Origin of the sequence: Staphylococcus sp. HMSC067F07, assembly GCF_001837405.1 — a bacterium.
Taxonomy (GTDB): Bacteria; Bacillota; Bacilli; order Staphylococcales; family Staphylococcaceae; genus Staphylococcus; species Staphylococcus capitis.
In genome coordinates this window covers 687,626-802,968 of the sequence record NZ_KV832237.1, presented here as the reverse complement: position 1 = coordinate 802,968, position 115,343 = coordinate 687,626, and the positions used below count along the sequence as shown (strand labels likewise).

The window sequence follows — 115,343 nt, the reverse complement described above, 5'->3', positions numbered from 1 at the left end:
GTTATCAACGTCATGAAGGTATGTTTCTATAAATGTGTAACCAGTATAATGAGGTGTAATATCAGTTAAAACTTTACGTACTTTAGACCATGCGCCGTCTGCACCTACTAATTTGCTAGTAGTTAAAGATGTATCATCTCTAAAGAACACTTGGTATTGTCCTTTTTCCAATTCTTCTACACGATCCACTTTTTTATTCCACTCTATTGTTTCGTTAGGTAATGAATCAATTAAAATTTGTCTTAAATCTCCACGTAAAACTTCAGGTCTACCATTATTTTCGTCAGCAGGCGCATCGTGAAGTAATTCCCCATTAGAATTAAATATACGTGCTGCGTCTGCGCCTTCATGAATAATAGAGTGAAATTCATCCATCAGATGAGCTTTTTTAAGTGCAACTTGCCCATTATGTTCATGTATATCAAGTTGACCACCTTGCGTACGTGCATTTGGAGATGTATCAATTTCATAAACCTTAGATGGTATACCATTGACATACAATACTCTGGCAAGTGTCAAACCTCCGATGCCTCCGCCAATGATTGTGATAGGTTCAGTCATCCCCACGTTTTGATCTTCAATATTCATGTTATAAGTTCCTCCTTTTTAAAAGGTTTCATTTACCATTGTTTACTACAGTAAAGGTTGTTTTAAACATATTCGTTTTAATATTTTTAGAGTGAAGATTCTAAAACGTGTGATAAAGGTGGAATATACACATAAAAATTTCCAATATAGAAAAATAAAAAGCTTTCAATCACCTTATTAATCAATAAAAAGTGATTAAAAGCTTTAAATTAAAAGAAGCTAAACATCATTTCATTTCTCAAATGCTTCTAACATTTTTGAATTAGATGACTGAATTTGAACTGTGTTTATATCAAGCTTTTGTCTATTTTAGCCATCTTAGAAAGCTATATAGAATGAATTCTTATTTTAGAAATCAATGCAGTATTTCTTTAAACTTCTGTTACTTCGACTTCGATGTGTTCGATGCGATGATATGCACCATGATCAACAGGTCCTACAAATTCATTCATTTTCCAACCGTTTTTGATTGCAGATGCTACGAAAGCTTTAGCAGCGATGACTGCTTCTCTTGGAGATTTACCGTTAGCTAGGTAAGCAGTTGTCGCAGCTGCGAACGTACAACCTGCACCGTGGTTATAACTTTGTTGGAACATATCTGTTGTTAACTGATAGAATTTATCGCCATCGTAGTATAAATCATAAGATTTATCTTGATCTAGCGCTTTACCACCTTTGATAATCACGTGAGGTGTACCTGCATCATAAATGATTTTAGCAGCTTTTTTCATATCTTCGATTGAAGTTAATTTTCCTAAACCTGAAAGTTGGCCAGCTTCAAATAAGTTTGGCGTTACTACTGTTGCTTTAGGTAGTAAATATTTAATCATTGCGTCAGTATTTCCTGGGTTAAGTACTTCGTCTTCACCTTTACAAACCATGACTGGGTCTACGACGAAGTAATCTGCACCTGATTCTTCATAAACTTCGCCTGCACGTTTAATGATTTCTTGAGTACCTAACATACCCGTCTTGATTGCGTCAGGGCCAATAGAAATTGCAGTTTCAAGTTGCTTTTCAAAGACATTCATATCTAGAGGTGTTACATCATGAGACCACGTTTCTTTATCCATCGTAACGATAGATGTCAAAGCCACCATTCCATACGTATCTAATTCTTGGAATGTTTTAAGGTCTGCTTGCATACCAGCTCCCGCACTCGTATCAGACCCTGCAATTGTTAATACTTTCTTTAAAGCCATAATTTTATTCACTCCCGTTAAGTTCTAATATATCCTTAATCATACCACGTTTATCGGGTAAGCTAAATGTTTATAGCTTTTCGAAAATGAAGGACCGTATGAATATATTACGCATTTAATTGAGAAATATGTAATTCATTGTTAATAGGAAGAAATGTCATATCGTCCTTTGATAGTAATTCTTCATTTAATTGAACTTTGAAAAGTTGATTACTAAAGTATGGCTTAATGTAATAAGCTTTATCTTTACTCTCCATAACTAATTGATATTGTGTGTAATGTGTTTCTCCAGCATCTAGCACAGCTCCTTGCGGTATACTGACAGAGTCTAGGATTTTAAAACAATTCATAAGGTTGATATCTTCATTATGAGAAGATGATAAATGATGTCTTAAATAAGTGGCACGCACGAATCGTTCTGTAGATGTATAGCCACCTGGTAGACCATTAGTGCCAGCTTCACATCCCATGGAACGCACTAATACTTTGCCAACAAGCTGATTTGTTGATTTCTCAGGTTGAAGGAAAGCATAATTTCTTAAATTTTGAATATGCCACTCAAGTTTAGGTGCGTTGGTTAATACCTTAACGTGGTTGTCTTTAACGATAAGTAGTCCGTTATGGGGTTCCACTGCAACTGTATGTCCTGACGTATCAGTGATTATAAAATGCAGGGGTGGAACTATATTTAATGTAGTATTTTTTTCATTCATAATGTTGATGTTTTTCACTTTTTGTTTGAGTTCTTCTATACTTTTAACGAAGCCAAGCACCCACACTATAAATTCTTCAGGTGCTAAATTGAAATAGCCATACCGTCTATGGTTGCTATATGAAGCTTCACCAGTGAAATAATGGTTTGAAATTGCCACTCCATGTTCATTGATGCCATCACCAAAGCGATATCTTCCGACTTTTAAATTAGTGCCTACGAAACCGTATTGAAGTCGTAATTCTGATTCTAAGTCAAATTGATACCGATAGTGGCGAGGTACCACAGTAGGTATGCCGTTAAATTCGAATGCGAAATCCATTGTTCTAGCTAAATAATGATGTTTTGATTTTGTGAAAAATGAAAAACCAGTACACATATGTCTACGCTCCAAACTTCTGATATAAATTGATTTAGTAGTACTATAGCCAAAAATATTTATATTGTAAACTTTGAAATATTATAGGTTTACATTTATAGAGCGGCAATTTAATCTTCATAACTTCTTATCATTGAATATGTTAAAATATGTCGAGAGGTGAATGCGATGAAATGGTCAGAAGTTTTTCATGATATAACGTCAAAACATGACTTTCAGGAGATGCACGATTTTCTAGAAAAAGAATATACAACTAAAATTGTGTACCCAGATAGAAAGAATATTTACCAAGCATTTGATTTAACACCGTTTGACAATATAAAGGTAGTTATACTGGGGCAAGATCCATACCATGGACCTAACCAAGCACATGGTTTAGCATTTTCAGTGCAACCTAATGCTAAATTTCCACCTTCATTGCGAAATATGTACCAAGAACTAGAAGATGATATTGGTTGTCATAGGGTATCACCACATTTACAAGATTGGGCTAGAGAAGGTGTGCTTTTATTAAATACTGTGCTGACAGTGAGACAAGGAGAAGCACATTCACATAGAGATATCGGATGGGAAACATTTACTGATGAAGTGATTGAAGCGGTTTCTAAACATCGTGAAAATGTTGTTTTTATATTATGGGGCAAACCTGCTCAACAAAAAGAGAAACTCATTGATACATCTAAACATTTAGTTATAAAATCTCCTCATCCTAGTCCATTATCTGCTTTTAGAGGTTTCTTTGGTTCTAAGCCTTATTCAAGAACGAATGAATATCTAAAAGCTAAAGGAAAAGACCCTATTAATTGGTGCGAAGGTTAAGGTGATATATGATGCGCAATAATAAAATGATTCATTTGATTGAACAAGAATTAGTGCAAGCGGATGAAGCTCATACTGAGGCTGAATTTGAAAAGCATATGTATGCTATACATACATTAACTTCTCTATACACTTCTAGTGATAATCAAACTTCGGTTCAAGATAGGCATGACGTATCCAATGCTCAAGCTTTATCTTCGCAACGCAAAGAATCGAATCAATCAAATCATAATAAAAATCAAGTGTCAGCTGCTGAAATTGAAGCAATGGGAGGTAAAGTACCTCAATCAATGAAAAATGAACATACGTCTCATTCAAATTTAATGACTACAGATGACAATATAGGAAATGGCGAGTCTATTTTCGACTTTTAAACATAAAGGAGCACAATTGAAATGATGAAATTATTTATAATTCTAGGTGCACTCAATACGATGATGGCTGTCGGTACAGGTGCTTTTGGTGCACATGGTTTAGAAAACAAATTATCTGAAAAATACATGTCTGTTTGGGAAAAAGCGACAATGTATCAAATGTATCATGGTCTCGGACTATTAATTATTGGAGTAATTAGCGGTACTACTGCTATTAATGTTAATTGGGCAGGTTGGTTACTTTTCTTCGGGATCGTCTTCTTCAGCGGTTCTTTATATATCTTAGCACTTACACAAATTCGAATTTTAGGTGCTATTACACCAATTGGCGGCGTGTTATTTATAGCAGGTTGGTTAATGTTAATTATCGCTACATTTAAATATGCAGGCTAAATACTCATAACTAACAAACATTTTTAAGCTTAAAATTCTAAAGAAAATAGTATACTTGATATTTAAAAACTCACCGAATCGGGTATAGAATACCTTCGAGGTGAGTTTTATTTATGGAAAATAAAAATAATAAAGTAGATAGAGGTGACCTTAAGCAAAACCTTTCTGAAAAGTTCGTATGGGCAATTGCTTACGGCTCATGTATCGGTTGGGGTGCTTTTATTTTACCAGGGGATTGGATTAAACAATCAGGACCTATTGCATCCTCTATAGGCATCGTCATTGGTGCGTTATTAATGATTTTAATCGCCGTTAGTTATGGGGCGTTAGTTGAGAAATTCCCGGTTTCAGGGGGAGCATTTGCTTTTAGTTTCTTAAGTTTCGGTAGATATGTAAGTTTCTTTTCATCTTGGTTTTTAACATTTGGCTATGTCTGCGTCGTAGCACTAAATGCTACAGCGTTTAGTTTATTAGTTAAGTTTCTATTACCCAATGTTTTAAATAATGGAAAGTTATATACAGTTGCAGGTTGGGATGTCTACATAACGGAGATTATCATTGCAACAGTACTATTATTAGTCTTTATGATTATCTCAATTAGAGGTGCGAGTGTATCTGGATCACTTCAATATTATTTCTGTATTGCAATGGTTGTCGTTGTCTTACTTATGTTCTTTGGTTCATTCTTTGGTAGTAACTTTGACTTAAGTAATTTACAACCTTTAGCTAATTCAGATAAAGGTTGGTTTAGATCTATTATCATGATTGTGGCTATCGCACCATGGGCTTATGTAGGTTTCGATAACATTCCGCAAACCGCAGAAGAATTTAATTTCGCACCAAATAAAACATTTAAATTAATTGTTTATAGCTTACTAGCAGCAGCACTAACATATGTTGTCATGTTACTTTATACTGGATGGTTAGGCACACATTCTAAAAGTCTCAACGGTAACTTATGGTTAACAGGTGCAGTTACGCAAGGAGCATTTGGTTACATTGGTCTTGGTGTATTAGCTATTGCTATCGCAATGGGTATCTTTACAGGACTCAACGGTTTCTTGATGAGTTCAAGTCGTCTTTTATTCTCTATGGGACGTTCTGGTATTATGCCTACAGTATTTAGTAAATTGCATAGTAAATATAAAACACCATATGTTGCTATTATCTTCTTAGTGGGTGTAGCATTAGTAGCGCCTTGGTTAGGACGTAATGCATTAAATTGGATTGTTAACATGTCGTCAACAGGTGTCTCTATTGCATACTTCATTACTTGTTTATCAGCAGCAAAACTATTTAGTTATGATAAACAAAGCAACACATACGCGCCTATTTATAAGACGTTTGCGATTATTGGTTCAATCGTATCATTTATCTTCTTAGGATTACTCTTAATTCCAGGATCGCCTGCATCATTGCCAGGACCTTCTTACATTGCTTTAGCAATTTGGCTAGTGATAGGTCTTATCTTCTTCTTTATCCGCTATCCTAAGCTTAAGAAGATGGATAATGACGAATTAAGTCGTTTAATTCTTAACCGTTCTGAAAATGAAGTCGAAGACATGGTTGATGAACCTAAGAAATAATTTAATTAATACAAAAAATGTTTCTTTAATATAGTTTTGAAATAAAGAAAGCTCAAAGATGATTTACATTAATAAAATCATCTTTGAGCTTATTCTATATATATGGAATTATAATTTTTTTCGTGTACGATCAAAGCCTGAGATAACTATTTTAGAGATTTGGTCAGCAAACAATAAGCCTAAAGCAATTGCTCCTGCAATCAATGTTACTTCAAGCATCGTATTAATTGCTCTGCTGAAATGAAGTAATACTAAATTTTTAGTAGCATCGTAAGCAAGTCCACCTGGAACTAAAGGAATAATACCTGTAACCATAAAGATAATGACTGGTTCTTTCATATGGCGTGCCATGTAGTGGCTTAATAAACCTAATGCTAAACTTCCAAAGAAACTTGAATAGATAGTGTGAACCTGTAGACCATCAAAGAATAGAATATAGACCATCCAACCACATGCTCCAACAAATCCACATGATAGATACAATTTCCTAGGCGCATCAAATATGACACAGAAGAAGAGTGAGGCGAGAAAACTAAATACAAAATTCAATATCCAAAACATTTTCTACATGCCTCCTAAACTAAAATTAAAATTGAGCTAACGCCTGCACCAATACCGAATGAAGTCACTAACGCCTCTAAAGATTTAGTAGTAAACATCAACATATGCCCACCAAATAAATCTTGAATCGCATTAGTAATTAATACTCCTGGTACAATCGGCATGACTGCTGCGATGATGATTGTTGCTAAATCGACACTTGGTACAAGCGAATGTCCAATGACTGCAATAATACCAATCACTAATGAACCTAAAAATTCTGGTATAAATTGTGCATGTAATTTGCGATCAAGTATTTCAACTACTAGATAACCAAAACTCCCAGCTAAAATCGCTGTAATCACATCAATGAGACGTCCTCCTTGTAAATAAAGAAAACTCATTGCGATAATTGCTGCAGCTATACCTTTGAAGGGAAGACTACTGTCCCTCTTAGCTATATAAATATGTTCTAATTTTTTCTTAGCTTCTTCTAGGTCAATTGTGCCATTAGTAATTTGTCTTGAGATTTCATTAGCTTGAGAAATTTTTATAAGATTTGTATCACGTGATTTAATTCTATATAAACGCTGATATGATTCATTATGTAACGTAAATTGAATAACAGTATTCGTTACAAAGCTATTACTTTCTGAATAACCTAACTTTCTAGCGATGCGAGTCATTGTGTCTTCGACTCTAGTACCCTCAGCGCCAGATTCTAATAATATTCGGGCAGCTAACATGACTACATCTTTAATTAGACTTTCATGAGCTGTTTCATTTGATTCAATAGTCATTACATCACCAATTTTTAAAATATTTTGAATTTAATATTATTATAGTAGATGTGATTAAAAAAGACCACATACATAAACTTTAACCCTATTCGCAAATGTGAAAAGTTAAACTAAAATATAATTAAATTATTTAAATAAGTTCAATTTTAAACCTATCATGAAATTATTCGGTAAAAGTGTATATTTTTAATTTTATCGTGTTTCAAATGTTTCAAAATGGTTAAAATAATATTAGTTAACGATTACAAAGAATATATTGGGTAGCGACTGTATATTCTCTGAAGTTAACTTAATACGTAGTAGTGATTAAAGTTCTCCCAAGGATACTACTAGGAAGGCACACTTCGAGTTCTCCGAAGTGTGCTTTTTCTATTTTTAAGTATATAAAAAAGCTATGAAGAAATATCTTCATAGCTTTCTGCAGTCAAAAATTAAATATTAAAGAATTCATTGAAATCGTCTGTATTTAAGATATGACCTACATAGAAACTACCAAAATCGCCATAACGCGCTGTAGTTTCGTCAAAACGCATTTCGTATACAATTTTCTTAAATTGTAATACATCGTCTGAGAATAATGTCACACCCCATTCAAAATCGTCAAAACCAACAGAACCAGTGATAAATTGTTTGATTTTACCGACATATTTACGTCCAATCATGCCGTGGTTATACATTAAATTCTTACGTTCTTCTATAGGTAACATATACCAGTTATAAGTTTCATTACGACGTTTATCCATAGGATAGAAGCAGATGTATTCAGAATGAGGAAGTTCAGGATACAATCTAGCTTTTACATGTGGATTTTCATACGGGTCTTCGTCAGATTTGCCGGCTAAGTAATTACTTAATTCAATCACTGAAACGTAAGAATAAGTAGGAATTAAGTAGTCCGCAATACGTAATTTATTAAAATCATTTTCAATTTTATTTAAGTCTTTCATTTCAGGACGTAAGAACCATAATAGTAGGTCTGCTTTTTGGCCTGTAATATTATAAATTGCTTGATCACCTGTGTGTGACTCTCTTGCTTTAGATTTATCTTCAACAAATGATTTTAATTCAGAAATCATTGCCTCACGCTCGTCTTCTGGAACTAAACGAAATGTAGTCCAATCCATTGCATAAAACAAATGTAAACTATACCAACCATCTAAAGTTTCGGCTGCTTCACTCATAGTTATCGCTCCTTATCTTCAAATTCTTAATCAATTCACGTTAAATTTTATCATAAACAAACTAGGAACTCCTAAGTAAATGTTTACAATTGAGTGAAATGGAATTCTACTACAAAATGACGTATAATTTGAAATGTAAACGTTATTATGAATGTGAATTGAGGAGGACATTATGGCTGATTTATTAAATGTATTACAAGAAAAATTATCTGGAAAAAATGTAAAAATTGTATTACCTGAAGGGGAAGACGAAAGAGTTTTAACGGCAGCAACGCAATTACAAGAGAGTGATTATGTTTCACCCATCGTGTTAGGTAATGAAGAAAAAATTAAATCTTTAGCAGAAGAAAAATCTCTCAATTTAACTAATATTGAAATTATTGATCCTTCATCAAGTGATTTAAAACCTGAATTAGTAGATGAATTTGTAGAGCGTAGAAAAGGTAAAGCGACTAAAGAACAAGCTGAAGAAATGTTAGATAATGTTAATTATTTCGGTACAATGCTTGTTTACACTGGTAAAGCCGCAGGTTTAGTAAGCGGTGCTGCACATTCAACTGGCGATACAGTACGTCCAGCATTACAAATTATTAAAACTAAACCAGGTGTATCTAAGACTTCTGGTATATTCTTTATGATTAAAGATGACGAGCAATATATCTTCGGCGACTGTGCCATCAACCCTGAATTAGATGCTCAAGGATTAGCTGAAATTGCTGTAGAAAGTGCTAAGTCTGCACTAAGCTTTGGTATGGAACCAAAAGTAGCAATGTTAAGCTTCTCTACAAAGGGCTCTGCTAAATCAGACGACGTGACTAAAGTTCAAGAAGCATTAAAATTAGCTCAAGAAAAAGTTCAATCTTATAATATTGAAAATGTTGTGATTGATGGGGAATTCCAATTTGATGCTGCGATTGTCCCTAGTGTAGCTGAGAAAAAAGCGCCTGGCGCTAAAATTCAAGGAGACGCTAATGTGTTTATCTTCCCAAGTCTTGAAGCAGGTAACATTGGCTATAAAATTGCACAACGTTTAGGTGGTTATGATGCAGTTGGTCCTGTTCTTCAAGGTCTAAATTCGCCTGTTAATGACTTATCACGTGGATGCTCAACTGAAGATGTTTATAACTTATCTATTATTACTGCAGCTCAATCACTACAATAATGGATTTATCAAGTAAATATTTTAACCAAATACCGTGGCGTTATGTGGATCATTCAACGGGTCTGGAACCCATGCAATCCTTTGCATTTGACGATACATTCTCTGAAAGTGTTGGGAAAGACTTATCATGTAATGTAGTAAGAACTTGGATTCACCAACATACAGTTATCCTTGGTATACACGATTCAAGACTTCCATTTTTAAGTGATGGCATACGTTATTTAACAAATGAAGTAGGCTATAATGCCATTGTGAGAAATTCAGGTGGACTTGGCGTAGTATTGGACCAAGGTGTGCTTAATATTTCTTTAATATTTAAAGGACAAACTGAAACAACTATAGATGAAGCTTTTACAGTAATGTATCTATTGATATGTAAGATGTTTGAAGACGAAGATGTAGATATTCACACACATGAAATTGAACAATCTTATTGTCCTGGTAAATTCGATTTAAGTATTGATGGCAAGAAATTTGCTGGTATTTCTCAAAGACGTGTACGTGGAGGTATAGCGGTTCAAATCTATCTTTGTGTAGAAGGATCGGGTTCTAAGCGTGCTGCTATGATGAGAGACTTTTATCAACACGCACTCAAAGGAGAAACAACCAAGTTTCGTTTCCCTAATATTGATCCCGAATCTATGGCTTCATTAGAGACGTTACTCAATAAAGACATTAAAGTTCAAGATGTAATGTTTTTACTTTTATATGCACTGAAAGATTTAGGTGCTCAATTAAATATGGATCCAGTTACTGAAGATGAATGGCAACGATATGAAGGTTATTTTGAAAAAATGATCGAACGAAATGCAAAAATGCATCAAAAATTAGATTTGTAAAGCGTGCGTAAGAATATTTTAAATAGATGAGTAAGTGAATAGGAGAAGGTCTACAAAAAACTCGATTTGTAGACCTTCTCTACTTGTATTATCAAATAAAGAATAAATTCTTATATCATTAGTTATAGATATATATTCCCAGGTCTTTTTGTAGTATCATATGTAAGGTGGAAAATTTTAGAAAACTTTAGTTAAAATTTATTAAATGTTTACATAATCGAAGTTAAAGGTAAATATAATTCATAATTTTGATAACTCTATTTAAGAGTTTTATACTATTAAAGTATTGTTAGTTATCAAGAAAAGATTTATTATACTCTTTTGTAGTTAAAAAATACTGATATTAAAATATTGCATCGTTAAACAGTGGCAACACAATTGTAAAATTCGCTAAAATAGTAATTTCAATGATGTCTAAATATAGACGTATTTATACGTAATAAAAATTATTTTTCAAATTAATTATCAGATAGTGTCAATGAATTAAAGTATATATAAGGTATATAAAAAGGTGAGAAAACATGACGAGACAAGGATACGGGGAGTCTACCGGAAAGATTATTCTAATAGGTGAACACGCAGTAACATTTGGTCAGCCAGCAATCGCCATCCCATTTAATGCTAGTAAAATAAAAATATTAATTGAAAGTATGGAGGAAGGTAACTATTCTTCTATTACAAGTGATGTATATGATGGCATGTTATATGATGCGCCTGAACATCTAAAGTCTATCATTAATCGTTTTATAGAAAGAAGTGGTGTAAAAGAACCACTTTCTGTAAAAATCCAAACGAACTTACCTCCTTCAAGAGGACTAGGTTCAAGTGCAGCCGTAGCTGTTGCATTTGTTAGAGCTAGTTATGACTTCATGGGAGAACCTTTAGATGATGACACATTAATCAAGGAAGCAAATTGGGCAGAACGTATTGCACATGGTAAACCAAGTGGGATTGATACACAAACTATAGTTTCTAATAAACCTGTATGGTTCAAACAAGGGCACGTTGAAAACCTTAAATCACTTCAACTTGATGGTTATATGATAGTTATAGACACTGGAGTCAAAGGATCGACTAAACAGGCAGTAGAAGATGTTCATAGATTGTGTGAAGACCCTGGATACTTGAGCCATATTGAACATATTGGATCTCTTGTTCATGAAGCAAGTGAATCTATTGAAAAACATGACTTTAATCATCTTGCAGATATATTTAATCAATGCCAAAAAGACTTAAGACACTTAACCGTTAGCCATGATAAAATAGAAAGACTATTAAAAATAGGTGAAGAACATGGTGCTATCGCTGGTAAGCTTACTGGAGGAGGACGTGGCGGTAGCATGCTTCTTCTTGCGCAAGATTTACAAACTGCCAAAAAGATCGTAGCAGCTGTTGAAAAAGCAGGCGCAGCACATACGTGGATTGAACATTTAGGAGGGTAAACCATTGATGAAAAGTGGCAAAGCACGTGCGCACACAAATATTGCGTTAATCAAATACTGGGGTAAAGCTGATGAATCATATATTATTCCGATGAATAATAGTTTATCTGTCACGCTAGAACGTTTTTATACTGAAACACAAGTAACGTTTGACGCGTCACTAACTGAAGACCAACTTATTCTAAACGGGGAAGAAGTTGATGCTAAAGAAACAACTAAAATCCAAAAATATATGGATATCGTGAGAGATGTTGCTGCCACAGATTTACATGCTAAAATTGAAAGCAATAATTTTGTTCCTACAGCGGCTGGATTAGCTTCATCGGCTAGTGCATACGCTGCATTAGCAGCTGCTTGTAATGAAGCACTTCAATTAGGTTTATCAAGCAAGGATTTATCTAGATTAGCACGTCGAGGTTCTGGTTCAGCTTCAAGAAGTATCTACGGAGGCTTTGCTGAATGGGAAAAAGGTCAGGATGATGCGACTTCTTATGCTCATGCTATTGATGCTAATGATTGGGAAAAAGATCTTTCTATGATTTTTGTAGTAATCAATAACCAATCGAAAAAAGTCTCAAGTCGTTCAGGGATGTCTTTAACAAGAGAAACATCTCGTTTCTATCAATATTGGCTTGACCATGTTGATCAAGATTTAGCTGAGACAAAAGAAGCAATAAAAAATAAAGATTTCAAACATTTAGGTGAAGTTATAGAAGCAAATGGTTTAAGAATGCATGCTACAAATTTAGGTGCACAACCGCCATTTACATATTTGGTTCAAGAAAGTTACGATGCGATGGCTGTCGTCCATCAGTGTCGTGAAGCTGGCTTGCCTAGTTATTTCACCATGGACGCAGGACCAAATGTTAAAGTGTTAGTTGAAAAGAAAAATAAACAAGCTGTCGTTGAACAATTTTTAAAAGAATTTGATGAATCGCAAATTATTGTAAGTGATATTATTAGTACTGGCGTTGAAATTATTAAGTAAGGAAGAGATAGAATGATACAGGTCAAAGCACCCGGAAAACTTTATGTCGCAGGTGAATATGCTGTAACAGAACCAGGCTATAAATCTGTCCTTATTGCAGTAGACAGATTTGTTACAGCAACAATAGAAGCCTCTAATGAAGTTGAGGGAAGTATTCATTCCAAAACATTACATTACGAACCTGTAAAATTTGATCGTAATGAAGATAAAATTGAAATATCTGATGTGCAAGCTGCTAAGCAATTGAAGTATGTAGTTACTGCTATCGAGGTATTTGAACAATATGCACGCAGTTGCAATATCAAACTTAAACATTTCCACTTAACGATTGATAGTAATTTAGCTGATGATTCTGGCCAGAAGTATGGCTTAGGATCAAGTGCTGCTGTTTTAGTTTCAGTTGTTAAAGTATTGAATGAGTTTTATGACATGCAACTTTCGAATTTGTATATCTATAAATTAGCAGTTATAGCTAATATGAAATTACAAAGTTTGAGTTCTTGTGGAGATATAGCAGTGAGTGTATACAGCGGTTGGCTTGCTTATAGTACATTCGATCATGATTGGGTTAAGCAACAGATGGAAGAAACATCTGTAAATGACGTATTAGAAAAAAACTGGCCAGGACTTCATATTGAACCATTACAGGCACCAGAAAATATGGAAGTTTTAATTGGATGGACAGGTTCTCCTGCATCATCACCGCATTTGGTTAGTGAAGTAAAACGTCTAAAATCTGACCCAAGTTTCTACGGTGAATTTTTAGATCGATCACATGATTGTGTAGAAAGTTTAATTCAAGCGTTTAAGACTAATAATATTAAAGGCGTTCAAAAGATGATACGACAAAATCGTCGTGTTATTCAATCAATGGATGTTGAAGCAACAGTTGATATAGAAACAGATAAACTTAAGAAATTATGTGACATTGGTGAGAAACACGGTGGCGCATCTAAAACATCTGGCGCTGGTGGCGGTGATTGTGGTATAACAATTATTAACACTATTATTGATAAACAGTTAATTTATGATGAATGGATAGCGCAAGGGATTAAACCATTAAAATTTAGGATTTATCATGGACAGTAATAAAAACAGCCTTTATTAAAGGTTGTTTTTTTATATGGTGTATATTATCGATTAAATCAACTTGAAATTTATAGCAAAAAGAGTAAAATAATTAGAGTTATATAGAGAAATGATTTTGATATGAGCTGATTTAATAATAGAAAGGTGGGTAGCAAGATGCAGAATAAATTTCTGATTTGCGATGAATGTCAGGCAGTTAATATTAAAACGTTGAAAAAGAAATTAGAAAAATTAGATCCTGAAGCGGAAATTGAGATTGGCTGTCAGTCATACTGTGGTCCGGGAAGACGTAAGACCTTTGCATTCGTTAATAATCGCCCACTTGCTGCTTTAACTGAAGAAGAGTTAATGGAGAAGGTCATTAAACAATTGAAGAAACCACGTGATCCTGAGGAAGAAGAGCGTTTAAGAAAACGTAATGAAGAACGCAAACGCCGTAAAGAAGAGCAAGACCGCAAACTTAAAGAGAAACTAGAAAAACGTAAAGCGGCTAAATAGATAAATACTAAAAAAAGGAACTGACGTAGCGCAGTTCCTTTTTTTGATAAAATCCAAAGTGAGAGTTTTAATACAGTAGATAGGGATTTACTGCATAAGAACCACTAATGATTAAAAATCAAAGTGTTAATAGGAACACAGTAGATAGGGATCTACTGTATAAGAACCACTAATGATTAAAAATCAAAGTGGTTCTAAAAACAAATCGTTGAATGATTCGGCCATAGTTGGGTGTGTATAGATATTTTCACTTAGTACTGTGTATGGGATGTGCTGATCTATCACTAATTTGATGAGATTAATCAATTCTTCTGATTCTTTTCCATATAAACTTGCACCTAATATTTCGCCATTATCTTTATTTAGTACAACTTTGAAAATACCTCTTGAATCGTTATTAATTTTATGTCGAGGTATTGTATTTACGTAGATTTTATTTTCCAGGAAATTAAAACCTTGTGCTTCTGCTTCAGCAGCAGTGAGACCAACTCTTGATAGAGGTGGATCGATAAATACTGTATAAGGAATGTTGCCTCTATTCTCAGTTGTTCGCGATCCATCTCCAAAGAGTTGGGAACGAAGAATTCTAAAGTCATCAAGAGAAATGTAAGTGAATTGTAAGCCACCTTTAACATCCCCAGCTGCATAGATATGTTTAACTGAAGTTTGAAGTTGGGAATTCACCTGTATTTCACCACGTTGACCGATTTTTACGTCAGTATTCTCTAGACCTAGTCCATCGATGTTAGGTTTACGTCCAGTTGCTAGTAACACTGCATCAGCTTTGAATTTACCATGATTGGTATGAACGATTGTTGAGTCGCCTTCATTAGAAAATGCAGTTGTTTCAACGTTTGTATGAACTGAAATCCCTTTGTCTTGCAAATCTTGAAGTGCTAGGTCAGCCACCTCTCGGTCCTCACGAGGCATTATCACATCACCATGTTCTAATATGGTCACATGTGTTCCTAAATTACTAAACATTGAAGCAAATTCGAGTGCAATATATCCACCACCCACAATGACTAAGTCTTTAGGTTGGAAATTAATATTTAATAATCCAGTTGAATCATATATATTTTTAGTAGTTTTTATACCCTCAATTTTTGGTATATTTGCTTGAGCTCCAGTATTAATGACGATTTTGTTCCCTGTGATTTTATCTTTTACATTACCTGCATGATCCAATAACGCAATTTCATTATTAGAAACAAAAGACGCTTTATAATCTAATATATCTATATTGTCTTTTGATGCTAAATTGTTATAATTCTTTTTATTTAATGCATTCACTACTTCATTTTTTCTTGAAAATGCTTCATCGAAAGATGCTCCTTCGATACCGTCATGCACTAATGTTTTAGAAGGAATACATCCAATATTTATACATGTACCGCCATACATTTTAGATGATTGTTCTATAAGTGCGACGTGCTGTCCTTGTCCGGCTGCGAAAGATGCTAAAGTTTTACCTGCTTTACCAAATCCAATGATGATAAGGTCATAAGATGTCATATTTGGTTTACCTCCTGCAAAATGTCGTTTAAGACATCTTGAATTGTTTTGTTACGATAGAAATTTAAAATGAGTTGAATTTCTTCATCACGATATCGAGCCATTATCTGTGCAATATGTTTAGAAATGTCACAGTGACTGTTGCGGTCTCCAGTGTAAACGCGTTGATTATTATCTTTAGTGAGAACGAATTGTTGATATAACTCAGCTAAATTCACTGTAGAGGTATATTGATTAGCTTTGTATCCGCCATCTTTACCACGTACTGTAGTGATAAGTTGCTGGTCGCTTAAGTTAGCCACGACACGTCTTAACTGAACGGGATTAAGACAAGTTAATTCCGCCAATTCCTTACTATTAAATTTTTCGTTTTTGTGCTTAGTAAGAAAGCTTAACACATGTACCGCAATGTTGAATTCTAAATTCATATCTACCCACCTTAAATGTAACTTCTTTAGTTACATTTAACTGCAATAAGTATCAATAGTCAATCTTTATGACTTCGTCAAAAATTTTTCGTGATTTTATATACTATAAGAAGGGTAAATGTAATTTGTAAGTTCATTTTTTGAAAATGAAATAAAAAAACAGTAATAGTAATGAAGGAGATGACTTCAATGGCTAATAAAGTACAATTAGGTAAATCAGATGTTAAAGTCTTCCCAATTGCACTTGGAACTAATGCAGTAGGTGGACATAATTTATATCCGAATTTAGATGAAGAACAAGGTAAAGACGTTGTACGTAAAGCAATTGATAATGGTATCACTTTATTAGATACAGCTTATATTTATGGACCTGAACGTTCTGAAGAACTCGTTGGACAAGTTGTACAAGAATATCCACGTGAACAAGTACAAATCGCAACTAAAGGGTCACATGTTATTAAAGATAATGATGAAGTGGTACAAAATAATGACCCAGAATATCTAAAGCAACAAGTTGAGAATAGTTTAAAACGTCTCCAAGTAGATTATATTGATTTATATTATATTCATTTTCCTGATGAAGAGACGCCAAAAGATAAAGCTGTTGCAGCGTTAAAAGAATTAAAAGATGAAGGTAAAATAAAAGCAATAGGTGTGTCTAACTTCTCATTAGAACAATTGAAAGAAGCAAATAAAGATGGATATGTCGATGTCGTACAATTAGAATATAATTTATTACATCGTGAAAATGAAGAAGTAATGGCATATGCAGCGGAAAATAATATTACATTTGTACCATACTTCCCATTAGCTTCTGGAATTTTAGCAGGTAAATATGATGAAGACCAAACATTTGACGATCATCGTGCAACACGTCGTGATTTCCAACCTGAAGTGTTCAATGATAATGTACGCCGTGTTAAGGAATTAACGGATATAGCGGAAGCGCACAACACATCAATTGCTAATGTCGTACTAGCATTCTACTTAACACGTCCATCATTAGACGTTGTAATTCCAGGTGCTAAACGCGCTGAACAAGTTGTAGAAAATATTGATGCTGCAAATATTGAATTAACTCAAGATGAAATTAATAAAATTGATCAATTATTCCCGATTGAAAATTAATAATTGGGAAGTTTAAGAGCGATACCAACATATGACGTTGAGTATCGCTTTTTTAATGTAATTATAAATTTTAAAGTTTAGACAAAATAATTTGAGAAATTTTGGGTATGTTAAATAATATCTATACATAAAAATGCACAGTATAAAGTTGGAGGAAATGAATAATGATTACGGTGTTGTTTGGTGGGAGCCGTCCTGAAGGGAATACGGCAGAATTAACCCGATATACTTTAGATGGTTTAGATTACACTTGGGTGGATGTCACTCAATATCAATTTAATCCTGTTCGTGATGTGAGACATGAAGATTACTATATTGAATCGTATGAAGACGATTATAAACAACTTATTGATTTAGTATTAGAGAGTGATACAGTGATATTTGCGTCGCCAGTATATTGGTATAGTATTTCGGCTTCTTTGAAGGCATTTATAGATCATTGGTCTGAGACTATGGAAGACAAAGATTATCATGATTTCAAATCTAAGATGGCTATAAAGGATTTTCGATTAATTTTAGTAGGTGGCGATTGTCCTAAAGTCAAAGCTAAACCATGTATTACTCAGATGAAATATAGTGTAGAGTTTTTGGGCGGAGAGTTGAAAGGTTATATTATTGGAACTGCTGAAAAGCCTGGAGATATTAAAAAAGATATATATGCTTTAGATCGTGCACGAGAATGGAATGAAGAACTAGGTAAATAAGATTATGACAATTCAACGGAAGAAACATTTTAAATTTTAATGTTATCTTTCGTTGTTTTTTATTTTTTGTGAGTTAGTAGTTTCGTTTAATTCTATTTATCGAAATTTTATTAATTTTCCAGTTTGGATTTTAATAGTTTCAAAATAATTTTTATATAGGGTTTTTAAATGTTTAAATTGAATTAAGTTAACATAAATGTGATATAATGCCTTTATTAATAGCTTGTAATAGTTAGGGGAGAAAGTAACATGTATAGAGTGAGACAAGCAACTGAGAATGATGTAGTAGCTATTAGAGATGTTGCTACTAAAGCTTGGTATAATACATATTTAAATATTTATGCAGCTTCTACAGTCAATGAATTGTTGGCTGCTTCATATAATGAAACTCATTTGAAGAAGAGATTAAAAGAACAACTCTTTTTAGTGGCGGAAGAAGATGATGAGATTATAGGTTTTGCAAATTTCATTTATGGCGAGGAATTATATCTCGCTGCACATTATGTGAGACCACAATCTCAACATAAAGGTTATGGTACAAGTTTACTTAAAGAAGGTTTAAATCAATTTAAAGATAGATATGATACCGTTTATTTAGAAGTAGATAATAAGAATAACCATGGTATTGATTATTATAAGGAAAATGGCTTTGAAATCGTTCGTTCTTATCAACCTGAAATGTATGGAGAGACGATGGACTTAGCTCTAATGAAAAAGACCTTTTAATATCATAAACGATATGCATCAAAACTAGTTTATTAATGGAGTTAAATTATTTCCGGGGTAATACTCAAACAAAAAAGCACTATGAACGTCATTCTAGTGTTCCTAAGGAGGGGAAGTATGGCACTATCATCATATGCAACAAGTAAACTAACTGAAGAAAAGGTATTTAAAGATCCTATTCATCGATACATACATGTTAAAGATCAGTTGATTTGGGATTTAATTAAAACTAAAGAATTTCAACGTTTAAGACGTATCAAACAACTTGGTACCTTATATTTATCGTTTCATACTGCAGAACATAGTCGCTTTGGGCATTCATTAGGTGTATATGAAATCGTTCGTCGAATGATTGACGAGTCTTTTATAGGTAGAGAGGCCTGGGATAATACAGACCGTCCACTTGCACTGTGCGCAGCGTTGCTACATGATTTAGGCCATGGCCCTTTCTCTCATAGTTTTGAAAAGATATTTAATACTGATCATGAAGCATTTACTCAAGCTATAATCACTGAAGACACGGAAGTCAATGAAGTGCTTAGTCGCGTTTCTGAAACATTCCCACAAGAAGTTGCAGATGTTATTAATAAAACACATGATAATAAACTAATTATATCAATGATATCTTCTCAAATTGATGCTGATCGTATGGACTACTTACAACGTGATGCGTATTTCACAGGTGTGACTTATGGTTCGTTTGATATGGAACGTATTTTAAGATTAATGCGTCCTTCAAAAGATGAAGTATTGATTAAAGAGAGTGGTATGCACGCGGTTGAGAATTTTATTATGAGTCGTTACCAAATGTATTGGCAAATCTATTTTCACCCTGTAAGTCGTGGGGGAGAAGTTTTACTAAATAATTGTTTACAACGCGCGAAGCAACTTTATAGTGAAGGCTATGAATTTAGAATGTATCCCCATGACTTTGTACCATTCTTCGAAGGGACAATGACAATTGAACAGTATGTTGAGTTAGATGAAGCGGTTGTACTATATTACTTGAAAAAATGGATTAATGAAGATGATCCTATACTCAGTGACTTGTCACGTCGTTTTATAAATAGAGATTTATTCAAATATATCCCGTTTGATGGTTCAATAATTACTATTTCAGAATTACAAGAATTATTTGAAGCAGGTGGTATCAACCCTGACTATTACTTTGTAAGTGAAGCTTTCTCAGATTTACCTTATGATTACGATCGCCCTGGATCTAATCGTAAACCGATCCATTTATTAAGAAGTAATGGTTCTATTACAGAAATAAGTCATCAATCTATGGTAATTAATAGTATTACTGGTATTAATCGTGAAGACCATAAATTATATTATCCTAAGGAACTGATTCTAAATATAGATAATCTTGAAATTAAAGGTGCTATTATTAATTTATTGAATGAACTTAATTAGAGCTTTACACTCATTGTACCTATTAGATAAGATTGAAAATATCATCATTGAATCAATGATTTTCAGAATGGGAGGTATCTAACTTGGCTGAGAAAAAAGGTTTTAATTTTAATATTATAAAAAATGACCCACTAGATGGACATAAAGGAACGAATATCGGGTCAATTAGTTTAGATAATATTGCACCTGTTTTTATAGATGTTGAAAATAAAGAAGCTTTTATTGATATTGGCGGGATGCATGCACGTGCAAAAGTTGAAAAAGGTGTTAAATGGATTAATGATAAAGAGCAAGTTGAAGGCGACGAAGCTAAAGAATATTGGTTGTGTTGGGTGACTACAGAACGTAGTGAACAAGGACCGTACTATGCAGGTGTCACAGCTTGTTACTTATTAGTGAATAGAAGTATCCGTCGTGGCTATAAGAGTATGCCTGAACATGTAAATATGATGGATAAATCTATGAAACATCAATTTATTATCGATCAAATTGGTGATGAAAATAAGAAAATCTTAAAAAAATTCTTAAAAGATCATAACGAAGACATGTGGAATAATTCTAGCGACGAATTATATCAAGCATTTGAATAACTATTAAAAATATATTCATTTTGTAATAAATATATCCGAATAAAATCTAAGCCTTTAAATGAATGTTTGCTAAATTCATTTAAAGGCTCTTATAGTATTATTTCACACTGCCAATTCCGTTAAGTTCTTCATTATAAGGCAATGTTAATTCTTTGCATGTGATGACTTTACCATCTTCATTAAAGACAAATTCTGCATAAACTTCTACTTTACCTTTATCTCCATTTTTCTTTTCTACATGAACATCATAGCGTAAAAAAATCGTGTTTTGAGACTCATCTATGAGCATGGTTTTAAATTCTTCAATAGAAAGACGAGCCACAACTTCTTTCAGTTTCTTAAGATGATCTGTGAACTCATTAATATCAGACGTTTGATGATCTGTGGTTTGAACATAAGAAGGGGCAAAGTACGTATCAATTTTATTAACATCAAGATTGATTAAAATATCAGTATAAAGCTTTTCTATTGTAGATTTTAAATCATCTCTATTCATCACTTATCTCCTCTATAAAGTAATTATTTTAATTCTTCACCAATTTGATATGTGTGATACAAAGCTTCTATAATTTCATTATGAATGACATGAAATGGTCTTTCAAATCTTTTAGCAACTTGTTTTACATCTTCATATTCGGGTTTCATTTTTAAAATTTCACCCTCTTGCAAAGCGAATTTCACAGAAATATTCCCGTAGTCGGTATCAATGTCTCTAAATTCTCGATCTAGTATATTTCTACGAACTGCGTAACTACGAACTCCGAGAGAAGATGTTTCTTGTAAGATTAAAGTTTCAAATTTAGCTGCGTTCTCAGTTTTACAGATTAAGGTTAATTGCGTACTTGGACGTCCTTTTTTCATAAATATTGGAGTGTAGTAAATATCTAGTGCACCATGTTCGAGTGCTATATCCATGAAGTGTCCTAATGATTCAGGTGACATATCATCAATTTGGCATTCGATAACTTGGACGTCATCTTGCTTTTTTGATTGAGTTTCAAATTGAATAACTCTTAACACATTAGGGAAGTCAAAGTCTTTACTCCCTGCGCCATACCCAATTTCTTTCATCGTAGCAGATGGGAATGGGCCAAATGATGATACTAAACTTTTCGCAAAGGCCGCACCAGTTGGCGTCGTTAACTCACTTTGAACATCAAATTTAGCTAATGGAACGTCTTTAAGTATCTCAGCAGTGGCAGGTGCTGGTACGGGGTAGATACCATGGGCGATATTGATTTTGCCATTACCTGTAGGAATAGGCGAGCAATATAATTCGTCAATATTTAATAATTCTAAAGCAATACATCCACCAATAATATCGATAATAGAGTCCATTGCCCCCACTTCATGAAAGTGGACGTTTTTAAATGACATACCATGAATTTTAGCTTCTGCGTGACCAATCACTTCAAATATACTTTTACTTCGAGCTTTAACACGTGGTGAAAGTGCGCTGTCATCAATCATTTTAAAGATATCTGACGCGTGACGGTGATGGTGTGGTTCATCGAAATCAATGTTTAAGGTCATTGCATGTATGCCTTGTTTTACCTTCTTCTGAAAATGAAGTTCAAAATTATCTAATGGTAACGTTTTAAGTTCGCTTTCAATTTTATGTGGGTCAGCCCCTAAATCGACTAAAGCTGACAATAGCATGTCACCGGCTATGCCTGCATGACAATCTAAGTAAATTGCATTTGCCATATTGATGCTCCATTCTAGTTATTTTCTATCATCTTCACTATCATTCCAGCGTTATATCCTCCACCAAAGCCATTATCAATATTGAGTACACTGGTACCAGGTGCACATGCGTTAATCATGGAAAGTAGTGTAGTGACGCCGTCTAAATTTGCACCATAGCCAACGCTGGTAGGGACGGCATAGATGGGATGATCGACAAGTCCTCCTACAACACTTGCCAAGGCTCCTTCCATTCCAGCAATGACCACGGATACCTTACCTTGGCGTATCACATGGATGTGATTAAATAGTCGATGAATGCCAGACACACCAACGTCATAGAAGCGTTTAACTTGAATTCCCATTACTTCCGCAGTTAAAGCAGCTTCTTCGGCTACTGCTAAGTCCGAGGTTCCAGCACAAAGGATAGAAATATAATTTTGTGATTTTTTAATTTCTTCTATCGGAGTACTCACAATATTAGCTACTGAGTGATATTGAAGATAGGGGTGATGTTCGAGTACAAACTTTGCCTTTGTTTCATCAATACGCGTCACTAAAATCACATTGTCGTGATGAGTAAGGCTTTCAATAATTTGATTAATTTGTTCTTTAGTTTTACCTTCACCGAAGATGACTTCGGGAAAGCCTTGTCGCTTTGCTCGATGTAAATCAATTTTAGCAAAGCCCAATTCGTCATAGTGAGTGAGTTGGGCTTTAGCTTCATCTATAGAAATTTGATTTGATTTTACACCTTCAAGTAAGTCAACTATAAAGTTTGGATCTTTACTCATGTGTTAACTTCCTTGTACTAAATTAGTTGCTTTTGTATCAATGACTTCGTTCATACTGCCTGTTCTGTATCCTTCTAAATCTACAGTGACATAGTCGAAACCAAGTTCTTTTAAGCGTAAAGTGATATTGTCTCTATTTTTTATTACAGTAGCTAAATCATCTTCAACCACTTCGATACGAGCGATATTATGGTGGTAGCGTACACGGACATGATTGATTCCTAATTGTAGAATGTATTTCTCTGCTTCGTTGACTTTGTTTACTTTAGCAAAGCTTAACGTTTCACCATAAGGGATTCGTGAAGCTAAACTACATAGAGCCGGTTTATTCCATACAGGTAAATCATGTTGTTTACTTAATTCTCTAATTTCTGATTTATAGAGATGTGCTTCTTGAAGTACACTACGTACTCCAAATTCATCTCTAGCTTTTAAGCCTGGACGGAAATCCTTGAGATCGTCCATAATCATGCCATCTAAGATATAATTAAAGTTGAATTCCTCTTTGATTTCATTAAGTTTTCCATAAAGAAGTCGTTTACTGAAATACCAGCTTTCGGGTGTATTCTTAACGATATTATCGTCCTCAAGTTCAGCCATTTCAGTCTCTAATACTTCTACACCTAGGCTTCGACCTAATTCAATCGCTTGGTTAAATTCTTCGTTTCTGAAAAGTTCTGATTTTACAACCACAGGTTTAACATTTTTAACACCTAAAACATCAATCGCTTTTTTAAGTACTAAACTGCTATCTACACCACCTGAATATGCAATGACAACACTTTGCATTTCTTTAAGTAAGTGATTTAATTTCATTTCTTTATTTAATAATTCAGTCATTCTCATCATCCTCCCAAATTATTCTTCATTTTCAACATATGGAATGGTTAGTGGTCCTTGTGGCATGACACCAATTGATAATTTACGTCCATATTGTTCTTCTAACTCATGAAGCGTTTGTTCAATATTTGAAGTTGGATTCAACATTGAATCTTTCAATTGTTGATCTGTTAATTTTGAGTAGACATAAACATTGGCAAAGGTCTGAATGCTCGCTTGTTTTTGAACTTGCCATTGATCCATCTCTTTAAAATTAGGATCATGGATAAGCTCTAGAATTCCCTGAGGGGTGTCAGCCATTTTAAAGATTTCAGCAAATTTACCATGATCTGGAAAGCCATCTGCACATTCGGAGACCATAATAATATTTCCGTCTTCTTTGACGATTTTACTAGCAGCACTCATACCTTTAACAGTCTGATACAAGTTTTGATCTAAAGGATAACCTGAATTAGAAGCGATGACGACATCAAAACGTTGATGGCATTTAAACATCGCGTGTTCTTTAACATAAGCACATCCTTCTTTATGTGCTTCAAAAACTTCTCCAGCGAATGCAGCCGTAATTTCCTTACTTTTGTTTAAAGCCACATTTAACATGAAGTCTGGCTTACACATACGGTTCACTTCTCTAGCCATATCCTGAACAGGGTTATCTTCTAAATTTCCCCATGTAGAACGAGGGTCGCCAATCATCTTTGCATTATGGAAAGTTTGAATAGTTTCTAATCCAGCGATACCTGGCATAATACCTTTTGGACCGCCTGAAAATCCTGCAAAGAAATGAGGTTCAATGAAACCAGTGACGATTTTGAAATCTGACTCAACATAGTCTTTATTGAGATATGCATCACAACCATATTTACTCTCCCCAACTTTGATAAGACTATCTGCTTCAGTACAGTGGTTATGGACAATTTTAACTGTATCCACAATATCTTCACCTAACATTTGAATAAGCTCATCGCGCGTTTGGTCACGATGTGTTCCTGTACCATTAATAATTACGAAATTTTCAAGTGGCACATGGTTCAATTCCTCAATTAGTAAAGGTACAAGAATATGGTTTGGTGTCGGGCGAGTGATATCACTAATTACTATAGATACGATGTCATCACTTTTAACCATTTCTTTAAGAGGTTTTGAGTTGGTTGGATGTCTTAAAACGTCTTTAATGGCTGTTTTATAATCTTCAATAGCGTCAATATTTTGAGGTTCTATAATAGTGCTATCATCAGGTACATTGACACTAATTTCAGACTTGCCGTAGAGCACATCTGTCTTCACTAACATTCCCTCCGTTTATTTAAATATTATAAATTACTATTAAATGTAAACTCTTAATAAAGTGTTGCAATGCAATTATTATATGTAAATTGTAGCACAATTTTTAGAATATTTTAATTTATGAAAATAAATAGCTTTATTCAAAATTAGTGATGTGAAATATTTAAATCTAAAATTTAGGGTAAACATCTTTAAAATAATGAAAGGGAGAAGTTCAATGAATCATATTAAGGGAATTAATCATATTGGTTTAACAGTATTAGATATTGAGGAGGCAACAACGTTCTTAAAAGAGGCGTTTGACGCTAAAATAGCGTATGATGCTCTTTCATATAATGACCAACCTCGTGAAGGAGAAGAAGTTGAACGCATGTTAGTTCTTTCAAAAGGAGCAAAAATCGTTCGTCAAAGAATGATAGTGATTGGTGAGGGAGCTAATATAGAAATGTTTGAAATAGAAAGTAATAATCAAAAAGAACCACTCAAACTAGAAGATTTAGGCTTTAATCATATTTCATTAATGGTCGATCATATTGAGGACGTATTAGAAAATGTTAAACGTGCTGGTGCAGAACCATTATCTGAAACACATGGTAATTCAACTTACGAGGATTCTGAAGGAAGTAAGAGTGTTTATGTTAAGGCACCGTTTAACGCTTTAATTGAGTTACAATCCATTCCGAATGGTTATTATTATCCAAATGATAGTGAAGCAAATGTATTTATTCCTGGTGAGTAAAATATGAGAAACTATATATTTATTCAATAGTTGTGACCAATTTTAAAAGAAGATGATATAATAAAGGATGATGTACATCAAAAATTATGAAATATGAGGTAGTTAGATGAAAAAATATGTATTCATCATTGCAACAATTGTATTCGGCATCGTATATTTCAAAAAGTATTGTTCTATTCGAGATAAATATATCATGGATATCGTTGATGTTGAATTCAACAAGTAATTCTAATGATAACCTATGTAAAATCGTGTTCATATCGATAAGATATGGAGACGATTTTTTAATTTTTAGACAAAATAAGTCGATACGTAGAAAGTAGGAGCGTACTACAAGCGATAGTGTTTTTATGCTATAATTACATGTATTATTGTAAAGATTAAGGTGAGTAGTAAATTGGATAAAAACATAAATATTCAAACTAAACAGGTTTTGAAACAGAATGATGAAAAACAAAAATTTGAGTTTACTACAAAAGGTGCTTGGCAGAAACGACGAGCAGAATTTATCCGGTATACAGAAGAAATTGAAGAAGCAAAAGTCAATGTTACAATAAAAATTGAAGATAGCGGAGTTAAGTTGATTCGTAAAGGCGATATCAATATGAATCTACATTTCGTTGAAGGGGAAGAAACGACAACTTTATATGATATACCCGCAGGACGGATACCTTTAACAGTGAAAACACTGAGTATTTTACACTTTGTAACGCCAAATGGTGGGAAATTGAAAATTCACTATGAACTATATCAAAATGAAGAAAAGATGGGTTCTTATCAATACGAACTAAATTATAAGGAGATAAGCGAATGAATATTATCGATCAAGTGAAACAGACATTAATTGAAGAAATTGAAGCTAGTATCAAAAAAGCGGGATTAGCTGAAGATATTCCCGAAATAAAAATTGAAATACCTAAAGATACTAAAAATGGTGATTACTCATCTAATATTGCGATGGTATTAACTAAAATTGCTAAACGTAATCCACGTGAAATAGCACAAGCGATTGTAGATAATCTTGATACAAGTAAAGCACACGTTAAAGAAATTGATATTGCAGGCCCAGGTTTTATTAACTTTTATTTAGATAATCAATATCTTACTCAAATTATTCCAGAAGCGATTAATAAAGGCGATCAATTTGGCTATGCAGATCAATCTAAAAATACAAACATTTTATTAGAATATGTGTCTGCAAATCCAACTGGTGATTTACACATTGGTCATGCTAGAAATGCTGCTGTAGGTGATTCATTAGCCAATATTCTAATCGCCGCAGGGTACAATGTCACTCGTGAATACTATATTAACGATGCAGGGAATCAAATTACTAATTTAGCTCGTTCAATAGAGACACGTTATTTTGAAGCTCTAGGTGATACAAGCCATGAAATGCCAGAAGATGGATATAATGGTAAAGACATTATTGAAATTGGTAAAGATTTGGCTAATAAGCATCCAGAAATCAAGGATTATTCAGATGAAGAACGCCTAAAAACATTTAGACAATTAGGTGTAGATTATGAAATGGATAAGTTAAAGAGAGACTTAGCTGATTTTAATGTACATTTTGATAACTGGTTCAGTGAAACGTCTTTATATGAAAATGGTGCAATCGATAACACATTAGCTAAAATGAAAGAATTAGGTTACACATATGAAGCTGATGGTGCAACATGGTTACGTACAAGTGATTTTAAAGATGATAAAGACCGTGTATTAATTAAAAAGGATGGTAACTACACTTACTTTACACCTGATACAGCATACCATTACAACAAAATTACTCGTGGAAATGATATCTTAATTGATTTAATGGGTGCTGACCATCACGGTTATATAAATCGTCTTAAAGCAAGTCTTGAAACATTTGGTGTAGATAGTGATCGTCTTGAAATTCAAATTATGCAAATGGTGCGTTTAATGCAAAATGGTGAAGAAGTGAAAATGAGTAAACGTACAGGCAATGCGATTACTTTACGTGAAATTATGGATGAAGTAGGCATTGATGCAGCGCGTTACTTCTTAACAATGCGTAGTCCTGACTCTCATTTTGATTTTGATCTTGAACTTGCCAAGGAGCAATCACAAGATAACCCAATTTATTATGCTCAGTATGCTCATGCACGTATTTGTTCAATACTAAGACAAGCGAAAGAGCAAGGTGTTGATATCACAACAAATGCTAATTTCGATACAATTACTAATGAAAAAGCAATAGACTTATTAAAGAAAGTTGCTGAATTCGAAACAACAATTGAGAGCGCAGCAGAACATCGTGCGCCTCATCGTTTAACAAATTATATTCAAGATTTAGCTGCAGCTTTCCATAAATTCTATAACGCCGAGAAAGTTTTAACTGATGATATTGAAAAGACTAAAGCATTAGTAGCTATGATTGAAGCAGTAAGAATTACATTACACAATGCTTTAACACTTGTTGGCGTTACAGCACCTGAGTCTATGTAATTCAAAACATATTTAATTAAATAAACAGTCTTATGCCCTCATAAATCTATATTTGTGAGGGTATTAATTTTATAAAGAATTGGAGTGTAAACATGCTATCTACAATGGAACTGTATCGAATTCTATATAAAAATATGGGTGCACAACATTGGTGGCCAGCTCAAAGTCCTATTGAGATGATGCTAGGGGCTATACTTGTTCAAAATACTAATTGGAAAAATGCAGATATGGCATTAACACGTCTCAAAGAAGAGACGCAATTCAATGGTAAAAAGATATTAAATATGTCACTCGAAGATTTGCAACAAACGATTCGTTCGAGCGGTTTCTATAAAAATAAAGGTAAAGCGATTCACGCTTTAATGAATTGGTTAAATCAACATGACTTTAATTACAAAGATATCGCACAATACTATGGTGATAATTTAAGAAAGGAATTATTAAATATTCGTGGTATTGGAAGTGAAACGGCAGATGTTTTAATTGTATATATTTTTAAAGGGATAGAATTTATTCCAGACAGTTATACTCGCCGTATATATGCTAAGTTAGGCTATACTCAGACTGAAACCTACGATAAGTTTAAGAAGACCATTCAATTACCTTCTAATTTCACTAACCAAGATGCGAATGAATTCCATGCTTTGCTCGATAATTTTGGTAAAAATTATTTTAACGGTAAAGGAGAACATCGTTATACATTTTTAGATTCATTTTTTGAAAATTAAACATTGACCTTTACGTAACGTCATACCTCATACTTCAGCTTAGGAGGTGAAGATATGAAAGCGTATTTTAGTCCTAAAGATCTTTGTGACATTACAGGAGTGAGTTTACGTACACTTCATTATTATCACGATATAGAATTATTAATCCCTCATCATATTGAAGACAATGGTTATCGTCTTTATAGTGTAGAAGATATTTCTAAACTGCAATATATCTTATTTTTAAGGGAGCTTGATTTAACATTAAAAGAAATTAATGATTATTTTAAAAGTGATATAAATACTAAAAACGAAGTGTTGCGTAAGAATTACGATGATGTAATTAAGAAAAGAGATAAGTTGAATGTAATCATTGAACATCTTGACTACCATTTTAAACAAGAGAGCAATGAAGAAATTGAGGTGACGAATATGAAAGAATTTGATTTATATCAACAATATGAAAATGAAGCGGTTTTGAAGTATGGTGATACTAAGTACTATCAATCTTATGAGGAACAACAACAAGATATGAATGATTCTGAGAAAAAAGAGAACTATAAAAAGATTAATGTTGAATTAAATACATTTTTCGATGAGATGAGTGATTTATTTTCTAAAGATGTCTCGATTAAGGAGGCAAGCACTAGAATAAAAAAACTAGAAGACATATTGAAGCTACAAGTTCCTAACTGCGATAAACAATTTATGTCCTATATTGCAACAACATATGTTGATGATGAACGATTTGCTAAAAATATTAATAAAAACCGTTATAAAGGACTAAATCGATATATTGCAAATGCCATAAATGAATATATAACGTACTAATTGTTTCTTTCAAAAATATTAATCTTTATTATTACTGAGTAACGATTAACGCCCACTTAGAAAGTAGGGCGTTTTTTATAGTTAAAAACTATAGAATAGGAGATATTATAATTTATATTGATTTTTAATTTTGATTAATTAATTATATAATGATTTTTGTAGTAACTAAAGTTATAAATATTTTAGAGGTGATACGATGATCGAGGCCTATAAGTTATTCTGGCTGAATTTCTTTAAACTAAAAGGTCGCAGTAGAAGACGCGATTTTTGCTGGCCGATGTTAATTAACATAATACTTTCGAGTATTCTAGGACTTATGATTTTTGGGGTTACACGCATAATTCCATATAGTGATGTTGTTTATAATATAGTCGCAACTATCATCAATGTAGTTATCCTTATTGGTACGTTCACAGTTTCAATTAGACGCTTCCATGACATAGGTAAAACAATGATCATACCATGTGTTTTCTTTGTTATTAGTTTATATGGATACTATGTTGAATTAATGTATGACAATGGTACTGCAAACTCATCTTTTGAAATACATAATCAAGTTTTAAATATTATATTAGGTATTATCGCGATACTGTTTACTTTATTAGTAATAGTAATTAGTATTATGAGCCTGGTGTATTGCGTCAAAGATAGCCAAAAAGGTACAAACAAATACGGCCCGAATCCAAAAGAACAATAATTAGTTAAAAGTCTTAATTAATGGAGGTTAATTATGATTAAAGCGTATAAGCTATTTTGGCAAAATTATTTTAAACTAGAAGGTCGCTCTCGAAGACGTGATTTTTGGTGGCCCTTTTTCATCAATGCTATTATTGAAGTTATAGTCTTAAATGGCACAAAATTTTTAGAAAATTCTATGGTTCACGGTCATATTATTTCATCAATTATTTATCAAGTCATTTCACTCATTCTATGTATTGGAACATTTTCATTATCTGTAAGAAGATTTCATGATATCGGAATGACTAAGAAATTCCCAGTGTTTTATTTAATTTTGACCTTACTACCTTATTTAAAAAATGTGATAGAACCTGTTATAAACCATACACATCTAGATCATAATCACGTATTTGTGATGATTTTAAGTGGTTTATTCATCACTTACTATATCATCTCCATCATCGCTGCACTTGTAGCTTTAGCATATTGTGTAGCTGATAATGAAGATGGTTCCAATAAATATGGACCGAATCCTAAACCTATTTATGAATAATATGAAATTGAGTATCTTCGTTAAAAAGGCGAAGATACTATTTTTTTGAAAATGTTTAATTAAAACATTATTCAAATAAAAATAATCATTTAAAATTTCAAAATTCTAATGAATTTTTTGTCGATTTTGATATGATTATAACGAAGCGAAGAATGTATATTACTGAATAAGAAGGGAATGCTCAATAAATGAGAAATAAACTATGGATGGTTATTCTCGTGCTTGCTTTATCATTAGCAGCATGTAGTCAAGGCTCAAATCAATCATCAGATAGCAATTCAACATCGAAAAAAGGGAATAATAAAGTAAAATACCATAGAATTGTTTCTCTAATGCCAAGTAATACTGAAATCTTATATCGACTTGGTTTAGGGAATAACATTGTTGGTGTATCAACGGTTGATGATTACCCTAAAGATGTTAAAAAAGGTAAAAAACAATTTGATGCGATGAATTTGAATAAAGAAAAATTACTCAAAGCTAAACCAGATCTGATTTTAGCACATGAGTCCCAAAAAAGTTCTTCAGGAAAAGTATTAAACTCACTTAAAAAAGATGGGGTTAAAGTTGTTTATGTTAAAGACGCCCAATCAATTAATGAAACATATGACACCTTTAAAACTATCGGTAAAATTACAGGACGTGAGCATCAAGCTCAAGATTTAGTAGATGAAACGAAAAAGAACGTTGATAAAGTAGTTAATTCTGTTCCTAAACATCATAAAAAGCAAAGTATATTTATGGAAGTTTCATCTAAACCAGATATTTATACAGCAGGTAAAGGCACATTCTTCGATGATATGTTAAATCAACTAGACGCGAAGAATAGCTTCTCAGATATAAATGGTTGGAAATCAGTCAGTAAAGAGAGCATCATTAAGCATAATCCAGATATATTAATTTCTACTGAAGGTAAATCAAAATCTGATTATATTAAAATGATTAAAAAACGTGGTGGCTTCGATAAGATTAATGCTGTTAAAAATACACGAATTGAATCAGTTAATGGAGACGAGATTTCTCGACCAGGTCCTCGAATTGATGAAGGCCTAAAAGAATTAAGGGATGTCATTTATAAAAAATAATAGCTCAAAAAGTCAGTGGTCTTTCAGACACTGACTTTTTTAATATGATTTTGTTACTATATGTATAAAGAAAAATGAGAAAAGAGATTATGATGAAAAGAATTCGAAGTATAGTCATATGGTTAATCATTCTATTAATTAGTGTTTTAGTCAGTTTATGTTGGGACTTAGGAAGCCTTAATGATGCATTTAATCAAACTATTTTATTAAAGGTAAGACTTCCTAGAGTTCTTGAAGCTATGCTTACTGGTGCGACACTCACTATAGCTGGGCATATGTTTCAAACCATTTTGAATAATCCATTAGCTGATAGTTTTACACTAGGCTTAGCAAGTGGTGCTTCTTTAGGCTCCGGACTGGCACTATTTCTCGGGTTAAGTTTTCTATGGGTGCCTTTTTTCTCTATAGCATTCAGTTTGATTACACTTGTACTCGTACTTGGCCTAACAGTGATATTGTCACGTGGTTATCCTATACGTGTGCTCATCATATTAGGTTTAATGATTGGTGCCTTATTCAATGCACTTCTGTATATGTTAGTTTTAATTAATCCACGGAAAATGAATTCAATAGCTAATTACTTGTTCGGTGGTTTTGCTTCGGCAGAGTACCACGATGTCATTATCATTGCTTTAACAATGATAGTTGCTATGGTCATTTTATTTTCAATGAAAAATGGCATTAAACTACTGCAAGTCGGTGAGTTAAAAAGCCAATCTTTAGGTCTTAATGTTCAAAATGTTATGTTCATTGTGTTGGCAGTGTCATCTATGATAACTGCAGTAGTAGTTGCATATGTAGGGATTATAGGCTTTATAGGTATGATCGTACCTCAATTACTAAGACGTTTTTATTGGCAATATGAGCTAGGAACGCAGATGGTACTTAATCTTATTGTCGGTAGCACAGTGATGGTCGTGGCAGATTTTATAGGCGGAACGATGATACAACCAGTTCAAATACCTGCAAGTATTATTATGGCATTATTAGGCGTTCCAGTTTTATTTTATATTCTTTTTACACAAACTAAGGTATTACGATAAGTGAATTCATTTGCTAAAATAGAAACTATTAAAAAGTTAAGAGGTAACTTAAAATGGATTTGAGTCATATTAAAGCAATAGTCTTTGATTTAGAAGGAACTTTGTTAGATAGAGTTAAATCACGTGAGAAATTTATTGAAGAGCAATTTGAACGTTTTCATGATTATTTCGTTCATGTTCAATTAGCCGATTTTAAGAATAAATTTATCGAGCTTGATGATGATGAAGATAATGATAAACCTGAATTGTATAAACAAATTATTAAACAATTTCATATTGATCGATTAACTTGGAAAGATTTGTTTCATGACTTTGAGATGCATTTTTACCGTTATGTCTTTCCTTATTATGATACGTTATATACCTTGGAAAAGTTATCGAGCCATGATTATAAGATTGGCGTTATCGCTAACGGGAAATCCAAAATTAAGCAATTTAGATTACATTCTCTAGGTATTATGCATGTTATTAATTACCTAACGACCTCAGAAACTGTTGGATATCGCAAACCTCATCCAAAAATATTTGAGGATATGATAGAACAACTCGATGTAGAACCCAGTGAAATTATGTATGTTGGAGACGACGCACTTAACGATGTTGCGCCCGCTCGAGCAATGGGTATGGTAAGTGTATGGTATAAACAAGAGGATGCGGAATTAGAACCACTTGAAGAAGAAGTAGATTTTACAATTACTACGATAGAAGAATTGTTAACTATTCTACCTGAAAATTTTGAACCAGAAGGAGAAGAACGCAATGGCAATGGATTTATTTACTAGTAAAGATGGAACGACAATTCATTATAATACAATGGGTGAAGGCTTTCCTGTTGTACTGATTCATACAGCTTATGATAATTATTCAGTATTTAATGATGTGGCTAAGGCGTTAGCGAAATCTTTTCAAGTTGTGCTTATTGATTTAAGAGGTCATGGTTATTCTGATAAGCCAAGAAATATTGAGTTTCATGAATTTTCTGATGATGTGATAGCACTCTTAGATTATATTTATATTGATCATGCAGCGTTTGTTGGTCACGAAATGGGAGCAATAGTAGCTTCAGATATCTCTGTAAGATATGAAGACTATGTATCTTCAATAATATTAGTTAATCCGACATCTATTGAAGGAGAGCTACCCGAAGAACGATTATTCAGAAAGTATGCACACACGATTAGAAACTGGGATGATGAAAAGCAAGACAAGTTTTTAAATAAACGTAAATATTATAAACCGCGTAAAATGAATAAATTCTTAAAGCATGTTGAAGATACTAATTCAGTATCTACGAAAGAAGAAACGCAAGCTGTTGAAGATGTATTTAAAACTGTAGAAATCTCAGAGGTATTTAAACAAGTCCATGCTCCTACGTTAATTATTGCAGGAGAATATGGCGAAAGAACAACAACTTTAGAAGCGAAAGAAGTCGCTGACTTAATTGAACACAGTCAGTTCAATGTGTACGCTCAATCAAGTTTATATCCATTTGTTGAAGAACAAGAACAATTCATCACTGAAATTACTCCATTTATTAAAGATCATTTTTCCCATAAAAAAGAATAAAAATCACATAAAGACGATTAAATTGAACTAAAAGTTGGTAAATATAACTAACATTAGTTCAATTTTTTCATTTTATAGAAATAAAGTAAGCGTAAAATATTTATTTGTAATGTTTTTGTAATATTATTGTTATTTTAGTAATATATGTAGTATAATCAAGTTAAGCACAAAATAGAGATATTGAAATAAAGGAGAGAGTGCTTATGAAAAAGCTAATGACATCATTACTTGTTTCTGGATTAGTTTTAACAGGAGTAAGCGCTGGTCATCACGCTGAAGCAGCATCTGGAAACTCAATGCAAACAGTTCAACAAATTACTCAAGGTGATCAATCATTAGAAAATGTTAAAATCGGCGATTCAATTAAAAGCGTATTAAATAAATATAGTCATCCAATTTATTCATATAATCAACAAGGAACAGAACATTATTATGAGTTTAGAACACATAAAGGTGTCTTACTTGTAACTGCAGATGGTAAAAAAGATAGAGGTCATGTAACTCGTGTGTCTATGACTTACAATCAAGCTAACGGTCCATCTTATAAATCTGTAAAAAATGAATTTGGTAACAAAGCGGTAAGTCGCGTACATTATAATAGAGTAACTGGTAACTTTGGTTACATCCAAAATGGTAAAGCTAGTTATCAATTTAGTTCAAATTCACCTAAAGATAAAAATGTAAAACTTTATCGCATTGATTTATCTAAATAAGAGAATAATGGCGATATAAAATTTTTGAAATTAATTTCTAAAGTATGAATAACTTTATATTAGATATGAATAGGGAGCAAAAAGATGAAATGAAATTTTTAAAATTGACGTTTCACTTTTGCTCCTTTTACTATGTCCATTGATTTAAAGATAGTTAAAGTTTAATATGGGGTTTGAGAAATATTGCGTAGAGTATGGTAAAATTTTAAACTGAAAATTAATAGTTTAATTTATTGCTTAATTCGTATTAGCATCAAGATTGTATGTAGAAGGAGTTAATCATGCATGCGTACTAATGATAAAGTATTGCTTGAAAACATTAATGATTATTTTAGCCATAAAGGCATGTCACCAAATCTAATAGATGATATTAAAGAAAAATTCAGATCAGATATCAAAAAATCAGAAGAAAAAGATCAAGATTATATTGAATATAGAGGTAAATCCCCAGCACAAATTATATTAACGATTCAACGTAATCTATTTGCTTTACAACTCAATCCCGTCATCTTTTTTATCATTAATTTTATACTTATTTCTTATTTATATGATAAACAGTATGTACAGTTCCAAGCGATTACTGGAATAAGTTTATTTTATTGTATTGTGATTTTCCCTATCACGATTATTCTCTATACTAGGATAGCTAGGAAAAATTATCTATATAGTAATAAATATGAGATGTGGGTAGGCATTGTGATTGCTATCATCGCTTTAATTCTTATCATTATGCAAGGTTTTCATTTTAATTGGGCGATTATACCAATCAATATTTATGGACATCAATTTGTATTCTTTGTTGGAATCATTTTGGGTCTAATTGGTATATTCTTTAAGCGCTTAGAATTTTCAGGAATTGGTTTATTATTTTGTCAGAAGACGATAGATGCTATGATTACAAATCCTGAAATTGCACAATTTTTCTCGTTAGCAATTTGGATATTATTAGTGGTACTCATTATTTTTTATACAATTAAACTATCAGCGAGAACGAGATCGTAGATTTTCCTTAATCTTAAATTCGATGAAGTCTTATATATAGTTGTTTAAGTTAACTATATGTAAGGCTTTTTTTATGTTTTAAAATTCGTCAGAATAAGTTGAATGCACGTTAAAAAACTGAAGAATAAGAGTGATTCTGTTTTAAATAATTAATTTAATTGAATCATAATTTAATTCTTCGTTCATTGAATTAAAGGCGTAACGATGATTCGAATTGGGTATAACAATTATTAAAGGGAGGTGCCAGTATGAATAAAATTCAAACTTGCAATCAAATTGAACTTGCTTATAGTGATGAAGGAGAAGGCATCCCCATTATTTTAATTCATGGATTAGACGGTAACTCAGCAGGCTTTCAGGATTTGAAAAATGAACTCAAGCAAACACATAGAGTGATAACTTATGATGTGAGAGGACATGGTAAATCCTCACGATCAGAATCTTATGATTTAAAAGATCATGTTGAGGACTTAAGTCATTTAATGGATGCATTAAATGTGAGTTCAGCACATATTCTAGGACATGACATGGGGGGCATAATTGGAAGAGAGTTCACTGAAACATATCAGTACAGAACAATTTCACTAACAATAATCTCTGCTAAGAGGGAAGATATCACTCACGGATTCACAAAACTCATGGTTGATAATCAAGAAGAAATTGCTGGTTTTAATAAAGCAGAGGCAATGATTATTTTATTTCCTAAATTATTTAAACAACAAGACAATACTATGAAGTGGTATCAACGTCAGAAGTTATATAGTAGACCGACACCTGAAGATAGTGCAATTGCTGTTAGGGCATTATTAAATCATGTTGATATGATTAAGGACGTTCATCATAAAGTAACTGTGCCAACACTTTTAGTTAATGGTAAACATGATCCATTAATCATGGATAAAACACATTTTCGTATTGATAGTTACTTTGAAAATATTAAAAAGTACATCTTTGATGAATCAGGACATGCACCACATATAGAAGAACCAGATAAGTTTTTAGATATTTACTTAGATTTTATTAAGTTAGAGGAAAATGCATAACTTTCACTATATTTAAAATTATTTAAAATAAGTATTTAGTATTACATTTCATAAATATATATCAAAAAAGGCGATCAAAATAATATTTGGTCGCCTTTTATTATTTGTGTCAGACACATTGTATTTTCAAATATATATCCCCACAAAAAGAGAGTAAGATTATGAAACCCTAAGAATCAGATTTCTATCTTACTCTCGTCAAATTTCATATTAAACTTCGTTATCGTCGTTCGCTTCAGTGATTCGTTTGTTAACTCGTTTTAATAGCTCGTCAATTTTTTTACGTTGTTTAGAGTTAACTAAGATTAAAACTGTTCTTTCATCGTGTTCGTTACGTTTTTTATTGAAGTAATCCTCTTGAGATAAGTTTTTAACAGCTTTTACCACTTGAGGCTGTTTATAATTTAAGTGGTTAATAATATCTTTAAGATAATATTCTTCCTCTTTATTTTGACTAATATAAGTTAAAACAGCGAATTCTTCAAAACTGATTGAGAATTCTTTCTTAATAATACTTTTTAATCTGTCAGCATAAGTGACCATAGCTAATAATTCAAAGCAGTCATTAATTTTTGAAATAGCCATTATTGAAACCTCCCTATTTATAGCGTAAACATTAAAGACCCATATAACATGACTCAGCAAGTTTTGTATGTTATTAAATTAAGATCTATATGAATACTCTACCCGAATTTATTAATTTGTATCTATTTTTTTGAAAAAATACGAAGTGTCTGCCATAATTTAGTATTAAATAAAATTTTAAGAAATATATTTAATGCTATATTATTTAGTTAATTATAACTAAATAAAAATAAGAAGTAAACAAATAAGTGTTTATAAAACTAATTATTGTTTGTACATTATGATTGAATTAGTAAAATAGCATTTGCCTTATTCAAAAATATTACAAATATTTATAATTTTTCTAAATTTAATAAAAATAATGCTGAAAAGTAAACATTTTGAAATGTTATTTTCAACTTTTAATGACTAAAAGCGCTTACCATTTTATTAGTAGGATGCTTAATTACATTCTCATTAAGAGCTAAACCACTTGTTATAGTGATATACCCACTTTTAGAAGATTTTTTATATTTTATTTCTCTTTTTACAATTTTTTTATTATTCATTACTAAAATAAATTTGTTATCTATAATACTTGTTTGTGGTAGCTCGATATCATTAGACATTAAAGTTACTTTAAAATGTGTGCCGATAGGATACTTAGCTTTGGTAGTTAATACTACTTGGTAATAAGAAGTATTATTTTTCACCTTAGTTGGTACTGTTGCAATTTCTTTCACTTTACTAATGAATTGAATTTTATCACGAGTAGTTACAGAAATATTTTGATTTATTTTTAATAAATTTATATCAGATTCTGATATATTAGCATGAATAACCTTTTCCTCGCTATCAATTTGCATTATCTTATCAGTTGCTTTTGAAGGGTAACGATTGGTGATAGAGACCCTTCCATTAATAGGAGAGAAGTGGGTTGTATGAATATAATTTTGAGTTTGAAGAAGCTGAGAATACAGTAACGGTGAGGTTAAGAAAGGATTGTTTTTTAAATATGAAGGTATATGATTGGGGAGTTGAATTTGATTAAGAACACCTTTAAGTGTTTTAAATTCTTGGTCCTTTTCGTAATTATAATATTCAAAAATCGGTCTTTTGGCGGATATTTTATCTTGATGTTTAACTAAGAAGCGGCTGATTTGTCCTTGTGAAGGATTGAAGTAGATAGAGTAGCTTTGGAAAGGAGTTTGAATGCCATCCGCGGTAAGTAACCGTTTAGGCTGAGCTTTAATGATTTGAGTAGACTTTAAATTATTATCATCTGATCGTATTTTCGAATAAGTATGATAACCAAAACCTAAACTTGTAAGAACTAAAACTAGAATTAATAGTATAAGAATAATGCGCTTATTATTCATAGATGTTCACCTCATGATGTTATGATAAAAATATTATACAATATTAATTTATTTCTAAATAGTTTTTTACCTATAATCAAAAGATAACTCTTTCATTCTTTCTAATTTTTACAATAATTGAAAAAAGGTTATTTATTCACTTCAAAAATAAAGAAATTCTAAGCTCTACCTGTAGAGCTTAGAATTTTAATAAGATAAAGATTAATTTAAAAGAATGATATAAGGTAGACTTTAAAATAAACGTAATAGAATAATTCCGATTGCAATACATATTAACCCACACACTTTACGTGCTGTAATTTTATTTTTAGGAGAGCCCATTAAACCAAAATGGTCTATTATAATTCCCATAATCATTTGGCCTAGCATTGCGACAATCGTTGTGAGCGCAGCACCTAAAAAAGGCATAAGGATAATATTAGCAGTAACAAAAGCCATGCCTAACATACCACCGATAAAGTAGACAGGCTTAATGCGTCCAAGCACATCATGTGTAATTCTAATTTTTAAAGTGCGATTAAAAAGTAAAGTTAAAATGAATAAAGCTGTCGTACCTATCGTAAATGATACTAAAGACGCAAAGATTGAAGAATGTGTCTGTTGAGCAAGTGCGCTATTAATTGTAGTTTGGATCGGTGGTGCCGAGCCAAATACGAGTCCAATCGCTAACCATAAGATGAAGTTTGAATTGGTTTTATGATGGATTTTACGATTCGGGACGTAATTCATTAAAAGAATACCGAAGATTAAAAAAATAATCCCAATTGCTTTAAAAAATGTAAATTGTTGTTGTGAAGCACCAAATAATCCAAATGTATCTATGACTACACCCATAAGTATTTGTCCTGTTACAGTGATGACTACTGTAAGCGCAGCACCTAATCTAGGTAATAATAATAGGTTTCCTGTTAAAAATATAACGCCCAGTAATCCTCCAACAAACCATGTATAGTTAAATGTCTGTCCTGAGAAGAATGAGGTTGTAAATACATGTGGATTAATAATAAGGTTAAGGATTAATAAACATAACGTTCCTACCGCAAAAGAGATGGTTGAGGCGTAAAATGATGAACGTGTAAATTGACTTAACCTTGAGTTAACTGAGGTTTGAATAGGAAGCAACATTCCCACAAATATACCTAAGAGGTATAAGAATATCATTTGTGATACCCACTTTCTCGAATTAATAATAATATGATACCACTTATATACTTGAATCTAAATAGAATGTTTGATTATGTATTATGGTACATTTTAATTTTCTAGTTTAAGAATATATATGTATAATGCATATAATAGTAATAAAAAACATCACTAATGATTCTTTTTTTCTCTCATTAATGATGTACTTGTTAGTAAGAAACAATTCTCCCTATGACTTTTTATTTTTTATCTTCGAAAAGGATAGTCGTATTCTTATCAATGATTTGAGCTGAATAAGCTTTGACAGGTTTACCTACATTTGATTTTAAAATGCCTAATTCTAAAATTTGATTCATACTTTCTTTAACTAATTGTTCTGTCAAAACAGCGTCAAATTTTGTTAACTGTAATTTTACTGGCTTGTCTAAACTCGTTTTAAAGATGAGTTCTAACGTTTTTGACATATTCCTACTCCTCCTTAGATTAATGCTTCTGTCTTTGTGACTTCAACTTTGTCGTACTTTTCTCCAGTTAAACGCTCAATAATGTTACTGAAAGTTCTTATTTGATCATTAGACGTAGATGGATTTAAGTTAGAGAAACGACGTTTATGTTCGACTACTTTCCCTTCAGAGTCATGTTTAACTTGTGTAAAGAGTGCAGTCACTTGATTAATTTCATTCATCTTTAGCACCTCCTTTCACTTTATATATCGTTTGAAAATGAAAAAAAGGTCACTTTATTTCTAAATTTCAGGCAGAAATTTTTGATGTAACTTAAATATCATATATCATTAAATGAGAAACCTTAATAAGGAGGACGTATGAATCAAGTAGACCCAATTAAATATAAAGAAGAGATTCATCAAATGTATCAAGTATTACAAGCACGGTCACAGAGGGATTATTTGTTTTTTAAGTTCGCAATTCATACAGGAATTAAACTGACAGATTTGTTAAATATGAAAGTAAAGTACCTTAAAACTTCTGAAATAGGGAATATAAAAACATCTTGGATAATAGATGATGAGCCAACTATTAAAATTAAGTTGCCATCTGAATTGCGAAACGAATTAAAACTTTACATAGAGGATTGTAAATTGGAAGATGAAGAACTTATTTTTCAATCTACGAGGACGCATCAATGTCTTTCAAGACAACAAGCTTATAGAATAATAAATCGTGCTGCTGAACAATTAGGTATGAAACATATTGGACTGACTACATTAAGAAAGACGTTTGCCTATCATGCCTATCAAGCAGGCATTTCAATCTCAATTATTCAGAAATATTTGGGACATCAAACAACTCAAGAAACTATAAAATTTATTGGGATTCAAGATAAATCGATTCATCAAACTGTGATTGCACTCAACTTATAAAAAAATATATTTAAAGGAGGCTTTAAATGAGTCTGATGTACCTTTTGGGCGTGCTAATAGTTGTGATGATTCTAGTTTTACTCACTTTGAGTCATCAAATACTTAAAAAATATGCTGGTTACTTGTCGTTACTAGCGCCCATCATTTCATCTTTTTATTTCATTACACAAATACCAAATGTCTATCACCATCATTTCACTTCTATTCATATTCCATGGATGTCTTCAATAGATATCAATTTAGATATGAAATTAGATGGATTAAGTTTAATGTTTGGTTTGATTATCTCTCTTATAGGTGTAGGTGTATTTTTCTATGCTACACAATACTTATCACCTCAAACTGATAATCTGCCTAGATTTTTTGTCTATTTATTATTATTTATGTTTAGTATGATTGGCATCGTTATTGCGAATAACACCATATTAATGTATGTTTTCTGGGAATTAACGAGTGTGTCTTCTTTCTTGCTTATCTCTTATTGGTATAACAATGGTAATAGTCAACTCGGGGCTATTCAATCATTTATGATTACCGTATTTGGTGGATTAGCGTTATTAACTGGTTTTATTATGTTATACATCATTACCGGTACAAATAATATCTCAGAAATACTAGCTCAACGTCATGCGATTGAGAAGCATCCATTGTATATCCCAATGATGCTCATGCTATTATTGGGAGCATTTACAAAATCAGCTCAATTTCCATTTCATATATGGTTACCGAAAGCGATGGCTGCACCTACGCCAGTGAGTGCATATCTTCATTCAGCGACTATGGTTAAAGCTGGTATATTCTTACTGTTTAGGTTTACGCCATTATTAGGACTAAGTGATATATATGTATATATTGTTACGTTTGTAGGACTTATAACCATGCTTTTTGGTTCGCTTACCGCATTACGACAATATGATATTAAAGGCATTTTAGCTTATTCTACTATCAGTCAACTCGGTATGATTATGTCTATGGTAGGTATAGGTGGGGGCTATGCACAACATACCTCAGATCATTTGTCAGAGTTTTACGCATTAGTCCTTTTTGCTGGCTTATTTCATTTGATGAACCATGCTGTTTTTAAATGTGCATTGTTCATGGGTGTTGGTATTATTGACCACGAGTCAGGTACGAGAGACATTCGTTCACTCAATGGGATGCGTCATGTCTTTCCTAAGATGCACATTGTTATGTTGCTAGCTGCTCTTTCTATGGCAGGGGTCCCATTTTTAAATGGTTTCCTTAGTAAAGAAATGTTCTTTGATTCACTTGTAAAAGCTATTGAACTAGATCAGTTTGGAATTAGCCTTACTATCATAGTTGTTGCATTAGGTGTGATAGCAAGTATTTTTACTTTTACTTATGCACTTTACATGGTTAAAGAAACATTTTGGGGACAATTTAATACTGAAAAGTTTACTAAGAAAAGTATTCACGAACCATGGTTGTTTAGTTTACCTGCTATGATTCTTATGGTACTTATACCAATTGTATTCTTTATACCTAACGTTTTCGGACATAATATACTTATACCTGCATTAAGATCGGTATCTGGTGTTGGAACTCAAGTAGACAGCGTAGCACCTCACATTTCACAATGGCACGGTATCAACCTTCCATTAATATTAAGTGTCATCGTTATTGTGTCAGGAATTATTTTAGCACTTGCTATAAATTGGAAATCATTGACACATCGAATGATTAAACAAGCTTCAATCACAGATACTTATCGACGTGTTTATAGAGAGTTTGAATCTTATTCAGGTTATGGAATAAGAAGCTTAATGAGTGCTAAACTCAATTATTATATTATGATTACGTTACTCATATTTGTAGCAATTATTGCATATGGCTATCTTTCGGTTGGTTTCCCTAAAGTTCATGATTTACATGTTTCATCTTTTGGACCGCTCGAGATTATCTTATCAATCGTTACAGTAATCATCGGTATTTCTCTTATATTTATACGTCAACGCTTAACGATGGTTATTTTAAACGGTATTATCGGGTTTGCAGTGACGCTTTACTTCATTGCAATGAAGGCACCTGATTTAGCTCTCACACAATTAGTGGTTGAAACCATTACGACGATATTGTTTATCGTGAGCTTTTCAAGATTACCAAATATTCCAAGAGCAAAAGCAAACTTGAAGAAGGAGACGCTTAAAATTGTAGTTTCACTTATAATGGCTGTTTCTGTTGTTTCTCTAATTTTTATCGCTCAGCAAGCGGATGGTATGCCATCGATTTCAAAATTCTATGAAGATGCCTATAAATTAACAGGTGGCAAAAATATTGTTAATGCTATATTAGGTGATTTCAGAGCGTTAGATACTTTATTTGAAGGATTAGTATTAATCATTGCAGGTTTAGGTATCTACACACTACTTAATTACAAAGATAGGAGGGGACAAGATGAAAGAGAATGATGTGGTATTAAAAACGGTCACTAAGATTGTTGTTTTCATTCTATTAACATTTGGATTTTATGTTTTCTTTGCAGGACATAATAATCCAGGTGGTGGATTTATTGGCGGCCTTATCTTTAGTTCAGCTTTTATCCTTATGTTCCTTGCCTTTGATGTTAAAGAAGTATTGATTAGTTTACCTATAGATTTTAAGAAATTAATGATTATTGGATCATTAGTATCTGTGTGTACGGCAGTAGTTCCTATGTTCTTTGGTAAACCAATCTTATACCAAACTGAAGCTAATGTGGCCTTTCCATTATTAGGACATGTGCACGTTACGACTGTAACGTTATTTGAATTAGGCGTATTACTTACAGTGGTAGGTGTTATTGTGACAGTTATGTTGTCAATAAGTGGTGGTAAGTCATGAACTTGATACTTTTACTAGTGATAGGATTTTTAGTATTTATAGGAACGTACATGATTCTATCCATTAATTTAATACGTATTGTTATTGGTATTTCTATTTATACTCATGCAGGTAATTTAATTATTATGAGTATGGGCAAATATGGTCCACATATGTCTGAACCATTAATTCAAAATAATCATTCGAATTTTGTAGATCCATTATTACAAGCCATTGTACTTACTGCGATTGTAATTGGATTTGGTATGACTGCATTCTTACTCGTATTAATTTACCGAACATATCGCGTGACGAAAGAGTATGAAATTAGTGCATTGAGGGGTGAAGAAGATGATGAGTAACTTATTGATTATGCCAATGCTTCTTCCTTTTTTATGTGCTTTGATTCTAGTTTTTATAAAAAATAAAAATCAAACATCGAAAATACTCTCAATTACGACTATGATTGTTTCGACTTTAATTTCTTTAGCATTGCTTATCTATGTTGTGAACCATAAGCCAATCACATTAGATTTTGGTGGTTGGAAAGCACCATTTGGTATTCAATTCCTTGGCGATTCACTAAGCTTACTCATGGTTACAGTATCGTCATTTGTTGTGACGCTAATTATGGCTTATGGATTTGGTCGAGGTGAAAAGCGTGTAAATCTTTTCCATTTACCAACTTTTATCTTATTACTTACTGTTGGTGTAATAGGTTCATTTTTAACCTCAGATTTATTTAACTTATACGTTATGTTTGAGATTATGTTACTCGCGTCATTTGTGCTTGTAACATTAGGCCAATCAGTTGAACAGTTACGTGCTGCCATTATTTATGTAGTACTTAACATTATTGGCTCATGGTTGTTTTTATTAGGTATCGGTATGTTATATAAGACTGTTGGTACCTTAAATTTCTCTCATATTGCATCACGCTTGAACCATATGGAAAGTAATCAAACTATCACGATTATCTCACTCGTCTTTTTAGTCGCTTTTAGTTCTAAAGCTGCTTTAGTGATATTTATGTGGTTGCCTAAAGCTTATGCTGTGCTCAATACAGAACTTGCAGCTTTATTTGCAGCGTTGATGACAAAGGTCGGCGCATACGCGTTAATCCGCTTCTTCACCTTATTATTTGATCATCATCCTGGTATCACACATCCATTACTCGTTTTTATGTCATGTATTACGATGCTAATCGGTGCATTTGGTGTAATCGCTTATAAAGATATTAAGAAAATTGCTGCTTATCAAGTTATATTATCGATTGGTTTTATTATCCTAGGATTAGGATCTCATACACATGCTGGAGTGAATGGTGCAATTTTCTATTTATCAAATGATATTATCGTTAAAACGTTACTTTTCTTTATTATAGGTAGTCTTGTTTATATTTCTGGCTTTAGAAATTATCAGTATTTAAGTGGTTTAGCCAAAAGGGAACCCTTCTTTGGTGTTGCATTTATTGTGATGGTATTTGCAATAGGTGGTGTACCTCCGTTTAGTGGTTTCCCAGGTAAGGTGCTTATATTCCAAGGTGCGATTCAAAACGGTAATTATATTGGTCTTGCTTTAATGATTCTGACTAGTCTTCTAGCGATGTATAGTCTGTTTAGAGTCATGTTTGTAATGTACTTTGGCGATACTGATGGTGAAGAGGTCAAATTCAAAGAGATTCCTCCTCATCGTAAAGGTATTCTAGGTATTCTAGTTGCCGTTGTACTTGCTATGGGTATTGCTGCACCAGTTGTCTTAAAAGTGACTGATAATGCTACAAACCTCAATATGAAAGAACATGTTTTCCAAGAGAATGTTAATTCGCATTTGAAGGAGGTTGAAAAATAGATGAAACAAGTCGTACTTAATATTGTCATCGCGTTCCTTTGGGTTTTATTCCAAGACGAGGATGAATTTAAATTTACAACCTTCTTCTCAGGATTTTTAATTGGTTTAATTGTCATCTATATCCTTCATAGGTTCTTTGGTGAAGAATTTTATCTCAAAAAGATATGGGTAGCGATTAAATTTTTAGCAATATATCTCTATCAACTATTAACATCAAGTATTAGTACGATTAATTATATTCTGTTTAAAACTAAAGAAATGAATCCTGGTTTACTTTCTTATGAGACTTCTCTAAAGAATGATTGGGCAATTACATTTTTAACTATTTTAATCATTATCACTCCGGGTTCAACAGTGATTCGCATTTCTAAAGATACGAATAAGTTCTTTATCCATAGTATTGATGTTTCTGAAAAAGACAAGCAAAATCTTTTAAGAAGTATTAAACAGTATGAAGATTTAATTTTGGAGGTGACACGATGATAACGTTAATCACACAATGTTTAATTATAAGTGCATTAATTATATTTGGTGTTGCTTTACTCGTGTGCCTTTTCAGATTAATTAAAGGACCAACAACAGCTGATAGAGTGGTCTCATTTGATGCGACAAGTGCAGTTGTAATGTCTATAGTTGGTGTGTTGAGTGTCGTATATAATTCGGTTTCGTTCCTAGACTCAATTATGCTCATTGCCATTATTTCATTTGTTAGTTCGGTATCTATTTCTAGATTTATCGGAGGAGGTCGAGTCTTTAATGGAAATAACAAAAGAAATCGTTAGTCTCATCTCAGCGATATTTATATTTTTAGGAAGTATCATTGCATTGATTAGTGCGATTGGTATTGTAAAGTTCCAAGACGTTTTTTTACGTAGTCACGCCTCTACAAAGAGTTCAACTTTATCAGTATTATTAACTATTATTGGTGTCTTAATATATTTTACGGTCAATCAAGGATTCTTTAGCGTTCGTTTACTTTTATCATTGGTTTTCATCAACCTTACTTCTCCTGTTGGAATGCATTTGGTAGCGCGTGCTGCCTATCGTAACGGTGCGTATATGTACCGAAAAGATGACGTCCCTAGGCAATCTTCAATATTGTTAAGTCAAAATGAGTTTAATTCACCTGAAGAATTAAAATCTCGTGCGAAACTAAGAGAACAACGTAGGGAAAAACTTTATTATAAAGAACGTGAAAAAGAGAGAAAATTTGACAATGAGAATTAATCATAACCGTTAACGTATAAGAGTTAATCTATATATGTTAACGGTTTTCTTTTTTTATATAAGACTGAAGTATGAATATGGAAGAGAAGAGAGCTATTTATTTAAGCATTGATACAATTAATGATAAAATTATAAATAAGAATAATTGTAAAATTAAGTAGTAAAATGTTGGTTCAATGAGATTACACATAAACATTTTCTCGTTTGATGAAACGAATTTGTGATTATCTTTAATGAAAATGTTCATGTTTGATTTCACTGATAACTGGAATATGCATCATTGAAATAGATAAAATATTCTAAATAATCAATTTATACTTAATATATTTAAGCAATAAGAATAAGCAATCTCTTTTTTTCTTCTTGTTATCTTCCTCTAATGTAGATCATTCAAATGATGCATCTCTCTTATATGCAATGTGTAAATAGGCATATATGTGCTATTGGTTACTTAATTTTCAATTAAAAAATAATAAAGAGGTGAAAGTTTGGAGATATTTGAAACTTTACTTATTTTTACTACAGTAGTTATCGTAAGCTCCTTTGTCCATACTTTCATACCAAAGATACCTCTTGCGTTTATTCAAATCGTTCTTGGAATGATTTTATACCTCACTCCAATTCCAGTTGAATTTAACTTTGACTCAGAACTATTTATGGTCACATTAATTGCCCCATTATTATTTGTAGAAGGGGTTAACGTTTCAAGAGTACATTTAAGAAAGTATATTAAACCTGTAATGATGATGGCTTTAGGTCTCGTTATTACAACAGTGATTGGTGTAGGATTGTTCGTACATTGGATTTGGCCCGAACTACCGATTGGTGCAGCCTTTGCAATTGCAGCAATTCTCTGTCCTACAGATGCTGTAGCAGTTCAAGCAATCACTAACGGTAAGGTGTTGCCTAAAGGTGCGATGACGATTCTTGAAGGTGAATCATTACTTAATGATGCAGCCGGTATCATTTCATTTAAAATTGCTGTAGGCGTATTAGTCACAGGTACGTTTTCACTTTTCGATGCGGTACAACAATTTTTAATTGCATCTATAGGTGGGGCAATTGTAGGTTTACTTATAGGTATGGCACTTGTTCGTTTTCGTTTAACTCTAATGAGACGAGGCATTGAGAATATTAATATGTTCACATTTATACAGTTATTAACGCCATTTGTGACATATCTCATTGCAGAACTGTTTCATGCGTCAGGTATTATCGCAGCTGTAGTAGCCGGACTCGTCCATGGATTTGAACGAGATCGTATCGCTCAAACACGTACACAATTACAAATGAGTTATAACCACACATGGAATATTCTAGGTTATGTTTTAAATGGTTTTGTCTTTTCAATATTAGGTTTCTTAGTACCTGAGGTTATTGTGAAGATTATTAAGACAGAACCACATAATTTACTATTCTTAGTAGTTATCACTGTACTAGTCGCTTTAGCGGTATACCTCTTCAGATTTGTATGGGTATATGTGCTTTATCCTTATTTCTATTTATCAGTCAGTCCTTTCCAGAAAATGATATCAAAAGACGATGACGATAAAGCCCCAGAGAAAAAACCTAAGAGAAGCTTATATGCACTTATTATGACGCTTTGCGGTGTACACGGGACAATTTCACTAGCAATCGCATTAACATTACCTTATTACTTGGCAAATCATCATTCATTCCATTATAGAAATGATTTATTATTTATTGCGTCAGGAATGGTCATCATTAGCTTGGTCATTGCTCAAGTATTACTTCCTTTAGTTACGCCTAATAAACCAAAAGTGAAATTAGGTAATATGACATTCAAAGAAGCAAGAGTATATATTTTGGAACATGTGATTGATTATTTAAATCAGAAATCTACATTTGAAACAAGTTATCGTTATGGAAATGTGATTAAAGAATATCATGATAAACTCACTTTCCTTAAAACAGTTGAAAAGGAAGATGAAAACTCTAAAGAGTTAGAACGTCTTCAAAAAATTGCGTTTAATGTAGAAACAAAAACATTAGAACAACTTGTTGATGATGGTGAGATTACAGATAGTGTACTTGAAAACTATATGCGCTATGCTGAACGTACACAAGTCTACAAACAAGCGTCACTATTTAGAAGGATTACAGTTGTTTTAAGAGGAATGTTATTGAAACGCCGTGTTAAAACTAAAATAAATTCTGCATCTTCTTTAAGTGTTACAGATAACTTACTTGAATTAGGTAAAATAAATAAATTAGTTCATTACAATGTAGTAAGTAGATTGTCTAAAGAGGCAACAACAGATAACAAACTAGAGATTGGTATGATATGCGATGGTTATCTTATGCGTATAGATAACTTAACTCCGAATAATTTCTTCAATTCTCAAAGTGAAGATACGATTACTAGAATTAAGTTGAATGCTTTAAGAGAACAACGTCGAATTCTTCGTGAATTAATAGAAGATGAAGAAATTACAGAAGGTACAGCATTGAAGCTTAGAGAATCTATTAACTATGATGAAATGGTTATCGTTGATAGTATGACATGATAAAAAATATACGTTTGTTTATAAACTTTCTAAAAAAGAGCCCTCACTCATAAAGTGGTGAGGGCTCTTTTACATATATCATCATAAAAAAAGTTGCACTAATCTCAACATAATTAGTGCAACTAATGTCTCCATGGGGGAGGATTGAATATCCATGGAGGTAGCTTAGTGATAGATGAAGCTATCACATCAAGTGATTATTTGTGGCTTCAGTAACTACTCAGAGTTGAATAGAACTGTTATGTACTACTCGAGGATTGATTGAGATGTTAAGATTAGTAGCACATTGTTAGTTTCCTTCCATTGTTTATCGCTCGAAAACAACAAAAAGAATGAGTGATTTCCGCTAAAATATTTACTCTGTAATTCGTGAGAGAGTGGGGCTCAAATAAGTTTGCGAAATATCCCCTTAACTAACACCACCATATCGTGTGTAAAAAAGATGTAGTTTATATTATAGGAGGGTAATATAAATGAAAAAACACACGATATGGGACTGCTAGTTACAAAATAAAAATAATATATAAAAGTTCTAGAATTATCACGGATGAACATGACTTATGATTAATCTTCTACACTTTCTTACGTGTTCATCCGTGTATTTCTAGTTATTTCATACTGCCATGAATTGTCTCGATGTTGGATTTCATCATTTTGTAGTATGAATCACCTTTAGTGCCTTCTTTACCTATAGAATCTGTAAATACTTCTCCATAGATATCCTTATTTGTCTCTTCTGATAAACTTTGCATGGCTTTTTTATCCACACTTGTTTCAACTAATAGATGTTTGAGATGGTTGTCTTTAACGAAACGAATAGCTTGTTTCATTTGTCCTGGTGTACCTTGCTTTTCAGTATTGATTTCCCAAATATAGCCTGGCTTCACTTTAAATTGTTTAGCAAAGTATTTAAATGCACCTTCACTAGTCATCATAGCTCGATGCACTTTAGGAATATCATTGAATTTGTTTTTACTCTCTTTATTTAACTTTTTGAGTTTAGCTAAGTAAGTTTTTCCGTGGTTTTTATACGTAGATTGATTTTGTTTATCATGTTGAATTAGCGTTTGTTGAATTGTTTTAACGTATTTAATACCGTTATCTAAACTTAACCAAGCATGTGGATCTTGTTTGTTCTTGTTACCATTTTCACCGTTTAAGTAAATAGGTGTAACATCTTTAGATGTAGCAACAACGCTCTTGTCTTTAGTAGATTTGCCTGCTTGTTTGAGCGCTTTTTCAAACCAACCATTTCCTGTTTCAAGATTTAACCCATTATAGAAAATAACATCTGCGTCAGTTAAAGCTTTAATGTCTTTGGGTTTTACTTCGTATTCATGAGGGTCTTGACCGACTGGTACAATACTATGGACTTCGACCTTATCACCGCCGACATGTTTGACCATGTCATATAAAATTGAGTTGGTTGTTACAACTTTTAACTTACCTTCGGTAGAGCTATGATCCTTGTTATGTTGATTCCCACACGCGGCAAGAATCATGATAAATATTAATGCTAAAGCAAAAATCTTCTTCACGTTAAAGCGCCTCTTTTCTGTCTGTTATTCATTCTCGTAATTGCTAACGTTATAACGTAAATAGTAAATGTACAAATCACGATTGTAGCACCACTTGGGACGTTATATATATAACTAAAATATAGTCCGGTAATTGAACTGATAATACTAATAAGACTGGCAATAATCATCATGCTGTACAATTGTTTACTAATCAAAAATGCAGTTGATGCAGGAGTGATAAGTAAAGCCACTACAAGTATGATTCCGACCGTTTGAATACTTGCAACTGTGACAAGTGCTAGTAAAAGCATGACGAAATAATGGATGAGTGTTGTGTTTAAACCGCTCATACGGCTAAATGTTGCGTCAAAAGTAGATATCATTAAAGGTCGATAAAATACAACTATAAGTGTTAGCACACTCATTCCGATAATGATAGTTGTCCAAAATGATTGATTGGTTATAGCCAGTAAATTACCAAATAAAATATGGTATAAATCTGTCGTACTATTGATTAAACTTATAATAATGACTCCTGTTGCTAGAAATGCAGTAAAACTAATACCTATCGCTGCATCTGGTTTTGTCTTGCTTTTAGAAGTAATAAAACCAATAAAAAGACTGGCAATCATACCTGTTACTAATGCACCGATGAACATTGGAATATTGAATAGGAAAGATAGCGCAACGCCTGGTAACACCGCATGGCTCATTGCATCTCCCATTAGAGACAGGCCTCTAAGTACAATAATACTTCCTACAGTACCGCACACAATCCCTACTAATATAGAAGTGATTAATGCACGATTTAAAAATTGATAACTGAGTAAATGATTAAAGAAGTCTAACATTTAACACGCACTCCCTTGTAACTGTGACGATTGAAGTGGTGATAAATCATTATCAAAATTCATGAAAGTTGCATTCAATCGTTCAGAAGTTAAAGCTTCTTTTGGTGGTCCTATATATCTTAAGGATTGATTGAGTAATAAAATACGGTCAAAGTACTCCTCAGCTTTTGATAAATCGTGATGTACAATTAATATCAACTTACCTAAATGTCTAAGATGCTTAATTTTTTTCATTATTAATTCTTCGCTGTAGATATCAATACCTACAAAAGGCTCGTCAAAACAATAGATATCACTCTCGCTCATTAATGCTCTCGCAACAAGTACACGTTGTAATTGACCACCACTTAATTCTGAAATTTGTCTATGACGCAAATCATCTAATTCTAAATCTTTAAGTAATTGGTTGAGTTTCGCTCGCTCAGTAATTTCTGGACGTTTAAACCACCCAATGTCTTGATAACATCCTGAAAGCACCACTTGTTCTACTTTGATAGGGAAGTCTAAATCTAATTGAGCTTTTTGAGGAATGTAAGTAATATATCTGAGTTGAGTATGTATAGGGCGATCGTATAACAATCTAGTTCCCGTCGCTTTAAATTCCCCGATAAAAGCTTTGAGCATTGATGATTTACCTGCTCCATTGGGACCTACGATGCCGACGATTTCACCACATATAGGTAATGAGAATGACACGTCTTTAAGGACATGCTTTTTCCCTAAAAATAAATTTAATTGATCAATTTTTAGCAAAAATTATAACCTCCTAATAAAAAGTTTAGGCTAACCTAATTTATTTTATAATAAACGTTGAAGTTTTAACATGTCAAGTGAATTCGTGATACAATAAGGTGAATGCGTGTGAGGTGAAATGATGTTAACTGAAGAAAAAGAGGATTACTTAAAAGCAATTTTAACGAATGACGGCGATGTATCCTTTGTATCTAATAAACAACTATCTCAATTTCTAAATATTAAACCCCCATCTGTCAGTGAAATGATAGGACGCTTGGAAAAGGAAGGTTATGTAGAAACTAAACATTATAAAGGTGCACGTTTAACTAAAGAAGGTTTAGACCGAACACTTGATATTATTAAACGTCATCGTTTACTAGAATTATTTTTAATAGAAATATTGCAATACAATTGGGAAGAGGTGCATCAAGAGGCAGAAATTCTTGAACACCGAATTTCTGATTTGTTTGTGGAACGCTTAGATAAAACGTTAAATTTTCCTAAAACATGTCCTCATGGTGGCGTGATTCCACGTGACCATCATTATAAAGAACTCTATACAACGTCTATCTTAGAATTCGAACCTGGTGACAATGTTATAGTCAGAAGAGTGCGCGATAAGACAGACTTACTTGTATACCTTTCAAGTAAAGATATCTATATAGGCAATACGGTAGAAATCGTTTCGAAAGATGATACTAATAAAGTAATTATTATTAAACGAAATGAAAATGTAACTATTTTAAGTTATGAAAATGCAATGAATATTTTTGCCGAAAAACAATAAAAGCTTAAGTTCTTAATGAGCGTTCTTTGAATCATTAAGAGCTTAAGTTTTTTTATAAAATCGTGTATTTAATGAGTAAATAGATCGTATAGAGGTTGAAGGCAATCCATATCGTACTATAAATGATTGTAGGTACTTTAGTGATATCAGTTAAAGCACTGCCGTCCCAACTTGGCTTAGGTCGTTGGAAGGTAAGATTAAATATTGTCCATGAAGATTGAATAATTTCACCTAGTAAAACGCCTAAAATAAGATGATAACTTAAAGAGACGATGTCATACACCATCATTGTATGGTTATGCTGGACTAAAAAGTATAAGAGTATACTGATTAACAGAATGACAAAAATAGGTGATAGTTTTCGAGAGGTTAATATTAAAAAATAAATAAAAATCAAGAGATATGTGACTAGAAAAATACTTGGATGTTCAAAATGCGCAGCCACTAATCCAATTAAAAACATGATGGGTGGCATTAAGTAACCCCCAATTGTGGTTATGAATTGACCCAAATAACCTTTAGATTGAGTGATAGCATAGCCTTGTTGTAATGTTGTTTGTCTTTCAGTGGGACTTGTAACGATAACTAGATCTTTAGCTCGTCCACCTGCAAGACGATTAAATAATACATGACCAAACTCATGAGTTAAAACTGGTATATAGTTCAAATAGACATCTAGAAATCGAATGATACCGTTATGTCTGTTTTGATGAATAAAGATGTATATTATTCCAATGGCAATGATGAGATAAATATTTAAATGAATAACTGTTGTGAAAAAGTTCTCTAGATAGGACATGATTAACCTCGAATAAATAAATTTAAATATGTTCATTTATTTAATATTATAAATGACAAAGCAGGAATTAGCCTTTAGACTTTAGATGTAATTTAAGGATTAAAGATTTCTTGTTTAATTTTGGATGTGGTAAAATAGACGGTACATTTTTAAGCATAGTACTATTAATACTTCTATATTTAATTTTAATTAATAAATGACTACACGAAGTGAAGTGGGGCAAATTTGATGAATAACGAGCAATTTAATAACAGTAAAGTCAACGTGCTGGGCGTAAAATTCAATAATACTACGATGTTGGAAATGATTGAGAATATCAAATCATTTTTCGAAAATAAAACTGAAAGTAATTTATTTATAGTAACGGCTAATCCTGAAATTGTTGTTTATGCAACTGAACATTCTTCGTATATGGATTTAATTAATAGTTCGGATTATGTTGTAGCTGATGGAACTGGAGTGGTTAAAGCATCAAAGCGATTAAATCAACCTCTGAGACGTCGAGTACCAGGGATTGAGTTGCTTGAAGAATGTTTGAAAATAGCTCATGCAAATCATCAGCGTGTGTATTTACTTGGTTCAAAAAATGAAATTATCGAAGCGGCTGAACGTAAATTACACTTAAAATATTCTAATGTGACGTTCGCTTACCATCATGGATATATTAATCTAGAGGATGAAACGGTGGTCAAAAGAATAACTAGTTTTAATCCTGACTACATTTTTGTTGGAATGGGATTCCCGAAACAAGAGGAATGGATTCATAAACATAATTCCAAATTTAATCAAACTGTTATGATGGGCGTAGGTGGCTCATTTGAAGTTTTAAGTGGGGCGAAAAAGCGTGCCCCAAAATTGTTTCAAAAGCTGAATATTGAATGGGTATATCGTTTGCTTATAGATTGGAAGCGTATAGGCAGAATGATGAGTATACCAAAATTTATGATAAAAGTATCTAAGCAAAAAAGAAAAAACAAAACTGATAAATAAGATAAAGCGAGAGATGGTTCAGGGAGGCCACCTCTCGCTTTCTATTTGAACAGGGATAACAATAATTTTAGGGATTTAACAACTCAATTATTTCTCAGGGGAAGGGGTAGAAAATAATTGAGATTATTTAATTTAATTCTGTAATATCAAGGGTAAGAAAAAGCTCTTTCAATGTCTTTTGTAAGCGAACAGGGATCTTACATGGCTGATAACATTTTTGATTTTGGGAAAGGTATAACGTTGATTAACTCGCCATAAGACATCTACTGAAGCTATCAAAGAGTACATGTACGCTATTAAGTCGAGAATGGCGCTTTTCATAGCGAAGTCTCTTTAAGTTATATCATCGTTCATTAAACTATACTTAGGGTTGTCATGATTTAAATAGTTGAGTGATTTGAATAAAGGTTTTTTTAAAATCTAATTAAACGTATTAAAGTGCTATTATTTAGCAGTATAGCTTGAGCTTGAAATTTTTCCGCTTGAAACGATAACATCTTTATCTTGGAAAGGTTCATTATTAAAGAAACGATTTAGAATATCTTTGACACCATCTTCAATACGTTTTTGAGATTCTAAAGTCATACCTGAATAATGAATAGTCATACCATTTCTAGGCATTGTTCTCCAAGGATGGTCAGCTGGTGCTGGTTGTGGGTACCATACGTCGCCGGCATAACCTTGAATTTGACCACTATTAACAGCGTTGACTAATGCTTGAGTGTTGACGATTTTACCACGAGCTGTATTAACTAAATAACTACCTTTTTTCATTTTATTTAATACATCTTCATTAAATAAATTATCAGTAGAAGGTGTTAATGGTGCATGAATCGTAATTGCATCACTTGTTTTCACAAGTTCTTCGAATTCAACGAATCTTGAGTTTTCGTTATCTTTTTGATTGATTGGATCATAGTGTTGGATAGTTACGTTAAATGGTTTTAAGCGTTCAGCAACTAATTGACCAATACGACCGAAACCAAAGATACCGATTGTTTTGTTTTGAAGTTCGCGAGCTTGGTTACCGACTTTAGATAAGTCCCATTCTCCTTCGACTGATTGACGGTGTCCTTCCATAAAGTTACGTAATACAATAAGTAAGTCCATTACGGCATGTTCAGCTACACTTACAGTATTACTACCTGTTACTTCTACTACACCGACATCATTTTTACTTGCTGCATCTAAATCAACATGATCAGAACCAACACCTGCAGTGATTGCTAATTTTAAGTTTGGTGCTTTCTCGATTCTTTCTTTAGTCATATAAGCAGGATAGAATGGTGCACTAATCACAATATCCATATCGCTTAAGTGTTTATCTAAGTCTTCTTCACCATTTTTCAAGATAACTAATTCATGGTCTGAATCTTTTAAGAAATCTCTAAGACCGATGGCTTTATCTGTATTTAATAATTGATTGTCTAAACCTTCTTCAGTTTCTGGGAATAATGCTACAATTTTCATACTCTATACACTCCTAAATTTAGAATTTTATCTAGTAAAAGTTCTAGCTATTCTATGATGAGAGCACTTATAACGTTTATAAAAAAATACTCAGCCTATTTGTCTAAACCACCTCCTTAAATGTATGAATTCTCATAAGCATTTAAAATGTAAGTGGGTTAGCAAACAGCACTGAGTACCTTACACCAATCCCATAGTATTATTACTATATTATTTGTTATTCAATTGATTTATCAAAAACGAAGATTGAAACAACTTCGTCGTCTTCTAAATTAACATCTGTAAAAAGTTTTACGAAATTTGCTCCAACAAGTTCCTCCATTTCAACTGGAGGTTTTTGTTTATATAATTCTTTAATTTCTTCAGTACGTCCATATTTAAGCATACTCTGAAAATCTTTATTTCTCAAATAAAAGTTTTCAACTTTACTTAAACTACCTGTCATATGACAAATTGCCCAGTTATCTTTAAAAAAGACTTTAACTTGTTCGGGGCCTTTACCAATATATGATTTACGGTAAGAACGTACTAAATTCGCAAATTGTTGGGTTTTCTTATTAGCTACTATCTCTTTCACCCTCTTTAATTTACGTTTCAGTTGTGACAACTTTGTGTATCTCTTAATTCCATCATAATACTACTTCTACTTTTTGAAAAGGGTTAAGCTCAAATTAATTGAAAATAATTATCATATGAGAGTTGCAATGTTTTAAATCTTTAATTTAAAAGCACATAAAAACTGTCAACAACGTTTATTGTGACAGTTTAGTATGATATTTGCTTATTTAATAACAAAACGTGATTCATCTAATTCGCTTCTAAAGGCTTTTTGTTGTGCTTTAGATTTCTTCTTGAAGTCCTTTAAGAATTCTTCGTATTTTGGTAATACATCATCAAGTTCACCAAATTCTTTTAATTTGCCACCTTCAATCCAAGCAATTTTTGTACAGAATTCTCTGACTTGGCGGAGATTATGGCTAACAAAGAAAATAGTTTTTTTCGCTTCTTTAAATTCATAAATTTTATCTAAACATTTTTGAGTAAATGTTTGATCTCCTACAGAAAGCGCTTCGTCAATAACCAAAATGTCTGGATTAACAGTTACATTAATTGAAAATCCTAATTTAGCACGCATACCACTGGAATATTTTTTCACTGGTTGATAGATGAATTCACCTAATTCACTAAAATCAATGATTTTAGGCATTAACTCTTTGATTTCTTTACGTTTAAACCCCATACACAACATTTTAAATTCAATGTTTTCTACTCCTGTTAGTTGACCGTTTAAACCTGCATTAATTGCAATTACACTGACATCACCATGTCGTTCAATTTCTCCAGAGGAAGGGGAAAGTGAGCCGCCTATCATGTTACTTAAGGTAGACTTTCCGGAACCGTTAATTCCTACTAGACCTATGACGTCGCCTTCATGTGCTGTAAGTGAAACACCATCTAAAGCGAAAAATGTTTTATTTTTATTTTTAGGGATTAAAGCATCTTTAATTCGATCTTTATTATTTCTATATATACGGTATTCTTTAGTTACATTTTCAATATTTACCGAAACGCTCATTTTAGTACCTTCCTTATATACATTTATATAGATTATAATATACAAAACATCAGTTGTTAAATTTATTAACCTAGTGTAAAGTGAATAGAAGATTTTGTTAAAATTATTAAATGTGAAAATACTATCTTTGTCATACTTCACATAAAAGTTAAATATTATCATTACTGTTTTTAACGATAATGATTGTATAATATAATATGCTTGTAATAAACAATAAGCTATTATTCAGAATAAAGTGATTACAAAATATAAGTTTAAAAGACTATTTAATAAAGTTTTACAATAGATATATTTCTATTGCATGAGAAAGCGTGGTTGGGTTTAATGTCAGCAGTTGGAACTGTTTTAAAGGAACACCTCAAAAACTTCTATTTAATTCAAAGACTGGCACAATTTCAAATTAAAATCTCAAATCACAGTAACTATTTAGGAATGGCATGGGAAATTTTAAACCCAGCGCTACAAATTATGGTTTACTGGCTAGTTTTTGGTTTAGGAATTAGAAGTAATGCACCAATACATGGTATCCCATTTGTATTTTGGTTGCTAGTGGGAATTAGTATGTGGTTTTTCATTAACCAAGGTGTTCTTGAAGGTACCAAATCAATTTCACAAAAATTTAATCAAGTTGCTAAAATGAATTTTCCATTATCTATTATTCCCACGTACATTGTAACTAGCAGATTTTACGGTCATTTAGGATTGTTAGCAATTATTATCATCGCATGTATGTTTAAAGGAATTATACCGAGTATTCATATTGTTCAATTATTAATTTATGTACCTTTTGCATTTTTATTAACTTCATCCGTAGCCTTGTTAACGTCAACGCTAGGAATACTTGTAAGGGATACACAAATGATAATGCAAGCGCTCATGAGAATATTATTCTATATGTCTCCAATTTTATGGGTACCTAAAAATCATGGTGTGAGTGGTGTTATACATCAAATTATGATGTTCAACCCAGTTTATTTTATTGCCGAATCATATCGTGCGGCAATTTTATTCCATCAATGGTACTTTATCGATCATTGGAAATTGATGTTATATAACATTTGTATTATTATTTTGTTCTTTGTTATTGGCTCTATTCTTCATAAACGTTATAGAGATCATTTTGCAGATTTCTTATAAAGATTTATACATTGCCTTGGTCCACTCTGGATCAAGGTTTTATTTTTGAAAAATAAAATCACACACTACAACTTTTTAATGAGCATTAAAGATACTATTATCATTTTCTAAGGAAGAAAGAATCGTTTATAATTTAATAATACGATTGAGTAAATAAAGACGGTGAAAACATGAGAATTCTAATAAAAAAAATATATATGTTTATAATTAAGGTGTTAAATTATCTATTTAAAACTAAGAAAATAAACCGAAATCATATAGTAGTTATGATGACCTTTAAACAAGATGTGTTTCCAATAATTGAAGCATTAAGTCAACAGAAGTACGATATTACAGTTATTGGAAAAATGAAGGATCAAGCGCATTTAAAAAACTTGAAAAATATAACATTCATACCTGCAGGAAATAAAAATGTGATTAGCCATATTAAGGCATTAAGCTCAGCTAAAGTCATTATTATTGACACGTATTATCTTATGATGGGCGGATATCATAAAAAGAAAGGACAAGCTGTCATTCAAACTTGGCATGCAGCGGGAGCGCTCAAAGATTTCGGTTTGACCGACCATCAGGTGGACGTGAATAATCAAACAATGGTTAAACAATATAAGCGTGTTTACGATGCAACAGACTATTATTTAATAGGTGGAGAAGAGATGGCTCAGTGCTTTAAGGAATCATTTGAAGCACGTCCTGATCAAATGTTAAAGTTTGGACTTCCTAGATTAGTAAAATATTTAAATATTGATATAGAAGAAGCACAACGTAGTTTGAAAGCGAAGTATCATATTAAAGATAAATTAGCGGTATATGTGCCTACGTATAGGGAATCTAAAATTGCAAATAGGACTATAAATAAAGAGAAGTTTGAACAAAACCTACCTAATTATACGTTATTAAGCCATTTGCACCCTTCGATTAGAGATCGACAATCATCACAAGATATCGATATATCTTCTTTAATGATTATGGCAGACGTCATTATTAGTGATTATAGTTCGCTACCAATTGAAGCAAGTTTGCTCAATAAACCTACCTTATTCTATAACTATGATGAGAAAGAATATGAAAATGTTAGAGGATTGAATTCATTTTATTATGAGATTCCAAATGACTATAAATTTACTGATGAAAATAGTTTAATTCAAGCACTTAAAGAGAATGATGTACCACTACAATCATTATTTAATACTTGGCATCGATATAATACGAAAGAAAGTTTAAACGAGTTAGTCAATTTTATAAATAAGTTGGTGAAATTATGAAATTAGCAATAATTATTCCAGTATATAATTCTGAAGATACTATCAAACGAGCAATCCTTTCTGTGGATAGTAAGTCAGATTATGAAATTATCTGCGTAAATGATGGTTCGACCGATAATACAAAACGCGTGCTTACAGAACTTCAGAAAGAGCATAAAAATATTAAAGTGATTAATCAAGATAATCAAGGTGCAGCACGTAGTAGAAACGTTGGATTAGAGGCAATGTCAGATGACGTTGAAGGATTTCTATTTTTAGATGCTGATGACGAGTTCTTACCTAGTAGAATTGATTTAATGGTTGAAGCATTTCAAAAAAATGAAGAAACTGATGTAGTTATAGGACAAATGGGCAGAGGTATCAATGGTGATTGGAAAGTGATTCCGACACATGATGATATTGTATTGGATGAGTTAGTCACGCTTGATCGCAAGCCTGAAATTTTACAGTCGATAGGTCCTGGCGCTAAATTATTTAGTGCCAAATATGCAGGATTACGTTTTGATGAGGATGTCGTATTCTGTGAAGAACACACGTTTATTGTGAGAGCATTTTCTAAAGCAAGAGATATTCAACTTATACCAAATATTGTTTATGTATATAATGAAAGAGAAGGGTCAGTTACAGCTCAACGTGCTGATACATTTCTCCCTTATATGAAGGACGCTTTAAAAGTGCGTCGACGTGTCATGGAGTTATTGTTACTCATTGAGGAAAAGACATATTACAGTTATCGGATGGATAATCTTATCGTAAGTTATTTAATACAAGCGCATTTAATGAAGAATAGTCAAATGACTCAATCGTTCATGGATAGTGTTACAACTTATATGAAAGCTATGCAACATACCCATTACTCAGGGAATGCAATGTTTAGAATTGTAAGAGCTGTTGAGCAAAGTGCAACAAATTGGACGAAAACGTTATATCAACAATGGAGAAAGACATTACAAGGTGTTGGTATAGGTCGACCTGGTTATTTACGTTTTAAAGTTTCAGTACTTCCTAGACGTGCATCATTTTCAGGGAAGCAATCATTAAAACGCATGTTAAATAAGAAATAATGCAATAAGAAAATTTGTATAAAATTATCCTTATCTTATATTGAATTAATGGTAAGGGTGAAATATTTATGCTACATTAAGATTGTAAATTTTTATTAAATTTTAAGTTAAGGAGAATACGTATCATGAAACGAGTAATTACTTATGGTACATATGATTTACTACATTATGGTCATATCGAATTACTGAGAAGAGCACGTGAAATGGGCGATTATCTTATCGTGGCGCTCTCTACAGATGAATTCAACCAAATAAAAAATAAAAAGTCGTACTATGATTATGAGCAACGTAAAATGATGTTAGAGTCTATTCGTTATGTAGATTTAGTAATCCCTGAAGAAGGATGGGGCCAAAAAGAAAAAGATGTTGATCGTTTTGAAGTTGATGTCTTTGTTATGGGTCACGATTGGGAAGGCGAATTTGATTTCTTGAAAGATAAATGCGAAGTGATTTATCTAAATCGTACAGAAGGTATCTCAACAACTAAGATTAAACAAGAATTATATGGAAAAGATGCTAAATAACTTTAAAACTATTTACATGCGTGTTACTAAGAGTAGCACGCATATTTTTTGTATAAGAATTAAATGATTATTGCGTAAAATTATAGGCGTGGACCTTCGTCAGTTGAACTAAAAGGTGTTATAATACTTAATGCGAAGTACAAAGTTATAATGAACGTAAATAGCTTAAGATAAAGGGAATTTTTAAGAATTATTTTACAGGACTTGTTAATCTTTTTTATTTATTATATTTAATAATGTAAAATCATTTTTGTAATTTAAAAGATTGTAAAGTGTATTATTATTTGGGGTAGAAATGGATTTATAGTATGATTGAGCAAAATGAAAATATGACAATTTAAGACGAGGTAAAATTATGAAACAACAAAACCCTTTATTTTTCTTATTTAAGAGGCTTTCATGGCCATATGGGTTAATCATTGCAGCGGTTATTATTACTTCGTTAGGAAGTTTGAGTGGGCTATTAGTGCCATTATTTACAGGACGAATTGTAGATAAATTCTCTGTAAGTAGTATTAATTGGGGCATGATAGGAATTTTTGGCGCAATTTTCTTAGTTAACGCGTTACTAAGTGGTGTAGGACTTTATTTACTTAGTAAAATTGGTGAGAAAATTATTTATGCCATTCGTTCTATATTATGGGAACATATCATCCAATTAAAAATGCCGTTCTTTGATAAAAACGAAAGTGGTCAGTTAATGAGTCGTCTTACTGATGACACAAAGGTTATTAATGAATTTATATCTCAAAAATTGCCTAATTTATTACCATCAGTATTAACTTTAATAGGTTCTTTAATAATGTTATTTATAATGGATTGGAAATTAACATTACTTACATTTATTACGATACCTATATTTGTTTTTATCATGATTCCACTAGGTCGAGTAATGCAAAAGATTTCTACAAATACGCAATCTGAAATCGCTAATTTTAGTGGTTTACTCGGTCGTGTGCTTACGGAAATGAGATTGGTTAAGGTTTCTAATACTGAAAGATTAGAGCTAGACAATGCACATGTTAATTTGAAAAAGATTTACAATCTTGGCTTAAAGCAGGCTAAAATTTCAGCCATTGTGCAACCAATTTCAGGCGTAGTTATGTTACTTACAATTGCGATTATTTTAGGCTTCGGTGCCCTAGAAATTGGTACAGGTGCTATTACGCCAGGTACATTAATCGCTATGATTTTCTATGTTATTCAACTTTCAATGCCTTTAATTAATTTATCTACGTTGGTTACTGATTATAAAAGAGCTGTCGGTGCAAGTCAGCGTATACATGAAATTATGCAAGAACCAATTGAACCAACTGAAGCTTTATCTGAATCTAAAGATGAAATCGTTGAAGATGGAGAGCTAAGCTTTGAAAATGTGGATTTTAAATATGATGTTAAGAAAATCTTGAACGATGTTACGTTTAATATACCTCAAGGCAAAGTAAGTGCCTTTGTGGGACCTTCAGGTTCAGGTAAAAGTACAATTTTCAATTTAATTGAACGTATGTATGATATTGAAAATGGAGACATTAAATATAATCATCGCAGTATATATGATATCCCATTGTCTAAATGGCGTAATAAGATTGGTTACGTTATGCAATCTAACTCAATGATGAGTGGTTCAATTCGAGATAACATATTATATGGTATCAATAGGAAAGTAACAGATGATGAATTAATTGAATATGCTAAACTTGCGAATTGTCATGAATTCATCATGCAATTTGATGAAGGCTATGACACTATGGTTGGTGAAAGAGGCCTTAAATTATCTGGTGGTCAACGTCAACGTATTGATATTGCGAGAAGCTTTGTTAAGAACCCAGATATTTTACTATTAGATGAGGCTACTGCCAATTTAGATAGTGAAAGTGAAGTTAAAATTCAAGAAGCGCTTGAGACATTAATGGAAGGTAGAACAACAGTAGTCATCGCTCATCGACTTTCCACTATTAAGAAAGCAGGACAAATTATCTTTATTGATAAAGGTCAAGTCACTGGTAAAGGTACTCATGGTGAATTAATGGCATCTCATGAAAAATATAAAAACTTTGTCACATCTCAAAAATTATCAGACTAAGTTATAGCACGTTCCACTATAATGTGGGGCGTGTTTTTTAATCTCCTCCTAAATATTGTGAGATATTCGTAAAACCATTATTTTAACCTAAATTTACAAGTGGTATAATGTCTCTTGTAAGAAGTGGAACGTTAGATATACATAATGTTATAAAGTACGGGTTATGACCGGATTTAAATGATTTAAATGATTTAAATGATATAAAGTTCAAATCTAGAAGCCCTTCTTGTAGAGTTTTGTAGTCTTACTACTATTTATATTGGATGTTTAATTATTTTTTATGAAAATACATGAATAGGTAGGTGCCAAATGTTTTTACTAATTAATATCATTGGGTTAATCGTATTTTTGGGTATAGCGGTTATATTTTCAAGGAATCGTAAAAATATTCAATGGAAATCGATACTGATTTTAGTCATCTTGAATTTGTTTTTAGCATGGTTCTTTATTTATTTTCCATGGGGAAGAAATGGAGTCAAAGGTGCGGCAAATGGGATAGCATGGGTGATAGAATCTGCGCACAAAGGAACTGGATTCGCGTTTGCTAGTTTCACTACTGGAAAGCAGATGGATATGGCTATTAGCGCGTTATTTCCTATCTTATTAGTTGTACCGTTATTTGATATTTTGATGTACTTTAATATACTTCCAAAAATTATTGGAAGTATTGGATGGTTACTTGCTAAGATTACTCGTCAACCAAAATTTGAATCATTCTTTGGTGTGGAAATGATGTTCTTAGGAAATACTGAAGCCTTAGCTGTTTCCAATGAACAACTGAAACGTATGAATGAAATGCGTGTATTAACTTTGGCTATGATGTCGATGAGTTCCGTTTCAGGGGCTATTGTTGGTGCTTATGTTCAAATGATACCTGGCGAGCTCGTTTTGACAGCTATTCCTCTAAACATAATTAACGCGATTATCGTGTCATCTATACTGAATCCAGTATCTGTTGAGGAAAAAGAAGACGTTATTTATAGCATTAAAGATCATCAAGAAGAGCGCCAACCATTCTTCTCTTTCTTAGGAGATTCAGTTTTAGCAGCTGGTAAGCTAGTGCTTATTATCATCGCATTTGTGATTAGTTTCGTAGCGTTAGCTGATTTAATTGATCGCTTTATTCATCTAATCACTGGGTTAATTGCCCATGGTTTTGGTTGGAAAGGTAGCTTTGGATTAAATCAAATTTTAGGTGTATTTATGTATCCATTCGCTTTATTACTTGGATTGCCTTGGAATGAAGCGTGGGAAGTTGCTCAACAAATGGCTAAAAAAATTGTTACTAACGAATTTGTAGTAATGGGTGAAGTTTCTAAGCAAGTCAATTCACTTTCACCACACCATAGAGCAGTGATTTCAACATTCTTAGTATCATTTGCTAACTTCTCAACTATAGGTATGATTGTAGGTACATTAAAAGGAATTGTTGATAAGAAAACATCAGATTTTGTATCCAAATACGTACCAATGATGTTATTGGCAGGTATTTTAGTATCATTACTAACTGCAGCATTTGTTGGATTATTTGCATGGTAATTAAATTTAAGAATTTAATTATTCTAAGCGTCTGGGACATGATTCCCTAAAAGAGTAGCAGTAAAATGATTTCTAATTAAAATCATTTTACTGCTACTTTTATATTCATTACTTCGTATAGTATGGTTTCGTGTCGCAGTGTGTCCGTCTCAATCTAGGTTTAGGACTGGGACTGCTCCTTCAGGAATCTCGTCAAAGATACTACATATTACCATGTAATTTCACATCGATATACTTTAAAATATAAGGCACTTTCCTATCATTGAATAAACTTCACTAAACTGAATTACCGAGATGCCTTATGAATAAAAAACTATAATAAGACTCAATTTACACGATTAATAAAAACTTCAGTTCTTATCTCCCTAAAAAATATTTCGCAACATGTTAGAGAAATTGTTGGAACAATCCTTTTTATTATTTAATAGGAGGCTGAAAAGCTCTTTGAAATGATAAAAACCAAGTATAGAAAGTGAGGAGACACTTCTTATACTTGGCTTTTATGGGAAATGAATATTAATGTACTTGTAACGGTAAGGACTAGGTACTGTCACAGTACTTCGAGCAAAATTTGTTTTGTTACTATAAACAACACAAAGGAGATAACTTCTCTTTCAAGAAGTTAAAATAATTATAGCAGAACTTATGTCATAAGTAAATTAAAAATTCAGAATATTTTAATTTGTTCGTCGATTGGTGTTTTATGAATAAGCAAATGCTAGTTGAGAAAGAAATAACAGTAAAAATATAATTTTTTACATTATTTAATCAATGACTTTGTTAAATATAAAAGATTTTGTTGAAGTAGTGTTGTAGAATATTACACGCTTGTGCTACCATTTTTATATTAAGAGAAAATAAAGGGGTGGTTGAATGAAAAGAACAATCAGAGATATATTATTAGTTATTGCTGGTTCATTCATTTTCTCAGCAGGAGTTAATGCTTTTATTATTTCTGGTAACTTAGGTGAGGGAGGAGTTACCGGTATAGCAATTGTATTATATTACGCATTTCATTTATCACCTGCAATTACAAACTTTGTGGTTAATGCTGTATTAATCATCATTGGCTATAAGTTTTTAAGTAAACGTAGTATGTATTTAACAGTTGTAGCAACTATTTTAATGTCTATCTTTTTAGATCTAACTGAGTCATGGCACGTGCATACAGGTAATGTGATTGTTAACGCAGTTTTTGGTGGTACGTGTGTCGGTGTGGGTATCGGAGTCATAGTATTAGCTGGAGGTACAACTGCTGGTACTGTCATATTAGCTAGAATCGTAAATAAATATTTAGATATCAGTACTCCATATGCTTTGCTTTTCTTCGATTTACTTGTGGTATTAATTTCTTTAACTCAAATTTCATTAGATAAGGCTTTAGTAACTATTATTTCTTTATATATAGGTACTAAAGTCATGGAATATGTGATCGAGGGTTTAAATACAAAGAAAGCAATGACTATTATTTCGAGTACGCCCGATGAGGTAGCTAAAGCCATTGATGAACAAGTTGGTAGAGGTTTAACAATACTCAATGGTCATGGGTATTATACACGTGAAGAAAAAGACGTGTTATATGTAGTTATCTCTAAAACTCAGGTCTCACGTGCTAAACGTATTATTAGAAATATTGATGAAAAAGCATTTTTAGTTATTCATGATGTAAGAGATGTGTATGGTAATGGTTTCTTACTAGATGAATAATATTAAATTATTTAGTGAAAAAGCGGGACAGAAAGATTTTCTGTCCCGCTTTTCGTCGTTACTTTTCAAATTAAATGATTTAACCGATTAATAAAAATATCTGTTAGTCATTAAAAGCTATAGATGTTATAATAATATCTATGATAATGATTATCAATTACGATTAATAATGAAATAATAAACACGAAAAATTAAATTCAATGTTTTTACGATATAAAATGTATTATTTAGATGAAAGTAGGGGAATTATGAGTCGTTTAAACGGTGAACAAGTTAAAATTGGTTACGGTGATACTACGATTATTAATAATTTAGACGTAGAGGTCCCAGATGGTAAAGTGACTTCTATAATTGGACCTAATGGTTGTGGCAAATCTACATTGCTTAAAGCGTTATCACGCTTGTTGTCTATTAAAGAAGGTGCAATTCATTTAGATGGTAAAAGTATCCATGCTCAATCAACTAAAGAAATTGCTAAGAAGATTGCGATACTTCCTCAATCACCTGAAGTTGCTGACGGTTTAACGGTAGGTGAACTCGTATCATATGGACGTTTTCCGCATCAGAAGGGCTTTGGCCGTTTAACAGCAGAAGATAAAAAAGAAATTGATTGGGCATTATCAGTTACTGGTACTAGTGAATTCCGTCATCGTTCAATCAATGATTTAAGTGGTGGACAAAGACAGCGTGTTTGGATTGCAATGGCATTAGCACAACGTACGGATATTATATTCTTAGATGAACCTACAACTTATTTAGATATTTGTCATCAATTAGAAATACTAGAACTTGTACAGAAATTAAATAAAGAACAAGGTTGTACGATTGTAATGGTATTGCATGATATTAACCAAGCTATTCGCTTCTCGGATCATTTAATTGCTATGAAAGATGGCAATATTGTAGCAAATGGTACAACTCAAGAAGTACTTACTAAAGATAATTTAGAAAAAGTATTCAATATCGATGTGGTATTAGATGAAGATCCTCGTACTGGTAAACCTCTACTTGTTACTTATGATTTGTTTAGTAAGACTTACTCGTAAAAGAGAAGACAAAGGATTAAAAATACAATGTTAGAAAAAAAGAAAAATGAAAACTTTAAGTTTATATCGCTTTTAATAGGTGGAGTAATAGTGCTAATACTAGCACTATTTCTTTCTATTTTATTTGGGAAAGCACATGTTGATATTCCTACCATATTTGATGCAATTTTCAATTATAATCCTAAAAATCAAAATCATAATATCATAAGTGAAATTAGAATACCTAGAGATTTAGGTGCAATTCTTGTAGGGATGGCTTTAGCTGTAGCTGGTGCTGTTATTCAAGGTGTAACTAAGAATGGGCTTGCTGATCCAAGTTTAATTGGACTAAACTCAGGTGCAACGTTTGGTTTGGCAATGACCTATGCTTTTTATCCTGAGGCACCATTTTTATTATTAATGATATCTGGATTTTTAGGTGCACTTTTAGGTGGCTTCATCGTGTTAATGATTGGGCGGTCTAGGCGTGATGGATTTAATCCTATGCGTATTATCTTAGCTGGTGCAGCTATAAGTGCGTTATTAACTGCACTAAGTCAAGGTGTCGCTCTTATATTTAGGTTAAATCAATCTCTAACTTTTTGGAGTGCTGGGGGAATATCAGGTACAACATGGGGACAACTTATATGGAGTGGCCCAATAATTATCGTTACGCTAATTATTATTTTAGTTATTAGCAAGCAACTTACTATTTTGAATTTAGGTGAATCACTTGCTAAGGGATTAGGCCAAAATGTCTCTATGATTCGCGGACTAAGCTTAGTTTTATCAATGATATTCGCTGGCGTTGCTGTGGCAATGGTTGGACAAATTGCTTTTGTAGGCTTAATGGTACCTCACATTGTTCGCTTTATTATAGGTACAGATTATTCAAAAGTGCTCCCACTGACTGCAATATTTGGTGGTGTATTAGTATTAGTTGCTGACATGATTGCAAGACTACTAGGCGAAGCCCCGGTAGGAGCAATTATTTCGTTTATTGGCGTACCTTACTTTTTATACCTTGTTAAAAAAGGAGGACGTTCAATATGATTGATCCGAATTTAAGACGTAAACAAATCATTACTTTTATCGTATTTGCCATATTACTATTTGCAGCATGTACTTGGAGTATTGCTTCAGGGGAATATAAAATACCTGTGCCAAATTTCTTTAAAACTCTAATTGGTCAGGGTGATGATACGGACTCGCTTATTTTAATAGATTTCCGACTTCCTCGCATGTTGATTACAATTTTAGCAGGTGCAGCGCTAAGTATGAGTGGTGCCGTTGTTCAAAGTGTTACTAAAAATCCTATAGCAGAACCTGGTATTTTAGGAATTAATGCAGGCGGGGGCTTTGCGATAGCATTATTTGTAACAATTGGACAAGTTAAACCAGATAATTTCGTTTATGTTTTACCTATAATTAGTTTAGTTGGTGGTGTCGCTACAGCATTAGTTATATTTATTTTTAGTGTAAATAAATATAGTGGGTTAACCCCTGCCAGCATGGTATTAATAGGTGTAGGTATGCAAACGGCATTATATGGAGGCTCTATTACCCTGATGTCAAAGTTTGATGAAGATCAATCAGAATTCATGGCAACTTGGTTTGCTGGTAATATTTGGGGAGATGATTGGACATTTGTTCTTGCATTTATTCCTTGGATCATGGTTATCGTGCCATATCTGTTATTTAAATCAAATGAATTAAATATTATTAATACACATGAACATGTTGCTAAGGGTTTAGGCGTTAAAGTTGAACGTGAGAGAATAGTGTTATTTTTTGTAGCAGTTATTTTATCTTCAGTCGCTGTTGCGGTTGCTGGTGCAATTTCATTTATTGGTTTGATGGGGCCACATATAGCCAAACGTATAGTGGGTCCTAGACATCAACTTTTTTTACCAATTGACATATTAGTTGGTGCATTTTTACTTGTTTTTTCCGATACTTTAGGAAAGGTTATTCTCCAACCGTCTGGCGTTCCTGCAGGTATAGTAGTTGCTATTATAGGGGCACCCTACTTCTTATACCTAATGTATAGAACAAAAAGTGTATAGATTAGTTAAGTGATAGGTAAAATATTAAATTTGAATATCGAGCGTATTTATATTTCTTAAAATAATGCATAATATAAAGCTTTTAAATGGATGGATTTTAGAGTGAACATTCATTTAAAGGCTTTTTTTAATATATAAGTATGAACCCTCTTATTAATTAGTAAACATGATTTGTGAACATTTTATTGAAGACACACTTAATATTAGCGATTGTCTATAAAGCTGTTTTATACTGATGATAAATTGATAAGGAGGGATTTTTTATGAAGAAATTAATAAAAGATAGACAACAGTTTTTAAGTGATATGTTAGATGGCTTAAAAGTAGCAAATCCTGAATTAGATGTAATTGAAGATACAGTTGTAGTACGAAAAGATAAAAAACAAAATGGTGTAGCACTTGTATCAGGAGGTGGAAGCGGTCATGAACCTGCACATGCTGGTTATGTCGCGCAAGGTATGCTTGATGCTGCAGTTTGTGGTGAAGTTTTTACTTCTCCAACTCCAGACAAAATTTTAGAAGCTATTAGGGCCGTTCACACTGGTGATGGTGTTTTACTCATTGTTAAAAACTATGCTGGTGATGTGATGAACTTTGAAATGGCCCAAGAAATGGCTGAAATGGAAGATATTCAAGTTGAAACAGTAATAGTTAGAGATGATATTGCGATTAGTACGCCAGAACAAAGAAGAGGTGTAGCTGGTACAGTTTTAATTCATAAGTATGCAGGCTTTTTATCTGAAAAAGGAGTACCATTAACTGAAATAAAAGAAAAAGTAGAGTTAATGATGTCTGAAATAAAAACAATTGGTATGGCTTTAACACCTCCTATGGTTCCAACCACAGGTCAATATGGGTTTGATATTGATGACAATGAAATGGAGATTGGTATCGGCATCCATGGTGAAAAAGGTTTGCATCGTGAAGCTATACAACCAGTAGATCAAATTGTTTCAACATTAGTAGAAGAATTAGATAAAGAAATATCAGGAGAAGAATTTATAGTAATGGTTAATGGTATGGGTGGCACACCACTATCTGAACTCAATATTGTAACTAAATATCTCAAAGATTTATTTGATAAGAAGCATTATGGGGTAAAACATTGGTATGTAGGTGATTTTATGACATCACTTGATATGCAAGGCTTTTCTATCACATTAGTTCCTGCTAATGAAGAGTGGTTAACAGCATTTTTAGCACCTACAACAAGTCGTTATTTTAACTCATAAAAAATAATTGTGAATAAATATACAATATAGAGGTGTTAGCTATGAATGTAGAAAAAATGAAAACTCAATTATTAAGTTTAGCGGATACTTTTAAAGATAAAGAATCAGAATTGACCGATTTAGATAGATCGATAGGTGACGGTGACCATGGCGTAAACATGGAAAGAGGTTTCTCTCATTTGAAAGATAATATCGATGATAAAGATATGGCTTCATTGTTTAAATCAACTGGAATGACATTGATGTCTAACATTGGCGGAGCATCCGGACCATTATATGGCTTTAGTTTTGTCAAAATGTCTAGTGTTGTTAAGGATGAAATCGATAAGGATAACCTAAAAGTATTATTAAAAACATTTGCAGATGCAATAGCTCAAAGAGGTAAAGTTGAATTAAATGAAAAGACTATGTATGATGTTGTCGAAAGGGCAAGCGAAGCGCTACAACATGATGAAAAAGTGACCTTAGATAAATTACAAGGTTATGCTGACGATACTAAAGATATGACAGCGACGAAGGGTAGAGCTGCTTATTTTAAAGAGGATTCTAAAGGTTACATTGATCCGGGTGCACAAAGTATGGTTTATATACTTAATGCTTTAATAGGAGATGAGTAAATATGCCTACAATAGTGTTAGTAAGTCATAGTGTTGATATCGCAAACGGGACGAAACAATTGCTTGAACAAATGGTGAGTGACGTTGACGTCTTAGCATGTGGTGGCACAGATGATGGTGGTATAGGTACTTCTTTTAATAGCATCCAAGATGCAATCAATCATTTAGAAGACGATGCGTTATGCTTTTTTGATTTAGGATCTGCTGAGATGAATTTAGACATGGCAATAGAAATGTATGAAGGCGACCATCAAGTTTTAAAAGTTAATGCGCCACTCGTTGAAGGTAGTTTTACTGCGTCTGTTAAGCTGTCTACTGGTGGTAGTGTTGAAGAAGCAATTGAAGAAGTTTATCGTACGTCTTTTTCAAGTGAAAATTAACTAAAATTATGATATTATAGTTATAATTGTTAAATAAAATCTGGATAATAGGAGGACATAGCCATGCAACACCTTATAAAGAGACATGTATTGAATGGCGAATTCGAGCAGATACGACAATTAATGTCCGAAACAGATTTTATGGAATTTGAAGAGGCATATATTTCTAGCGCTCATGAAGTAGAGAGTATGATGTTTTATACATGCATTTTAGATTTAATTAGAAATGAAGAAACATCTGAATTGCATGATTTAGCATTCTTACTACTTGTTTATCCGATGAGTGAATACGAAGGTGCTTTAGATTCTGCATACTATCATGCTGAGTCTTCCATAAAACTCACTAACGGAAATGAAGTTAAAAGTTTACTACAAATGCTATTGCTTCACGCAATTCCAGAGCCTGTTATTTCTGATAAGAAAGCATTTGATGTAGCTAAACGTATTCTTAAACTTGATCCTAATAATAATGTAGCACGTAATGTGCTTAAAGACACTGCAAAACGTATGGACAACATTGTTGTCGATATTAATGAATTAAACAAACATAGAGATGCACGTTAGTTAAACGTATTTATCTCTTTATAATGCCATTAGAGTTACCACACTTTAATGGCTATTTTTATACAAATTTCCCTACTTTTATGCATTAATGTATAAGTCTAATAGGTGGGGTTGAAAATAAAAAACAGTACGTTATAATTCTCACTGTGAAAATCTAAGGAGGTAATTTTTTAAATGGGGCTGAATAAAGAAGCAATAAAAATAGGATTTGCTTATGTCGGCATCGTTGTAGGGGCAGGATTCTCAACTGGTCAAGAAGTTATGCAATTCTTTACACCTTTTGGTTTATGGTCTTATATCGGTGTTTTAATCTCAGGTTTCATTCTAGGATTTATCGGTAGACAAGTAGCTAAAATTGGTACAGCCTTCGAAGCTACCAATCATGAATCTACTTTACAATATGTATTTGGTGAGAAATTTAGTAAAGTATTTGACTATATTCTAGTCTTCTTCTTGTTTGGTATCGCTGTAACAATGATTGCCGGTTCAGGATCAACGTTTAACCAAAGCTTTCATATACCTACTTGGCTAGGCGCCTTGATCATGACAATTGTAATTTATTTAACATTATTACTTGATTTTAATAAGATTGTTAGAGCTTTAGGGATTGTTACACCATTTCTAATTATAATGGTTATCCTTATTGCAGTTTATTATTTATTTACTGGTGATATCTCAATTGCCCAAGTAAATAATACAGTACCAGAAACAAGTGCATGGAAAGGTATATTCTGGGGACTTGTATACGGAGGTCTTGCTTTTGCAGTTGGCTTTAGTACAGTCGTTTCTATTGGTGGCGATGCGTCTAAGCGTAGAGTTTCAGGTGCTGGTGCGATGTTCGGTGGCGTTATTTATACCATCTTACTTGCACTAATTAACTTTTCACTACAAACAGAATATCCAAAAATTAAAAACGCAGATATTCCTACATTAGACTTAGCCAACTCAATCAATCCATGGATTGGTTTAGTATTAACTGTTATTATGTTAGCTGTAATGTATAACACTATTTTAGGACTTTGTTATTCATTCGCGGCACGTTTTACTGAACCATATAGCAAGAAATATCATATCTTTATCATTATTATGATGATTGCAGCTTATGTTTTAAGTTTCGTAGGATTCGCAGATTTAATTAACGTGTTATATAAATTTATGGGCGTTGTTGGTATGTTTATCGTTGTAGCAGTACTAATCAAGTACTTCAAACGTAAAAATGATGACAAGAAACACATTGCATAAGTTGTTATTTCGTATACACTTTACAATTTAAAATGATTGATTTAATCTTAAAAGCAATTCATCTTTCAATTAAAAGGTGAATTGCTTTTTCTTTATTTTTCAGAAAAAGTTAATGACCTAAGTCATCTAAGATATAAATTATTGAAAGAAGTCATGATTTGAGAGGATTACCAATAATGAAAGAAAAATATAAATGGTTGTTGATAACGTTATTCATCGTCATAATCATTGCAATCGTCTTGGGTTTTCTTTTGAAAAATCACTATGATAAAGGACAGGAAAAACAACAAGGTAGAGAGCATGTTCAAATTAATAATAAGAGCGTGAAATTATTTCAAAATATTTCTTATGGCGAAGGACTACCTAATAGTAAATTAGATATTATTACGCCTTCTGATATGAGTAAAGATACCAAATTGCCAGTAATTTTTTGGATGCATGGTGGTGGTTTTATAGCAGGTGATAAGCAATATAAAAATCCACTTCTGTCTAAAATAGCTGAACAAGGATATATTGTAGTAAATGTGAATTATGCGTTAGCTCCACAATATAAGTATCCAACACCGCTAGAGCAAATGAATGAGGCAGTTAAATTTATAAAGCAGAATAAACACGAACTACCCATTGATTTCAACCAAGTTGTTATTGGTGGTGATTCAGCAGGAGCTCAATTAACGAGTCAGTACGTTGCAATGCAAACTAATAAAAGTTTACGCAAAGAAATGAATTTCAAACAACAATTCAAGCCATCACAAATCAAAGCAGCTATATTCTTTGGTGGTTTCTATGATATGAAAACAGTGAAGGCAACAGAATTTCCAAGAATTCAATTATTTATGAAAAGCTATACAGGTATGAATAACTGGGAAACTAATTTTAAGAATTTATCTCAAATGTCGACGATAAATCAAGTCACTAAACAATATCCACCAACTTACTTATCAGTTGGAGATGCTGATCCATTTTATAGTCAAAATGAAGAATTCTATAAAGCACTTAAATCAGAAAATGTACCTGTAGATACGCTATTTTATGATGGAACACATCATTTACATCATCAATATCAGTTTCATTTAGATAAACCAGAATCAAAAGAGAATATTAAAAAAGTATTGTTATTTTTAAGTAGAAATACTTCATCTTCCGGCGTTGAAAGTGGAGAATCAACAGATGTGAAATCCGGTAATCAAACAAATAATAGTGTATCGCTATATCCATTTGAATAATATAAAGAAGGCAAATCGTTAAGGTTAGTTTAAAGCCTAACGATTTGCCTTTATTTTATCAATTAAATAAGGTATGAATGCATATAGTTTTTAAATACTCACTAAGAAATTTTGGATTAGAATAAAACTCAAGTAAAAGAGTCAAATTCACAACTTATAGTTATTATTTAAAACTTGTAATATGTGGTAAAATTTAAAATAAGACTAAAAATTAATTTAATATTTTAGCCATTACGTACTCATTGAAATAACGACCATTTATAAAAAGTTTATCTTTAAGTTCACCTTCGATAGTGAAACCTGTACCTTTAAAAAGTTCAATAGCTCGTGAATTTTCAGTGACAACTGTAGCTTCTATGCGTCTAATATTATGATTAAGTGACCAAGCTTCGATTGAATTGATGAGCGCTTGACCAACACCATGTTTTTGATAATACTTTTTTACACCAAGATAGACTACAGCCTCATGTTGTGTACGTTCGAAAGTCTCTGTATTCACAAATGCGTAACCAATGAGTTGTTCGTCACTTTCTGCTACAAAAATTGCTTTTGAAGGTGTTGTGATGTAACTTTCTAAACTTTGACTAACAGAAGCAATGCTTGGTGAATACTCACCAGGGTTATAAAACGTAAAATCTGATTCATCATAAATTTTGCTTAACAAATCTATAAAGTTTTCAACGTCTTTTATACTAATCTCACGAATTACGTGGGCCATGAAAACACTCCATTTTTCAATTAAGTAAATAGTTTCCTTCATTATAGTATAGTTTAAAGTTTTATGCTTGAATCAGTGATATTTTATTAATTATTAGAAAAAGTTAAGGAGTCGATAACCATGAAGCCTAAAGTTTTGCTTGCAGGTGGAACCGGCTATATCGGTAAATATTTGAGTAGAGTAATAGAAAAAGATGCTGAGCTTTACGCATTATCTAAATATCCTAAACCTGATAAAGGATCTATAGAAGAGATTACATGGTTGAAGAGTGATATTTTTAATTATGAAAATGTAGTTCAATCTATGGCAGGCATGGATGTAGCTGTGTTTTATTTAGATCCAACTAAAAACTCTGCAAAACTAACTCAAGCAACCGCTCGTGATTTAAATTTAATAGCTGCAGATAACTTTGGTAGAGCAGCAGCAATAAATCAAATTAAAAAATTAATTTATATACCTGGAAGTCGTCACGACAATGAAACGATGGAAAGATTAGGCGCTTATGGTGCTCCTGTAGAACGTACAAATGTAGAAGTGAAACGTCCGCATATTAATGTTGAATTACAAACTTCCAAATATGATGATGTTCGTACAGCGATGAAAATGGTCCTGCCGAAAAAGTGGACTTTGAATCAACTTGTAGACTACTATAGTCAATGGTTAGATGAAACTAAAGGTACGTTTGTACATACCAAAAAAGAAGATGAAGATTATATTATTTATCGTAAAAATAGTAGAAAACCTTTAGCAATTTTTAAGAAAAAACAGACTGCCGAAGATATCATTACGTTACATCTTGTTGGTGGTAAGTTAGCCAAACCCAATCTTAAAAAGCAAGGTAAGTTAGAATTTAGACTTCTTAAAGGAACGTCTTTAGTGATGGTTCACTTATATGATTATATACCTAAATTATTCTGGCCGATTTATTACTTTATTCAAGCACCTATTCAAGGTTTACTTATGCGAGGGTTTGAGATTGATTGCAGGATTAAGCATTTTCAAGGACGTGTTCAATCAGGTGAGAAATTTAAATATACTAAATAATTTCAGGTGATTTGTTATGCAAATACTATTGGTCGAAGATGACAATACGCTATTTCAAGAATTAAAAAAAGAATTAGAGCAATGGGATTTCAACGTAGTAGGTGTGGAAGATTTTGGTAATGTAATGGACACTTTTGAGAGATTTAATCCAGAAATCGTTATTCTAGACGTTCAACTCCCTAAATATGACGGGTTTTATTGGTGTAGAAAAATGAGACAAGAATCAAATGTTCCTATCTTATTCCTCTCATCAAGAGATAATCCAATGGATCAAGTTATGAGTATGGAACTCGGTGCAGATGATTACATGCAAAAACCTTTCTATACTAATGTACTTATTGCGAAGTTACAAGCTATTTATAGACGTGTCTATGAATTTGGCGTCGAAGAGAAACGCACTTTAAATTGGCAAGATACTGTAGTGGATTTATCAAAAGATAGCATTCAAAAAGCCGACAAAACAATCTTCTTATCTAAGACAGAGATGATTATTTTAGAGATGCTTATTAATAAAAAGAATCAAATTGTGACACGAGATACGTTGATTACAGCACTATGGGATGATGAAGCGTTTGTGAGTGATAATACACTTACCGTTAACGTGAATCGCCTTAGAAAAAAATTGGCAGAAATTGGTATGGATGATGCGATAGAGACGAAAGTCGGTAAAGGATATATGGCTCATGAATAACTTTAAATGGTTTTGGTTATTTGTTAGGTCTCGGAGTAATTGGATACTATGGATTATATTTTTAAATGTAATTATGTTGGGTATCGCCTACATTGATTATGATATTTCAGTTGAGAGTGTAGGCTATATTGTTGTGCTCAATCTAGGATTAAGTGTCCTTTTCTTAATATTTACTTTCGTAAAGGAAGTCCGCTTGTCAAAGCACTTTTATAAAAACAAAGAAATAGAGGAAATCAAACATAAAGATTTAGCGGAAACGCCATTTCAACAACTAACAATTGATTACTTATATCGTCATATCACAGCACAAAAAGATCAGGTCGTTGAGCAACAATTACAAATTAATAACCATGAACAAACAATCACAGAGTTTGTACATGATATTAAAACACCTGTGACAGCAATGAAATTATTAATCGATCAAGAAACCGATGAACAACGTAAAAAAGCGTTATTATTTGAGTGGTCGAGAATTAATGAGATGTTAGATAAGCAATTATATTTAACGCGTTTAGAATCAAAGAATCATGATATGTACTTCGATCATGTGGAGTTAAAACGTATGGTGATTGATGAAATACAATTAACACGTCATATCAGTCAAGCGAAAGGGATAGGATTCGATCTAGACTTTGAAGATGTCGATAAAGTGTTTACAGATGTGAAATGGTGCAGAATGATGATTAGACAAATTTTATCTAATTCATTGAAATATAGTGATAATACTACAATTGAATTATCAAGTTATATGAAAAATGGTCACGTTGTTCTAAAAATTAAAGACCATGGAAGAGGAATAAGTAAGAAAGACTTACCTCGTATATTCGATAGAGGATTCACATCTACTCTTAATCGAAATGAAACAGCTTCTTCGGGGATGGGGTTATATTTAGTGAATAGTGTTAAAGATCAATTGAGCATTGGCGTGAAGGTTAAGTCTGTAGTAGGCGAAGGCACTACATTTTATTTAATTTTCCCTCAACAAAATGAAATTGTAGAGCGCATGTCTAAAGTGACAAGATTGTCATTTTAAACATGCGTTTTGTTACTTACAATTATCACAATTGTAATTTTTAGTCGTTATAATATAAGTGTATAAAGTGATGATAATTTGAACTTGTTTAGCTTTGGCTGAATTAGAGAGCATAAATGTTTAAAGTAAGTCAGGAGTGATGATTTGACTATATTAGAAGTTAAACAATTGTCAAAAATATATGGAAGTAAAAATGTAGCTCAAGAAGTATTAAAAGATATTAATTTGAGTGTAGATGAAGGCGAATTCATCTCAATTATGGGACCATCTGGTTCAGGGAAGACAACATTGTTAAATGTCCTAAGCTCAATTGATTATATGACAAAAGGTTCAATTACATTGAATGGTAAACAATTAGAAAGATTATCTAATAAGCAACTTTCTGAAATAAGAAAAAAAGATATTGGTTTTATCTTCCAAGATTATAATATCCTACATACTTTAACGGTAAAAGAGAATATTATGCTACCTTTATCTGTTCAAAAAGTTGGAAAAGAAGAAATGGCTAGACGTTATAATCGAATTGTTGAAGCGTTAAATATTAGTGATATTAGTGATAAATATCCATCCGAGTTATCTGGCGGCCAACGTCAACGTACTTCTGCAGCAAGAGCATTCATTAATTTACCTTCAATTATATTTGCTGATGAACCAACAGGAGCTTTGGATTCTAAAAGTACTCAAGACCTACTCAAAAGATTGACCTATATGAATGAAAGATTTCAAACAACGATTATTATGGTTACGCATGATCCAGTTGCAGCAAGTTTCTCAAATAGAGTCGTTATGCTAAAAGATGGACAAATTTTTACTGAAATATATCAAGGTGATGATGATAAACAAACTTTTTATAAAGAAATTATCAGAACACAAAGTGTACTTGGTGGAGTAAATTATGAGTTTTAATCAGATTATCTTTAAAAACTTTAAGCAAAATATTGCGCGTTATGCCATTTATCTATTATCACTAATTATAAGCGTGGTATTATATTTTAGTTTTGTTACATTAAAATATGCTCACCATCTTCATGGAAATCAATCCTACCCGATTATTAAAGAAGGTTCTCAAGTTGGTAGTTATTTTCTTTTTATAATTATTATTGTATTTCTACTTTATGCAAATTTTTTATTTATGAAAAGACGAGGGCGTGAGCTTTCACTTTTACAAATTATAGGACTAACGCGATCAAACATAATGAGAATGATTATGCTTGAGCAATTAATGACATTTGTAATAACAGTAATTATTGGTATTGCTGTAGGTATTTTTGGTTCGAAAATACTTTTAATGATTGTGCTTCGATTACTGGGCATAAATATTAGTGTGTCTATTATTTTTAATTTTCATGCAGTGTTAGAGACTCTTTTACTCATTTTGGTAGCGTATATACTTATTATTATTCAAAGTTACATTTTTATACGTAAACGTTCGATTCATGAGCTTGCACATGATTTTACTAAAAAAGAAGTAAATGATACTAAAATTACATTGAGTGAAGTTATCTTAGGTTTACTTGGGATTATTATGATTTGTGTTGGATACTTTTTATCAACTAAATTAGTTGAAAATGTTGATTCAATTTTACAACCTTTCGTTATTCTATTTTTAACTGTTTTAGGATCATACTTTTTCTTTAGAAGTACTGTATCTTTAATTTTAAAAACTATACAATACTTTAGAAATGGCAATGTCAGTGTGACAGATGTCATGTTTACATCATCTATCATTTACCGTATCAGAAAAAATGCTTTTTCATTAACGGTGATGGCAGTTGTGTCGGCTATTACAGTTTCTGTGCTATGTTTTGCGGCTTTAAGTAGAAGTACTTTAACGAATGAAGTCTTACTAAGTTCACCTCATGACGTCACTTTGAAAAGTCAAAAGCAGGCAAATCAGTTAGCATATGAATTAAACAATCGTAACGTTGAACATTACTATAATTATAAAGAAGTTGTCTATGCTCATTTGTATAAAGATCATATGTTTACAGAAGGTATTTCAAGGCCAAGTGTGATTGCTGTAACAAGTGATAAATACATCCCTAATGTTAATATTGGTAGTGGTCAAACAGATATCATAGTCCCTAGAGGTTCAATTAAAGATGTAGTTAAAGTTGATCGTAAAGGTTCAACTCTTATAGGTACAAAAAATAATTATGTTAAAGTAAAACTCAGAAAAGCAATTAATAAAGTTTACTTTATGTCTAGTGTAGATTTAGGTGGAGCAACACTCGTGTTAAATGATGAGGATTATCAGAGATTGAGAGAACACGCTAAAGGAAAACATATTGTATCTCAATATGGGTTTGATATAAAACACAAAAAGGACTTACCTGAATTGGAGAAAATCGTCCAAAGTATTAGTAAAGATATTGAAACACGTAGTGAAGCTGCAAGTGAAATATCGAGTTTAACTGGCGTACTATTATTTGTAACATCATTCCTAGGAATAACGTTTTTAATTGCTGCTGGCTGTATTATATATATTAAACAAATTGATGAAACTGAAGATGAGTTAGAAAACTATTCTATATTGAGAAAACTTGGTTTTACGCATCAAGATATGGCAAAAGGGTTGAAGTTAAAAGTCATTTTTAATTTCGGTTTACCTTTGATTATTGCGTTATTACATGGTTATTTTGCGTCGATTGCCTACATGCATTTAATGGGTGTAACTAATCAATTACCTATATTTATTGTTATGGCTTTATATACAGGTATTTACGCAGTGTTCGCGATTATAGGCTATAATCATTCTAAGCGAACAATTAGACATTCAATTTAATTCACCTATTATAGAATAGAATATTATGATTTATGAGGCTTAGCATCACAAGACAATTTGATGCTGAGCCTTAATTTATGGATAATGGTTATTTTTTAAATCACATAGCTTAAATAAATGCATTTGGAAGTGCATGTTTAGTTACATATCAATATTGTTTAGCATCATTTTATAAATATTTGAATTTTAAGAGAGAAATCGTTAACTTTGTAATGGAGTAGAATTTAAGCGCTCTAATTAATTTTTTGATTGATTTCTAAAATTAGAATTTCGTTTTAGAATTTGATCACTAATTTAAAAATAGGACTATGAACATCTTATTCAGGAAAATATGTAAAGTTTAAGTTTCTTATTTGTTAAGAATTTGTAAATAGAATTGTAGTTATGTAAATTTTGTGCTATTTTCAAGTAGGGACAAAACGGGATATTTAAGAACATCAGCTTGTTTTAACTTTATAATTAATTTACATATTTTTTACAATAAGAGTATTGCTTACTACTTTTTTCTGAAAATTGTAAATATGTTCCTAAACCACTTGTCTTACGGATTAAAAATTTATGAATGTGATTGGTGACAATCGCTCAAAATGGAGGATTTTGAATGTTTAGTAAGAAAAAGGATAAGTTCATGGTTCAATTAGAAGAAATGGTATTCAACCTAGATCGTGCAGCAATTGAATTCGGAAAAATGGATTTCAACACACATTTAGATTTGAAAGCTTATTCTGATAATATTAAAACGTATGAGTCACATGGTGACGAGTTGATGCACCAAGTTATTACTGACTTGAATCAAACGTTTATTACACCAATCGAACGTGAAGATATCCTATCTTTATGTAATGCAATCGACGATGTTTTAGATGCGATGGAAGAGACATCTGCTATGTTTGAAATGTATTCAATTGAATATACAGATGAATACATGGCTGAATTTGTTGAAAATATTCAAAAAGCAGTTGCTGAAATGAAGTTAGCAGTAGGATTATTAGTAGACAAAAAATTATCTCACATGCGTATTCATTCTATTAATATTAAAGAATTTGAAACAAATTGTGACGGAATCTTAAGACAGTCAATGAAACACATCTTTAACAGTGAAACAGATCCAATCACATTAATTAAAATAAAAGATATTTATCAAAGTATGGAAGAAATTGCTGATAAATGCCAAACAGTTGCTAATAACTTTGAAACTATAATTATGAAAAATAGCTAAGGGAGTCCTCATTTATGTCATATATTTTAATCGTCACGATAGCTATAGTTATATTTTCATTAGTATTTGACTTTATCAATGGTTTCCATGATACTGCCAACGCTGTAGCAACTGCTGTTTCTACAAGAGCTTTAACTCCTAGATCTGCTATTTTATTAGCAGCAGTAATGAACTTTATTGGTGCCTTAACATTTACTGGGGTAGCCGGAACAATTACAAAGGATATTGTTGATCCATTTAAATTACAACATGGTCTAGTTGTTGTTTTAGCAGCAATTATTGCAGCAATTATTTGGAACTTAGTAACTTGGTTATATGGTATTCCAAGTTCTTCATCACATGCATTAATTGGGTCAATTGCTGGTGCGGCTATAGCTTCTCAAGGTTCATTTGCAGTACTACATTATCAAGGATTCACGAAGATAATTATTGTATTAATTATTTCACCAATCATTGCATTTTGTGTTGGTTTTATTATGTATTCTATCGTGAAAGTCGTATTTAAAAACGCAAATTTAACACGTGCAAATCGTAACTTTAGATTTTTCCAAATCTTTACTGCAGCATTACAATCATTCTCACATGGTACGAACGATGCTCAGAAATCAATGGGGATTATCACTTTAGCATTAATCGTTGCGAATCTTCAGACTGGTTCAAGTGTAGAACCTCAGTTATGGGTTAAAATTGCTTGTGCCACTGCAATGGGTCTGGGTACAGCAGTAGGTGGTTGGAAAATCATCAAAACTGTTGGTGGTAACATTATGAAAATTCGTCCGGCTAACGGAGCAGCAGCAGATCTTTCTTCTGCATTAACAATTTTCGTAGCGTCATCACTACACTTCCCGTTATCAACAACTCACGTTGTCTCTTCATCAATCCTTGGTGTAGGCGCTTCTAACCGCGCTAAAGGTGTAAAATGGAGTACAGCTCAACGAATGGTTATTACTTGGGTAATTACGTTACCAATTTCAGCATTATTGGCTGGCATTGTGTACTTTATCATGCATCTATTTTTAAAATAAGATATAACATAGCAATATTAGATATAAAGACTTGTAACTTTAATAAGCTTATAAGTAGCAAAATACCAACAAAATCAAAGGTTTTGTTGGTATTTTTGTGTTTTGAATAATAAATTTGTGAGGGGGATTAATGTTTATACCCAGGAAATATTTAACTGAATGGTTAAATTTTTCATTATTATTAGTAATGGCGGAGTATAAATAACTACGACATATATAATAGAAGAGAATTTGGCATAAAAAAACCACTTAAGACGGGTAGATGCCTTAAGTGGTAATCAATAAATCTATTGAATTAATGAATATAAGCGTAAAGTGATACTTCTGAAGCTGGAATTGTACGATAATCAGAGTTGTATGGTCCATTAGTATAGTTCATTTCTGAGATTAGAATACTTCCGTCTCCATTAACTCGTTCAACATAAGCAACATGACCGTATGGTCCTGGAGTGCTTTGCATAATAGCACCTACAGTTGGGTTATTATCTACTTGATAACCATCATTTGCTGCGTTTGCTGCCCAATATTTAGCATCTGACCAATATGTGCTAATTGGTTTACCAGCTTGTGCACGTTTATCGAACACGTACCAAGTACATTGACCTTCAGTATATAAGTTTTGGTGGTTAAATGAAGGTGAGTTGTAATCATTTCCTGTAGATGGAGTAGCTGTACCAGCTGCACCAGCGCCTGATCCACCATTAGGTACTTTTAATGTTTGGCCAGGTGTAATTAAATAACCATTTAAATTGTTTGCTTTCATTAAAGCGTTAACTGAAACACCATATTTATTGGCGATAATGTTTAATGATTCTCCAGCTTTTACAGTGTGTGTAGAAGCTGAACCTGTGTTAGAAGAAGCGTTTGAATTAGAGCTTTGTGAAGCACTTCCACCTACATTAATAACTTGTCCAGGGAACACCATGTTATTATTTAAATTATTATTTTGTTTAATGTTTTCTACTGAAGTATTATATTTTTGAGCAATACTCCATAAAGATTCTCCTGATTTAACTTTATGCTGGGTTGAAGCTTCAGCATCATGATGTGAAAGTACTGCGGCTGCACCTGAAGCGGCTGTTACTGCAAAGGCTAACTTTTTCAAAGTGACTCCTCCTTAAATGTAATTAAATTAAATTGATTGTGTTTATTATGTAGACATTTGTCCCCAGAAGTCTTAAAACATGAACCTAACTCTTTAATTACTTTTGACTATACTTTCTTATTACGTACCCAATACTAACAAAAATAATAGCCTCTGTGGGCTTTGTTATTATCTTGTAATATTGTTAACAATTTTTACGAAAAGTACATATAACCTGTATTAGTTGATTTTAAAGGATTTATAGACTTTTTTGATTAAAATTAATTCATGAAAGTTTTATAAATTGTAATAAAGTAATATTAATTATAGATAAGTTTTCGGAAACTTCTTTATATTTAGATAATACTAAGTTAAACACTTTAGAATTTTTATTGGTTATTGTAAACTTTTAGTAATTGAGAATTTTTTAGTATAAAAGGAGATTAAAAAATGTCCCAATCGACTCAAAGTGCAAACAAATCACAAAATCACTCTAAAGATAAGCATCAATCCCATGCTTACGGTAAGGTATGGCTGTTCTTTATGTACTATTGGATTATTTTTGGAATAGGTTGTTACTTCGGTCAATACTTACCTATGTCTTGGAGAAAACCTCTATCTATAGCGTTATTTGTTATTTTACTGGCTACATTATTTATAAAACGGGCGCGTAAATATGGTCTCATCATCTCGCATATATACGCTATTATTGTCGGACTACTTTCATATGCGATGTTTACTGCATATCTACAAAATTTAGGTGCAGAAGTATTTTATAAAAATATTTTACTTGCAATAGGTGCATTTATAGCGTTTGGTATTGTAGGGTATTTCTTAATTAATGACGCATCAAGTATGGGAAAATATTTATTTGTTACTTTAATAGCATTAATTATTGCTAGTTTAATAGGATTATTTATTCATAACCCTATATTCCATACTGTAATCACAGTTATTAGCTTGTTATTGTTCCTATTATATACACTTTATGATTTCAATAGGATGAAAAGAGGTCAGTTTTCACCACGAGAAATGGGCTTTAACCTATTTATCAATTTATTAAATATAATAGAAGATATACTAAGATTAGCTAATCGTTTCAAAAATTAAATCTATAATGTTTAATATTCAAGATGTGGGCGTATTTCTTCCTAATGAGAGCATTTGAGTTATTAAATGGCTTGATAATTGTTTGAGTTATGGAATTTTAACGCCACATCTTTTTTTAATGTATAATTAGATAGAACAGATACATAAAAAATAATTGATTATATATATAATTTCGCTTTTGATATAATTTTCATATTGTGTTAAATTGGCGTTTATCGAATGTGAACAATGGTTAAGTATTATTTATAGTAGGCTATTTAAAATAGGAAAAGAGGTAAAGTAATGTCACATTCCTGTTTGCATATACTTTCTAAGAACGAGTATTCAACAACAAGATGCCAAGATGGGATACTCTTATTTTGGCCAATTGAGGGAAGTATGCATCTTCAACAATTCAGAAAGCAAAGAACGATTAATAATGAATTATATATTGTTAATAATATGGATGTTTTTGGAATCAATGACAATGGAACTACATTAGAAATGTACATTTCTAGTGATTGGTTTGCAGAATTAGGATATGCATTTTTTGATTACCACTACACTGCTGAGTTGATTAAATCTACAAATGAAATTAAATATTTGATGGCTCAACTTGCATTAAATTATATTGATGGGAACACTGAAAAAGAATATGAACTTATTAATAAAATTGTTGAAATGCTTGCTCAGGAAGCGAGTATAGATAAAAAAATAGCCGAAGATCAATACATTTATGCCTTTTATGGTGACTTAAAAGATGAATTAGATTACATATACAATCATATGAGTGAAAGGTTAACTTTAAGAGATATCTCGAACCAACTCTACATATCAAAATCTAATCTGTCTTCTCAATTTCACACTCTAATGGGAATGGGGTTTAAAAAATACGTTGATACATTGAAAATTAGTAAATCTATAGAAATGTTATTAACCACGAATAAAACGATTAGTCAAATTAGTGATGCACTAGGATTTAGTAACGCCTCGACTTATTCTAAATTATTCAAGAATTATCTAAGTGTGACACCTAATGAATATCGGACTATGAAAAAATATGATAAATATAATGGTTGTACAGATGAAACGGTGCCAGAAAACAAAAAAAGGCCATTAAAAAAACTCATCCGTTCAGTTATACCTAACGATGTTTCAGATATATATGATGAAATTAGAATTGATAATTCACAAATTGTAAATGCTTCTCCTTTTTATTCAGTCATCCAAATTCATACTATTGAAGAAATGAAGTTGCTATTTTTAGAAGGACTTTATCAGAAAATGGGTTATGAAGGGTCTAATATTATCTTCTACTTTATGCCTTATTTATATGAGTATGGCAAATTATTAACACAAAATGAAAAAAATTATATTAGCCAAACTATTATTGAAAATGATTTACATATAGCTTTCAATGTTAATGAAATTGAACATATAAATGACTTAATAGAGAGTTTTAAAACAAGTCTTAAGCAATTGGACAAGAAAAATCACAATTCTAATTATGAGATTCAATTTATTTTCAATTTAAATGATAAAGATATACGTAGTGTATATAGAGATATTTTAAAAATGCAGAATACACACATAAATTATACTATCGGTTTAGATATTAGTTGTATGGTCGACGATCCAGCTCAATTTAAATCTTTAGAAGCGCAAATTAAAAGACTAAAATTTGATTATCTCTATATAGACAATGCACAATTGACATCTCCTTATTTAATGGATAGCAATGAAGGTCTTCTATTGAAAAATGTTCTACAGTTGAAACACTTAAGTGTAAATTTAAATCAATTTGATTTTAGTAAAGAAAACCTCATCTTTTTAAACTTAGTTAATCACCAACTGTTAAATAATGAAGAGATTGATTTAAGTCATAGTGCACCACTCTTATATCTGTCTGTTATTAAATTAAAAGAGCATTTTTCAGGGTACGGCTTAAATTTATTTTCTCATCCAGATTTATTTAATTCTGTTCATTTATTTGATGAAAATGGTTTTAAAACAACATATGGGTTAATATTTAATGATTTAAGTTGGATGATTAATCAAAACAAAGTTAAAAATGGGTTCTATAACATTATTGATAGTAGCGATAGATATCTCCTTTATTTATATGATTGGCGAGTAGTTGAAAGCGAATCAAGCATAGACAACTTTAATAATATTGATATTTACATTAATTTTTGTGAAGAAGAACTTAAAGATGAATATATATGTATGATTGTAAAAGTTGATAATGAGAGTGGGAACATTAATCATATTATTCCACCTAATTTACGGAATGAATATCAATGGTCTACTAAATTTTTAATCAAAGTAGAAGATAATTTTAGACCTAATATTGAAATTTTTGAGCATGATTTTACAGAATCGTCATTAAAGCTAAGCTTGAAGTACAATTCGGCTTATCTTGTAAAAATCTATAAAAAAAATAACAAAATAAAAAAGGCGTAACACAATTCAATTTAAATTTATTGGTAATTTTGACATATGATTAAAAACAAATGCCAAAGACAATTATCCAGATATTTAGGATAATGTTACTATACATTGTCTAGATATATTTGGAGGTGCGCGTCTTGAATGAACAGAAGCTAGAAAAACTACTAGGATTTTACAAACAATATAAAGCATTATCTGAATATATAGATAAAGAATATAAGTTGACATTAAATGATCTTGCTGTACTAGACTTAGCTAGAAAGTATTGTTCGGATGAACAAATACTTATGCAATCATTTTTAAAAATAGCTATAAGTGAATTAGAATTAAGTAGAACAAAGTTACTAGTATCAATTCGAAGATTAATAGATAAAGAGAAATTAAGCAAAGTAAGATCAACTAGAGATGAAAGAAAAATTTTTCTATATATGAGTGAAGAAAACTTGGAAATATTTAATGCTTTATTTGATGACGTTGAAAACTTTTTAAATATCTAATTGAGGGTGTCGATTTATAAATATTATAAATCGACACTTTTTATGTTTATTCCATGTATACATACATAAGTATTATGCTAGATAGAGACTGATATAAATCACAAAATTTTTAGCACAAAGATGAGAGGAACTAAAAAGCATCTTTGTTTTTTAATAATAATTGTAGAAAACAGAATAAATTCAGTTAAATATCACTTTAAAAATATTGATATAGCAGTAGTTTACATCTGTTTAAGAGATTTTACAAAAATTACTGCTAAATATATAATGAAGAACATAGAGTACGAAAGTGAGATGACATTATGGGACGTAAATGGAACAACATTAAAGAGAAAAAGGCCCAAAAAGATAAAAATACGAGTAGAATTTATGCCAAATTCGGCAAAGAAATATATGTAGCAGCAAAATCTGGAGAACCTAATCCAGAATCTAACCAAGCACTAAGATTAGTATTGGAACGTGCTAAAACATATTCAGTACCTAATCACATTATTGATAGAGCTATTGATAAAGCTAAAGGTGCTGGTGAGGAAAATTACGATCATTTAAGATATGAAGGCTTTGGACCAAGTGGTTCAATGTTAATTGTTGATGCCTTAACAAATAATGTGAATCGTACAGCTTCAGATGTGCGTGCAGCCTTCGGTAAAAATGGCGGAAATATGGGTGTTTCTGGTTCAGTAGCTTACATGTTTGATCATACAGCGACTTTCGGTGTAGAAGGTAAATCTGCAGATGAAATCTTAGAAACATTAATGGAACAAGATGTTGATGTGAGAGATGTCATTGATGAAGATGGATTAACAATTGTTTATGCAGAACCTGATCAATTTGCTCAAGTTCAAGATGCTTTACGTGAATCTGGGGTTGAGGATTTTAAAGTAGCAGAATTTGAAATGTTGCCTCAAACAGATATTGAGTTATCTGAAGAAGATCAAGCCACATTTGAGAAGTTAGTGGACGCACTTGAAGATTTAGAAGATGTTCAAAACGTATTCCACAATGTAGATTTAAAATAATGAAAACTTCAAAAGAGTGGATTCAAGAACTTAAATTAATAGCTCATCCTGAAGGCGGTTATTATAGAGAAACACTACGTGAAGATACGCTTAATAGAGCACCTTATAGTAGTATATATTTCCTCTTAACACATGACAATATTTCTCATTTTCACCGAATTGACGCAGATGAAGTATGGTATCATCATGCCGGAGAAACATTAACTATTCACATGATTACACCACAAGGTAAGTATCGTAGTGTGAAATTAGGTCAAAATATATCCGCTGGAGATGTATTACAATATTGTGTTCCTAAAGGTACAATATTTGCATCTTCTATAGATGATAATGAGGGTTATAGCCTTGTCGGATGCATGTGTCAACCTGCCTTCGAATTTGAACATTTCGAATTGTTGAAACAAGACCAATTGTTAAAGCATTATCCCGACTTAGAAAATATTATAAGAAAATACGCTGTATTGTAATAAATGAAGCCTTTAAATGGATTTAAACTTAGTCCGTTTAAAGGTTTTTTTAATATAAATTAAACTTTTAGTGTCAAAATAAGTTTGTTAATTGGCTGAGTCAAAGAGTTTTTTCGCAACATCTACAATATATTCAAGTTCTTTCATTACTTTTCTTCAATTAATTTATTTCTTTCTTTTGTTGAGGCAAAATAACATTTAAGACTTACCACTCATTAATTAGAAAATTCTGGAAATATCTAGAGTTAATATTAAAACATAGTAACATTATCAATTTTAAGTAAATTACATCAATTTATAGTAAAATAGTTTTAATATAATTTTGAAAATAACAGTGTAAAAGTCATTAATCTAAAAACATTAAGATGACATTAACTAACCAGTTTTATATAATAAAAATAAGGAGTTGGTGACTGTGAAAGTAAAATATATAGACAAACGTCACTGGCGTCGCCTGGTAGAGAGAGAGTATACAGAGGTTAAAGTTAATAATAATAGATTTAAAGGTATTATCGGCTTGGTCACGATGAAAAAGGTTCGTGAGCCTTTAGAGGTGACGGTAGTTGGACAAAACATAATAGTTGCAGATGACAATTATAGATGGTTGCAAATACTACCAGAAAAAAAGCGATATAGTATTACAGTCATGTTTGATGATAAAGGTAATCCGCTAGAATATTATTTTGATATTAATATTAAAAATATCACTCAAAAGGGAAATGCACGTACGTTAGATTTATGTTTAGATGTGCTGGTGTTACCTACTGGGGAATATGAACTTGTAGACGAAGATGATTTGATGTATGCCTTGCAAAATAAGCAAATTTCTAAGAAACAATATCATGAGGCTTATATTATTGCTCATCAATTAATGATTGAAATAGAAGAGAACTTTTCAGAGGTTCAAGACAAGGTCATGCATTGTTACAATAAAATTTATCATAAATCTCTAAGAAATAAGCATAAACGTCCTTTTAAACCCAAAAATAAGCATAAACATCACCGACGTAAAGCAAAGTAATGACATTAAAAGGATATGTGGTTGAAGGTTAATCAACTAAAGCTAAATCATCATAGCAAAGATTTAAGGATAGAAATATTTAGGGGGACGCTATGAAAATTGATGATTATCGTTTACTCATCACTCTAGATGAAACAAAAACGTTACGTAAAGCGGCAGAGATATTATATATTTCACAACCAGCTGTAACTCAACGTTTAAAAGCGATTGAGGGTTCGTTTGGAGTAGAAATATTTATTCGTACAAAAAAACAATTGATCACTACAACTGAAGGCGCTATGATTATTGACCATGCGCGTGATATGTTGAAACGTGAACGTTTATTCTTCGATAAAATGCAGGCACATATCGGAGAGGTGAATGGTACGATTTCAATAGGATGTTCGTCTTTAATCGGCCAAACGTTATTACCCGAAGTATTGAGTTTATACAATACACAGTTTCCTAACGTAGAAATCCAAGTTCAAGTAGGATCTACTGAACAGATTAAAGCAAATCATCGAGATTATCACGTCATGATTACCAGAGGGAATAAAGTCATGAATCTATCTAATACACACCTATTTAATGATGACCACTACTTTATTTATCCCAAAGATCGACGTGAGGATGTTACAAAGTTACCATTTATTGAATTTCAAGCAGATCCTATTTATATTAATCAAATTAAGCAATGGTACAATGATAATTTAGGTCAAGATTATCATGCAACGATAACGGTGGACCAAGTTGCAACTTGTAAGGAAATGCTTTTAAGTGGTGTGGGGGTAACGATTTTACCTGAAATTATGATGAAGCATATCGATAAAAATATGTTTGAATTTGAGAAGGTTAGTATTGATGAAGAACCTCTCATACGCTCAACTTATATGAGTTATGATGGAAGTATGTTGCAACTGCCTCAAGTAGATTCATTTGTAAATCTAATGTTGAATTTTATTCGATAAATTTTTAAAAGGTATTGCTATTTAGTCTATTTTAAAAAAAGTACAATTTAATAAAAGAATAGAGGTTTGAAAATTGTTTACAGCACTGTTTCATATTAAAAACTATAAACTGTTTGTTGTGAATATGATGCTACTCGGCATGGGTATAGCAGTGACTGTACCATACCTCGTCTTATTCGCTACAAAAGATTTAGGAATGACAACAACTCAATATGGTTTATTATTAGCATTAGCTGCAGTTAGTCAATTCGTAGTGAATTCAATTATTGCTAGGTTTTCTGATACACATAATGTTAATAGGAAAGTCCTTATTATTAGTGCACTATTCATGGGTGCCGTAAGCTTTTCTATTTATTTTTATGTTCATCAAATCTGGTTATTTATAGTTCTATATGCAATTTTCCAAGGTTTATTTGCTCCAGCAATGCCGCAATTATATGCTTCTGCAAGAGAGTCAATTAATATCTCAAGTTCGCGAGATCGTGCGAAGTTTGCAAATACCGTGTTACGTTCCATGTTTTCATTAGGATTTTTATTTGGTCCTTTTATAGGGTCACAATTAATCGAATTAAATGGATATTCTGGGTTATTTGGTGGAACGGTAGCTATTCTATTGTTCACCTTAATTCTACAAGTCTTTTTCTATCAGAATTTACCAGTTGAATACCAAGTCTCATCGCAACATCATGTTGAGAAATCCGCTCCAAATATGTTTAAAGATAAAGCATTATTTATTCCGTTTATCGCGTTTATTCTTTTACATATTGGACAATGGATGTACACGATGAATATGCCATTATTCGTCACAAATTATCTAAGAGAACGTGATAGTTATGTAGGATATTTAGCGAGTTTATGTGCTGGTCTTGAAGTGCCTTTCATGGTTATATTAGGTATTATATCAGCCAAATTTCCAACACGAACTTTACTACTTTTTGGTTCGCTCTTTGGCGGCGCATTTTATTTTAGCATTGGTGTATTTAAAAACTTTTACATGATGTTAGCTGGTCAAGTTTTCTTAGCAATTTTCTTAGCTATACTATTAGGATTAGGAATTAGTTACTTTCAAGATATTTTACCTGATTTCCCGGGTTATGCCTCTACGTTATTTGCGAATGCAATGGTTATAGGTCAATTATGTGGAAATTTATTAGGTGGCGTTATGAGCCATTGGGTTGGTTTGGAAAATGTCTTTTTTGTATCAGCGACGTCAATTCTAATTGGTATGATACTTATTTTCTTTACAAAAGATCAAAAAATAACTGAAGAAGATATGGAGTAGATTTAGATGACAGCAGTTTTATGGATAATTATTATCCTCATGTTTGTCTTAGCATTTGTAGGCTTAATTAAGCCGATTATTCCATCAATGCTAGTCATGTGGATAGGTTTTTTAATTTATCAAATAGGTTTTAACGATGGCCGTTTATCATGGATATTTTACGTAGCTATGATTTTATTTACTTTATTTATTCTCGTGGCTGATTTCATGATGAATAAATACTTTGTTAATCGATTTGGTGGAAGTAAAGTGGGCGAGTATACTGCGCTTGTAGGTGTTATCGTTGGGTGTTTCGTATTTCCACCATTTGGCATAATATTAGTTCCTTTAATTGCAGTATTTGTTGTGGAATTATTAAATGGTTTTGATTTTAAGAAAGCTTTAAAGGTGAGTTTAGGCTCTGTTGTAGCTTTTCTAGCTAGTACAGTAGCTCAAGCAATCATTATGGTCATTATGGTAATCTGGTTCTTTGTAGATGTGTTCTTAATTAATTAATGCTTTGTTGAAAATAAAAGACTTACTTTCAGTAAAATTCTCCCGTGGGAAGACTGAAACTAAGTCTTTTTACATGCGTGTGTTAGCGTCTCTATTATAAAAATGATGGTCAACATAAAACGCAATAGGCGTAATTAAAATTGCAATAATAATAAACGTCCAATTACTTACATTAATATAAGGCCCAAATGCTAAAAATGACTGAGGAATAAAAAATACATAAAACAGGGTAATTAATAGCAAAGCTATAACGCCATATGTTAACCACCAAACCCAATGTGAATTATTAAAGCATTGTAATTGAATTGTCCTAAAACTCATCCATATAAATAAGAATATTATAAAGAGACCTACGATTACAGTTATTGGGAAAGTATATAGATACAAGTAGTTACTATCTCCTCCAATAAAAAAGCCAATAAATCCCTTTAAGAAGCAAAACATGCCTATTAAAAATATAAAATTATGATATATATACTTAAAAATGTTCTTAATGGTTTCATTGGGTAGCGCTTTAATTTCTTTTTTAGCATGTGCTTTAGGATCATGATCAAAGAACTCCATCGCTAGCATGCCTTTATCTTCAGCACGAATCAAATGTTTCAAAATGCGATTTAACATAAGTTCTGAATCATGAGGATTCACGCTTAAGTCAGCGCGAATATACGTCATGTAATTCTCAAATATTTCACGATCGGTGTTGTTAAGTCGTAAAGATTTAACATTATTCTCCTTAGTTAATTGTGCTGTAGATTTCATGATAATTTAAGTGCTCCTTCATTTTCTAAAAGTAAAACCTCATAGACAATTCTTATTTATAAATAAAATATATGACGTGTTATTATGACTAATAATATCATATAAGTGTTATTAATATCATTAACAATTGAGGAGTTCTTTATATGAAGAAAATGACATTGGAAGATGAGAGTTGGATTAACGAAATAGCTAGAATACATGAACATTTAATCTCAGAAAATGAATTTAATTATCAAGTGACTTCAACATCAATGGCATTAAGATATGAAATGATTATTTCAAGACTAAAATATGCGAATGATATTATTTTAATAAATGAACATGCGGGTAGTCTTAAAGGATTTATTTGGGCGCATTATGAACCGCAGCTCAAAATAGTACAAATTGAAGTACTATATGTAAAACCAGACTTTAGAAGACAAGGAATTGCTTCAAAGTTAAAACGAGATATTGAGCAGTGGGCGAATTCAATGGATGCTATAAGTATTGAAAGTACAGTTAATAAAGAAAACAACGACATGGTAAAATTAAATGAAAATTTAGGCTATCAAACGTCGCATCTAAAAATGTCTAAAAAATTAAAGGGAAAAAATGAATAAATTAAAAAAGCATGTTAAAATAAATTGTATTTATAAGTTTTAACAAAGGAGTCTATCATGAAAAAATGGTTCACTTTACTCTTAGCATCAACTTTAATGTTAACAGCATGTGGTAAAAGTAACGAGAAAGCTTCTTTAGAAAAAAGCATTGACCAATTAGAGAAAGAAAATAAAGATTTAAAGAAACAGAAAAAAGATTTAGAAAACCAAAAAAACAAACTTAAAGATCAGCAAGATAATCTTCAAAAAGATATCAACGAATTGCCGGCTGAAGATTCGTCTAGTAACTCATCTGAAAAAGATTCATCTAATTCAAGTGAAGATAAAAATTCAGAAGATTCTTCAACGACTAATTCAGAACAATCAACAAATTCTACAAAATCGAAGCAATCTAACCAAGGACAAACGCCTAACAAAGAGACACAAAAAAGTGACTCTACAAGTAAGAATAACGATTCTAAAACTACTTCCAATACACAAAACTCAGATCAATAAACGTTTGATGCAGTTTTGAATAGGGTAATATAATTGATAAATTACACAAAATCAATTTACAAAGTGAGTATTTAATACTATTTTGAATTAAATTTATGAAAGATGATTGATACTACACATCTATAAGAGGAGAGATTAACGATGCACGAACAAGATTTTAATATTTTAGAAGAACAAAATATTACGTTACCTGAATTGGGCAGAGAATTAGAAAATATTACTGGACGTACTATTATTGATTCAACTAGTGAAATTAAACGTGTGATTGCACATTTACCAAACTTTGAATCTGATACAGACACATTCGTTGCAACATATCGTTTAAACCATCAAAATGATTTTATTGATGCAACATTTACTGCACCTAAAGAACAGCGTGATCGTTTAAAAGAAATTCCTGTTCACGTAAAATTAATTAGTTATATTTCTAAAGCATAAAAATTAAACATAATGACAGAAATGATTAGCGCGATATGAATGTGGGGACAACTTCATAACGCGTTAATTTTGTATTAGAATAATATTGAATTAAGCTTTATGGGTAAAATGGAGTGTTTAACATGGGAACTTACATTGAAACTGAACGTTTGAAGTTGCGTGATTGGGAAGAAAAGGATTTATTACCATTTCAGAAAATGAATGCAAATCAGCAAGTCCGTAGGTATTTTCCAAGTTTATTAAGTTACCGTCGTTCAGAACTTGATATGAAAAAAATGGATGAAATTATCAAAGATAATGGAATCGGCCTTTTTGCGGTTGAATTAAAGGAAACAGGTGAATGGTTAGGGTTTATAGGAGTAAACTACATCCCCGAAGACAGCAAATATCCTTTTAAAGAACTACCTTTTTATGAAATTGGTTGGCGATTAATTCCTGAAGTTTGGGGTAACGGATTAGCTACTGAAGGTGCACAGGCTGTATTGTCATACGCAAAAGAAAAAGGCATTACTGAATTATATAGTTTTACATCTGAAACAAATCTACCTTCAAGAAAGGTAATGGAGAAAATAGGAATGACCTTCTTAGATAACTTCGAATTTCCAAACCTAAGCAAATACCATCCCCTCAAACGCCATGTTAGATATTACATAGAACTACTTCCTTCACAAAGTGAAGGTTAGTAGTTCTTAGTGCAATTGCAAGAGCAATTGTAAACCTTGAAGATACTTCCTTCACAAAGTGAAGGTTAGTAGTTCTTAGTGCAATTGGGAGCGAGACAGAAATCAGTAAATATTGATTTCGTTGTCTTGCCCCCGCAAGTGCGATTAGGTTTTGAAGTACCATTTCTAAATGTGCTTCAAAGCCAATCGCATACTGCGATACAAACATAATAAGATGAAACCTTTTTAATATCAAAACGCGTCTATAGAATAACCTATAGACGCGTTATTTATTTAATCGTATGTACGTACGCCAAGTGGTTTGTAATTATTGAGACCTTCTAACAGCGCTTCTTTAGTATCAAATAATGGTGCTAATTTTTGATATTTTTTATCAATAAAGCCTTCTTTTATCATATGGTCAATGAGTGCTTGTAAAGGCTCAAAGAAGCCAGTTAAATTAAAGACACCTATAGGTTTTTGATGAATACCAATTTGCGCCCAGCTATACATTTCGAAAAATTCTTCAAGAGAACCAGCACCTCCAGGAGCCATAACAAAGGCATCTGCTAATTCTGTCATTTTATTCTTTCTTTCATGCATTGAATCCACTAAAATAAGTTCACTTACTTTTTGACTCGTGATTTCTCGCTCATCTAACATCCTAGGCATAACACCAATAGCTTTACCGCCGTGATCTAGGACACCATCTTGAATAGCACCCATTATTCCTACTGATCCAGCTCCAAATACAAGTTCGTAGCCTTGTTCTGCCATATACTTTCCTAACTCATAAGCTTCTTTTACATATGAAGGATCTTTACCTTTGCTTGCTCCACAATAAACTGCAATTCTTTTAATCATGTGAGACCTCCTAAAGTTGTTTAATAACATTCGTAAATGTTTGTTCAAATTTTAATCTGTCATTCTTAGTAAAAGGCGGAGGACCTTTATGTCGGCCACCTTGCTTTCTAATTTGTGCATTAAGATAACGTTGGTCTAACAGAGTTTGAATATTATCAGCACGATATATACTTCCTTTATGATGCATTACAATATGTACTTTGTCTATAAGTAAACTAGCTAGGCCATAATCTTGAGTAATGACAATATCTTCCTTTCTAGCTAATTGTACAATTTTATAATCAACAGCATCTGTCCCATCGTCAACATACACAGTTTTTACATGTTCAGGCTGAATTTGATGAGAAAAGTGACTAAAACTTCTTAAAACGTTAACAAAAATGCCTGTCCCTTTAGTTAATTCAATCACTGAATTAACAACAGGACAAGCATCTCCATCTATGATTACTTTGACCATTAACAACTAACCTTGAGTGTTATCAGATTCTTTATTTTGTTTTACAACGCTGCCAGCCACGTAATCATCATATTTTTTAAATTCTTTTTTTCTAGCCTTTTTCTCTGCTTCTTGTTGTTTTTCTTCTTGTTTGTGACGTTTTTCAATATTTTTTTGAAGCTTTTTATCTAATTTTTTTACATCTTTACGATTATCTTTTTCAAGTTTTTCGCCTTTTTTCTCAGTTTTATCGTCCAACTTGCCTGGAGTAAGACCTACTTTTTCTTCGTACTTTTGAGATTTTTTCATATCTTTAATACGTTGCTTTTTATTTTCTTCACGTTGCTTTTCTTCTTCTTTATGACGTTTCTCAATATTTTTCTGAAGTTTTTTATTCATTTTTTCTGCTTCTTTACGATTTTGTTTAGCTAGCTTTTCGCCTTTTTTCTCGATGTAAGCAGGGTCGTTTTCTTTGGCGATTTTCTTCAATTCACGTTTGTTATCAAATTCTTGTTTTTTATCGCCCACATATTCTTTAACATCTGAAGCCTTGTTTGAAATAGTTGAAGTAGCTTTTGATGTAGCTTTAGTTGTAGCATCAGTAGCTTTACGTACATCAGGATGTTCTTTAATACGTTTACGTTCAACGACTAACGGTACAATAACAATAGGTAATACATTGATTAAAGTCTTAATGAGTCTCTTTTTGTCCATACTCGTTGCCTCCATTAATTTTACTATTCTTTTCCATACCCTATGATACATCATACTAAACGATTGTTATCAATGGAAACCGATAATTTAATTTTGGAAAACTAAAAAACACTAGCGAGTTTAATATAAACCTACTAGTGTTTATTGAAAATTATTAAATGAGTACTATCTAAAGTTAGCAACACTAAGGATTAAAAATCCAAGTGAATAGAGGATTACAATGAACAGAGTCCATTGCATAAGCAACACTAAGGATTAAAAATCCAAATGTTGCTTCAAATTCCTTTGCCAATGCCAAAACCAAAGTAAAGGATTGCAATAATTACAACTAATACGATTCGGTAAATCGCAAATGGAATTAATTTAACTTTATTTATTAAATGTAAGAATGTCTTAATAGCAATTAAACCAACTATAAATGCTGCTAAGAATCCTAGTAAATAGAAAGGTACATGAGCTAAGTGAATATACTCATAGTGTTTTAGTAAAGATAAACCACTTGCTGCAAGCATAATTGGTACTGACATTATAAATGTAAAATCTGATGCTGCTTTATGATTTAATTTCATAAATACACCAGTTGAAATCGTAGAACCAGATCTACTGAAACCTGGCCACATTGCTATAGCTTGCGAGATACCAATGACAAATGCTTGGAAATAATTAATTTGATCTACTGTTTGAGGGTGTTGAACCTTCTCAGAATATTTATCAGCTAAAATCATGTAGATTGCACCAATGAATAAGCCAATCATTACAGTAGGAACACTGAATAAATATTTTTCAATTAAATCATCAAATAAGAACCCTAAAATACCCGCTGGAATCATACCTACTAATACATGCAATAAGTTCAAACGCTTAGGTTGGGAACGTCGTTGAACACTGCCTTCATTTTCGGGTTTATGATGACCTATATGTAATATTTCTAAGAAACGATCACGAAATACCCATGCCGCTGCAAAGACAGACCCAAGTTGTATAACAACTTTGAAGGTAAACGCAGATTGTTCACCTAAAAATTTAGTGGACTTTAACCACATATCATCAACTAGTATCATATGTCCTGTAGAAGATACAGGGGCGAACTCAGTAAGTCCTTCGACGATACCTAAAATGATGCCTTTTATCAATTCAAGTAAAAACATAATTTACCCACTTTCGTAAAACATTTATTTATTCTTTCATTTTTCAAAATTACCATATTATCATAGCATATTAAATTAATATGGTGGTAGCCTAATCATCAACACTGGACCAAAGTATGACATAATAATTATTTTAATAATTGAAACAAAATACTCAAAAAAAGAATGAGCGTATTAATTTAAATTTCTAACAAACCTTTTATAATGAAAGTAGGTGAGATTATTGTGAAAAAACTAACAAATTTATTATTCAAATATAAAATATATCCCGCACTCATGTTAATCATGAGCGTTTTTTTATCTATATCGGTAGTTATTCAAAATGTTTCTATTGCCAAATTACTAAATCATATGTTGTACCATCATAAGCATTCACTTATAGGACTTTTTATACTGATTTTAGTTATTCTTCTAGCACGTGCAACTTTCAATATGTTGAATCAACGTATCGGTGATCATATGGCTACTAAAGTGAAATATGATTTAAGACAACAAGTGATAAATAAAAATAGTACACGAGCAATTGGAGAACAAATGAATATTTTAACAGAAAGTATTGATGGTATTGCACCATTCTTTCAAAGTTATTTGCCACAAGTATTTAAATCAATGATGATTCCAGTCGCGATTATAGTCGCTATGTGTTATGTACACTTATCAACTGCAATAATTATGATGGTTACAGCTCCATTTATTCCTATGTTTTATATCATTTTTGGTTTGAAAACAAGAGATGAGTCAAAGGACCAAATGACATATTTAAATCAATTTAGTCAAAGGTTTTTAAACACTGCCAAAGGTTTAATTACGCTTAAATTATTAAATCAAACTAAGAATACTGAAGCGCGCCTTTATGAAGATAGTACTAAATTTAGAGATTTAACTATGAAAATTTTAAAAAGTGCTTTCTTATCAGGATTAATGCTTGAATTTATTAGTATGTTAGGTATTGGTCTTGTGGCGCTTGAAGCGGCGTTAAGTCTAGTCGTATTCAATAAAATTAACTTCATTACAGCGGCTATTGCAATCATTCTAGCTCCTGAATTTTATAATGCTATTAAAGATTTAGGACAAGCGTTCCATACTGGTAAACAAAGTGAAGGTTCGAGTGATGTTGTTTTCGAGTTCTTAGACTCTGAAAATAAACCACCACACCCACATCCAAATATAGAGGCTTATCAAAAATCACAGGTCAAAGTAGAAGACGTGTCATATCAGTACTCAAATAGTAATCAGAACGCTCTTACTCATATTAATATGGTGATACATTCAGGTGATAAAATTGCAATTGTTGGTTCAAGTGGTGCAGGTAAAACTACGTTAGCTCATATTCTAAGTCAAATTAAAACGCCAACAGAAGGCAGTGTATCATTTAATAATGAAGATACACGTATCGGATTTCTGAGCCAAAATCCTTATATTTTTACAGATTCCATTAAGAATAATATAGCGATGTTTAATAATGAAATTTCTGATAAAACTATTATTCAAGTTTTAGAAGAAGTCGGTCTAAAAGATAAAGTGTTATCTCTGAAAGATACTATTTATACACCAATTGGAGAAGGTGGCGAAATGCTATCTGGTGGCCAAATGAGACGAATAGAGTTGTGTCGGTTATTAGTGATGAATCCAGATTTAGTTATATTTGATGAGCCGGCTATTGGTCTAGACATTGAAACAGAACGTACAATCCAAAATGTAATTCAAAATCATTTTAAAGATACTACGATGATCATTATTGCTCATCGTGATTCTACAATTAACAAAGCTCAACGTCGTATTTATCTAGAAGATGGGCATCTTATAAAAGATGACACGACGATATCAGTATCGCAAAGTGAGGTGGATGAATAAGCATGAAATCACAAATTCATTTTCGAAAAGATAAAGATTTACTTCTAGCTATTTTGGTTGGGGTAGTAGGTGGACTTGTGGCGTTAGCAATGTTCTTTTTAAGTGGTTATATGGTGACACAAAGTGCATTAGGCGCACCCTTATATGCATTAATGGTTCTAGTGGTTTCTGTAAAAATGTTTGGCTTCCTAAGAGCGATTACACGATATATTGAGAGATTGTTATCACATAGAACGACTTTTACTATGCTAAGAGATGTAAGAGTACAGTTTCTTAAAAAATTAATTCCAGCAGTACCTGATATCTATCGGAAATTTAATTCTAGCGACTTAATTTCTCGTATGGTAAGCCGAGTAGAGGCGTTACAAAATATTTATTTAAGAGTTTATTATCCCCCAATAGTGATAGGTTTAACTGCAATCGTGTCTGTAATTACATTTATTTTCATTTCACCGATGCATTCATTTCTTATTACGTTAAGTATGATCCTCACTCTTTGTATAGTTCCATGGCTAAGTGCTAAAAAAGCACGAACACTCAAAAGACAGGTAGCTCTACATCAAAGTCACTTTCTACAGCGTTTTTATGATTATAAAGAAGGTGATGATGAATTAAGACGCTTTCGCCAAAGAGATGAATTTAAAACAGATGTCTTACAACGTTTGAAACAATATGACACTATGCAATCAAAAGAACGTCGTTTTCTATCTTTATATGATTATATGTTAAATATTATAGCGATGATTTCAATATTTCTTAGTTTAGTTATTGGCGTGCAACAGATTCAATCTGGACATTTGGATGTCGTTTATTTAACTAGTATTGTTCTAATGATATTAACTTTATTTGAACAGGCAGTACCAATGAGTAATGTTGCATATTATAAAGCTGATACTGATCAAGCGCTTGATGAAATAAATGATGTTATCAGTGTCCCTCAATCTAATGAGTTACATTCATTGAATCATGCAGATACGACAACGCCATTGTTTGAAATAAATGATGTCACCTTTGGTTATTGGAACCAACAAACACCAGTGCTCAACAATATTGATTTAACTATTCAAGAAGGTGAGAAAGTAGCTATCATTGGTCCGTCAGGTTCCGGGAAAAGTACTTTACTACAAGTCATGTTAGGTCTATATCATGTTGATCAAGGTACTGTAAAATTAAAACACCAAATAGTTACTGATATTAATGAGGAAGACAAGTATTATAAGATGAATGGTATGTTACAGTCTCAACATATATTTGATGGGACGGTACGAGATAATTTATTTTCAGAAAAAGAGGATGCTATATTAAAACAAGCTCTTCAATCTGTAGGACTTGGGTACCTGGATCTAGAAAGAAATGTAACATTAGATGGAGAAAATTTATCTGGTGGCGAAAAACAAAGGTTGAGCTTAGCTAGACTTTTACTCAGAGATTCAGCTGATATATGGATTTTAGATGAACCAACGACTGCATTAGATTTAGAAAATACTACTAAAACGATGAATTTAATTGAAGCATCTTCAAAAACGTTAGTTATTGCCACACATGATTTAGATGTGCTTCCACGTTTTGATAAAATTATAGTTATGATTGATGGAGAAATTAAAGAAAGTGGTTCTTATGAAAGTCTATTAGAAGGTAATGGCTATTTATCTCAGATGATTGAGATCAACCATAGTTCTAAAAATGTACATTAATAGCAAATAAAGTCGTATCGGTAATCGATACGACTTTGTCTGTTGTTTCATTAAAATGTATATTAATTCCTTAGTTTAACTTTAATTTCATGACAGAAACTTTCTATTATTCTTTCGTTTCAGTAAATGCATCGATGACTTTACCTAATAAGCGATTAAGTTCTTTGACTTCTTCTTTAGATAAAGATGAAGCTGTTGCAACTTTCTCCGATGCTGTGCTTAATTCAGGTCTAATTGTTTCGCTCTTATCTGTTAAGTGAATAAATACTTCACGTTGATCCACTTCAGAACGTTCGCGTTTAATTAAATCAACTTGTTCCATTCGTTTAAGTAATGGTGATACAGTCCCTGTATCTAGTGCTAATTCTGTAACGACTTTTTTGACATTAACAGGTGACTCGTCCCATAAAATCGTTAATACAAGAAATTGTGGGTAAGTTAGGTTGTACTTTTTAAAGACTTTGTTAGAGTAGTAGCGATTAACTTGTCTTTGAGCATTGTACAAACTAAAGCATAGCTGCTCTTTTAAATTATGTTGATCAGACATTAAAGTTCTCCTCCAGACATTCTATCCGTTTTTTCTCTTTTTCGGATTGGAATCCGTCTATGTTGTACAAAATATAATTTATACAACACTTTGATTCAATGCCATGCTAAAATTAAAGTATGCTTAAAGTTTAGAAGATATCTTACATTAAATCAAGTAAAAAGATAATTAAATATATATGTTATCATTTTCAAAAATGCTTGTAATAGAAAAGGGAATATAATATGAGAAATAATAAAGATGAAAAAATAACAATTTCTATCATTAGCGGATTTTTAGGTAGTGGTAAAACTACTTTACTGACACATTATATTAGTGAAATATTAAAAACTGATGAGAAAGTTAAAGTTATTATGAATGAATTTGGCTCATTAGACGTTGATGGTAATCATTTAAGTAATATCGTAGATGTACGTTCAATATTGAATGGCTGTGTTTGTTGTGATTTAAAAATAGATTTAGTGAATCAAATTGAATCACTTGTACAAGGTAATGAAACGGATCATATCATTATTGAAGCTACAGGTATCGCACATCCTATTGAAATTATAATGGCCTGCCAAGACCCACGAATTGTAAAGTATGTACGCCAACCACAAGTCATTGGTGTCGTTGATGCAGAGCGCTTTATAAATAGAATGCAGTATTCGGAGTCAACGATGAGATTAATGGAAGAACAGCTTGAAGTGAGTCATATATTAATTGTGAACAAAACAGATTTGATTAGCGAAGACAAACAGCAACAATTAAAAGATGAATTAAATCTAATCAATGCACAGGTTCCAATTATTTTAACAAGTTATGGAAAGGTAAACATCGATGAAATATCACAATTTCGTGACGATCTCGTAACGACACACACACATTCACATCATCATGGTATAAATAGTATGCAATATACGTTTAGTGGACCAATTGATCGGCAACTTTTTTATCAATTTATTTTACGCTTACCTGATAACGTTTTACGTTTGAAAGGATACGTTCAATTCCGTGATACACCAAATGAAACTTATGAATTCCAGTATGCATATGGTATGCCAGATTATGGAGTTATTGATAAAGATTTGCCTCTAACCATTGTAATTATTGGAGAGCAATTAGACGTTAATAGGCTAAAAAATAAGCTCGATATGATACAATTTTCATAATTAAGGAGAGTATGGTTATGAATAATGAAGATAAACGTGAACAACAAATTAAATTTGAGAAAAACTTAATCACATTTCCTTATTTAGGATTTGCTATAGTTGTGTTGTTATTTAATATTTTTTATCCAGATATTAAAGTATCTATGGCTCTATTTGGATTATTCTTTGCATATAATTTAGGACTACTATTTATTGCTTTCATCAGACATTTCAAACGCACGTTAATTTTAACTTTAGTATTAACTGTTCTAAGTGGTGCAGCTTTCTTCACATTATTATATGTGTTTGGTTTAAGACATTAATTGTTGTTTAATCAAAAGTTTATTTAGTAAAAATGAATAATGATATTTGAGAAGTTTTGTTATTTCAATGTTATACTTTAATTGAAATAACAAAGCTTTTTATTTTTTAGATAGATAAATATAAATTAGGAGGCTATTGTTCATGAATACTAGAAGAAAAGTTTCAATCATTGGAGCAGGAAACACTGGATCAACTTTAGCTTTTGTATTGGCTCAAAAGGAATTAGCAGATATTGTAATGATTGATCGTCCGCAATCAGAGGGATTTGTTAAAGGAAAAGCATTGGATATTTTAGAAAGTGGACCTATTTTTGGATTTGATACAAACGTTCAAGGTTCTGTTGAAATTGAAGATATTCAAGATTCAGATATCGTCGTGATGACTGCAGGAATACCACGAAAACCTGGAATGACAAGAGATGATTTAGTCCAAACAAATGAAGAAATAGTTTATCAAACATCTCTTAATATAGCGAAGTACGCACCTAATGCTACGATTATTGTATTAACCAACCCAGTAGATGCTATGACTTATACTGCATTAAAAGCCTCAGGTTTTCCAAAAGAACGTGTAATTGGACAATCTGGTGTTCTTGATACAGCTCGCTATCAAAGTTTTATTGCTGACGAATTAAATGTTTCAGTAAAGGATATTAATGGTCTTGTGCTTGGAGGACATGGAGATACAATGGTGCCACTTGTGGAATCAACTCAAGTTAATGGCGTACCAGTCAAAGATTTAATTGCGGAAGATGTTTTAGATCGTATTGTAAAGCGAACAAGAAAAGGCGGAGCTGAAATTGTAGAATTATTAGGTAAAGGTTCAGCATATTATGCACCAGCTACGGCTATATATGAAATGATAGAAGCTATTTTAAAGGATCAAAAACGCTTGTTGCCAAGCATTGCATATTTAGAGGGTGAATATGGATTCTCAGATATTTGTTTAGGTGTTCCAACTATTCTTAGCAAGAAGGGTATAGAAAAAATTGTTGAAGTCAATTTAAATGACAAAGAACTAGAACAATTAAAATATTCAGCTGAGTCAGTCGAAAATGTGAAAAATGCATTAAAAAATAAATAGGAAGTTGAAATAAGCCGCTTTTGCATGGTTTCTAATCTTGCAAAAGAGGCTTATTTATCATTTTGATTTTAAAATTTGTGCTAGTTATTTATTACAATTTACAAATATTTTGATGATTATGTGTATTTTATCACAACAGTAACTTATTAAAGCGCTTTCTTGATATAATCTAAGTGAAATCATAGTTCAAGGAGTTGATAGGGATGACTAAAGCGAAACCACAAACACATTCACAAAATCAGAATCAAAACACTCAAAGTAACAAGGGTTATAAACCTATATGGATTATTATAAGTTTTGCTTTACTGATTGGAATCTTACTATTACCAACGCCTTCTGGTTTACCTATTATGGCGAAAGCAGCGTTAGCAATATTAGCATTTGCTGTGATTATGTGGGTGACAGAAGCGGTTTCGTATCCAGTATCTGCCACACTCATATTAGGTTTAATTATTTTATTACTGGGATTTAGCCCTGTTCAGAACTTATCTGAAAAGTTGGGGAATCCTAAAAGTGGAGATGCTATTTTAAAAGGAAGCGAATTATTAGGTACAAACAACGCGCTTACTCATGCTTTTAGTGGATTTTCAACATCTGCAGTTGCACTGGTAGCTGCTGCATTATTCCTTGCCTCAGCTATGCAAGAAACCAATTTACATAAACGTTTAGCATTAATAGTTCTTTCAATAGTTGGAAATAAAACCCGGAATATTGTTATCGGTGCGATAGTAGTATCTATTGTTTTAGCTTTCTTCGTACCTTCAGCTACCGCTCGTGCTGGCGCTGTAGTACCTATTTTATTAGGAATGATTGCAGCTTTTAAAATGAGCAAGGAGAGTAAGCTTGCTTCTCTACTAGTTATTACTGCAGTACAAGCAGTATCCATATGGAATATTGGTATAAAAACTGCCGCTGCTCAGAACATTGTAGCTATTAATTTTATCAATCAAAATTTAGGGCATGATGTTTCTTGGGGAGAGTGGTTTTTATATGCAGCACCATGGTCTATTTTAATGTCTGTAGCGTTATATTTCATTATGATTAAAGTAATGCCTCCAGAAAGAGATTCAATAGAAGGTGGAAAGGAATTAATCAAGAAAGAATTAAATGAACTAGGTCCTGTGAGTGCTAGAGAGTGGCGTTTAATCGCTATTTCAATTTTATTACTCTTCTTTTGGTCTACTGAAAAGTTATTACATCCGATTGATTCAGCATCAATTACGTTAATTGCATTAGGGATTATGTTAATGCCTAAAATCGGGGTTATTACTTGGAAAGGTGTTGAAAAGAAAATTCCTTGGGGTACCATTATAGTCTTTGGTGTAGGAATTTCTCTTGGTAATGTTTTATTAAAAACTGGTGCGGCACAATGGTTAAGTGACCAAACATTTGGGTTAATGGGGCTTAAAGGATTACCAATTATTGCAACAATTGCTTTAATCACATTATTTAACATATTAATTCACTTAGGGTTTGCCAGTGCGACAAGTCTATCATCTGCTTTAATACCAGTATTCATTTCATTAACATCAACACTTCATTTAGGCGATCATGCAATTGGCTTTGTGTTAATTCAACAATTTGTAATTAGTTTTGGTTTCTTGTTACCTGTAAGTGCTCCGCAAAATATGCTTGCATACGGTACCGGAACATTTACAGTCAAAGATTTCTTGAAAACGGGGGTACCTTTAACGATTATTGGTTACATTCTAGTAATAGTGTTTAGCTTAACCTACTGGAAATGGTTGGGCTTAGTTTAAAAGATAAATTATAAAAAATAAGTAACATTTTATAGGCTGAGGCAAATGATTGTCTCAGTCTATTTTAATGAAATTCTCGTTGTGTTCAAGTCCTCTTTTCAGGGTAAATTAATAAAAAATTATGTTAGGTGGTAACAATCATGGCATTAGGAGTCATCTTAAATAGAGTCTTTAGAACGGATAACAATCCTTTATTTGAATATGTCTATCAAAATATAGAAGATATAGATCAATGCTATTACATTATTCCTAAAGAAGATTTTGGTAATGAAGCAAAAATGAAGCGTAATTATTATTATGGAACATTACAAAAATTTGTTCATGCGCTCTATGAAAACGATATTCAACCATTTCTAATGGATTATGATGAATTGGTTGATTTCTTTAAAGAAAAAGGAATCAATGAAGTGGTTATTGCTGGCGATATAATGAGTTATCACAAGGAAGAGTATGACATTTTACATCAGAGAGAAAATTTTAAAAAAGAAGATATATCGGTAACAACAATAAGAGCAAATCATTATTTTAAACCAAGTAAAACACGAAATAATAAAGGTGAACCTTATAAAGTATTTACGAGTTTTTATAAAAAATGGCGCCTTTATTTAATGAAAAGAACAGTTTATAATTATGATATTAAAGATTTAGCTAAAGTAGGGGTTAAATCAAAACAAAAATTAAAAGGGGACTATAGTCAAAGTGGTATAAGTGAGGAAACTGCCCAGTACAAATGGTCTGATTTTCTAGATAAAGACATAGAAGATTACGATTCAAATCGTGAATACTTGCCTGAAGTCCTTACGAGTCAATTAAGTATATATTTAGCATATGGAGTGCTCGATATTATTCAGATATTTAATGACTTACTAGATGGTTATGATAAAGATGAACAAAATTATGAAGCATTTATTCGTGAATTAATTTTTAGAGAGTTTTATTATGTCTTGATGACTCAATATCCTAAGACAGCACATATTGCATTTAAAGAAAAATATCAAAATTTGAATTGGTCTTATAATGAAGATAATTTTGATTTATGGAGAAAAGGTATGACAGGATTTCCGATTATTGATGCTGCAATGGGAGAACTTAACACTACAGGATATATGCATAACCGAATGAGAATGGTTGTGTCACAATTTCTTACAAAAGATTTATTTATTGATTGGACGTGGGGCGAAGAGTATTTTAGACAAAAGCTAATCGATTATGATGCTGCTTCAAATGTGCATGGTTGGCAATGGTCTGCTTCAACAGGAACAGATGCTGTGCCATATTTTAGAATGTTTAATCCAGTGCGACAAAGCGAACGTTTTGATAAAAAGGCATTATATATTAAAAAATTTATACCGACACTTAATGATGTTGATGCTAAATATTTACACGATACCTATAAACATGAGCGCCAAATTAAAGAACAAGGTATTGAGTTAGGAAAAGATTACCCAAAACAAATGGTAAATCACAGTGAGAGCCGAGATCATGTAATGTCGGAATTTAAAGCAATGGAATAAAAAAGTGTAAACAATTGAAAAATCACTCCATAAATGAACTTTATGGAGTGATTTTATGTAATTTCTGAGTTTTTTACACGTGCCTTTGTGTTAGCTTAATCTAAAAAGACAAATATAAACTGCTACATATTCAAAGAAAGTAATAATATACATATATTTGAGTCTAAGCTTAACTTTGAAAGGAACATCCCAATTTGGATAATGTCTTTCATAGTAAGCAATCTGCATGATAAATAGTCCTATACCTAATGGTAAAAACATGAGTTGAATACTTTTACTATAATTAAATCCAACGTCGTGCCAGAAATGACCAATAATGAGCTGTAAAATGATGAGAATGACGATTAATAATATAATACTGAATATCATTTTTGTAGTCTCACCCCTTTTACAAATAGAACAATCGTACTTTGCATGATTACCATTAAAAGTACAAACATGAACGTTTTAATATTAAACACAGAGAGTACTTGGGTAAAAATCTTTAAAGGTTCATCAATTAAATAAACCGTATGAAGTCTTAAAAATCGGCCGATATATATGCCTAATCCATTTAAGAACATAAGTACAATGATAAGTGTACGATTTAACCATAAGTGAGAAGTTAAATGTCCTATTTCCATAAAGATTAAAATCATAACATATATCGCTAAGAAAACGCCTAACATGAGGTAAGTAAAGTATACCCATTCAGTGAGATTCAACCCTACAAGAAAATTAAATTGAAATTGGTTCAAATGTATTAAATCTGTAATCATATAAAACGTATTAGGTACTAAAAGTAAAAATATCAATCCAAAGACAATAAATAATGGCCATTCGAATGCTTTCTTTGGTTTAAATAATTTTAAAAGTAAGCAAAGTTCAAAGGGCACATAGGCTAAAAATAAATTTAATGTCATGAAATTAAAAACTCTTGTTTCAGCAAGAGAAATAATAAATAAAATTATAAAGTATATCCTTGCAATGTAACGTGGTTGCATTATCATGCACTACTTTCTTAAAGATTTTAATAATTAATTGAATTGTCGAGTTTTAATGGTAACTGTAAATGCTTGTCATATCAAATAATATGAGGTTCACATAAAAATGTAGCCACAAATTCTTTCTAGGACTTGTAGTATACGAGTATTATAGATTTAATAAATTAAGTCCTATGACTAAATGATGTTTTAGATTAATAGCTATAGATGTCATTGTCATCATTCTTTATGCAGTAGTTGATATTTTAGCTATATATAGATATACACGATGTGATTCATAGGTTTAAGGTATGAAAGTAGCTTATAAATGAGCAAATAGTTTATCATCAATAAATGAGTTATTATGTGATAAAGTAATTCATTCTAAATTTCATTGATATCTTTAGATTCTTATTTTTGAGCCTTAAAATTAAAAGTTTAAAGTCACCTTATCGTACTTGCTTCTAAATGACTCACTGCTCATAATCTTTCATTTTATTGTGCAATATCAGTGATTGAACCTACACTATTTTCATCTCTCTAATCAAAGTACATGGTACTGCTATTCATTTGATGTTCCATCATTATAGACTTTTATTTATATTTATAGCAACTTAATTATACTAAACACAATTGCAAGGCGCTTAAAACATTAGGAATATTTATTGTAAAATGTTAATGAAATATTATACAATGTAGAAACTTTAAGTTAATTAAACAAGACGCATTAATAAGTACATTTTTAATTTGATAGATAACAGATATTTTCAAACGTCGTGAATTAAAATGAGTTTTCAGTCTTACATGTAGAGAGGAGGGCATCTTATGAGAAAGCAATTATTTACATTGTACTTTAATATATTTCTAATTTTCTTAGGAATTGGCCTTGTTATCCCAGTATTACCAGTTTATTTAAAAGATTTAGGTTTAAAAGGGAGCGATTTAGGAGTATTAGTTGCCGCATTTGCACTGTCACAAATGGTTATTTCTCCATTTGGAGGTACTTTGGCGGATAAATTAGGCAAGAAACTCATCATTTGCATAGGCCTTGTTTTATTTTCAATTTCAGAATTTATGTTTGCTGCTGGACAGACTTTTACTATTCTTATGATTTCACGTGTGTTAGGTGGATTTAGTGCAGGAATGGTAATGCCAGGCGTCACAGGCATGATTGCTGATATTTCTAAAGGCGCAGATAAAGCTAAGAATTTCGGGTATATGTCAGCCATTATTAATTCTGGCTTTATATTAGGACCTGGGTTTGGTGGATTTCTAGCTGAAATCTCACATAGATTGCCGTTCTATTTTGCAGGATCTTTAGGAGCTATCGCGTTTACAATGTCTCTCGTTTTAATTCATAATCCTAAAAAAGAAACGACAGATGGCTTTCATCAATATCAACCTGAATTATTTACTAAAATCAATTGGAAAGTGTTCATTACACCCGTTATATTAACGTTAGTTTTGGCATTTGGTTTGTCAGCTTTTGAAACATTATTCTCATTATACACTTCTGAGAAAGCCAATTATTCACCTAAAGATATCTCAATTGCGATTACGGGTGGGGGCATCTTTGGTGCTGTATTCCAAGTTTTCTTCTTTGATAAATTTATGAAGTATATGACTGAACTTAATTTTATAGCAAGCTCCTTACTCTATTCAGCAATAGTTCTTGTGATGTTGATACTAGCCAATGGTTACTGGACAATTATGGTAATTAGTTTCATTGTATTTATAGGTTTTGATATGATTCGTCCAGCTTTAACGAATTATTTCTCAAATATTGCAGGTGATCGCCAAGGATTTGCTGGAGGTCTTAATTCCACTTTTACCAGTATGGGTAATTTTATTGGACCTTTAGTAGCAGGAGCCTTATTCGATGTAAACTTAGAGTTTCCATTATATATGGCTATAGCAGTTTCTTTAAGTGGTATTGTAATTATCTTTATTGAAAAGTGGCTAAGAACTAGGCGTAAGCAATCACAATCTTCATAAAAATATAAATCATTAAACACTCTAAGATTACGAAAAACGTACAACTTAGAGTGTTTTGTTAATTTATA

The 115,343-nt window shown here is 32.1% G+C and carries 120 protein-coding genes (1 of these 120 cut by a window edge); 85 read left to right on the top strand and 35 right to left on the bottom strand.

Annotation, left to right across the window (positions count from 1 at the left end):
- The 3 genes from HMPREF2706_RS10835 to HMPREF2706_RS10825 all read right to left on the bottom strand — a co-directional run.
- Positions 1-588: the 5' portion of an FAD-dependent oxidoreductase gene (locus tag HMPREF2706_RS10835; protein ID WP_070597725.1), read on the bottom strand. The gene continues 564 nt to the left of window position 1, outside the view; 588 of the gene's 1,152 nt are visible here — the first part of the coding sequence; it begins with the start codon at positions 586-588; its stop codon lies beyond the left edge, outside the window.
- A gap of 371 nt (positions 589-959) precedes the next feature.
- A complete protein-coding gene (gene thiD / locus HMPREF2706_RS10830; RefSeq protein ID WP_030059924.1) occupies positions 960-1,790 on the bottom strand; it encodes a bifunctional hydroxymethylpyrimidine kinase/phosphomethylpyrimidine kinase in 831 nt (276 codons plus the stop codon).
- A gap of 107 nt (positions 1,791-1,897) precedes the next feature.
- Positions 1,898-2,881: a choloylglycine hydrolase family protein gene (locus HMPREF2706_RS10825; RefSeq protein WP_030059926.1), complete on the bottom strand. Its 984-nt coding sequence runs from the start codon at positions 2,879-2,881 to the stop codon at positions 1,898-1,900.
- Positions 2,882-3,049: 168 nt separating this feature from the next.
- On the opposite strand from HMPREF2706_RS10825, the gene HMPREF2706_RS10820 reads away from it, so the two are divergent.
- The 4 genes from HMPREF2706_RS10820 to HMPREF2706_RS10805 all read left to right on the top strand — a co-directional run bounded on the left by HMPREF2706_RS10820 (position 3,050) and on the right by HMPREF2706_RS10805 (position 6,053).
- Positions 3,050-3,700, top strand: coding sequence for a uracil-DNA glycosylase (locus tag HMPREF2706_RS10820; RefSeq protein ID WP_002433321.1), 651 nt, complete (start codon positions 3,050-3,052; stop codon positions 3,698-3,700).
- An 11-nt stretch (positions 3,701-3,711) separates the two neighbouring features.
- Complete coding sequence (locus HMPREF2706_RS10815) at positions 3,712-4,074, top strand: DUF5327 family protein (protein ID WP_030059928.1); 363 nt, start codon at positions 3,712-3,714, stop codon at positions 4,072-4,074.
- Between the two features lie 24 nt (positions 4,075-4,098).
- On the top strand, positions 4,099-4,467 hold the full coding sequence (locus tag HMPREF2706_RS10810; protein ID WP_162488584.1) for a DUF423 domain-containing protein: 369 nt from the start codon (positions 4,099-4,101) through the stop codon (positions 4,465-4,467).
- Positions 4,468-4,580: 113 nt separating this feature from the next.
- Positions 4,581-6,053, top strand: coding sequence for an APC family permease (locus HMPREF2706_RS10805; protein WP_002452516.1), 1,473 nt, complete (start codon positions 4,581-4,583; stop codon positions 6,051-6,053).
- Between the two features lie 108 nt (positions 6,054-6,161).
- Here the strand turns inward: HMPREF2706_RS10805 and HMPREF2706_RS10800 are convergent, their stop codons facing one another.
- The 3 genes from HMPREF2706_RS10800 to hemQ form a co-directional block, all read right to left on the bottom strand.
- Positions 6,162-6,614, bottom strand: coding sequence for a threonine/serine exporter family protein (locus tag HMPREF2706_RS10800; RefSeq protein WP_002433140.1), 453 nt, complete (start codon positions 6,612-6,614; stop codon positions 6,162-6,164).
- A gap of 14 nt (positions 6,615-6,628) precedes the next feature.
- Entirely contained in the window at positions 6,629-7,393 is a 765-nt protein-coding gene (locus tag HMPREF2706_RS10795) for a threonine/serine exporter family protein (RefSeq protein ID WP_030059931.1), read from the bottom strand.
- Between the two features lie 431 nt (positions 7,394-7,824).
- Positions 7,825-8,574 (bottom strand): hydrogen peroxide-dependent heme synthase, encoded by a 750-nt coding sequence (hemQ, locus tag HMPREF2706_RS10790; protein WP_070862374.1) that lies wholly within the window; start codon positions 8,572-8,574, stop codon positions 7,825-7,827.
- Between the two features lie 172 nt (positions 8,575-8,746).
- Between hemQ and pta the strand changes: the two genes are divergently transcribed.
- From pta to HMPREF2706_RS10760, 6 genes are all read left to right on the top strand, one after another.
- Positions 8,747-9,736, top strand: a complete 990-nt coding sequence (gene pta, locus HMPREF2706_RS10785; RefSeq protein ID WP_070862373.1) for a phosphate acetyltransferase — start codon at positions 8,747-8,749, stop codon at positions 9,734-9,736.
- Positions 9,736-10,575, top strand: coding sequence for a lipoate--protein ligase family protein (locus HMPREF2706_RS10780; protein WP_023350745.1), 840 nt, complete (start codon positions 9,736-9,738; stop codon positions 10,573-10,575). Before pta ends, HMPREF2706_RS10780 begins: the two co-directional genes overlap by 1 nt.
- 521 nt (positions 10,576-11,096) lie before the next feature.
- Entirely contained in the window at positions 11,097-12,017 is a 921-nt protein-coding gene (gene mvk / locus HMPREF2706_RS10775; protein WP_030059932.1) for a mevalonate kinase, read from the top strand.
- 4 nt (positions 12,018-12,021) lie between these two features.
- Positions 12,022-13,005, top strand: coding sequence for a diphosphomevalonate decarboxylase (mvaD, locus tag HMPREF2706_RS10770; protein ID WP_070862372.1), 984 nt, complete (start codon positions 12,022-12,024; stop codon positions 13,003-13,005).
- A 12-nt stretch (positions 13,006-13,017) separates the two neighbouring features.
- A complete protein-coding gene (locus HMPREF2706_RS10765; RefSeq protein ID WP_002433171.1) occupies positions 13,018-14,094 on the top strand; it encodes a phosphomevalonate kinase in 1,077 nt (358 codons plus the stop codon).
- Positions 14,095-14,250: 156 nt separating this feature from the next.
- Positions 14,251-14,592, top strand: coding sequence for a YuzB family protein (locus HMPREF2706_RS10760; protein WP_002433135.1), 342 nt, complete (start codon positions 14,251-14,253; stop codon positions 14,590-14,592).
- Positions 14,593-14,775: 183 nt separating this feature from the next.
- Here HMPREF2706_RS10760 and merA read toward each other — a convergent pair whose 3' ends face one another.
- Positions 14,776-16,107 carry a hypothiocyanous acid reductase MerA gene (gene merA, locus HMPREF2706_RS10755; protein ID WP_070862371.1) on the bottom strand — a complete coding sequence of 444 codons (1,332 nt, stop codon included), beginning with the start codon at positions 16,105-16,107 and terminating at the stop codon, positions 14,776-14,778.
- Positions 16,104-16,535 carry a redox-sensitive transcriptional regulator HypR gene (hypR, locus tag HMPREF2706_RS10750; protein ID WP_030063506.1) on the bottom strand — a complete coding sequence of 144 codons (432 nt, stop codon included), beginning with the start codon at positions 16,533-16,535 and terminating at the stop codon, positions 16,104-16,106. Before hypR ends, merA begins: the two co-directional genes overlap by 4 nt.
- A 189-nt stretch (positions 16,536-16,724) precedes the next feature.
- Between hypR and HMPREF2706_RS10745 the strand changes: the two genes are divergently transcribed.
- From HMPREF2706_RS10745 to HMPREF2706_RS10725, 5 genes are all read left to right on the top strand, one after another.
- Positions 16,725-17,663, top strand: a complete 939-nt coding sequence (locus HMPREF2706_RS10745; RefSeq protein ID WP_030063504.1) for an aldo/keto reductase — start codon at positions 16,725-16,727, stop codon at positions 17,661-17,663.
- A gap of 164 nt (positions 17,664-17,827) precedes the next feature.
- A complete protein-coding gene (locus HMPREF2706_RS10740) occupies positions 17,828-18,367 on the top strand; it encodes a flavodoxin family protein (protein WP_030063502.1) in 540 nt (179 codons plus the stop codon).
- 249 nt (positions 18,368-18,616) lie between these two features.
- Entirely contained in the window at positions 18,617-19,093 is a 477-nt protein-coding gene (locus HMPREF2706_RS10735) for a GNAT family N-acetyltransferase (RefSeq protein ID WP_002433199.1), read from the top strand.
- A 117-nt stretch (positions 19,094-19,210) separates the two neighbouring features.
- Positions 19,211-20,509, top strand: a complete 1,299-nt coding sequence (locus HMPREF2706_RS10730) for an HD domain-containing protein (protein WP_002452531.1) — start codon at positions 19,211-19,213, stop codon at positions 20,507-20,509.
- 83 nt (positions 20,510-20,592) lie between these two features.
- Complete coding sequence (locus HMPREF2706_RS10725) at positions 20,593-21,099, top strand: YwhD family protein (protein WP_023350739.1); 507 nt, start codon at positions 20,593-20,595, stop codon at positions 21,097-21,099.
- Positions 21,100-21,196: 97 nt separating this feature from the next.
- Here the strand turns inward: HMPREF2706_RS10725 and HMPREF2706_RS10720 are convergent, their stop codons facing one another.
- The 5 genes from HMPREF2706_RS10720 to larA are packed head-to-tail and all read right to left on the bottom strand — an operon-like array spanning position 21,197 to position 25,706.
- Positions 21,197-21,595 carry a nuclear transport factor 2 family protein gene (locus HMPREF2706_RS10720; RefSeq protein WP_002433151.1) on the bottom strand — a complete coding sequence of 133 codons (399 nt, stop codon included), beginning with the start codon at positions 21,593-21,595 and terminating at the stop codon, positions 21,197-21,199.
- 23 nt (positions 21,596-21,618) lie between these two features.
- On the bottom strand, positions 21,619-22,806 hold the full coding sequence (larC, locus tag HMPREF2706_RS10715) for a nickel pincer cofactor biosynthesis protein LarC (protein ID WP_030063500.1): 1,188 nt from the start codon (positions 22,804-22,806) through the stop codon (positions 21,619-21,621).
- A 14-nt stretch (positions 22,807-22,820) separates the two neighbouring features.
- Complete coding sequence (gene larB / locus HMPREF2706_RS10710) at positions 22,821-23,579, bottom strand: nickel pincer cofactor biosynthesis protein LarB (RefSeq protein ID WP_049428848.1); 759 nt, start codon at positions 23,577-23,579, stop codon at positions 22,821-22,823.
- Between the two features lie 3 nt (positions 23,580-23,582).
- Positions 23,583-24,419, bottom strand: coding sequence for an ATP-dependent sacrificial sulfur transferase LarE (gene larE, locus HMPREF2706_RS10705; RefSeq protein WP_023350735.1), 837 nt, complete (start codon positions 24,417-24,419; stop codon positions 23,583-23,585).
- 18 nt (positions 24,420-24,437) lie between these two features.
- Positions 24,438-25,706, bottom strand: a complete 1,269-nt coding sequence (gene larA / locus HMPREF2706_RS10700) for a nickel-dependent lactate racemase (RefSeq protein ID WP_064212337.1) — start codon at positions 25,704-25,706, stop codon at positions 24,438-24,440.
- A gap of 217 nt (positions 25,707-25,923) precedes the next feature.
- Here larA and HMPREF2706_RS10695 point away from each other — a divergent pair, with 217 nt between their 5' ends.
- The 14 genes from HMPREF2706_RS10695 to HMPREF2706_RS10630 all read left to right on the top strand — a co-directional run bounded on the left by HMPREF2706_RS10695 (position 25,924) and on the right by HMPREF2706_RS10630 (position 38,138).
- Positions 25,924-26,445 carry a VOC family protein gene (locus HMPREF2706_RS10695; RefSeq protein ID WP_049428843.1) on the top strand — a complete coding sequence of 174 codons (522 nt, stop codon included), beginning with the start codon at positions 25,924-25,926 and terminating at the stop codon, positions 26,443-26,445.
- Positions 26,446-26,842: 397 nt separating this feature from the next.
- The gene (locus HMPREF2706_RS10690; RefSeq protein ID WP_002433342.1) at positions 26,843-27,259 is read left to right on the top strand and encodes a YwiB family protein; all 417 of its coding nucleotides are present in this window, start codon (positions 26,843-26,845) and stop codon (positions 27,257-27,259) included.
- On the top strand, positions 27,256-28,917 hold the full coding sequence (gene argS, locus HMPREF2706_RS10685) for an arginine--tRNA ligase (protein WP_030063490.1): 1,662 nt from the start codon (positions 27,256-27,258) through the stop codon (positions 28,915-28,917). The genes HMPREF2706_RS10690 and argS overlap by 4 nt, the downstream gene beginning before the upstream one ends.
- Before the next feature lie 92 nt (positions 28,918-29,009).
- Positions 29,010-29,645 carry an endonuclease III domain-containing protein gene (locus tag HMPREF2706_RS10680; protein WP_030063488.1) on the top strand — a complete coding sequence of 212 codons (636 nt, stop codon included), beginning with the start codon at positions 29,010-29,012 and terminating at the stop codon, positions 29,643-29,645.
- Positions 29,646-29,699: 54 nt separating this feature from the next.
- Positions 29,700-30,455 carry a MerR family transcriptional regulator gene (locus HMPREF2706_RS10675; protein ID WP_030063486.1) on the top strand — a complete coding sequence of 252 codons (756 nt, stop codon included), beginning with the start codon at positions 29,700-29,702 and terminating at the stop codon, positions 30,453-30,455.
- 196 nt (positions 30,456-30,651) lie between these two features.
- Entirely contained in the window at positions 30,652-31,152 is a 501-nt protein-coding gene (locus HMPREF2706_RS10670; RefSeq protein WP_030063483.1) for a DUF805 domain-containing protein, read from the top strand.
- 33 nt (positions 31,153-31,185) lie between these two features.
- A complete protein-coding gene (locus HMPREF2706_RS10665) occupies positions 31,186-31,686 on the top strand; it encodes a DUF805 domain-containing protein (RefSeq protein WP_049428841.1) in 501 nt (166 codons plus the stop codon).
- A 188-nt stretch (positions 31,687-31,874) separates the two neighbouring features.
- Positions 31,875-32,771, top strand: a complete 897-nt coding sequence (locus HMPREF2706_RS10660; RefSeq protein ID WP_030063479.1) for an ABC transporter substrate-binding protein — start codon at positions 31,875-31,877, stop codon at positions 32,769-32,771.
- Between the two features lie 92 nt (positions 32,772-32,863).
- The gene (locus HMPREF2706_RS10655; RefSeq protein ID WP_049428882.1) at positions 32,864-33,814 is read left to right on the top strand and encodes a FecCD family ABC transporter permease; all 951 of its coding nucleotides are present in this window, start codon (positions 32,864-32,866) and stop codon (positions 33,812-33,814) included.
- A gap of 53 nt (positions 33,815-33,867) precedes the next feature.
- Entirely contained in the window at positions 33,868-34,596 is a 729-nt protein-coding gene (locus HMPREF2706_RS10650; protein WP_002433179.1) for an HAD family hydrolase, read from the top strand.
- Complete coding sequence (locus tag HMPREF2706_RS10645; protein ID WP_049428839.1) at positions 34,574-35,380, top strand: alpha/beta fold hydrolase; 807 nt, start codon at positions 34,574-34,576, stop codon at positions 35,378-35,380. The genes HMPREF2706_RS10650 and HMPREF2706_RS10645 overlap by 23 nt, the downstream gene beginning before the upstream one ends.
- A 203-nt stretch (positions 35,381-35,583) precedes the next feature.
- Positions 35,584-36,093 (top strand): SA0570 family protein, encoded by a 510-nt coding sequence (locus tag HMPREF2706_RS10640; RefSeq protein ID WP_002433432.1) that lies wholly within the window; start codon positions 35,584-35,586, stop codon positions 36,091-36,093.
- A gap of 285 nt (positions 36,094-36,378) precedes the next feature.
- A complete protein-coding gene (locus HMPREF2706_RS10635) occupies positions 36,379-37,095 on the top strand; it encodes a cation diffusion facilitator family transporter (protein WP_070862370.1) in 717 nt (238 codons plus the stop codon).
- 248 nt (positions 37,096-37,343) lie between these two features.
- The gene (locus HMPREF2706_RS10630) at positions 37,344-38,138 is read left to right on the top strand and encodes an alpha/beta fold hydrolase (protein WP_002452550.1); all 795 of its coding nucleotides are present in this window, start codon (positions 37,344-37,346) and stop codon (positions 38,136-38,138) included.
- A 210-nt stretch (positions 38,139-38,348) separates the two neighbouring features.
- Here the strand turns inward: HMPREF2706_RS10630 and sarA are convergent, their stop codons facing one another.
- The 5 genes from sarA to HMPREF2706_RS10605 all read right to left on the bottom strand — a co-directional run bounded on the left by sarA (position 38,349) and on the right by HMPREF2706_RS10605 (position 41,909).
- On the bottom strand, positions 38,349-38,723 hold the full coding sequence (gene sarA, locus HMPREF2706_RS10625; RefSeq protein ID WP_002433479.1) for a global transcriptional regulator SarA: 375 nt from the start codon (positions 38,721-38,723) through the stop codon (positions 38,349-38,351).
- Between the two features lie 401 nt (positions 38,724-39,124).
- Positions 39,125-40,081, bottom strand: a complete 957-nt coding sequence (locus HMPREF2706_RS10620; protein WP_049428838.1) for an RND family efflux transporter — start codon at positions 40,079-40,081, stop codon at positions 39,125-39,127.
- Positions 40,082-40,312: 231 nt separating this feature from the next.
- Complete coding sequence (locus HMPREF2706_RS10615; protein ID WP_030058978.1) at positions 40,313-41,242, bottom strand: DMT family transporter; 930 nt, start codon at positions 41,240-41,242, stop codon at positions 40,313-40,315.
- 221 nt (positions 41,243-41,463) lie between these two features.
- Complete coding sequence (locus HMPREF2706_RS10610; protein WP_002433204.1) at positions 41,464-41,688, bottom strand: DUF2922 domain-containing protein; 225 nt, start codon at positions 41,686-41,688, stop codon at positions 41,464-41,466.
- A gap of 14 nt (positions 41,689-41,702) precedes the next feature.
- On the bottom strand, positions 41,703-41,909 hold the full coding sequence (locus HMPREF2706_RS10605; RefSeq protein ID WP_023350722.1) for a sigS mRNA-stabilizing protein SroA: 207 nt from the start codon (positions 41,907-41,909) through the stop codon (positions 41,703-41,705).
- A 138-nt stretch (positions 41,910-42,047) separates the two neighbouring features.
- Between HMPREF2706_RS10605 and HMPREF2706_RS10600 the strand changes: the two genes are divergently transcribed.
- From HMPREF2706_RS10600 to HMPREF2706_RS10560, 9 genes are all read left to right on the top strand, one after another.
- A complete protein-coding gene (locus HMPREF2706_RS10600) occupies positions 42,048-42,605 on the top strand; it encodes a tyrosine-type recombinase/integrase (RefSeq protein WP_030058983.1) in 558 nt (185 codons plus the stop codon).
- Positions 42,606-42,631: 26 nt separating this feature from the next.
- Entirely contained in the window at positions 42,632-45,034 is a 2,403-nt protein-coding gene (gene mnhA2 / locus HMPREF2706_RS10595) for a Na+/H+ antiporter Mnh2 subunit A (RefSeq protein ID WP_030058985.1), read from the top strand.
- The gene (gene mnhB2 / locus HMPREF2706_RS10590) at positions 45,021-45,446 is read left to right on the top strand and encodes a Na+/H+ antiporter Mnh2 subunit B (protein ID WP_002433258.1); all 426 of its coding nucleotides are present in this window, start codon (positions 45,021-45,023) and stop codon (positions 45,444-45,446) included. Before mnhA2 ends, mnhB2 begins: the two co-directional genes overlap by 14 nt.
- Positions 45,443-45,787 carry a Na+/H+ antiporter Mnh2 subunit C gene (gene mnhC2 / locus HMPREF2706_RS10585; protein WP_002452627.1) on the top strand — a complete coding sequence of 115 codons (345 nt, stop codon included), beginning with the start codon at positions 45,443-45,445 and terminating at the stop codon, positions 45,785-45,787. The genes mnhB2 and mnhC2 overlap by 4 nt, the downstream gene beginning before the upstream one ends.
- Positions 45,777-47,276, top strand: coding sequence for a Na+/H+ antiporter Mnh2 subunit D (gene mnhD2 / locus HMPREF2706_RS10580; RefSeq protein WP_023350719.1), 1,500 nt, complete (start codon positions 45,777-45,779; stop codon positions 47,274-47,276). The genes mnhC2 and mnhD2 overlap by 11 nt, the downstream gene beginning before the upstream one ends.
- On the top strand, positions 47,277-47,759 hold the full coding sequence (mnhE2, locus tag HMPREF2706_RS10575; protein WP_016898376.1) for a Na+/H+ antiporter Mnh2 subunit E: 483 nt from the start codon (positions 47,277-47,279) through the stop codon (positions 47,757-47,759).
- Positions 47,756-48,058 (top strand): Na+/H+ antiporter Mnh2 subunit F, encoded by a 303-nt coding sequence (gene mnhF2, locus HMPREF2706_RS10570; protein WP_002433104.1) that lies wholly within the window; start codon positions 47,756-47,758, stop codon positions 48,056-48,058. The genes mnhE2 and mnhF2 overlap by 4 nt, the downstream gene beginning before the upstream one ends.
- Entirely contained in the window at positions 48,033-48,503 is a 471-nt protein-coding gene (gene mnhG2 / locus HMPREF2706_RS10565; protein ID WP_002433481.1) for a Na+/H+ antiporter Mnh2 subunit G, read from the top strand. Before mnhF2 ends, mnhG2 begins: the two co-directional genes overlap by 26 nt.
- A gap of 488 nt (positions 48,504-48,991) precedes the next feature.
- Complete coding sequence (locus HMPREF2706_RS10560) at positions 48,992-51,031, top strand: cation:proton antiporter (RefSeq protein WP_049428836.1); 2,040 nt, start codon at positions 48,992-48,994, stop codon at positions 51,029-51,031.
- 608 nt (positions 51,032-51,639) lie between these two features.
- Here the strand turns inward: HMPREF2706_RS10560 and mntC are convergent.
- Genes mntC through HMPREF2706_RS10545 form a run of 3 tightly spaced genes read right to left on the bottom strand, consistent with a single transcriptional unit; the run spans position 51,640 to position 54,155 of the window.
- Complete coding sequence (gene mntC, locus HMPREF2706_RS10555) at positions 51,640-52,569, bottom strand: manganese ABC transporter substrate-binding lipoprotein MntC (protein ID WP_030058999.1); 930 nt, start codon at positions 52,567-52,569, stop codon at positions 51,640-51,642.
- Positions 52,566-53,402, bottom strand: a complete 837-nt coding sequence (locus HMPREF2706_RS10550) for a metal ABC transporter permease (RefSeq protein ID WP_002433425.1) — start codon at positions 53,400-53,402, stop codon at positions 52,566-52,568. Before HMPREF2706_RS10550 ends, mntC begins: the two co-directional genes overlap by 4 nt.
- A complete protein-coding gene (locus HMPREF2706_RS10545) occupies positions 53,403-54,155 on the bottom strand; it encodes a metal ABC transporter ATP-binding protein (protein ID WP_030059002.1) in 753 nt (250 codons plus the stop codon).
- A gap of 121 nt (positions 54,156-54,276) precedes the next feature.
- Between HMPREF2706_RS10545 and HMPREF2706_RS10540 the strand changes: the two genes are divergently transcribed.
- A complete protein-coding gene (locus tag HMPREF2706_RS10540; protein WP_002433449.1) occupies positions 54,277-54,924 on the top strand; it encodes a metal-dependent transcriptional regulator in 648 nt (215 codons plus the stop codon).
- Positions 54,925-54,976: 52 nt separating this feature from the next.
- On the opposite strand, the gene HMPREF2706_RS10535 is transcribed toward HMPREF2706_RS10540, so the two are convergent.
- The gene (locus HMPREF2706_RS10535) at positions 54,977-55,723 is read right to left on the bottom strand and encodes a M50 family metallopeptidase (RefSeq protein WP_030059004.1); all 747 of its coding nucleotides are present in this window, start codon (positions 55,721-55,723) and stop codon (positions 54,977-54,979) included.
- Positions 55,724-55,951: 228 nt separating this feature from the next.
- On the opposite strand from HMPREF2706_RS10535, the gene tarA reads away from it, so the two are divergent.
- Positions 55,952-56,713, top strand: coding sequence for an N-acetylglucosaminyldiphosphoundecaprenol N-acetyl-beta-D-mannosaminyltransferase TarA (gene tarA / locus HMPREF2706_RS10530; protein WP_070862369.1), 762 nt, complete (start codon positions 55,952-55,954; stop codon positions 56,711-56,713).
- A gap of 444 nt (positions 56,714-57,157) precedes the next feature.
- Here the strand turns inward: tarA and HMPREF2706_RS10525 are convergent, their stop codons facing one another.
- The 3 genes from HMPREF2706_RS10525 to tagH all read right to left on the bottom strand — a co-directional run bounded on the left by HMPREF2706_RS10525 (position 57,158) and on the right by tagH (position 59,759).
- A complete protein-coding gene (locus HMPREF2706_RS10525; RefSeq protein ID WP_002433219.1) occupies positions 57,158-58,183 on the bottom strand; it encodes an NAD-dependent formate dehydrogenase in 1,026 nt (341 codons plus the stop codon).
- Positions 58,184-58,400: 217 nt separating this feature from the next.
- Entirely contained in the window at positions 58,401-58,760 is a 360-nt protein-coding gene (locus tag HMPREF2706_RS10520) for a Na-translocating system protein MpsC family protein (protein ID WP_030059007.1), read from the bottom strand.
- Between the two features lie 204 nt (positions 58,761-58,964).
- Complete coding sequence (gene tagH, locus HMPREF2706_RS10515; protein ID WP_002433506.1) at positions 58,965-59,759, bottom strand: teichoic acids export ABC transporter ATP-binding subunit TagH; 795 nt, start codon at positions 59,757-59,759, stop codon at positions 58,965-58,967.
- Between the two features lie 324 nt (positions 59,760-60,083).
- Here tagH and tagG point away from each other — a divergent pair, with 324 nt between their 5' ends.
- From tagG to HMPREF2706_RS10435, 16 genes are all read left to right on the top strand, one after another.
- Positions 60,084-60,896, top strand: a complete 813-nt coding sequence (gene tagG, locus HMPREF2706_RS10510; protein ID WP_030059008.1) for a teichoic acids export ABC transporter permease subunit TagG — start codon at positions 60,084-60,086, stop codon at positions 60,894-60,896.
- Positions 60,897-61,066: 170 nt separating this feature from the next.
- Positions 61,067-62,161, top strand: coding sequence for a teichoic acid glycerol-phosphate primase TarB (gene tarB, locus HMPREF2706_RS10505; RefSeq protein ID WP_030059010.1), 1,095 nt, complete (start codon positions 61,067-61,069; stop codon positions 62,159-62,161).
- Positions 62,158-63,225 carry a glycosyltransferase family 2 protein gene (locus HMPREF2706_RS10500; RefSeq protein WP_064212336.1) on the top strand — a complete coding sequence of 356 codons (1,068 nt, stop codon included), beginning with the start codon at positions 62,158-62,160 and terminating at the stop codon, positions 63,223-63,225. Before tarB ends, HMPREF2706_RS10500 begins: the two co-directional genes overlap by 4 nt.
- Before the next feature lie 125 nt (positions 63,226-63,350).
- The gene (gene tagD / locus HMPREF2706_RS10495; protein ID WP_002433252.1) at positions 63,351-63,749 is read left to right on the top strand and encodes a glycerol-3-phosphate cytidylyltransferase; all 399 of its coding nucleotides are present in this window, start codon (positions 63,351-63,353) and stop codon (positions 63,747-63,749) included.
- Between the two features lie 355 nt (positions 63,750-64,104).
- Complete coding sequence (locus HMPREF2706_RS10490) at positions 64,105-65,832, top strand: ABC transporter ATP-binding protein (RefSeq protein WP_002469828.1); 1,728 nt, start codon at positions 64,105-64,107, stop codon at positions 65,830-65,832.
- Positions 65,833-66,141: 309 nt separating this feature from the next.
- The gene (locus tag HMPREF2706_RS10485) at positions 66,142-67,371 is read left to right on the top strand and encodes a NupC/NupG family nucleoside CNT transporter (protein WP_030059164.1); all 1,230 of its coding nucleotides are present in this window, start codon (positions 66,142-66,144) and stop codon (positions 67,369-67,371) included.
- A gap of 873 nt (positions 67,372-68,244) precedes the next feature.
- Positions 68,245-69,078 (top strand): YitT family protein, encoded by an 834-nt coding sequence (locus HMPREF2706_RS10480; RefSeq protein ID WP_002433225.1) that lies wholly within the window; start codon positions 68,245-68,247, stop codon positions 69,076-69,078.
- 248 nt (positions 69,079-69,326) lie between these two features.
- Positions 69,327-70,124 (top strand): ABC transporter ATP-binding protein, encoded by a 798-nt coding sequence (locus HMPREF2706_RS10475; protein ID WP_002433244.1) that lies wholly within the window; start codon positions 69,327-69,329, stop codon positions 70,122-70,124.
- Between the two features lie 27 nt (positions 70,125-70,151).
- Entirely contained in the window at positions 70,152-71,156 is a 1,005-nt protein-coding gene (locus HMPREF2706_RS10470) for a FecCD family ABC transporter permease (protein ID WP_064212335.1), read from the top strand.
- A complete protein-coding gene (locus tag HMPREF2706_RS10465) occupies positions 71,153-72,169 on the top strand; it encodes a FecCD family ABC transporter permease (protein ID WP_070862368.1) in 1,017 nt (338 codons plus the stop codon). Before HMPREF2706_RS10470 ends, HMPREF2706_RS10465 begins: the two co-directional genes overlap by 4 nt.
- 263 nt (positions 72,170-72,432) lie before the next feature.
- Positions 72,433-73,401, top strand: a complete 969-nt coding sequence (gene dhaK, locus HMPREF2706_RS10460) for a dihydroxyacetone kinase subunit DhaK (protein ID WP_002433253.1) — start codon at positions 72,433-72,435, stop codon at positions 73,399-73,401.
- 41 nt (positions 73,402-73,442) lie between these two features.
- Positions 73,443-74,018, top strand: a complete 576-nt coding sequence (gene dhaL, locus HMPREF2706_RS10455; protein WP_030059161.1) for a dihydroxyacetone kinase subunit DhaL — start codon at positions 73,443-73,445, stop codon at positions 74,016-74,018.
- A 2-nt stretch (positions 74,019-74,020) separates the two neighbouring features.
- Positions 74,021-74,398 carry a dihydroxyacetone kinase phosphoryl donor subunit DhaM gene (dhaM, locus tag HMPREF2706_RS10450; protein WP_002433105.1) on the top strand — a complete coding sequence of 126 codons (378 nt, stop codon included), beginning with the start codon at positions 74,021-74,023 and terminating at the stop codon, positions 74,396-74,398.
- Between the two features lie 63 nt (positions 74,399-74,461).
- Positions 74,462-74,962 (top strand): hypothetical protein, encoded by a 501-nt coding sequence (locus HMPREF2706_RS10445; protein WP_002433134.1) that lies wholly within the window; start codon positions 74,462-74,464, stop codon positions 74,960-74,962.
- A 174-nt stretch (positions 74,963-75,136) separates the two neighbouring features.
- Positions 75,137-76,204 (top strand): YkvI family membrane protein, encoded by a 1,068-nt coding sequence (locus HMPREF2706_RS10440; protein WP_049428826.1) that lies wholly within the window; start codon positions 75,137-75,139, stop codon positions 76,202-76,204.
- A gap of 176 nt (positions 76,205-76,380) precedes the next feature.
- Complete coding sequence (locus HMPREF2706_RS10435; RefSeq protein WP_002433382.1) at positions 76,381-77,430, top strand: alpha/beta hydrolase; 1,050 nt, start codon at positions 76,381-76,383, stop codon at positions 77,428-77,430.
- Between the two features lie 211 nt (positions 77,431-77,641).
- On the opposite strand, the gene HMPREF2706_RS10430 is transcribed toward HMPREF2706_RS10435, so the two are convergent.
- The gene (locus HMPREF2706_RS10430) at positions 77,642-78,148 is read right to left on the bottom strand and encodes a GNAT family N-acetyltransferase (protein ID WP_070862367.1); all 507 of its coding nucleotides are present in this window, start codon (positions 78,146-78,148) and stop codon (positions 77,642-77,644) included.
- 120 nt (positions 78,149-78,268) lie between these two features.
- On the opposite strand from HMPREF2706_RS10430, the gene graX reads away from it, so the two are divergent.
- The 7 genes from graX to HMPREF2706_RS10395 all read left to right on the top strand — a co-directional run bounded on the left by graX (position 78,269) and on the right by HMPREF2706_RS10395 (position 85,945).
- Positions 78,269-79,192, top strand: coding sequence for an auxiliary protein GraX/ApsX (graX, locus tag HMPREF2706_RS10425; RefSeq protein WP_049428825.1), 924 nt, complete (start codon positions 78,269-78,271; stop codon positions 79,190-79,192).
- 16 nt (positions 79,193-79,208) lie between these two features.
- The gene (gene graR / locus HMPREF2706_RS10420; protein ID WP_002433229.1) at positions 79,209-79,883 is read left to right on the top strand and encodes a response regulator transcription factor GraR/ApsR; all 675 of its coding nucleotides are present in this window, start codon (positions 79,209-79,211) and stop codon (positions 79,881-79,883) included.
- The gene (gene graS, locus HMPREF2706_RS10415) at positions 79,876-80,916 is read left to right on the top strand and encodes a histidine kinase GraS/ApsS (RefSeq protein ID WP_049428823.1); all 1,041 of its coding nucleotides are present in this window, start codon (positions 79,876-79,878) and stop codon (positions 80,914-80,916) included. The genes graR and graS overlap by 8 nt, the downstream gene beginning before the upstream one ends.
- A 144-nt stretch (positions 80,917-81,060) precedes the next feature.
- Positions 81,061-81,822, top strand: a complete 762-nt coding sequence (gene vraF / locus HMPREF2706_RS10410; protein WP_002433512.1) for an ABC transporter ATP-binding protein VraF — start codon at positions 81,061-81,063, stop codon at positions 81,820-81,822.
- A complete protein-coding gene (locus HMPREF2706_RS10405) occupies positions 81,812-83,701 on the top strand; it encodes an FtsX-like permease family protein (RefSeq protein ID WP_023350706.1) in 1,890 nt (629 codons plus the stop codon). The genes vraF and HMPREF2706_RS10405 overlap by 11 nt, the downstream gene beginning before the upstream one ends.
- A gap of 601 nt (positions 83,702-84,302) precedes the next feature.
- Complete coding sequence (locus HMPREF2706_RS10400; RefSeq protein ID WP_002433514.1) at positions 84,303-84,920, top strand: DUF47 domain-containing protein; 618 nt, start codon at positions 84,303-84,305, stop codon at positions 84,918-84,920.
- A 14-nt stretch (positions 84,921-84,934) separates the two neighbouring features.
- Positions 84,935-85,945, top strand: coding sequence for an inorganic phosphate transporter (locus HMPREF2706_RS10395; protein WP_002433186.1), 1,011 nt, complete (start codon positions 84,935-84,937; stop codon positions 85,943-85,945).
- A gap of 295 nt (positions 85,946-86,240) precedes the next feature.
- Here the strand turns inward: HMPREF2706_RS10395 and HMPREF2706_RS10390 are convergent, their stop codons facing one another.
- Entirely contained in the window at positions 86,241-87,050 is an 810-nt protein-coding gene (locus tag HMPREF2706_RS10390) for a LysM peptidoglycan-binding domain-containing protein (RefSeq protein WP_002433301.1), read from the bottom strand.
- Positions 87,051-87,479: 429 nt separating this feature from the next.
- Between HMPREF2706_RS10390 and HMPREF2706_RS10385 the strand changes: the two genes are divergently transcribed.
- The 9 genes from HMPREF2706_RS10385 (at position 87,480) to HMPREF2706_RS10345 (ending at position 96,297) form a co-directional block, all read left to right on the top strand.
- Positions 87,480-88,139 carry a Bax inhibitor-1/YccA family protein gene (locus tag HMPREF2706_RS10385; RefSeq protein ID WP_002433380.1) on the top strand — a complete coding sequence of 220 codons (660 nt, stop codon included), beginning with the start codon at positions 87,480-87,482 and terminating at the stop codon, positions 88,137-88,139.
- A gap of 282 nt (positions 88,140-88,421) precedes the next feature.
- A complete protein-coding gene (locus tag HMPREF2706_RS10380; RefSeq protein ID WP_070862366.1) occupies positions 88,422-90,581 on the top strand; it encodes a helix-turn-helix transcriptional regulator in 2,160 nt (719 codons plus the stop codon).
- Positions 90,582-90,706: 125 nt separating this feature from the next.
- Complete coding sequence (locus HMPREF2706_RS10375) at positions 90,707-91,066, top strand: transcriptional regulator, SarA/Rot family (protein ID WP_002433103.1); 360 nt, start codon at positions 90,707-90,709, stop codon at positions 91,064-91,066.
- A gap of 302 nt (positions 91,067-91,368) precedes the next feature.
- Positions 91,369-92,085, top strand: a complete 717-nt coding sequence (locus HMPREF2706_RS10370; protein ID WP_002433248.1) for a YebC/PmpR family DNA-binding transcriptional regulator — start codon at positions 91,369-91,371, stop codon at positions 92,083-92,085.
- A complete protein-coding gene (locus tag HMPREF2706_RS10365) occupies positions 92,085-92,552 on the top strand; it encodes a cupin domain-containing protein (protein ID WP_030059146.1) in 468 nt (155 codons plus the stop codon). Before HMPREF2706_RS10370 ends, HMPREF2706_RS10365 begins: the two co-directional genes overlap by 1 nt.
- Before the next feature lie 415 nt (positions 92,553-92,967).
- Positions 92,968-93,573: a ribonuclease FAU-1 family protein gene (locus tag HMPREF2706_RS10360; protein ID WP_002433428.1), complete on the top strand. Its 606-nt coding sequence runs from the start codon at positions 92,968-92,970 to the stop codon at positions 93,571-93,573.
- 92 nt (positions 93,574-93,665) lie between these two features.
- Complete coding sequence (locus HMPREF2706_RS10355; protein ID WP_002433389.1) at positions 93,666-94,520, top strand: LysR family transcriptional regulator; 855 nt, start codon at positions 93,666-93,668, stop codon at positions 94,518-94,520.
- 124 nt (positions 94,521-94,644) lie between these two features.
- Entirely contained in the window at positions 94,645-95,802 is a 1,158-nt protein-coding gene (locus HMPREF2706_RS10350; protein ID WP_168992770.1) for a sugar efflux transporter, read from the top strand.
- A gap of 6 nt (positions 95,803-95,808) precedes the next feature.
- Positions 95,809-96,297: a DUF456 domain-containing protein gene (locus HMPREF2706_RS10345; protein ID WP_030059142.1), complete on the top strand. Its 489-nt coding sequence runs from the start codon at positions 95,809-95,811 to the stop codon at positions 96,295-96,297.
- Positions 96,298-96,366: 69 nt separating this feature from the next.
- On the opposite strand, the gene HMPREF2706_RS10340 is transcribed toward HMPREF2706_RS10345, so the two are convergent.
- Positions 96,367-97,056, bottom strand: coding sequence for a DUF1129 family protein (locus HMPREF2706_RS10340; RefSeq protein WP_023350700.1), 690 nt, complete (start codon positions 97,054-97,056; stop codon positions 96,367-96,369).
- Between the two features lie 143 nt (positions 97,057-97,199).
- Between HMPREF2706_RS10340 and HMPREF2706_RS10335 the strand changes: the two genes are divergently transcribed.
- The 5 genes from HMPREF2706_RS10335 (at position 97,200) to HMPREF2706_RS12415 (ending at position 99,481) form a co-directional block, all read left to right on the top strand.
- Positions 97,200-97,655: a GNAT family N-acetyltransferase gene (locus HMPREF2706_RS10335; protein WP_030059140.1), complete on the top strand. Its 456-nt coding sequence runs from the start codon at positions 97,200-97,202 to the stop codon at positions 97,653-97,655.
- Positions 97,656-97,712: 57 nt separating this feature from the next.
- Complete coding sequence (locus tag HMPREF2706_RS10330; RefSeq protein ID WP_030059138.1) at positions 97,713-98,150, top strand: SA0632 family lipoprotein; 438 nt, start codon at positions 97,713-97,715, stop codon at positions 98,148-98,150.
- A gap of 141 nt (positions 98,151-98,291) precedes the next feature.
- A complete protein-coding gene (locus HMPREF2706_RS10325; RefSeq protein WP_030059136.1) occupies positions 98,292-98,588 on the top strand; it encodes a hypothetical protein in 297 nt (98 codons plus the stop codon).
- Positions 98,589-98,710: 122 nt separating this feature from the next.
- Positions 98,711-99,271, top strand: coding sequence for a GNAT family N-acetyltransferase (locus HMPREF2706_RS10320; RefSeq protein ID WP_002432980.1), 561 nt, complete (start codon positions 98,711-98,713; stop codon positions 99,269-99,271).
- 78 nt (positions 99,272-99,349) lie between these two features.
- Entirely contained in the window at positions 99,350-99,481 is a 132-nt protein-coding gene (locus HMPREF2706_RS12415) for a hypothetical protein (protein ID WP_256322979.1), read from the top strand.
- A gap of 63 nt (positions 99,482-99,544) precedes the next feature.
- Here the strand turns inward: HMPREF2706_RS12415 and HMPREF2706_RS10315 are convergent, their stop codons facing one another.
- The 4 genes from HMPREF2706_RS10315 to HMPREF2706_RS10300 form a co-directional block, all read right to left on the bottom strand.
- On the bottom strand, positions 99,545-100,111 hold the full coding sequence (locus HMPREF2706_RS10315; RefSeq protein WP_070862381.1) for an LOG family protein: 567 nt from the start codon (positions 100,109-100,111) through the stop codon (positions 99,545-99,547).
- A gap of 13 nt (positions 100,112-100,124) precedes the next feature.
- A complete protein-coding gene (locus HMPREF2706_RS10310; RefSeq protein WP_030059130.1) occupies positions 100,125-100,571 on the bottom strand; it encodes a YaiI/YqxD family protein in 447 nt (148 codons plus the stop codon).
- A gap of 6 nt (positions 100,572-100,577) precedes the next feature.
- Positions 100,578-101,264: a hypothetical protein gene (locus tag HMPREF2706_RS10305; protein WP_030059127.1), complete on the bottom strand. Its 687-nt coding sequence runs from the start codon at positions 101,262-101,264 to the stop codon at positions 100,578-100,580.
- A 275-nt stretch (positions 101,265-101,539) separates the two neighbouring features.
- On the bottom strand, positions 101,540-102,412 hold the full coding sequence (locus HMPREF2706_RS10300) for an undecaprenyl-diphosphate phosphatase (RefSeq protein WP_002433118.1): 873 nt from the start codon (positions 102,410-102,412) through the stop codon (positions 101,540-101,542).
- A 225-nt stretch (positions 102,413-102,637) separates the two neighbouring features.
- On the opposite strand from HMPREF2706_RS10300, the gene HMPREF2706_RS10295 reads away from it, so the two are divergent.
- Both HMPREF2706_RS10295 and cydC read left to right on the top strand, forming a co-directional pair.
- The gene (locus HMPREF2706_RS10295; protein WP_049428802.1) at positions 102,638-104,266 is read left to right on the top strand and encodes an ABC transporter ATP-binding protein/permease; all 1,629 of its coding nucleotides are present in this window, start codon (positions 102,638-102,640) and stop codon (positions 104,264-104,266) included.
- Between the two features lie 2 nt (positions 104,267-104,268).
- Positions 104,269-105,960, top strand: coding sequence for a thiol reductant ABC exporter subunit CydC (cydC, locus tag HMPREF2706_RS10290; protein WP_030059125.1), 1,692 nt, complete (start codon positions 104,269-104,271; stop codon positions 105,958-105,960).
- Between the two features lie 106 nt (positions 105,961-106,066).
- Here cydC and mgrA read toward each other — a convergent pair whose 3' ends face one another.
- Entirely contained in the window at positions 106,067-106,507 is a 441-nt protein-coding gene (gene mgrA / locus HMPREF2706_RS10285; RefSeq protein WP_002433445.1) for a global transcriptional regulator MgrA, read from the bottom strand.
- A gap of 224 nt (positions 106,508-106,731) precedes the next feature.
- Here mgrA and HMPREF2706_RS10280 point away from each other — a divergent pair, with 224 nt between their 5' ends.
- The 5 genes from HMPREF2706_RS10280 (at position 106,732) to HMPREF2706_RS10260 (ending at position 112,318) form a co-directional block, all read left to right on the top strand.
- Positions 106,732-107,658 carry a CobW family GTP-binding protein gene (locus HMPREF2706_RS10280; protein ID WP_030059123.1) on the top strand — a complete coding sequence of 309 codons (927 nt, stop codon included), beginning with the start codon at positions 106,732-106,734 and terminating at the stop codon, positions 107,656-107,658.
- A gap of 17 nt (positions 107,659-107,675) precedes the next feature.
- Positions 107,676-107,960 (top strand): hypothetical protein, encoded by a 285-nt coding sequence (locus HMPREF2706_RS10275; RefSeq protein ID WP_002433193.1) that lies wholly within the window; start codon positions 107,676-107,678, stop codon positions 107,958-107,960.
- Between the two features lie 142 nt (positions 107,961-108,102).
- On the top strand, positions 108,103-109,044 hold the full coding sequence (mdh, locus tag HMPREF2706_RS10270) for a malate dehydrogenase (RefSeq protein ID WP_023350692.1): 942 nt from the start codon (positions 108,103-108,105) through the stop codon (positions 109,042-109,044).
- Between the two features lie 203 nt (positions 109,045-109,247).
- Positions 109,248-110,804: an SLC13 family permease gene (locus tag HMPREF2706_RS10265; protein WP_030059120.1), complete on the top strand. Its 1,557-nt coding sequence runs from the start codon at positions 109,248-109,250 to the stop codon at positions 110,802-110,804.
- Between the two features lie 140 nt (positions 110,805-110,944).
- Positions 110,945-112,318: a cryptochrome/photolyase family protein gene (locus tag HMPREF2706_RS10260; RefSeq protein ID WP_049428799.1), complete on the top strand. Its 1,374-nt coding sequence runs from the start codon at positions 110,945-110,947 to the stop codon at positions 112,316-112,318.
- A gap of 90 nt (positions 112,319-112,408) precedes the next feature.
- Here HMPREF2706_RS10260 and HMPREF2706_RS10255 read toward each other — a convergent pair whose 3' ends face one another.
- Together HMPREF2706_RS10255 and HMPREF2706_RS10250 are read right to left on the bottom strand one after the other, a co-directional pair.
- Positions 112,409-112,687, bottom strand: a complete 279-nt coding sequence (locus HMPREF2706_RS10255; RefSeq protein ID WP_002433221.1) for a hypothetical protein — start codon at positions 112,685-112,687, stop codon at positions 112,409-112,411.
- A complete protein-coding gene (locus tag HMPREF2706_RS10250) occupies positions 112,684-113,301 on the bottom strand; it encodes a DUF1361 domain-containing protein (RefSeq protein ID WP_002433397.1) in 618 nt (205 codons plus the stop codon). The genes HMPREF2706_RS10255 and HMPREF2706_RS10250 overlap by 4 nt, the downstream gene beginning before the upstream one ends.
- An 804-nt stretch (positions 113,302-114,105) precedes the next feature.
- On the opposite strand from HMPREF2706_RS10250, the gene norA reads away from it, so the two are divergent.
- Positions 114,106-115,275: a multidrug efflux MFS transporter NorA gene (gene norA / locus HMPREF2706_RS10245; RefSeq protein ID WP_002433129.1), complete on the top strand. Its 1,170-nt coding sequence runs from the start codon at positions 114,106-114,108 to the stop codon at positions 115,273-115,275.
- Positions 115,276-115,343: the final 68 nt, after the last annotated feature.

Bases quoted from the DNA above. Each gene is read 5' to 3' on its own strand.
- thiD (WP_030059924.1), bottom strand. From the start codon at position 1,790: ATGGCTTTAAAGAAAGTATTAACAATTGCAGGGTCTGATACGAGTGCG.
- HMPREF2706_RS10825 (WP_030059926.1), bottom strand. From the start codon at position 2,881: ATGTGTACTGGTTTTTCATTTTTCACAAAATCAAAACATCATTATTTA.
- HMPREF2706_RS10820 (WP_002433321.1), top strand. From the start codon at position 3,050: ATGAAATGGTCAGAAGTTTTTCATGATATAACGTCAAAACATGACTTT.
- HMPREF2706_RS10815 (WP_030059928.1), top strand. From the start codon at position 3,712: ATGCGCAATAATAAAATGATTCATTTGATTGAACAAGAATTAGTGCAA.
- HMPREF2706_RS10810 (WP_162488584.1), top strand. From the start codon at position 4,099: ATGAAATTATTTATAATTCTAGGTGCACTCAATACGATGATGGCTGTC.
- HMPREF2706_RS10805 (WP_002452516.1), top strand. From the start codon at position 4,581: ATGGAAAATAAAAATAATAAAGTAGATAGAGGTGACCTTAAGCAAAAC.
- HMPREF2706_RS10800 (WP_002433140.1), bottom strand. From the start codon at position 6,614: ATGTTTTGGATATTGAATTTTGTATTTAGTTTTCTCGCCTCACTCTTC.
- HMPREF2706_RS10795 (WP_030059931.1), bottom strand. From the start codon at position 7,393: ATGACTATTGAATCAAATGAAACAGCTCATGAAAGTCTAATTAAAGAT.
- hemQ (WP_070862374.1), bottom strand. From the start codon at position 8,574: ATGAGTGAAGCAGCCGAAACTTTAGATGGTTGGTATAGTTTACATTTG.
- pta (WP_070862373.1), top strand. From the start codon at position 8,747: ATGGCTGATTTATTAAATGTATTACAAGAAAAATTATCTGGAAAAAAT.
- HMPREF2706_RS10780 (WP_023350745.1), top strand. From the start codon at position 9,736: ATGGATTTATCAAGTAAATATTTTAACCAAATACCGTGGCGTTATGTG.
- mvk (WP_030059932.1), top strand. From the start codon at position 11,097: ATGACGAGACAAGGATACGGGGAGTCTACCGGAAAGATTATTCTAATA.
- HMPREF2706_RS10765 (WP_002433171.1), top strand. From the start codon at position 13,018: ATGATACAGGTCAAAGCACCCGGAAAACTTTATGTCGCAGGTGAATAT.
- HMPREF2706_RS10760 (WP_002433135.1), top strand. From the start codon at position 14,251: ATGCAGAATAAATTTCTGATTTGCGATGAATGTCAGGCAGTTAATATT.
- merA (WP_070862371.1), bottom strand. From the start codon at position 16,107: ATGACATCTTATGACCTTATCATCATTGGATTTGGTAAAGCAGGTAAA.
- hypR (WP_030063506.1), bottom strand. From the start codon at position 16,535: ATGAATTTAGAATTCAACATTGCGGTACATGTGTTAAGCTTTCTTACT.
- HMPREF2706_RS10745 (WP_030063504.1), top strand. From the start codon at position 16,725: ATGGCTAATAAAGTACAATTAGGTAAATCAGATGTTAAAGTCTTCCCA.
- HMPREF2706_RS10740 (WP_030063502.1), top strand. From the start codon at position 17,828: ATGATTACGGTGTTGTTTGGTGGGAGCCGTCCTGAAGGGAATACGGCA.
- HMPREF2706_RS10735 (WP_002433199.1), top strand. From the start codon at position 18,617: ATGTATAGAGTGAGACAAGCAACTGAGAATGATGTAGTAGCTATTAGA.
- HMPREF2706_RS10730 (WP_002452531.1), top strand. From the start codon at position 19,211: ATGGCACTATCATCATATGCAACAAGTAAACTAACTGAAGAAAAGGTA.
- HMPREF2706_RS10720 (WP_002433151.1), bottom strand. From the start codon at position 21,595: ATGAATAGAGATGATTTAAAATCTACAATAGAAAAGCTTTATACTGAT.
- larC (WP_030063500.1), bottom strand. From the start codon at position 22,806: ATGGCAAATGCAATTTACTTAGATTGTCATGCAGGCATAGCCGGTGAC.
- larB (WP_049428848.1), bottom strand. From the start codon at position 23,579: ATGAGTAAAGATCCAAACTTTATAGTTGACTTACTTGAAGGTGTAAAA.
- larE (WP_023350735.1), bottom strand. From the start codon at position 24,419: ATGACTGAATTATTAAATAAAGAAATGAAATTAAATCACTTACTTAAA.
- HMPREF2706_RS10695 (WP_049428843.1), top strand. From the start codon at position 25,924: ATGAATCATATTAAGGGAATTAATCATATTGGTTTAACAGTATTAGAT.
- argS (WP_030063490.1), top strand. From the start codon at position 27,256: ATGAATATTATCGATCAAGTGAAACAGACATTAATTGAAGAAATTGAA.
- HMPREF2706_RS10680 (WP_030063488.1), top strand. From the start codon at position 29,010: ATGCTATCTACAATGGAACTGTATCGAATTCTATATAAAAATATGGGT.
- HMPREF2706_RS10675 (WP_030063486.1), top strand. From the start codon at position 29,700: ATGAAAGCGTATTTTAGTCCTAAAGATCTTTGTGACATTACAGGAGTG.
- HMPREF2706_RS10670 (WP_030063483.1), top strand. From the start codon at position 30,652: ATGATCGAGGCCTATAAGTTATTCTGGCTGAATTTCTTTAAACTAAAA.
- HMPREF2706_RS10665 (WP_049428841.1), top strand. From the start codon at position 31,186: ATGATTAAAGCGTATAAGCTATTTTGGCAAAATTATTTTAAACTAGAA.
- HMPREF2706_RS10660 (WP_030063479.1), top strand. From the start codon at position 31,875: ATGAGAAATAAACTATGGATGGTTATTCTCGTGCTTGCTTTATCATTA.
- HMPREF2706_RS10655 (WP_049428882.1), top strand. From the start codon at position 32,864: ATGAAAAGAATTCGAAGTATAGTCATATGGTTAATCATTCTATTAATT.
- HMPREF2706_RS10650 (WP_002433179.1), top strand. From the start codon at position 33,868: ATGGATTTGAGTCATATTAAAGCAATAGTCTTTGATTTAGAAGGAACT.
- HMPREF2706_RS10645 (WP_049428839.1), top strand. From the start codon at position 34,574: ATGGCAATGGATTTATTTACTAGTAAAGATGGAACGACAATTCATTAT.
- HMPREF2706_RS10640 (WP_002433432.1), top strand. From the start codon at position 35,584: ATGAAAAAGCTAATGACATCATTACTTGTTTCTGGATTAGTTTTAACA.
- HMPREF2706_RS10635 (WP_070862370.1), top strand. From the start codon at position 36,379: ATGCGTACTAATGATAAAGTATTGCTTGAAAACATTAATGATTATTTT.
- HMPREF2706_RS10630 (WP_002452550.1), top strand. From the start codon at position 37,344: ATGAATAAAATTCAAACTTGCAATCAAATTGAACTTGCTTATAGTGAT.
- sarA (WP_002433479.1), bottom strand. From the start codon at position 38,723: ATGGCTATTTCAAAAATTAATGACTGCTTTGAATTATTAGCTATGGTC.
- HMPREF2706_RS10620 (WP_049428838.1), bottom strand. From the start codon at position 40,081: ATGAATAATAAGCGCATTATTCTTATACTATTAATTCTAGTTTTAGTT.
- HMPREF2706_RS10615 (WP_030058978.1), bottom strand. From the start codon at position 41,242: ATGATATTCTTATACCTCTTAGGTATATTTGTGGGAATGTTGCTTCCT.
- HMPREF2706_RS10610 (WP_002433204.1), bottom strand. From the start codon at position 41,688: ATGTCAAAAACGTTAGAACTCATCTTTAAAACGAGTTTAGACAAGCCA.
- HMPREF2706_RS10605 (WP_023350722.1), bottom strand. From the start codon at position 41,909: ATGAATGAAATTAATCAAGTGACTGCACTCTTTACACAAGTTAAACAT.
- HMPREF2706_RS10600 (WP_030058983.1), top strand. From the start codon at position 42,048: ATGAATCAAGTAGACCCAATTAAATATAAAGAAGAGATTCATCAAATG.
- mnhA2 (WP_030058985.1), top strand. From the start codon at position 42,632: ATGAGTCTGATGTACCTTTTGGGCGTGCTAATAGTTGTGATGATTCTA.
- mnhB2 (WP_002433258.1), top strand. From the start codon at position 45,021: ATGAAAGAGAATGATGTGGTATTAAAAACGGTCACTAAGATTGTTGTT.
- mnhC2 (WP_002452627.1), top strand. From the start codon at position 45,443: ATGAACTTGATACTTTTACTAGTGATAGGATTTTTAGTATTTATAGGA.
- mnhD2 (WP_023350719.1), top strand. From the start codon at position 45,777: ATGATGAGTAACTTATTGATTATGCCAATGCTTCTTCCTTTTTTATGT.
- mnhE2 (WP_016898376.1), top strand. From the start codon at position 47,277: ATGAAACAAGTCGTACTTAATATTGTCATCGCGTTCCTTTGGGTTTTA.
- mnhF2 (WP_002433104.1), top strand. From the start codon at position 47,756: ATGATAACGTTAATCACACAATGTTTAATTATAAGTGCATTAATTATA.
- mnhG2 (WP_002433481.1), top strand. From the start codon at position 48,033: ATGGAAATAACAAAAGAAATCGTTAGTCTCATCTCAGCGATATTTATA.
- HMPREF2706_RS10550 (WP_002433425.1), bottom strand. From the start codon at position 53,402: ATGTTAGACTTCTTTAATCATTTACTCAGTTATCAATTTTTAAATCGT.
- HMPREF2706_RS10540 (WP_002433449.1), top strand. From the start codon at position 54,277: ATGTTAACTGAAGAAAAAGAGGATTACTTAAAAGCAATTTTAACGAAT.
- HMPREF2706_RS10535 (WP_030059004.1), bottom strand. From the start codon at position 55,723: ATGTCCTATCTAGAGAACTTTTTCACAACAGTTATTCATTTAAATATT.
- tarA (WP_070862369.1), top strand. From the start codon at position 55,952: ATGAATAACGAGCAATTTAATAACAGTAAAGTCAACGTGCTGGGCGTA.
- HMPREF2706_RS10525 (WP_002433219.1), bottom strand. From the start codon at position 58,183: ATGAAAATTGTAGCATTATTCCCAGAAACTGAAGAAGGTTTAGACAAT.
- tagH (WP_002433506.1), bottom strand. From the start codon at position 59,759: ATGAGCGTTTCGGTAAATATTGAAAATGTAACTAAAGAATACCGTATA.
- tagG (WP_030059008.1), top strand. From the start codon at position 60,084: ATGTCAGCAGTTGGAACTGTTTTAAAGGAACACCTCAAAAACTTCTAT.
- tarB (WP_030059010.1), top strand. From the start codon at position 61,067: ATGAGAATTCTAATAAAAAAAATATATATGTTTATAATTAAGGTGTTA.
- HMPREF2706_RS10500 (WP_064212336.1), top strand. From the start codon at position 62,158: ATGAAATTAGCAATAATTATTCCAGTATATAATTCTGAAGATACTATC.
- tagD (WP_002433252.1), top strand. From the start codon at position 63,351: ATGAAACGAGTAATTACTTATGGTACATATGATTTACTACATTATGGT.
- HMPREF2706_RS10490 (WP_002469828.1), top strand. From the start codon at position 64,105: ATGAAACAACAAAACCCTTTATTTTTCTTATTTAAGAGGCTTTCATGG.
- HMPREF2706_RS10485 (WP_030059164.1), top strand. From the start codon at position 66,142: ATGTTTTTACTAATTAATATCATTGGGTTAATCGTATTTTTGGGTATA.
- HMPREF2706_RS10480 (WP_002433225.1), top strand. From the start codon at position 68,245: ATGAAAAGAACAATCAGAGATATATTATTAGTTATTGCTGGTTCATTC.
- HMPREF2706_RS10475 (WP_002433244.1), top strand. From the start codon at position 69,327: ATGAGTCGTTTAAACGGTGAACAAGTTAAAATTGGTTACGGTGATACT.
- HMPREF2706_RS10470 (WP_064212335.1), top strand. From the start codon at position 70,152: ATGTTAGAAAAAAAGAAAAATGAAAACTTTAAGTTTATATCGCTTTTA.
- HMPREF2706_RS10465 (WP_070862368.1), top strand. From the start codon at position 71,153: ATGATTGATCCGAATTTAAGACGTAAACAAATCATTACTTTTATCGTA.
- dhaK (WP_002433253.1), top strand. From the start codon at position 72,433: ATGAAGAAATTAATAAAAGATAGACAACAGTTTTTAAGTGATATGTTA.
- dhaL (WP_030059161.1), top strand. From the start codon at position 73,443: ATGAATGTAGAAAAAATGAAAACTCAATTATTAAGTTTAGCGGATACT.
- dhaM (WP_002433105.1), top strand. From the start codon at position 74,021: ATGCCTACAATAGTGTTAGTAAGTCATAGTGTTGATATCGCAAACGGG.
- HMPREF2706_RS10445 (WP_002433134.1), top strand. From the start codon at position 74,462: ATGCAACACCTTATAAAGAGACATGTATTGAATGGCGAATTCGAGCAG.
- HMPREF2706_RS10440 (WP_049428826.1), top strand. From the start codon at position 75,137: ATGGGGCTGAATAAAGAAGCAATAAAAATAGGATTTGCTTATGTCGGC.
- HMPREF2706_RS10435 (WP_002433382.1), top strand. From the start codon at position 76,381: ATGAAAGAAAAATATAAATGGTTGTTGATAACGTTATTCATCGTCATA.
- HMPREF2706_RS10430 (WP_070862367.1), bottom strand. From the start codon at position 78,148: ATGGCCCACGTAATTCGTGAGATTAGTATAAAAGACGTTGAAAACTTT.
- graX (WP_049428825.1), top strand. From the start codon at position 78,269: ATGAAGCCTAAAGTTTTGCTTGCAGGTGGAACCGGCTATATCGGTAAA.
- graR (WP_002433229.1), top strand. From the start codon at position 79,209: ATGCAAATACTATTGGTCGAAGATGACAATACGCTATTTCAAGAATTA.
- graS (WP_049428823.1), top strand. From the start codon at position 79,876: ATGAATAACTTTAAATGGTTTTGGTTATTTGTTAGGTCTCGGAGTAAT.
- HMPREF2706_RS10405 (WP_023350706.1), top strand. From the start codon at position 81,812: ATGAGTTTTAATCAGATTATCTTTAAAAACTTTAAGCAAAATATTGCG.
- HMPREF2706_RS10400 (WP_002433514.1), top strand. From the start codon at position 84,303: ATGTTTAGTAAGAAAAAGGATAAGTTCATGGTTCAATTAGAAGAAATG.
- HMPREF2706_RS10395 (WP_002433186.1), top strand. From the start codon at position 84,935: ATGTCATATATTTTAATCGTCACGATAGCTATAGTTATATTTTCATTA.
- HMPREF2706_RS10385 (WP_002433380.1), top strand. From the start codon at position 87,480: ATGTCCCAATCGACTCAAAGTGCAAACAAATCACAAAATCACTCTAAA.
- HMPREF2706_RS10380 (WP_070862366.1), top strand. From the start codon at position 88,422: ATGTCACATTCCTGTTTGCATATACTTTCTAAGAACGAGTATTCAACA.
- HMPREF2706_RS10370 (WP_002433248.1), top strand. From the start codon at position 91,369: ATGGGACGTAAATGGAACAACATTAAAGAGAAAAAGGCCCAAAAAGAT.
- HMPREF2706_RS10365 (WP_030059146.1), top strand. From the start codon at position 92,085: ATGAAAACTTCAAAAGAGTGGATTCAAGAACTTAAATTAATAGCTCAT.
- HMPREF2706_RS10355 (WP_002433389.1), top strand. From the start codon at position 93,666: ATGAAAATTGATGATTATCGTTTACTCATCACTCTAGATGAAACAAAA.
- HMPREF2706_RS10350 (WP_168992770.1), top strand. From the start codon at position 94,645: ATGATGCTACTCGGCATGGGTATAGCAGTGACTGTACCATACCTCGTC.
- HMPREF2706_RS10345 (WP_030059142.1), top strand. From the start codon at position 95,809: ATGACAGCAGTTTTATGGATAATTATTATCCTCATGTTTGTCTTAGCA.
- HMPREF2706_RS10340 (WP_023350700.1), bottom strand. From the start codon at position 97,056: ATGAAATCTACAGCACAATTAACTAAGGAGAATAATGTTAAATCTTTA.
- HMPREF2706_RS10335 (WP_030059140.1), top strand. From the start codon at position 97,200: ATGAAGAAAATGACATTGGAAGATGAGAGTTGGATTAACGAAATAGCT.
- HMPREF2706_RS10330 (WP_030059138.1), top strand. From the start codon at position 97,713: ATGAAAAAATGGTTCACTTTACTCTTAGCATCAACTTTAATGTTAACA.
- HMPREF2706_RS10325 (WP_030059136.1), top strand. From the start codon at position 98,292: ATGCACGAACAAGATTTTAATATTTTAGAAGAACAAAATATTACGTTA.
- HMPREF2706_RS10320 (WP_002432980.1), top strand. From the start codon at position 98,711: ATGGGAACTTACATTGAAACTGAACGTTTGAAGTTGCGTGATTGGGAA.
- HMPREF2706_RS10310 (WP_030059130.1), bottom strand. From the start codon at position 100,571: ATGGTCAAAGTAATCATAGATGGAGATGCTTGTCCTGTTGTTAATTCA.
- HMPREF2706_RS10305 (WP_030059127.1), bottom strand. From the start codon at position 101,264: ATGGACAAAAAGAGACTCATTAAGACTTTAATCAATGTATTACCTATT.
- HMPREF2706_RS10300 (WP_002433118.1), bottom strand. From the start codon at position 102,412: ATGTTTTTACTTGAATTGATAAAAGGCATCATTTTAGGTATCGTCGAA.
- cydC (WP_030059125.1), top strand. From the start codon at position 104,269: ATGAAATCACAAATTCATTTTCGAAAAGATAAAGATTTACTTCTAGCT.
- mgrA (WP_002433445.1), bottom strand. From the start codon at position 106,507: ATGTCTGATCAACATAATTTAAAAGAGCAGCTATGCTTTAGTTTGTAC.
- HMPREF2706_RS10280 (WP_030059123.1), top strand. From the start codon at position 106,732: ATGAGAAATAATAAAGATGAAAAAATAACAATTTCTATCATTAGCGGA.
- HMPREF2706_RS10275 (WP_002433193.1), top strand. From the start codon at position 107,676: ATGAATAATGAAGATAAACGTGAACAACAAATTAAATTTGAGAAAAAC.
- mdh (WP_023350692.1), top strand. From the start codon at position 108,103: ATGAATACTAGAAGAAAAGTTTCAATCATTGGAGCAGGAAACACTGGA.
- HMPREF2706_RS10265 (WP_030059120.1), top strand. From the start codon at position 109,248: ATGACTAAAGCGAAACCACAAACACATTCACAAAATCAGAATCAAAAC.
- HMPREF2706_RS10260 (WP_049428799.1), top strand. From the start codon at position 110,945: ATGGCATTAGGAGTCATCTTAAATAGAGTCTTTAGAACGGATAACAAT.
- HMPREF2706_RS10255 (WP_002433221.1), bottom strand. From the start codon at position 112,687: ATGATATTCAGTATTATATTATTAATCGTCATTCTCATCATTTTACAG.
- HMPREF2706_RS10250 (WP_002433397.1), bottom strand. From the start codon at position 113,301: ATGCAACCACGTTACATTGCAAGGATATACTTTATAATTTTATTTATT.
- norA (WP_002433129.1), top strand. From the start codon at position 114,106: ATGAGAAAGCAATTATTTACATTGTACTTTAATATATTTCTAATTTTC.